109 protein-coding genes, 3 tRNA genes, 2 rRNA genes and 1 pseudogene (1 of these 115 running past the window's edge) are annotated in these 115,343 nt (G+C 51.0%); 45 read left to right on the top strand and 70 right to left on the bottom strand.

Annotated features, from left to right (window positions below; genetic code table 11):
* Positions 1-257: the 5' end (the start) of a hypothetical protein gene (locus QQZ17_RS20295; RefSeq protein ID WP_152405718.1), read on the bottom strand. 1,291 nt of this gene lie to the left of the window's left edge; the window shows 257 of its 1,548 coding nt (coding positions 1-257); the start codon lies at positions 255-257; its stop codon lies off the left edge, out of view.
* A 696-nt stretch (positions 258-953) separates the two neighbouring features.
* Here QQZ17_RS20295 and QQZ17_RS20290 point away from each other — a divergent pair.
* The 6 genes from QQZ17_RS20290 to lacA all read left to right on the top strand — a co-directional run bounded on the left by QQZ17_RS20290 (position 954) and on the right by lacA (position 8,966).
* Positions 954-1,730, top strand: a complete 777-nt coding sequence (locus tag QQZ17_RS20290) for an MBL fold metallo-hydrolase (RefSeq protein WP_152405719.1) — start codon at positions 954-956, stop codon at positions 1,728-1,730.
* A 19-nt stretch (positions 1,731-1,749) separates the two neighbouring features.
* The gene (locus QQZ17_RS20285; RefSeq protein WP_152405720.1) at positions 1,750-2,706 is read left to right on the top strand and encodes a GlxA family transcriptional regulator; all 957 of its coding nucleotides are present in this window, start codon (positions 1,750-1,752) and stop codon (positions 2,704-2,706) included.
* A 34-nt stretch (positions 2,707-2,740) separates the two neighbouring features.
* Complete coding sequence (locus tag QQZ17_RS20280; RefSeq protein ID WP_152405721.1) at positions 2,741-3,820, top strand: LacI family DNA-binding transcriptional regulator; 1,080 nt, start codon at positions 2,741-2,743, stop codon at positions 3,818-3,820.
* 110 nt (positions 3,821-3,930) lie between these two features.
* Positions 3,931-7,014 carry a beta-galactosidase gene (locus QQZ17_RS20275; protein WP_152405722.1) on the top strand — a complete coding sequence of 1,028 codons (3,084 nt, stop codon included), beginning with the start codon at positions 3,931-3,933 and terminating at the stop codon, positions 7,012-7,014.
* Between the two features lie 51 nt (positions 7,015-7,065).
* The gene (locus QQZ17_RS20270; RefSeq protein WP_152405723.1) at positions 7,066-8,319 is read left to right on the top strand and encodes an MFS transporter; all 1,254 of its coding nucleotides are present in this window, start codon (positions 7,066-7,068) and stop codon (positions 8,317-8,319) included.
* 29 nt (positions 8,320-8,348) lie between these two features.
* Positions 8,349-8,966, top strand: coding sequence for a galactoside O-acetyltransferase (lacA, locus tag QQZ17_RS20265; protein WP_152405724.1), 618 nt, complete (start codon positions 8,349-8,351; stop codon positions 8,964-8,966).
* 51 nt (positions 8,967-9,017) lie between these two features.
* Here the strand turns inward: lacA and prpE are convergent, their stop codons facing one another.
* The 4 genes from prpE to prpB all read right to left on the bottom strand — a co-directional run bounded on the left by prpE (position 9,018) and on the right by prpB (position 14,683).
* Positions 9,018-10,904, bottom strand: coding sequence for a propionate--CoA ligase (prpE, locus tag QQZ17_RS20260; RefSeq protein ID WP_152405725.1), 1,887 nt, complete (start codon positions 10,902-10,904; stop codon positions 9,018-9,020).
* A 39-nt stretch (positions 10,905-10,943) separates the two neighbouring features.
* On the bottom strand, positions 10,944-12,395 hold the full coding sequence (locus tag QQZ17_RS20255) for a bifunctional 2-methylcitrate dehydratase/aconitate hydratase (RefSeq protein ID WP_152405726.1): 1,452 nt from the start codon (positions 12,393-12,395) through the stop codon (positions 10,944-10,946).
* A gap of 36 nt (positions 12,396-12,431) precedes the next feature.
* Complete coding sequence (prpC, locus tag QQZ17_RS20250) at positions 12,432-13,601, bottom strand: bifunctional 2-methylcitrate synthase/citrate synthase (RefSeq protein ID WP_152405727.1); 1,170 nt, start codon at positions 13,599-13,601, stop codon at positions 12,432-12,434.
* Between the two features lie 200 nt (positions 13,602-13,801).
* On the bottom strand, positions 13,802-14,683 hold the full coding sequence (gene prpB, locus QQZ17_RS20245; protein WP_152405728.1) for a methylisocitrate lyase: 882 nt from the start codon (positions 14,681-14,683) through the stop codon (positions 13,802-13,804).
* A gap of 250 nt (positions 14,684-14,933) precedes the next feature.
* On the opposite strand from prpB, the gene prpR reads away from it, so the two are divergent.
* A complete protein-coding gene (gene prpR, locus QQZ17_RS20240; RefSeq protein ID WP_152405729.1) occupies positions 14,934-16,529 on the top strand; it encodes a propionate catabolism operon regulatory protein PrpR in 1,596 nt (531 codons plus the stop codon).
* A 78-nt stretch (positions 16,530-16,607) separates the two neighbouring features.
* Here the strand turns inward: prpR and yahO are convergent, their stop codons facing one another.
* Positions 16,608-16,883, bottom strand: a complete 276-nt coding sequence (gene yahO, locus QQZ17_RS20235; protein WP_042324669.1) for a DUF1471 family periplasmic protein YahO — start codon at positions 16,881-16,883, stop codon at positions 16,608-16,610.
* Positions 16,884-17,707: 824 nt separating this feature from the next.
* Here yahO and QQZ17_RS20230 point away from each other — a divergent pair.
* The 3 genes from QQZ17_RS20230 to QQZ17_RS20220 all read left to right on the top strand — a co-directional run bounded on the left by QQZ17_RS20230 (position 17,708) and on the right by QQZ17_RS20220 (position 21,721).
* On the top strand, positions 17,708-20,278 hold the full coding sequence (locus QQZ17_RS20230) for an autotransporter outer membrane beta-barrel domain-containing protein (RefSeq protein ID WP_371305601.1): 2,571 nt from the start codon (positions 17,708-17,710) through the stop codon (positions 20,276-20,278).
* A 130-nt stretch (positions 20,279-20,408) separates the two neighbouring features.
* Complete coding sequence (locus tag QQZ17_RS20225) at positions 20,409-21,041, top strand: LysE family transporter (RefSeq protein ID WP_152405731.1); 633 nt, start codon at positions 20,409-20,411, stop codon at positions 21,039-21,041.
* A 224-nt stretch (positions 21,042-21,265) separates the two neighbouring features.
* Positions 21,266-21,721, top strand: a complete 456-nt coding sequence (locus QQZ17_RS20220; protein ID WP_235922397.1) for a hypothetical protein — start codon at positions 21,266-21,268, stop codon at positions 21,719-21,721.
* A 263-nt stretch (positions 21,722-21,984) separates the two neighbouring features.
* Here QQZ17_RS20220 and QQZ17_RS20215 read toward each other — a convergent pair whose 3' ends face one another.
* Both QQZ17_RS20215 and QQZ17_RS20210 read right to left on the bottom strand, forming a co-directional pair.
* Positions 21,985-24,963 carry an autotransporter outer membrane beta-barrel domain-containing protein gene (locus QQZ17_RS20215; protein WP_152405733.1) on the bottom strand — a complete coding sequence of 993 codons (2,979 nt, stop codon included), beginning with the start codon at positions 24,961-24,963 and terminating at the stop codon, positions 21,985-21,987.
* Positions 24,964-25,371: 408 nt separating this feature from the next.
* The gene (locus QQZ17_RS20210; protein ID WP_152405734.1) at positions 25,372-26,925 is read right to left on the bottom strand and encodes a peptide MFS transporter; all 1,554 of its coding nucleotides are present in this window, start codon (positions 26,923-26,925) and stop codon (positions 25,372-25,374) included.
* A 509-nt stretch (positions 26,926-27,434) separates the two neighbouring features.
* Here QQZ17_RS20210 and QQZ17_RS20205 point away from each other — a divergent pair.
* Entirely contained in the window at positions 27,435-27,842 is a 408-nt protein-coding gene (locus QQZ17_RS20205; RefSeq protein WP_152405735.1) for a cupin domain-containing protein, read from the top strand.
* Positions 27,843-27,846: 4 nt separating this feature from the next.
* On the opposite strand, the gene QQZ17_RS20200 is transcribed toward QQZ17_RS20205, so the two are convergent.
* The 3 genes and pseudogenes from QQZ17_RS20200 to QQZ17_RS20190 all read right to left on the bottom strand — a co-directional run bounded on the left by QQZ17_RS20200 (position 27,847) and on the right by QQZ17_RS20190 (position 30,514).
* Positions 27,847-28,737, bottom strand: coding sequence for a LysR family transcriptional regulator (locus QQZ17_RS20200; RefSeq protein WP_152405736.1), 891 nt, complete (start codon positions 28,735-28,737; stop codon positions 27,847-27,849).
* 155 nt (positions 28,738-28,892) lie between these two features.
* Positions 28,893-29,726 (bottom strand): annotated as a pseudogene (locus QQZ17_RS20195) (class I SAM-dependent methyltransferase); the annotation flags it as partial.
* A gap of 107 nt (positions 29,727-29,833) precedes the next feature.
* Positions 29,834-30,514, bottom strand: coding sequence for a Crp/Fnr family transcriptional regulator (locus QQZ17_RS20190; RefSeq protein ID WP_152405738.1), 681 nt, complete (start codon positions 30,512-30,514; stop codon positions 29,834-29,836).
* A 147-nt stretch (positions 30,515-30,661) separates the two neighbouring features.
* Between QQZ17_RS20190 and QQZ17_RS20185 the strand changes: the two genes are divergently transcribed.
* Complete coding sequence (locus QQZ17_RS20185) at positions 30,662-31,588, top strand: nucleoside hydrolase (protein WP_152405739.1); 927 nt, start codon at positions 30,662-30,664, stop codon at positions 31,586-31,588.
* Positions 31,589-31,606: 18 nt separating this feature from the next.
* Positions 31,607-31,882 carry a hypothetical protein gene (locus tag QQZ17_RS20180; RefSeq protein WP_152405740.1) on the top strand — a complete coding sequence of 92 codons (276 nt, stop codon included), beginning with the start codon at positions 31,607-31,609 and terminating at the stop codon, positions 31,880-31,882.
* A gap of 37 nt (positions 31,883-31,919) precedes the next feature.
* On the opposite strand, the gene QQZ17_RS20175 is transcribed toward QQZ17_RS20180, so the two are convergent.
* On the bottom strand, positions 31,920-32,975 hold the full coding sequence (locus QQZ17_RS20175; RefSeq protein WP_152405741.1) for an NAD(P)-dependent alcohol dehydrogenase: 1,056 nt from the start codon (positions 32,973-32,975) through the stop codon (positions 31,920-31,922).
* A gap of 340 nt (positions 32,976-33,315) precedes the next feature.
* Between QQZ17_RS20175 and QQZ17_RS20170 the strand changes: the two genes are divergently transcribed.
* Positions 33,316-33,630, top strand: a complete 315-nt coding sequence (locus QQZ17_RS20170; RefSeq protein WP_152406387.1) for a PTS sugar transporter subunit IIB — start codon at positions 33,316-33,318, stop codon at positions 33,628-33,630.
* A gap of 93 nt (positions 33,631-33,723) precedes the next feature.
* Here QQZ17_RS20170 and QQZ17_RS20165 read toward each other — a convergent pair whose 3' ends face one another.
* The 23 genes from QQZ17_RS20165 to QQZ17_RS20055 all read right to left on the bottom strand — a co-directional run bounded on the left by QQZ17_RS20165 (position 33,724) and on the right by QQZ17_RS20055 (position 53,685).
* Entirely contained in the window at positions 33,724-34,620 is an 897-nt protein-coding gene (locus QQZ17_RS20165; RefSeq protein ID WP_235922398.1) for a PHP domain-containing protein, read from the bottom strand.
* Between the two features lie 186 nt (positions 34,621-34,806).
* Positions 34,807-36,402, bottom strand: a complete 1,596-nt coding sequence (locus QQZ17_RS20160) for a glycoside hydrolase family 43 protein (protein WP_152405742.1) — start codon at positions 36,400-36,402, stop codon at positions 34,807-34,809.
* Between the two features lie 61 nt (positions 36,403-36,463).
* Positions 36,464-37,768 carry a glycoside-pentoside-hexuronide (GPH):cation symporter gene (locus tag QQZ17_RS20155; protein ID WP_152405743.1) on the bottom strand — a complete coding sequence of 435 codons (1,305 nt, stop codon included), beginning with the start codon at positions 37,766-37,768 and terminating at the stop codon, positions 36,464-36,466.
* Between the two features lie 271 nt (positions 37,769-38,039).
* On the bottom strand, positions 38,040-38,936 hold the full coding sequence (locus tag QQZ17_RS20150; protein ID WP_152405744.1) for a helix-turn-helix transcriptional regulator: 897 nt from the start codon (positions 38,934-38,936) through the stop codon (positions 38,040-38,042).
* Between the two features lie 237 nt (positions 38,937-39,173).
* Positions 39,174-40,586, bottom strand: a complete 1,413-nt coding sequence (locus QQZ17_RS20145; RefSeq protein ID WP_152405745.1) for an OprD family outer membrane porin — start codon at positions 40,584-40,586, stop codon at positions 39,174-39,176.
* Positions 40,587-40,635: 49 nt separating this feature from the next.
* Positions 40,636-41,394 (bottom strand): SIS domain-containing protein, encoded by a 759-nt coding sequence (locus tag QQZ17_RS20140; RefSeq protein ID WP_152405746.1) that lies wholly within the window; start codon positions 41,392-41,394, stop codon positions 40,636-40,638.
* A complete protein-coding gene (locus QQZ17_RS20135; RefSeq protein ID WP_152405747.1) occupies positions 41,391-42,557 on the bottom strand; it encodes a glycoside hydrolase family 88 protein in 1,167 nt (388 codons plus the stop codon). The genes QQZ17_RS20140 and QQZ17_RS20135 overlap by 4 nt, the downstream gene beginning before the upstream one ends.
* Positions 42,558-42,566: 9 nt before the next feature.
* Positions 42,567-43,271 carry a sugar isomerase domain-containing protein gene (locus QQZ17_RS20130; protein ID WP_152405748.1) on the bottom strand — a complete coding sequence of 235 codons (705 nt, stop codon included), beginning with the start codon at positions 43,269-43,271 and terminating at the stop codon, positions 42,567-42,569.
* Between the two features lie 3 nt (positions 43,272-43,274).
* Positions 43,275-43,766: a PTS system mannose/fructose/N-acetylgalactosamine-transporter subunit IIB gene (locus QQZ17_RS20125; RefSeq protein WP_046475985.1), complete on the bottom strand. Its 492-nt coding sequence runs from the start codon at positions 43,764-43,766 to the stop codon at positions 43,275-43,277.
* Between the two features lie 27 nt (positions 43,767-43,793).
* Complete coding sequence (locus tag QQZ17_RS20120; protein ID WP_152405749.1) at positions 43,794-44,573, bottom strand: PTS system mannose/fructose/sorbose family transporter subunit IID; 780 nt, start codon at positions 44,571-44,573, stop codon at positions 43,794-43,796.
* Positions 44,566-45,348 carry a PTS mannose/fructose/sorbose/N-acetylgalactosamine transporter subunit IIC gene (locus QQZ17_RS20115; RefSeq protein ID WP_152405750.1) on the bottom strand — a complete coding sequence of 261 codons (783 nt, stop codon included), beginning with the start codon at positions 45,346-45,348 and terminating at the stop codon, positions 44,566-44,568. The genes QQZ17_RS20120 and QQZ17_RS20115 overlap by 8 nt, the downstream gene beginning before the upstream one ends.
* Before the next feature lie 3 nt (positions 45,349-45,351).
* The gene (locus QQZ17_RS20110; RefSeq protein WP_152405751.1) at positions 45,352-45,789 is read right to left on the bottom strand and encodes a PTS sugar transporter subunit IIA; all 438 of its coding nucleotides are present in this window, start codon (positions 45,787-45,789) and stop codon (positions 45,352-45,354) included.
* A complete protein-coding gene (locus tag QQZ17_RS20105) occupies positions 45,786-46,541 on the bottom strand; it encodes a GntR family transcriptional regulator (RefSeq protein ID WP_235922399.1) in 756 nt (251 codons plus the stop codon). Before QQZ17_RS20105 ends, QQZ17_RS20110 begins: the two co-directional genes overlap by 4 nt.
* An 841-nt stretch (positions 46,542-47,382) precedes the next feature.
* Positions 47,383-47,751, bottom strand: coding sequence for a TA system toxin CbtA family protein (locus tag QQZ17_RS20100; protein ID WP_152405753.1), 369 nt, complete (start codon positions 47,749-47,751; stop codon positions 47,383-47,385).
* A 20-nt stretch (positions 47,752-47,771) separates the two neighbouring features.
* A complete protein-coding gene (locus tag QQZ17_RS20095; protein ID WP_057101183.1) occupies positions 47,772-48,128 on the bottom strand; it encodes a type IV toxin-antitoxin system YeeU family antitoxin in 357 nt (118 codons plus the stop codon).
* A 25-nt stretch (positions 48,129-48,153) separates the two neighbouring features.
* Positions 48,154-48,375, bottom strand: coding sequence for a DUF987 domain-containing protein (locus QQZ17_RS20090; RefSeq protein WP_057101182.1), 222 nt, complete (start codon positions 48,373-48,375; stop codon positions 48,154-48,156).
* Positions 48,372-48,914: a RadC family protein gene (radC, locus tag QQZ17_RS20085; protein ID WP_152405754.1), complete on the bottom strand. Its 543-nt coding sequence runs from the start codon at positions 48,912-48,914 to the stop codon at positions 48,372-48,374. Before radC ends, QQZ17_RS20090 begins: the two co-directional genes overlap by 4 nt.
* A gap of 12 nt (positions 48,915-48,926) precedes the next feature.
* Positions 48,927-49,370: an antirestriction protein gene (locus QQZ17_RS20080; protein ID WP_152405755.1), complete on the bottom strand. Its 444-nt coding sequence runs from the start codon at positions 49,368-49,370 to the stop codon at positions 48,927-48,929.
* Positions 49,371-49,400: 30 nt separating this feature from the next.
* Positions 49,401-50,222: a DUF932 domain-containing protein gene (locus QQZ17_RS20075; protein WP_152405756.1), complete on the bottom strand. Its 822-nt coding sequence runs from the start codon at positions 50,220-50,222 to the stop codon at positions 49,401-49,403.
* 120 nt (positions 50,223-50,342) lie between these two features.
* Positions 50,343-50,816 (bottom strand): hypothetical protein, encoded by a 474-nt coding sequence (locus tag QQZ17_RS20070; protein ID WP_187696639.1) that lies wholly within the window; start codon positions 50,814-50,816, stop codon positions 50,343-50,345.
* Between the two features lie 101 nt (positions 50,817-50,917).
* The gene (locus QQZ17_RS20065) at positions 50,918-51,382 is read right to left on the bottom strand and encodes a hypothetical protein (protein ID WP_152405757.1); all 465 of its coding nucleotides are present in this window, start codon (positions 51,380-51,382) and stop codon (positions 50,918-50,920) included.
* Between the two features lie 306 nt (positions 51,383-51,688).
* Complete coding sequence (locus tag QQZ17_RS20060) at positions 51,689-52,564, bottom strand: GTPase family protein (protein ID WP_152405758.1); 876 nt, start codon at positions 52,562-52,564, stop codon at positions 51,689-51,691.
* 200 nt (positions 52,565-52,764) lie between these two features.
* Positions 52,765-53,685 carry a hypothetical protein gene (locus QQZ17_RS20055; protein ID WP_152405759.1) on the bottom strand — a complete coding sequence of 307 codons (921 nt, stop codon included), beginning with the start codon at positions 53,683-53,685 and terminating at the stop codon, positions 52,765-52,767.
* 726 nt (positions 53,686-54,411) lie between these two features.
* Between QQZ17_RS20055 and QQZ17_RS20050 the strand changes: the two genes are divergently transcribed.
* From QQZ17_RS20050 to arsA (QQZ17_RS20005), 10 genes are all read left to right on the top strand, one after another.
* The gene (locus QQZ17_RS20050; RefSeq protein WP_152405760.1) at positions 54,412-54,993 is read left to right on the top strand and encodes a rolling circle replication-associated protein; all 582 of its coding nucleotides are present in this window, start codon (positions 54,412-54,414) and stop codon (positions 54,991-54,993) included.
* A 93-nt stretch (positions 54,994-55,086) separates the two neighbouring features.
* Positions 55,087-55,299, top strand: coding sequence for a helix-turn-helix transcriptional regulator (locus QQZ17_RS20045; RefSeq protein ID WP_152405761.1), 213 nt, complete (start codon positions 55,087-55,089; stop codon positions 55,297-55,299).
* 103 nt (positions 55,300-55,402) lie between these two features.
* Positions 55,403-55,936: a secretoglobin family protein gene (locus tag QQZ17_RS20040; RefSeq protein ID WP_152405762.1), complete on the top strand. Its 534-nt coding sequence runs from the start codon at positions 55,403-55,405 to the stop codon at positions 55,934-55,936.
* A 10-nt stretch (positions 55,937-55,946) separates the two neighbouring features.
* On the top strand, positions 55,947-56,330 hold the full coding sequence (locus QQZ17_RS20035; protein ID WP_152405763.1) for a putative zinc ribbon protein: 384 nt from the start codon (positions 55,947-55,949) through the stop codon (positions 56,328-56,330).
* A gap of 330 nt (positions 56,331-56,660) precedes the next feature.
* Positions 56,661-57,272: an inovirus Gp2 family protein gene (locus tag QQZ17_RS20030; RefSeq protein ID WP_152405764.1), complete on the top strand. Its 612-nt coding sequence runs from the start codon at positions 56,661-56,663 to the stop codon at positions 57,270-57,272.
* A gap of 139 nt (positions 57,273-57,411) precedes the next feature.
* Positions 57,412-57,735, top strand: coding sequence for an ArsR/SmtB family transcription factor (locus QQZ17_RS20025; protein ID WP_152405765.1), 324 nt, complete (start codon positions 57,412-57,414; stop codon positions 57,733-57,735).
* Between the two features lies 1 nt (position 57,736).
* Complete coding sequence (gene arsH / locus QQZ17_RS20020; RefSeq protein WP_152405766.1) at positions 57,737-58,450, top strand: arsenical resistance protein ArsH; 714 nt, start codon at positions 57,737-57,739, stop codon at positions 58,448-58,450.
* Positions 58,451-58,458: 8 nt separating this feature from the next.
* Entirely contained in the window at positions 58,459-59,004 is a 546-nt protein-coding gene (locus tag QQZ17_RS20015) for a sigma-70 family RNA polymerase sigma factor (protein ID WP_152405767.1), read from the top strand.
* A 75-nt stretch (positions 59,005-59,079) separates the two neighbouring features.
* A complete protein-coding gene (locus QQZ17_RS20010; RefSeq protein WP_020839050.1) occupies positions 59,080-59,442 on the top strand; it encodes an arsenic metallochaperone ArsD family protein in 363 nt (120 codons plus the stop codon).
* 20 nt (positions 59,443-59,462) lie between these two features.
* Complete coding sequence (gene arsA / locus QQZ17_RS20005; RefSeq protein WP_088376533.1) at positions 59,463-61,220, top strand: arsenical pump-driving ATPase; 1,758 nt, start codon at positions 59,463-59,465, stop codon at positions 61,218-61,220.
* A gap of 73 nt (positions 61,221-61,293) precedes the next feature.
* Here the strand turns inward: arsA (QQZ17_RS20005) and QQZ17_RS20000 are convergent, their stop codons facing one another.
* From QQZ17_RS20000 to proB, 13 genes are all read right to left on the bottom strand, one after another.
* Positions 61,294-61,662: a winged helix-turn-helix domain-containing protein gene (locus tag QQZ17_RS20000; RefSeq protein ID WP_020839048.1), complete on the bottom strand. Its 369-nt coding sequence runs from the start codon at positions 61,660-61,662 to the stop codon at positions 61,294-61,296.
* A gap of 63 nt (positions 61,663-61,725) precedes the next feature.
* The gene (locus QQZ17_RS19995; RefSeq protein WP_152405768.1) at positions 61,726-62,538 is read right to left on the bottom strand and encodes a sulfite exporter TauE/SafE family protein; all 813 of its coding nucleotides are present in this window, start codon (positions 62,536-62,538) and stop codon (positions 61,726-61,728) included.
* A gap of 149 nt (positions 62,539-62,687) precedes the next feature.
* A complete protein-coding gene (gene arsC / locus QQZ17_RS19990) occupies positions 62,688-63,119 on the bottom strand; it encodes a glutaredoxin-dependent arsenate reductase (protein ID WP_020839046.1) in 432 nt (143 codons plus the stop codon).
* 12 nt (positions 63,120-63,131) lie between these two features.
* Positions 63,132-64,421 carry an arsenite efflux transporter membrane subunit ArsB gene (arsB, locus tag QQZ17_RS19985; protein WP_063618737.1) on the bottom strand — a complete coding sequence of 430 codons (1,290 nt, stop codon included), beginning with the start codon at positions 64,419-64,421 and terminating at the stop codon, positions 63,132-63,134.
* A 47-nt stretch (positions 64,422-64,468) separates the two neighbouring features.
* On the bottom strand, positions 64,469-66,220 hold the full coding sequence (gene arsA, locus QQZ17_RS19980; RefSeq protein WP_088376532.1) for an arsenite efflux transporter ATPase subunit ArsA: 1,752 nt from the start codon (positions 66,218-66,220) through the stop codon (positions 64,469-64,471).
* A 17-nt stretch (positions 66,221-66,237) separates the two neighbouring features.
* Positions 66,238-66,600: an arsenite efflux transporter metallochaperone ArsD gene (gene arsD, locus QQZ17_RS19975; RefSeq protein ID WP_088376531.1), complete on the bottom strand. Its 363-nt coding sequence runs from the start codon at positions 66,598-66,600 to the stop codon at positions 66,238-66,240.
* 47 nt (positions 66,601-66,647) lie between these two features.
* Complete coding sequence (arsR, locus tag QQZ17_RS19970; RefSeq protein ID WP_047620677.1) at positions 66,648-66,998, bottom strand: As(III)-sensing metalloregulatory transcriptional repressor ArsR; 351 nt, start codon at positions 66,996-66,998, stop codon at positions 66,648-66,650.
* A 131-nt stretch (positions 66,999-67,129) separates the two neighbouring features.
* Complete coding sequence (locus QQZ17_RS19965; RefSeq protein ID WP_088376530.1) at positions 67,130-68,893, bottom strand: hypothetical protein; 1,764 nt, start codon at positions 68,891-68,893, stop codon at positions 67,130-67,132.
* An 8-nt stretch (positions 68,894-68,901) separates the two neighbouring features.
* On the bottom strand, positions 68,902-70,011 hold the full coding sequence (locus tag QQZ17_RS19960; RefSeq protein WP_088376529.1) for a hypothetical protein: 1,110 nt from the start codon (positions 70,009-70,011) through the stop codon (positions 68,902-68,904).
* 224 nt (positions 70,012-70,235) lie between these two features.
* Positions 70,236-71,420, bottom strand: coding sequence for a tyrosine-type recombinase/integrase (locus QQZ17_RS19955; RefSeq protein ID WP_152405769.1), 1,185 nt, complete (start codon positions 71,418-71,420; stop codon positions 70,236-70,238).
* Between the two features lie 163 nt (positions 71,421-71,583).
* Positions 71,584-71,659, bottom strand: a tRNA-Thr gene (locus QQZ17_RS19950).
* Positions 71,660-71,773: 114 nt separating this feature from the next.
* On the bottom strand, positions 71,774-73,027 hold the full coding sequence (proA, locus tag QQZ17_RS19945; RefSeq protein ID WP_152405770.1) for a glutamate-5-semialdehyde dehydrogenase: 1,254 nt from the start codon (positions 73,025-73,027) through the stop codon (positions 71,774-71,776).
* 11 nt (positions 73,028-73,038) lie between these two features.
* A complete protein-coding gene (gene proB, locus QQZ17_RS19940) occupies positions 73,039-74,142 on the bottom strand; it encodes a glutamate 5-kinase (RefSeq protein WP_152405771.1) in 1,104 nt (367 codons plus the stop codon).
* Positions 74,143-74,430: 288 nt separating this feature from the next.
* Here proB and phoE point away from each other — a divergent pair, with 288 nt between their 5' ends.
* Complete coding sequence (gene phoE / locus QQZ17_RS19935; protein WP_152405772.1) at positions 74,431-75,483, top strand: phosphoporin PhoE; 1,053 nt, start codon at positions 74,431-74,433, stop codon at positions 75,481-75,483.
* A gap of 99 nt (positions 75,484-75,582) precedes the next feature.
* Here the strand turns inward: phoE and crl are convergent, their stop codons facing one another.
* The 3 genes from crl to gpt form a co-directional block, all read right to left on the bottom strand.
* Entirely contained in the window at positions 75,583-75,984 is a 402-nt protein-coding gene (crl, locus tag QQZ17_RS19930; RefSeq protein ID WP_152405773.1) for a sigma factor-binding protein Crl, read from the bottom strand.
* A 57-nt stretch (positions 75,985-76,041) separates the two neighbouring features.
* Positions 76,042-77,286: an esterase FrsA gene (gene frsA, locus QQZ17_RS19925; RefSeq protein ID WP_152405774.1), complete on the bottom strand. Its 1,245-nt coding sequence runs from the start codon at positions 77,284-77,286 to the stop codon at positions 76,042-76,044.
* 99 nt (positions 77,287-77,385) lie between these two features.
* Positions 77,386-77,844 (bottom strand): xanthine phosphoribosyltransferase, encoded by a 459-nt coding sequence (gene gpt / locus QQZ17_RS19920; RefSeq protein WP_042324801.1) that lies wholly within the window; start codon positions 77,842-77,844, stop codon positions 77,386-77,388.
* Between the two features lie 324 nt (positions 77,845-78,168).
* On the opposite strand from gpt, the gene pepD reads away from it, so the two are divergent.
* Entirely contained in the window at positions 78,169-79,626 is a 1,458-nt protein-coding gene (gene pepD, locus QQZ17_RS19915) for a cytosol nonspecific dipeptidase (protein WP_152405775.1), read from the top strand.
* Between the two features lie 55 nt (positions 79,627-79,681).
* Here the strand turns inward: pepD and prfH are convergent, their stop codons facing one another.
* The 4 genes from prfH to dinB form a co-directional block, all read right to left on the bottom strand.
* Positions 79,682-80,296, bottom strand: coding sequence for a peptide chain release factor H (gene prfH / locus QQZ17_RS19910; RefSeq protein WP_152405776.1), 615 nt, complete (start codon positions 80,294-80,296; stop codon positions 79,682-79,684).
* Positions 80,293-81,432 carry an RNA ligase RtcB family protein gene (locus QQZ17_RS19905; protein WP_152405777.1) on the bottom strand — a complete coding sequence of 380 codons (1,140 nt, stop codon included), beginning with the start codon at positions 81,430-81,432 and terminating at the stop codon, positions 80,293-80,295. Before QQZ17_RS19905 ends, prfH begins: the two co-directional genes overlap by 4 nt.
* Positions 81,433-81,620: 188 nt before the next feature.
* On the bottom strand, positions 81,621-82,073 hold the full coding sequence (locus QQZ17_RS19900; protein WP_152405778.1) for a GNAT family N-acetyltransferase: 453 nt from the start codon (positions 82,071-82,073) through the stop codon (positions 81,621-81,623).
* Positions 82,070-83,125: a DNA polymerase IV gene (gene dinB, locus QQZ17_RS19895; protein WP_152405779.1), complete on the bottom strand. Its 1,056-nt coding sequence runs from the start codon at positions 83,123-83,125 to the stop codon at positions 82,070-82,072. The genes QQZ17_RS19900 and dinB overlap by 4 nt, the downstream gene beginning before the upstream one ends.
* Positions 83,126-83,390: 265 nt before the next feature.
* Here dinB and dpaA point away from each other — a divergent pair, with 265 nt between their 5' ends.
* Positions 83,391-84,131: a peptidoglycan meso-diaminopimelic acid protein amidase gene (gene dpaA, locus QQZ17_RS19890; RefSeq protein WP_042324816.1), complete on the top strand. Its 741-nt coding sequence runs from the start codon at positions 83,391-83,393 to the stop codon at positions 84,129-84,131.
* On the opposite strand, the gene QQZ17_RS19885 is transcribed toward dpaA, so the two are convergent.
* A complete protein-coding gene (locus tag QQZ17_RS19885; RefSeq protein ID WP_152405780.1) occupies positions 84,102-84,869 on the bottom strand; it encodes a class II glutamine amidotransferase in 768 nt (255 codons plus the stop codon). The two genes, dpaA and QQZ17_RS19885, sit on opposite strands and share 30 nt — an antisense overlap.
* A gap of 216 nt (positions 84,870-85,085) precedes the next feature.
* The gene (gene lpcA / locus QQZ17_RS19880; RefSeq protein ID WP_046475922.1) at positions 85,086-85,664 is read right to left on the bottom strand and encodes a D-sedoheptulose 7-phosphate isomerase; all 579 of its coding nucleotides are present in this window, start codon (positions 85,662-85,664) and stop codon (positions 85,086-85,088) included.
* A 239-nt stretch (positions 85,665-85,903) separates the two neighbouring features.
* Here lpcA and fadE point away from each other — a divergent pair, with 239 nt between their 5' ends.
* A complete protein-coding gene (gene fadE, locus QQZ17_RS19875) occupies positions 85,904-88,348 on the top strand; it encodes an acyl-CoA dehydrogenase FadE (protein ID WP_152405781.1) in 2,445 nt (814 codons plus the stop codon).
* Positions 88,349-88,458: 110 nt separating this feature from the next.
* Entirely contained in the window at positions 88,459-89,229 is a 771-nt protein-coding gene (locus QQZ17_RS19870) for an amidohydrolase (RefSeq protein ID WP_152405782.1), read from the top strand.
* A 34-nt stretch (positions 89,230-89,263) separates the two neighbouring features.
* Here the strand turns inward: QQZ17_RS19870 and QQZ17_RS19865 are convergent, their stop codons facing one another.
* Positions 89,264-90,157 carry an EamA family transporter gene (locus QQZ17_RS19865; RefSeq protein ID WP_152405783.1) on the bottom strand — a complete coding sequence of 298 codons (894 nt, stop codon included), beginning with the start codon at positions 90,155-90,157 and terminating at the stop codon, positions 89,264-89,266.
* 521 nt (positions 90,158-90,678) lie between these two features.
* On the opposite strand from QQZ17_RS19865, the gene QQZ17_RS19860 reads away from it, so the two are divergent.
* The 9 genes from QQZ17_RS19860 (at position 90,679) to QQZ17_RS19820 (ending at position 99,782) form a co-directional block, all read left to right on the top strand.
* Positions 90,679-91,608, top strand: a complete 930-nt coding sequence (locus QQZ17_RS19860; RefSeq protein ID WP_235922400.1) for a LysR family transcriptional regulator — start codon at positions 90,679-90,681, stop codon at positions 91,606-91,608.
* A gap of 360 nt (positions 91,609-91,968) precedes the next feature.
* Positions 91,969-92,835, top strand: a complete 867-nt coding sequence (locus QQZ17_RS19855; RefSeq protein ID WP_152406391.1) for a triphosphoribosyl-dephospho-CoA synthase — start codon at positions 91,969-91,971, stop codon at positions 92,833-92,835.
* Complete coding sequence (locus QQZ17_RS19850) at positions 92,832-92,957, top strand: hypothetical protein (protein WP_258441289.1); 126 nt, start codon at positions 92,832-92,834, stop codon at positions 92,955-92,957. The genes QQZ17_RS19855 and QQZ17_RS19850 overlap by 4 nt, the downstream gene beginning before the upstream one ends.
* A gap of 21 nt (positions 92,958-92,978) precedes the next feature.
* Positions 92,979-94,205 (top strand): Na+-transporting malonate decarboxylase, carboxybiotin decarboxylase subunit, encoded by a 1,227-nt coding sequence (gene madB / locus QQZ17_RS19845; protein WP_152405785.1) that lies wholly within the window; start codon positions 92,979-92,981, stop codon positions 94,203-94,205.
* A 64-nt stretch (positions 94,206-94,269) separates the two neighbouring features.
* A complete protein-coding gene (gene mdcA / locus QQZ17_RS19840) occupies positions 94,270-95,937 on the top strand; it encodes a malonate decarboxylase subunit alpha (protein WP_152405786.1) in 1,668 nt (555 codons plus the stop codon).
* Positions 95,938-95,953: 16 nt separating this feature from the next.
* Complete coding sequence (locus QQZ17_RS19835; protein WP_152405787.1) at positions 95,954-97,231, top strand: biotin-independent malonate decarboxylase subunit beta; 1,278 nt, start codon at positions 95,954-95,956, stop codon at positions 97,229-97,231.
* Positions 97,232-97,241: 10 nt separating this feature from the next.
* On the top strand, positions 97,242-98,123 hold the full coding sequence (mdcE, locus tag QQZ17_RS19830) for a biotin-independent malonate decarboxylase subunit gamma (RefSeq protein ID WP_152405788.1): 882 nt from the start codon (positions 97,242-97,244) through the stop codon (positions 98,121-98,123).
* Between the two features lie 120 nt (positions 98,124-98,243).
* Positions 98,244-99,347, top strand: coding sequence for an acyl carrier protein (locus QQZ17_RS19825; RefSeq protein WP_152405789.1), 1,104 nt, complete (start codon positions 98,244-98,246; stop codon positions 99,345-99,347).
* Positions 99,348-99,566: 219 nt separating this feature from the next.
* Positions 99,567-99,782: an acetyl-CoA carboxylase biotin carboxyl carrier protein subunit gene (locus tag QQZ17_RS19820; RefSeq protein ID WP_152405790.1), complete on the top strand. Its 216-nt coding sequence runs from the start codon at positions 99,567-99,569 to the stop codon at positions 99,780-99,782.
* A 184-nt stretch (positions 99,783-99,966) separates the two neighbouring features.
* Here the strand turns inward: QQZ17_RS19820 and QQZ17_RS19815 are convergent, their stop codons facing one another.
* Complete coding sequence (locus QQZ17_RS19815; RefSeq protein ID WP_152405791.1) at positions 99,967-101,406, bottom strand: amidase; 1,440 nt, start codon at positions 101,404-101,406, stop codon at positions 99,967-99,969.
* 395 nt (positions 101,407-101,801) lie between these two features.
* Here QQZ17_RS19815 and QQZ17_RS19810 point away from each other — a divergent pair, with 395 nt between their 5' ends.
* The 3 genes from QQZ17_RS19810 to QQZ17_RS19800 all read left to right on the top strand — a co-directional run bounded on the left by QQZ17_RS19810 (position 101,802) and on the right by QQZ17_RS19800 (position 104,421).
* Positions 101,802-102,509 carry a DUF5058 family protein gene (locus tag QQZ17_RS19810; protein WP_152405792.1) on the top strand — a complete coding sequence of 236 codons (708 nt, stop codon included), beginning with the start codon at positions 101,802-101,804 and terminating at the stop codon, positions 102,507-102,509.
* Positions 102,510-102,524: 15 nt separating this feature from the next.
* The gene (locus QQZ17_RS19805; RefSeq protein ID WP_132731142.1) at positions 102,525-103,193 is read left to right on the top strand and encodes a hypothetical protein; all 669 of its coding nucleotides are present in this window, start codon (positions 102,525-102,527) and stop codon (positions 103,191-103,193) included.
* A gap of 127 nt (positions 103,194-103,320) precedes the next feature.
* Positions 103,321-104,421, top strand: coding sequence for a porin (locus tag QQZ17_RS19800; protein WP_152405793.1), 1,101 nt, complete (start codon positions 103,321-103,323; stop codon positions 104,419-104,421).
* Between the two features lie 22 nt (positions 104,422-104,443).
* On the opposite strand, the gene mdcG is transcribed toward QQZ17_RS19800, so the two are convergent.
* The 3 genes from mdcG to dnaQ form a co-directional block, all read right to left on the bottom strand.
* Positions 104,444-105,094 (bottom strand): malonate decarboxylase holo-[acyl-carrier-protein] synthase, encoded by a 651-nt coding sequence (gene mdcG / locus QQZ17_RS19795; RefSeq protein WP_152405794.1) that lies wholly within the window; start codon positions 105,092-105,094, stop codon positions 104,444-104,446.
* Positions 105,095-105,376: 282 nt separating this feature from the next.
* Positions 105,377-105,453: transfer RNA gene (locus tag QQZ17_RS19790), tRNA-Asp, on the bottom strand.
* Positions 105,454-105,584: 131 nt separating this feature from the next.
* The gene (dnaQ, locus tag QQZ17_RS19785; RefSeq protein WP_152405795.1) at positions 105,585-106,313 is read right to left on the bottom strand and encodes a DNA polymerase III subunit epsilon; all 729 of its coding nucleotides are present in this window, start codon (positions 106,311-106,313) and stop codon (positions 105,585-105,587) included.
* Between dnaQ and rnhA the strand changes: the two genes are divergently transcribed.
* A complete protein-coding gene (gene rnhA / locus QQZ17_RS19780) occupies positions 106,267-106,845 on the top strand; it encodes a ribonuclease HI (protein WP_162200227.1) in 579 nt (192 codons plus the stop codon). The two genes, dnaQ and rnhA, sit on opposite strands and share 47 nt — an antisense overlap.
* On the opposite strand, the gene QQZ17_RS19775 is transcribed toward rnhA, so the two are convergent.
* Positions 106,842-107,564, bottom strand: coding sequence for a class I SAM-dependent methyltransferase (locus QQZ17_RS19775; protein ID WP_152405796.1), 723 nt, complete (start codon positions 107,562-107,564; stop codon positions 106,842-106,844). The two genes, rnhA and QQZ17_RS19775, sit on opposite strands and share 4 nt — an antisense overlap.
* A gap of 37 nt (positions 107,565-107,601) precedes the next feature.
* Between QQZ17_RS19775 and gloB the strand changes: the two genes are divergently transcribed.
* The gene (gloB, locus tag QQZ17_RS19770; protein WP_152405797.1) at positions 107,602-108,357 is read left to right on the top strand and encodes a hydroxyacylglutathione hydrolase; all 756 of its coding nucleotides are present in this window, start codon (positions 107,602-107,604) and stop codon (positions 108,355-108,357) included.
* A 71-nt stretch (positions 108,358-108,428) separates the two neighbouring features.
* Positions 108,429-109,796 (top strand): murein transglycosylase D, encoded by a 1,368-nt coding sequence (gene mltD / locus QQZ17_RS19765; RefSeq protein WP_152405798.1) that lies wholly within the window; start codon positions 108,429-108,431, stop codon positions 109,794-109,796.
* A gap of 48 nt (positions 109,797-109,844) precedes the next feature.
* Here mltD and QQZ17_RS19760 read toward each other — a convergent pair whose 3' ends face one another.
* The 3 genes from QQZ17_RS19760 to QQZ17_RS19750 form a co-directional block, all read right to left on the bottom strand.
* On the bottom strand, positions 109,845-110,615 hold the full coding sequence (locus tag QQZ17_RS19760) for a class I SAM-dependent methyltransferase (protein ID WP_152405799.1): 771 nt from the start codon (positions 110,613-110,615) through the stop codon (positions 109,845-109,847).
* Between the two features lie 76 nt (positions 110,616-110,691).
* Entirely contained in the window at positions 110,692-111,492 is an 801-nt protein-coding gene (locus QQZ17_RS19755) for an endonuclease/exonuclease/phosphatase family protein (RefSeq protein ID WP_046475869.1), read from the bottom strand.
* Positions 111,493-111,623: 131 nt separating this feature from the next.
* Positions 111,624-112,802 carry an MFS transporter gene (locus tag QQZ17_RS19750; RefSeq protein WP_152405800.1) on the bottom strand — a complete coding sequence of 393 codons (1,179 nt, stop codon included), beginning with the start codon at positions 112,800-112,802 and terminating at the stop codon, positions 111,624-111,626.
* Positions 112,803-112,906: 104 nt separating this feature from the next.
* On the opposite strand from QQZ17_RS19750, the gene yafC reads away from it, so the two are divergent.
* Entirely contained in the window at positions 112,907-113,821 is a 915-nt protein-coding gene (gene yafC / locus QQZ17_RS19745; protein WP_152405801.1) for a DNA-binding transcriptional regulator YafC, read from the top strand.
* A gap of 21 nt (positions 113,822-113,842) precedes the next feature.
* Here the strand turns inward: yafC and dkgB are convergent, their stop codons facing one another.
* The 4 genes from dkgB to QQZ17_RS19725 all read right to left on the bottom strand — a co-directional run.
* Positions 113,843-114,646, bottom strand: a complete 804-nt coding sequence (dkgB, locus tag QQZ17_RS19740; protein WP_152405802.1) for a 2,5-didehydrogluconate reductase DkgB — start codon at positions 114,644-114,646, stop codon at positions 113,843-113,845.
* 164 nt (positions 114,647-114,810) lie between these two features.
* Positions 114,811-114,887 (bottom strand) — tRNA-Asp (locus QQZ17_RS19735).
* Positions 114,888-114,941: 54 nt separating this feature from the next.
* Positions 114,942-115,057, bottom strand: a 5S ribosomal RNA gene (gene rrf, locus QQZ17_RS19730).
* 100 nt (positions 115,058-115,157) lie between these two features.
* A 23S ribosomal RNA gene (locus QQZ17_RS19725) occupies positions 115,158-115,343 on the bottom strand; the annotation flags it as partial.

Here is a 115,343-nt window from a genome sequence, read left to right as displayed (position 1 = left end):
CCATCACCGCCGGTTATTGTGATGCCACTACCGACGCTTACGCTGTTATCCGCTGCGGTAGTTTCCGGGTTCGGCGATAAGACATACCCAGCTCCGGCGCCTTCACTGCCCCCACTAGTCCCGTGAGTCCCTGTGTTGGATTGCGCCGCATAAGGAAATGAACCATCAACATGAATCGTGGCCCCTGTTGCTGGTCCGGAGGATATGAAGATCGATGCGATCAATAACGCTATTTGGTTTCTGCGAAAATATTGCATTAATAACTCCCTTGCTAATTTTCACAAAATTCAGTTAATTTCTTACTTTTGTTAAGTCAGTAAACAAAGTAGAAAAAAACAGGAAACAAAAAATTAGCAATAAAAATTAAATTAAATTCAAAAGGAAATAAAGATTGTATTGAAAGCTATCAAAACCATATCGAAGAGTAAACGCAGTAAATCATTTCAAAAAAAATCTTAAATTGTTCACCTCTAACCATTTCACATTATTAAATGAATAAAAACAATAACATAAAAGACACTCATACAACGATGTATTTAATATAAACGTGGCTATTTAAAAAACAGATAAATTAATTTATGATGAAAACAAGGCGTTACCCTCGTCGTCAACGAGATAAATCCGTCAATGTTTAAACTTTTATATTTTTCTTTATTTCATCTTAAAACTGCTTAATAAGATGAGATATTTAAGAGTGATGTTCAGATTTTTATTATCATATCGTAAAGGATGCTCAATTACGGTTCCTGACTAAAGATATGCCGTCTCCTGGCTATCGCGCGGTAAATATCTCTGCGACGCCACGGAAAAGCCACATTGCACTCTTCTGTTTTACTGCGGGGTCTGGTCTACCCTGTTGGCCCAATCCCATCGTTATTCGCCCATTTGCCCCTATTCAGTTTCTGGTCAACACTCCAGGATGAGACCACTGGCCCCTCACGTGGAGTATCACCATGAACATCACCCATATTCGCAACGCCACCCAGTTGATTACCTTTGGTGGTAAAACCTTTCTCGTCGATCCGATGCTTGCCCCGAAAGGTGCGTATCCCGGCTTTCCCGGCACGGCGCGGGCGGAGATCCGTAATCCAACGGTTGAACTCCCCTGCGATCTCAACACCCTGTTGCAGGCCGATGCGCTGATCGTCACCCATCTCCATGCGGACCACTGGGACGACGTCGCCGCAAAGGTCGTGCCGAAAGAGAAGCCGATTTATGTACAGAACGAACAGGATGTACAAATCCTGCGGGCGCAGGGTTTTAGTCAACTCACGGTGCTGACGGACAATACCCGGCTGGGTGAGATCACGTTGCGTAAAACAGGCGGCCAGCACGGATCCGACCGGCTGTACGCCATTCCTGCCATGGCTGAGCGAATGGGCGATGCCTGCGGGATTGTGTTCCAGCATCCACAGGAAAAAACGCTGTATTTGGTCGGCGATACTATCTGGCGCGATGAGGTCGAAGCCAACATGGTCACATTCCAGCCTGATGTGGTAGTACTGAACGCCGGGTTTGCACACGTGATCGGTTTTGGTGCCATCATCATGGGGGCAGAAGATGTGCTGAAAACCCACTTCGTACTGCCCGATGCGCAAATTGTGGCGATTCACATGGAAGCGATAAACCACTGCCTGTTGACGCGTACCGCGCTCAGGGAATACGCCCGCGATAACCAGATTGCAGAATGTGTCCGGGTACCGGAAGATGGGGAAACCCTGACGTTCTAACCCCCAGCCGAGGAAAAGTATGCGCCCTGTCACCGTCGCGATCGTCGCCGTTGAAGATTTCAGTCCGTTTCACTTCTCGGTGCCGTGCATCATGTTCAGTGAAAAAGCGGCTGCAAAGAAACGCTTTGAGGTGCAGATTTGCGCTGAAATCCCAGGTGTTGTCGCCTCCCGGGAAGGCTTTTCCGTCACCGCACCCCAGGGACTGGAGGCGGTGACCGCAGCCGATATCGTGATTGTCCCCTGGTGGGGAACGACCGACCGCCGCCCGCCGCAGTCGCTGCTCGATGCGCTGGTTCAGGCCCGACAAAACGGCGCGCAGGTGGTTGGATTGTGCCTGGGGGCATTTGTCCTCGGCTATGCAGGACTGCTGGACGGCAGGCGCGCCGCCACCCACTGGGAGTTTGAAGCCGATTTTCAGGCGCGTTTTCCGGACGCGCACCTGGATATCAACGCCCTGTATGTCGACGATGACGGTATCATCACCTCGGCAGGCACCGCCGCCGCGCTCGACTGCTGTCTGTATCTCATCCGCCAGCGGTTTGGCAGCACGGTGGCGAATCAGATTGCGCGCCGGATGATTGTGCCGCCGCATCGCGAGGGCGGTCAGGCGCAGTTTATTGCCCAGCCGGTGGCGAAAAACACCCAGGATCAACGGATTAACAGCCTGCTGGACTATCTGCGCCAGCATAGCCATGAACAGCACGACCTGGATTCGCTGGCGAAAAAAGTGATGATGAGTCGCCGCACGCTGAGCCGTCATTTTATGCAAGCAACCGGCTCAGGCGTCGCCCAATGGTTGATCAATGAACGCCTGCGCCGTAGCCAGGAACTGCTGGAATCCACCTCGCTTCCCGTTGAGCGTATCGCCGGGGAGGTCGGTTTTCTGTCCCCGGTGACCTGGCGTCAGCATTTTAAGTCTCGCTTTGGCGTCAGCCCGGCTGAATGGCGAAAAACCTTTCAGGGTGTGGCATCATAGCGCGCAGAACATATTGAATTCAGGGGAAAGGATTGTGAAACCGGTAACGCTATACGATGTTGCAGACCACGCTGGCGTCTCCTATCAGACGGTATCCCGCGTGGTAAATCAGGCGAGCCACGTTTCCGCGAAAACCCGGCAAAAAGTTGAAGCCGCCATGGCGGAGCTGAATTACATCCCCAACCGCGTCGCCCAACAACTGGCCGGAAAACACACGCCGCTTATTGGCGTAGCAACGTCCAATCTGGCACTGCATGCCCCTTCGCAGATTGTCGCGTCCATCAAGTCGCGCGCCGACCAGTCCGGCGCCAGCGTGGTGATTGCGATGGTTGAACGCAGCGGTGTCGACGCCTGCAAAGCGGCAGTACATAACCTGCTGGCGCAGCGGGTAACGGGGCTGATTATTAACTACCCCCTTGATGAAGAAGATGCCATCGCCGTCGCCGCCTCCTGCGGTACGGTACCCGTTTTGTTCCTCGACGTGTCTGATCTTTCCCCGATCAACAGTATTATTTTCTCGCACGATGATGGTGCCCGACTGGGTGTTGAACATCTGGTCCAGCACGGACACCAGCGCATTGCTTTGTTAGCGGGCCCCCGCACTTCCGTTTCGGCGCGCCTGCGCCTGGCGGGCTGGCATAAATACCTTGCTCGCCACCAGTTGCAACCGGTCGCAGAACAAGAAGGCGACTGGAGCGCGATGTCCGGTTTTTTGCAGACGCAGCAAATGCTCAGTGCAGGCATCATCCCCGGCGCAATGCTGGTGGCAAACGATCAAATGGCGCTGGGCGCGATGCGGGCCATCAGCGAATTTGGCCTGCGCGTGGCAAGTGACATTTCGGTAGTGGGTTATGACGATACCGAGGACAGCGCCTGCTACATCCCGCCGCTCACGACCATCAGGCAAGATTTTGCCCTTCTCGGCCAGACCAGCGTCGATCGCCTGCTGCAACTTTCCCGCGGCGAATCGACCCTCGGAAATCAACTGCTGCCGGTCACGCTGGTGGAGCGAAAAACCGTTCTGCCCCCTGAAAAACAGCACACCTCCCCGCAGGCGCTGGCCGACTCGCTGATTCAACTGGCGCGTCAGGTCGCGTTGTTAAATCGGCCGTAATAATGTGAGTCAGTTCACTCATTAGGCTCCTCAGGCTTTACAGCTTTCTGGCTTCCCTCGTATGTTGAATAAAATTGTGAGCGAATAACAATTATCAACAGGATACAGCCATGACATTCACTACGGACTCACTCGCCGCCGTACTGGCTCGACGCGACTGGGAAAATCCCGGCGTCACACAGCTTAACCGTCTGGAGGCACATCCTCCTTTTGCCAGTTGGCGCGACGCGACTGAGGCGCGAGACAATCATCCCTCATCATCGGTTCGTAGCCTGAACGGTGCGTGGAAATTTAACTGGTTCGCCTCGCCGGAAGCGGTGCCGGAAAGTTGGCGACTGAGCGATCTGGATACTGCCGATACGATCGTTGTGCCATCAAACTGGCAGATGCACGGCTATGACGCGCCAGTTTATACCAACGTAACCTATCCGATCCCGGTCAATCCGCCGTACGTGCCTCATGAAAATGCAACGGGTTGTTATTCGCTCACATTCAATATCAACGAAGCCGAACGTCGCGATGGACAGACGCGAATTATCTTTGATGGCGTGAATTCCGCCTTTCATCTCTGGTGCAACGGGCGTTGGGTGGGCTACGGTCAGGACAGTCGCCTGCCGTCCGAATTTGATCTCAGCGCGTTTCTGGTCAGCGGTGAGAACCGTCTGGCGGTGATGGTGCTGCGCTGGAGCGATGGCAGCTATCTGGAAGATCAGGATATGTGGCGGATGAGCGGCATCTTTCGCGATGTCTCCCTGTTAAATAAACCCGCCACCCAAATCAGCGATCTACGCATCACCACCCACCTCAACGAAGATTTCAGCCGGGCAATATTGGCAGCCGACGTCAGCATGCGCGGTGAGCCGCGTGACTGTCTGCGGGTGACCGTTCAACTATGGGATGGCGACGTGCTGATGGGCGAAAGCACCGCGCCTTTTGGCAGTGAGATTATTGATGAGCGCGGTGCCTACGGCGATCGCACGACTCTGCGTCTGAATGTTGACAATCCTTCACTGTGGAGCGCCGAAACGCCGCATCTTTATCGCGCGGTCGTACAACTGCATACCGCTGACGGCACACTTATTGAAGCCGAGGCCTGCGATGTCGGCTTCCGCCGGGTGAGCATTGAAAACGGCCTGCTGTTGTTGAACGGTAAACCTCTGCTGATTCGCGGTACCAACCGGCATGAACATCACCCTGAAAACGGCCAGGTGATGGACGAAGAAACGATGGTGCAGGACATCATTCTGATGAAACAGAATAACTTTAATGCCGTGCGCTGCTCCCACTATCCGAACCACCCGCGATGGTACACGCTCTGCGATCGCTATGGTCTGTACGTGGTGGATGAGGCCAACATCGAGACCCACGGCATGGTGCCGATGAATCGCCTGAGCGACGACCCGACCTGGCTGCCCGCGATGAGCCAGCGTGTGACGCGAATGGTACAGCGCGATCGCAACCATCCGAGCATTATCATCTGGTCACTGGGGAACGAATCGGGTCACGGCGCCAACCATGACGCACTGTACCGCTGGCTGAAATCAGAAGACCCGTCACGCCCGGTGCAGTATGAAGGCGGCGGCGCGGACACTGCGGCGACGGATATCATTTGCCCGATGTATGCCCGTGTCGATCAGGATCAGCCGTTCCCGGCGGTACCGAAGTGGTCAATCAAAAAATGGCTGTCGCTGCCCGGTGAGCAGCGCCCGCTCATCTTGTGCGAATACGCTCACGCGATGGGCAACAGTCTGGGAGGGTTCGCCAAATACTGGCAGGCGTTCCGTCAGTATCCACGCTTGCAGGGAGGTTTCGTCTGGGACTGGGTCGATCAGTCGCTGATTAAATACGATGACAAAGGCAACCCCTGGTCCGCGTACGGCGGCGACTTTGGCGACACGCCTAACGATCGCCAGTTCTGTATGGATGGACTGGTGTTTGCCGACCGGACACCGCATCCGTCGCTGTATGAAGCGAAGCACGCGCAGCAGTTTTTCCAGTTTACGCTTCTACCGGGTGCCGAACGTAAGATTGAGGTCACCAGCGAATACCTGTTCCGCCATAGCGATAATGAGATCCTGCACTGGTCGATTGCGCTGGAAGGCAACCCAATAGCCACCGGGGAGATCCCGCTTGATATCGCTGCGCAGGGCCGTCAGGTTATCACCCTCCCCGACATCGCGCAGCCTGACAGCGCGGGTCAGCTCTGGCTAACGGTGCGCGTGGAGCAACCGCAGGCAACCGCATGGTCGCCCGCCGGTCATGTCAGCGCCTGGCAACAGTGGCCGCTGGAGGAAAAACTGAACATCATCTGCTCGCCGCGAGCCCGTACTGCGCCGCAACTCAGCGTCACTGATGCGGCCTTTCACGTGGCACTTCACACGACGCGTTGGGAATTCTGCCGTCAGCAGGGCACGTTAACGCAATACTGGATTGGCGATGAAGCCCAGTTACTGACACCGCTGAGCGATCGGTTCACCCGTGCGCCACTGGATAACGATATTGGCGTCAGTGAAGCGACCCGCATTGACCCCAATGCCTGGGTCGAGCGCTGGAAAGCCGCCGGGCATTATCAGCTCCAGGCGGTACTGCTGCAGTGCGATGCCGACGCCCTTGCCGACGCGGTACAGATCGCCACCGTCCACGCCTGGCAGTATCAGGGCAACACTTTGTTTATTAGCCGTAAAATCTGGCGTATTGACGGCCACGGCGAAATGCAGATTGCCGTTGATGTCGATGTCGCCAGCGGTACGCCGCATCCGGCACGTATCGGCCTGACCTGCCAACTGGCGCAGGTAGCAGAACGGGTCAACTGGCTGGGGCTCGGTCCACATGAAAACTACCCGGACCGCCTGTCTGCCGCCTGTTTTGACCGTTGGGATTTGTCACTGGATGAGATGTATACGCCGTATGTCTTCCCGAGCGAAAACGGCCTGCGCTGTGGTACGCGGGAACTGAAGTACGGTGCGCACGTCTGGCGTGGCGACTTCCAGTTCAACATTAGTCGCTACAGCCAGAAGCAACTGATGGAAACCAGCCACCGTCACCTGCTGCAACCGGAAGCCGGGAGCTGGCTGAATGTTGATGGTTTCCATATGGGCGTCGGTGGAGACGACTCCTGGAGCCCATCGGTGTCGCCGGAATTCCAGTTGAGCGCCGGGCGTTATCACTACCAGATTGTCTGGGGCCAAAAATAATAAAAGCCGGGCAGGTCAGCGCCTGCCCGTTAGTCGCGTAAGGAAGTCCACATGTATTATTTGAAAAATACTAATTTCTGGATGTTCGGCTTTTTCTTCTTCTTTTATTTTTTCATTATGGGAGCCTACTTCCCGTTTTTCCCGATCTGGTTACACGATATCAACCATATCAGCAAAGGTGACACCGGCGTCATTTTCGCCTGCATCTCACTGTTTTCACTTCTGTTTCAGCCCATCTTTGGCCTGCTCTCGGATAAGCTCGGTCTGCGTAAACATCTGTTGTGGATCATTACCGGGATGCTGGTAATGTTCGCACCTTTTTTCATTTACGTTTTTGGTCCGTTACTTCAGTTCAATATATTACTCGGCTCGATCGTCGGCGGGATTTATCTTGGTTTTATCTACAACGCCGGGGCCCCTGCTATTGAGGCTTATATTGAAAAAGCCAGCCGCCGCAGCCATTTTGAATTTGGCCGCGCACGTATGTTTGGCTGCGTAGGCTGGGCGCTATGCGCCTCTATTACCGGGATTATGTTCACCATCAATAACCAGTTCGTTTTTTGGTTGGGTTCCGGCTGTGCGGTGATTCTGGCGATACTGTTGTTTTTCTCAAAAGCGGATGCGCCCTCTTCTGCAAAGGTTGCAGATGCAGTAGGCGCCAACCAGTCCGCCTTCAGCCTGAAGCTGGCGCTGGAACTGTTTAAGCAACCGAAGCTGTGGTTCCTTTCGCTGTACGTGGTCGGTGTATCCTGTACTTACGATGTGTTTGACCAACAGTTCGCCAACTTCTTCACCTCATTCTTTACGACGGGCGAACAAGGTACACGCGTTTTTGGCTACGTCACCACGCTGGGAGAACTGCTGAACGCTTCCATCATGTTCTTTGCGCCGCTGATTGTTAACCGAATTGGCGGAAAGAACGCGCTGCTGCTGGCGGGTACCATTATGTCAGTACGGATCATCGGTTCCTCGTTTGCCACCAGCGCGCTGGAAGTCGTCATCCTGAAAACGCTGCATATGTTTGAGATCCCCTTCCTGATCGTCGGCTGCTTCAAATACATCACCAGCCAGTTTGAGGTGCGTTTCTCGGCCACAATTTATCTGGTGTGCTTCTGTTTCTTCAAACAGTTGGCGATGATTTTCATGTCCGTCTTTGCCGGCAACATGTATGAAAGCGTGGGTTTCCAGGGGACGTATCTGATACTGGGGCTGATCGCACTGAGCTTTACGCTCATTTCGGTCTTTACCCTGAGTGGGCCGGGGCCATTTTCCCGCGTCTTCGCACAGGCGAGTAAACAAGTTTGAATATAAATAACAAGGATGGAATATCTTCAATGAACGTTTCGATAAGAGACCGAATAAAAGCTGGAAAACTGTTTACCGATATGTCCGAAGGTCTGCCACAGGAGAGGCTGTGCGGAAAAGAGTTAATGTACGAATTTAACCATTCGCGCCCCTCCGAGATTGAAAAGAGGGAAAAACTGATTCGTGAAATGTTTGGCACCGTGGGGGAACACGCGTGGATAGAGCCACCGATGTATTTCTCTTACGGTACCAATATTCATGTTGGCGATAATTTTTACGCTAATTTTAACTTTACCATCGTGGATGATTACACGGTCACTATCGGTAATAATGTCCTGATTGCGCCAAACGTCACGATATCGGTAACAGGACATCCCATTCACCATGAATTGAGAAAATCCGGGGAAATGTTCTCTTTCCCGGTAACCATAGGTAATAACGTATGGATTGGCAGTCACGTGGTTATCAATCCTGGCGTCACGATTGGCGATAATTCGGTTATCGGCGCAGGTAGCGTAGTAACAAAGGACATTCCATCTGATGTGGTTGCCGTGGGGGTTCCCTGTCGGGTTATCAGAACGATTAACGAAAGAGATAAAGAATATTATTACAAGAATTATAAAGTAGAGCCGTCAGCTAAGCCGTAATGCCGGATGCATCGCTCGCGCGGTACATCCGGCTACGGTTACGATGCCCGGTTACTCTTCCATCGCCTGGCGTATTTGCTGCAGCGCCGCCGGATCGTCAAGGGTAGTGAGATCGCCCGGATCGCGGCCTTCACAAATCGCCTGGATCGTGCGGCGGAGCATCTTGCCGGATCGGGTTTTCGGCAGTTGCGAAACAAACCAGACGTGAGCGGGACGTCCAAAGTTGCCAATCTGACTGTCCACCAGCGCCATGATTGCCTTCTCTTCCGAATGCGCCACGTCCGGATCTTCGAGGCTATCGCTCTGTTTGGGAATGACAAACGCCACCGCCACCTGCCCTTTCAGCGCATCTTTCACCCCCACTACCGCCACTTCCGCCACGTTCGGATAGCTGGAGATACTCTCCTCGATTTCCCGCGTGCCCAGTCGATGCCCGGCGACATTAATCACATCATCCGTACGTCCGAGGATGAAGTAGTAGCCGTCGGCGTCGCGAATCCCCCAGTCAAACGTGGCATACACCTGACGGTTAAACAGCGACCAGTAGGTATTCACAAACCGCGCGTCGTCGCCCCAGATGGTCTGAATACAACCGGGTGGCAACGGCCCTTCGATGACCACCATCCCCTTCTCGTTGGCACCGCAAGGTTCGCCGGTTACCTCATTGAGCAACTGCACGTTATAGCCGTACATCGGCACGCCGGGGCTGCCGAGGCGCGATGGACGGTCATCCAGCGCACGGGCCAGCGCCATAATTGGCCAGCCGGATTCGGTCTGCCAGTAGTTATCGACCACCGGCACACCCAGCGTTTCGGTCACCCAACTTGCGGTCGGTTCATCCAGCGGTTCACCCGCCAGATAGAGCACCTCCAGTGAAGAGAGATCGTGATTGCGGATCTGCGCGGTTGGAAACTTCTTCAGCACGCGAATGGCGGTCGGTGCCGAGAACATCCGGTTGACCTGATATTTTTCGACGATTTTCCACCACACGCCGCAGTCCGGATACGTCGGCAGCCCTTCATACACAATCGTTGCCATCCCCGCTAACAGCGGCGCATAAACGATGTAGGAGTGCCCCACAACCCAACCGATATCCGACGCGCAAAAAAACACGCCGCCCGCTTTGCCGCCAAAAATGGTGTCCATTGAGGTCGCCAGTGCCACCGCATAGCCACCGACGTCTCGCTGCACGCCTTTAGGTTTGCCGGTGGTGCCAGAGGTATAGAGAATGCAGGAGGTTTCGTTGGACTCCAGCCACGTCACCGGCACCGTGGCGCCGAGATGCTGCTGGCGCAGAGTGGCAAAATCGAGATCGCGACCGGTCACGCGCGCCATTTTCGCCAGTCCCCGGTCCACCAACAGCACTTGTTTCGGCTGATGCTGCGCCTGATCGATAGCCTCATCGAGCAGCTTTTTGTAGGGCAACACTTTACCGCCGCGCGCTCCCGCATCGGCGGAGACAATCAGCACCGGCTTCGCGTCATCGATCCGCGCCGCCACGCTATGCGAGGCAAAACCGCCGAACACCACCGAGTGGATCGCGCCAATCCGTGCGCAGGCCAGCAGCGTGATATGCGCCTCGGCAATCATCGGCATGTAGACCAGCACCCGATCGCCGCGCTGCACGCCAAGCGATTGCAGCATCGACGCCACCACGTTCACTTCGTCATATAACTGACTGAAGGTGAAGGTGCGCTCCTCTTCGGTCTCGGATGAGACGGCGATCAGCGCCAGCGCATCCGGTTGTCTATCCAGCCAGCGGTCAATGGCGTTATGACACAGGTTGGTGGTACCGCCGCAAAACCAGCGGGCAAACGGCGGATTGCTGTGGTCCAGCGTGCGGGTAAACGGCTGCTGCCAGTCGATGCGCCGGGCCTGCTCGGCCCAGAACGCCTCCGGTTGCGTAATGGAACGCTGATAAAATTCGCTAAAAGACATAACGCTCTCCTGTTGAACTTACGCCTGATGAGGTGGGCTCTAGATGACATAAAGGTCCATATATTCATTGACCGGCATCTGCTCCAGGCGAGTTCTGTCCAGGGAGACATCCAGGATGCGCTGCTGTTGGCGGGCCGGGAACTGACGCGCCAGGTTAATTTTGAATTTTTCGATAAGTTTAGGGATCCCATCGGTACGGCGACGCGCGTGACCAATCGGATACTCCACCGCCACCTCGTCAAAACGCGTGCCGTCGGTAAATTCAAGAGTAATGGCGTTGGCGATGGCGCGTTTTTCCGGGTCGTGATAGTCCGCGGTAAACGTCGGATCTTCAAAGCAGTTCATCTTCTCGCGCAGGGAATCGATACGTTTGTCCTGCGCCACATCGTCCTCATAGTCTGCCGCCGTTAAGCGTCCGAACAGCAGCGGGATCGCCACCATGTACTGAATACAGTGGTCGCGATCGGCCGGGTTATTCAGCGGCCCCTGCTTGTCGATGATGCGAATGCAGGCTTCGTGCGTGCGAATGGTCACCTTCTCGATATCCGCGGCGCACTTACCTGCCGCCTGCATCTGTGCGTACAGGGTCATTGCCGCTTCGACCGCCGTCTGAGAGTGGAACTCCGCCGGGAAAGAGATTTTGAACAACACGTTTTCCATCACGTAGGAGCCGTACGGACGCTGGAAGCGGAACGACGCCCCTTTGAACGAGACATCATAAAAGCCCCAGGTTTTCGCCGTCAGCGCCGAGGGATAGCCCATCTCACCGGTTTTGGCCATCAGCGCCAGACGCACCGCGCGCGAGGTCGCATCGCCTGCCGCCCAGGATTTACGCGTGCCGGTATTCGGCGCATGGCGATAGGTGCGCAACGACTGCCCGTCGACCCACGCCAGCGAAACCGCATTGAGGATCTCATCACGCGTCAGTCCCAGCAGTTCGGCGACCACGGCGGTGGAGGCCACTTTGACCAGCAGAACGTGGTCAAGCCCCACGCGGTTAAAGGCGTTTTCCAGCGCGATACAGCCCTGAATTTCGTGAGCCTTGATCATCCCGGTCAGCACCTGTTTCATCGTCAGCGGCGCTTTACCCGCCGCGACCGCGTTGCGCGACAGCCAGTCCGCAGTCGCCAGGATCCCGCCGAGGTTATCGGAAGGATGGCCCCATTCCGCCGCCAGCCAGGTGTCATTGAAGTCGAGCCAGCGGATCATCGCGCCGATGTTAAACGCGGCCTGTACCGGGTCGAGCTGAAATTGGGTACCCGGCACGCGCACGCCGTTGGGTACGACGGTTCCCGGTACAATCGGGCCCATCAGTTTTTTACAGGCCGGATACTCCAGCGCTTCCAGACCGCAGCCCAGCGTATCGAGCAGACAGTAGTGCGCGGTGTCATATGCCACCTTCGAGGTGACTTCGTAGTTCATCACGTAATCAACGATATCAACGATTTCACGATCGAATTCCGGGCGAACATTCATTACTTGAGCTGACATTAGCGATATTCCTGTTTTTTATCGTTTGAAGGAGAATTAGTTACGCTGATCCAACGCGACAAATGCGCGGTCTTCCGGGCCGGTGTAATTGGCGGAAGGACGGATAATTTTGTTGTCCTGGCGCTGCTCGATGATGTGCGCCGCCCAACCGGTGACGCGGGCGATAACAAACAGCGGGGTAAACATTTCGGTGGGAACACCCATCATGTTGTAGGAAACCGCCGAGAACCAGTCGAGATTCGGGAACATCTTTTTCGTTTCCCACATTACCGTTTCCAGACGATCGGCAATGTTGTACATCTTCAGCGACCCGCCTTCTTCGGAAAGCTGTCTCGCCACCTTCTTAATGACCTGATGGCGCGGATCGGCAAGGGTGTAGACCGGATGACCGAAACCAATCACCACCTCTTTGTTTTCCACGCGTTTACGAATATCGGCCTCGGCTTCGTCCGGCGTTTCATAGCGCTGTTGAATTTCCAGCGACACTTCGTTCGCCCCGCCGTGCTTCGGGCCACGCAGTGCGCCAATCGCGCCAATAATCGCCGAATAGACGTCGGAGCCAGTCCCGGCAATCACGCGGCTGGTAAAGGTGGATGCATTGAACTCGTGCTCGGCGTACAGCACCAGCGAAATGTGCATCGCTTTTTCCCAGCTCTGCGACGGCTTTTCGCCGTGCAGCAGATGCAGAAAATGGCCGCCGATGGAGTCGTCATCGGTTTCTGGCTGGATACGCTCGCCGTTGTGGCTGTAGTGATACCAGTAAAGAAGAATGGAACTGAGCGAGGCCAGCAGCTTGTCGGCGATATCACGCGCGCCGGAAACGGTATGCCCCTCTTTTTCCGGCAGCGTACAGCCCAGGGCCGATACGCCAGTGCGCATGACGTCCATCGGATGCGACGCCGCCGGCAGCGCTTCCAGCACGGTACGGACATTGGCCGGTAATCCACGCAGCGCTTTGAGTTTGATTTTGTATGCCTGAAGTTCGTCACGGGTCGGGAGTTTTCCGTGAATCAGCAGATGCGCCACTTCTTCAAATTCGCACTGTTGGGCGAGATCGAGAATATCGTAGCCGCGATAGTGGAGATCGTTACCGCTTTTGCCAACGGTGCATAGCGCGGTGTTGCCCGCCGGTACGCCGGACAGCGCGACGGATTTTTTAGGCTTAATGACATGGGTATTATTTTGCAGGATCGTTGTGTCGCTCATGTTGTCCTCGTCATTATTATCATGTGTAGGGTATTGAGGGTTTTCGTCCAGGCCTGATAAGGCGTAGCCGCCATCAGGCACTGCCGGATGGCACTGCGTTTATCCGGCCTACGGTTTCAGGTTCAGGGCATCCCGTTGTGTAGGCCAGATAAGGCGCAGCCGCCATCAGGCACTGCCGGATGGCACTGCGTTTATCTGGCCTACGGTTTCAGGTTCAGGGCATCCAGCTTCTCTTCGTACTGGTAGTAATTGATGCTTTCGTACAGTTCGTTGCGGGTCTGCATAATGTCGATAACGCTCTTTTGCGTCCCTTCCTGGCGCAGCACGTTGTAGACCTTTTCGGCGGCCCGGTTCATGGCGCGGAATGCCGAGAGCGGATAGAGCGCCATTGCCACGTTAGCGCTGCGCAGTTCGTCGGTCGTGAACAGCGGCGTGGCGCCAAATTCGGTGATATTAGCGAGAATGGGAACCTGGACCGCATCGGCAAACTGGCGGTACATCGAAAGCTCCGTGATCGCTTCCGGGAACAGCATATCGGCGCCCGCTTCGACATAGGCCTGCGCACGATCGATCGCCGCCGCTAAACCTTCTACGGCCAGGGCATCGGTACGCGCCATGACAACAAAGTTGGGATCGGTACGGGCATCCACCGCCGCACGAATGCGATCGACCATCTCTTCTTTCGACACGATCGCTTTATTCGGACGATGGCCGCAGCGCTTGGCACCGATCTGATCTTCGATGTGTAGCGCCGCCGCCCCGGCTTTGATCATCGACTTCACGGTGCGCGCGACGTTAAACGCCGAAGCGCCAAAGCCGATATCGGCATCCACCAGCAGCGGCAGCGGACACACGTCGGTGATGCGGCGAATGTCGGTCAATACGTCATCCAGGGTGGAGATCCCCAGATCCGGCAGTCCCAGCGAACCGGCCGCGACGCCGCCGCCAGAAAGATAAATCGCCTGATACCCGGCACGCTGGGCCAGCAGCGCATGGTTGGCGTTGATGGTGCCGACAATTTGTAAGGGGTTTTCTTTGGTGAGTGCAGCGCGAAACGCCTGACCCGGAGAATCCAGAGACATAGTCCATCCTCGTGTTATCAACTTGTTACTTACCGTTGATTCACATAAAGCAAGGGCTATGCCAAAGGCTGTTTGCGACTGGTTATTTTCAATAATCTTATATATAACAACAATATAAGATGTTTTATGTCGCGATGCGCAAAAATAAACGTGTCAGCTAACGTTTCATGAAACGCGTGCTGTTGTTTCATTGCAACATTTATGAAACAAGGCTACACCCAATACTCTGTCCTTTTATTTTGGGTTGGCTATGGCGACGACAAATCTTCCTCCGCGGGTGAATGATGACAAACCGGTTATCTGGACGGTCTCGGTAACGCGACTGTTCGATCTGTTTCGCGACATCAGCCTCGAGTTCGATAACCAGGCGACCATCACCCCAATCCAGCTCGGTTTTGAAAAGGCGGTCGCCTATATTCGTAAAAAGCTGGCGACCGAACGCTGTGACGCGATCATCGCCGCAGGATCTAACGGCGCGTATCTGAAAAGCCGTCTGTCGATTCCGGTGATCCTGATCAAGCCCAGCGGTTTTGACGTCCTGCACGCGCTGGCAAAGGCTGGCAAACTGACCGCTTCCATTGGCGTGGTCACCTATCAGGAGACACTGCCGGCGCTGATGGCCTTTCAAAAAACCTTTAACCTGCAACTGGAACAGCGCAGCTATATCACCGAAGAAGATGCACGGGGACAGATCAACGAACTGAAAGCCAGCGGCATTGAGGCGGTGGTCGGCGCGGGGCTGATAACCGATCTGGCGGAAGAGGCTGGCATGACGGGTATCTTTATCTATTCCGCCGCCACGGTGCGCCAGGCCTTCAGCGATGCGCTGGACATGACTCGCCACACCCAGCGCCGTCACGGTCATTACGCGTCCGATCAGGCGCTGCGTACCCGCTATGAACTGGGAGATATTCGCGGCGAGTCCGCGCAGATGGAGCAGGTGCGCCATACCATTATGCTGTATGCCCGTTCACCTGCCTCTGTCCTGATACAGGGGGAAACCGGCACCGGGAAGGAACTGGCGGCCCAGGCCATCCACCGGGAGTTTAGTACGCGTGCAGGCACGCGTGGCGACAAGTCTGCACATCCGTTCGTCGCGGTAAACTGTGGGGCGATTACCGAATCTTTACTTGAAGCGGAGTTGTTCGGCTATGAGGAAGGTGCCTTCACCGGGTCGCGACGCGGCGGCCGTGCCGGGCTGTTTGAAATCGCCCACGGAGGGACGCTGTTTCTCGATGAGATCGGTGAAATGCCGCTGCCGCTGCAAACCCGGCTGCTGCGCGTACTGGAAGAAAAAGAGGTCACTCGGGTGGGTGGACATCACCCCATTCCGGTGACGGTGCGGGTGATTAGCGCCACCCACTGCAATCTGGAAGAGGAGATGAAACGAGGGCTGTTTCGTCGCGATCTGTTTTATCGCCTGAGTATTTTGCGTCTGTCGCTGCCGGCTCTGCGCGAGCGCCCCGCAGATATCCTGTCGCTGGCGGAAGGTTTTTTAAAACAGTCGCTGGCCGCGCTCTGTGTGCCGTTTACCGAGTCGGTGCGCGCCGGACTGGCGCAGAGAGCCTGCGTTCTGTTGCACTATCACTGGCCGGGGAATATTCGCGAGTTACGTAATATGATGGAACGGCTGGCGCTGTTTTTAAGCGTTGAACCTATGCCACAGCTGGATGAGCACTTACTACAGCGGCTGCTGCCGGAACTGGCAGAGATTGAAACGCCGTCATTCCCGGTATCTTCAGCCACACCGCAGCAGGTACTGGTGCAGTTCAACGGTGATAAACGTGCCGCAGCTCGCTATCTGGGGATCAGCAGAACCACCTTCTGGCGACGCCTGAAGGAATAAATTGTCGGGTGGCGACGCACAGCGTCCTGTCCAGCCTACCACCCAGAACAGACCGGAACCACCCGACAACCTTACGAATTACTTCTTCTTGTAAATATTGGCAGTGCCATGAATTTTGTTGTCGGTTTGACCGGAGGTCAGCACAACCACATCAGCACCTTTTTCCTCTGCTTTTTTCAGCAGATCTTCTTTCGCATCCTGAGTTGATGTTTCATTGCTGGTATTGATGTTACCAATCAGGGTGTACTGCGACTCTACCTTCTCAAACTCAGCCTTTGTTAACAGCTCCGCTGCAAACGCATTTGTCGCCACAAAAGCCAACGCAGCAATCAAGACTTTATATCCAGTTTTCATAGTAAAGCTCCAGGTTATGTTATGACGCTATCATCACCCCTGAATCCATGCAGCGGTTCAAGGATGATTAATAACTAGTTCAGCTTCCAGGAAAAATCCAGGCCCTTTCCAGGATATATTGCTTTTGTGGTTTCAACCTGCTCAGTACGCTTTTCACGTTCGACGGTAAAGTTAAGTCAGTCTGTTTACTATAAATACGCAGACAACGCTGCCCTCTGTTTTTAATCAATCAAAAGATGCTAACTCAGTATGAATAATCCTGTTCAGACCCCTTTCAATTAAGATTATTATTAAAAAATCTCAGAATTATTGGTAATAATCTTAATATCAACAGAAAACTCCTCAGATAAATACCAATATAAAAATTGATATTCATCAAGCCAATGATAATTAGCCAGTATAAGAATCCGAAAAAAAATTATTACCGCACGTGATTAACAACGTTAAATAGATAACCAGATTGACGTTAAACCTACGCATCCATTAAGCCCGTCTTATCGAATACCTCATCTATCTTATTGTTTTTTGCTTTAAATTCGCACAATTCCTGGGCGGAGGGTAAAAAACAATAAATATTGATAATCAAACAATTAGCAACCATTTGCACATTTTCAGCCCATTAACGACAGTTAATAGCCTCAGCCTATCGATACTTCATGCAAGTCGGTGGCAAAACGATTACGCCATTTCCCTCGCGACAAATAACATTAATAATCATCAGCTCCTTATTAACATGAGCAAATCCACGAATGGCCTAATATTCAAGGTTGGCCTTTTTGCCCCTCCATTTAATTAATATTCGAATCTTAAGGAAGAGTCAATATATGAAAATAAATACAATACACCCCCCTGGATCACTATTAGCCATTGCTATTTCAATTGCCTTAACACCCACAGCAATGGCTGATAATAGTATTTCTCCACCAACGGGTGTGGGTGATACCGTCATTATTAATAACGGCCAAAGTATTACGCTTTCCGCGACGGAAAATACCGATCCCGCATGGGATAACTTCAGCAGTCTCTGGGTCGGTAATAACTCTGACGGCTCGCTGCTGATCGATGGTCGGGATATCGCCACTTCCGCCGGTATGATAGGTAATGGCGCGAACGGCAGCGTGACGCTGACGAATGGCGCAACCTGGACGCTGGACAATCTGAATCTGGTGCTCGGGACCCATGATGGTTCAGGAACACTGCTGGTGAGTAACGGCAGTAAAATCAGCGGCATTGATGAACTGCGCATTGGAGAATATGCCGCAAATGCACAGGGGACGGTCACCATCGACGGTGCAAATTCGTCTGTCTCATCCGCCTGGAGCGTGGTCGGCGATCAGGGGCGCGGCAACCTGGTGATTACCCGCGGCGGCACCCTCTCCTTAAGCGAACACATGAACATCGGCTACGTCGGCAATACGAGCAGTACCAGTCGTAATGGCTATGGAGTAACCCTGGTCGACGGTGAAAACTCGCGACTGGATGTGACAAAGGGCATTTATCTCGGCGGCTTCGACAGCACGGCATCCAATGACGCCACCGGTATTCTGACCGTCAGCAATGGCGCAACGGTCAGCTCAGGTAGCTTTATCTGGCTGGCGGTGGGGCAAGGCAGCACCGGTATCCTGAATATCGGCGGGGCGAAGGGAGAAGCGCAACAGGCCGCGGGAGCGTTGGATCTGCCGTGGATTTACCTTGGCAACACCAGCGGTATGAGCACGGCAGAACTCAACTTTAACCACAACAGCGATGACTTCGTGCTCTCGGCCAGAATCACGGGCGTTGGCGAAGTGAACCATTTCGGCTCGGGGACAACGACGCTTACAGGTGCCAACACCTACCAGGGCCCGACCCACGTCGCGAACGGCACGCTGCGCGCTGGGGTAGAAAATACCCTGAGTGCAAGATCGGATTACCGCGTGGACAACGGCGCGCAACTGGATCTTAATGGCTATTCGCAGACGCTGAACTCGCTGGAGCTGGCAGGCACGGCGACGCTCTCTTCCCCGTCGCGGGTGAAAGCGGCCTTTAGCCCAACCACGTTAACGATTAACGGCGATTATACCGGTAACAACGGCCTGCTGGCCTTACGCACCGTGCTGGGTGATGACCTTTCGCCGACCGATAAGCTGGTTGTGAAGGGTGATACCCACGGCACCACGCGCGTCAGCGTCAGCAACGCCGGCGGTAGCGGTGCCCCGACGATTGAAGGCATCCGCATTGTCGACGTTGAAGGCGCATCTAACGGAACCTTTGTGAAAGAAGGTCGTATTGTGGCGGGCGCATATGACTACGATATAGTGAAACGAGATAACCAAAACTGGTCTCTGACCAGTGTGGCATTGCCAGGACCGGTCCCCCCAACCCCGCCGGGCAACCCGAAAGAGCCCGTCGAACCCATGCCTCCAACAGCGGAAGGCCCGCATCAGTATCGCCCGGAAACCGGCAGCTATCTGGCAAACACCCTTGCCGCCAACACGCTGTTCACCACCCGCCTCCACGATCGTCTGGGTGAAACCCAGTACACCGACGCGTTAACCGGCGAGCAGAAGGTGACCAGCCTGTGGATGCGCCACATCGGCGGACATAACCGCTTCAAGGACGGTTCCGGGCAGATAAGCACCCAGAGCAACCGCTATGTGCTGCAACTGGGCGGCGACATTGCGCAATGGAGCACCGACGGTCTGGATCGCTGGCATCTGGGTCTGATGGCCGGTTACGCCAACAGCAAGAGCCGCAGCCATTCCAGTCTGACCGGATACACCTCTCGTGGGGAAATCAGCGGCTACAGCGCCGGTCTGTACGGCACCTGGTATGCCAACGACACCGATAAAACCGGGGCTTATGTTGATGGCTGGATGCTCTACAACTGGTTTGACAACACCGTCTCCGGACAGGGACTGGCGTCTGAAAAGTATGACTCAGACGGTATCACCGCGTCTGTCGAGACGGGCTACACCTGGAAACTGGCCGAATTCAGCGAACGTAACGCGCTGTATGTTCAGCCTAAAGCCCAGGTCACCTGGATGGACGTGCAGGCCGATACGCACGTTGAGAAAAATGGTACCCGCGTAGTGGATAAAACCGACGGTAATCTGCAAACGCGCCTGGGTGTGAAAGCGTACCTGCAGGGGCATAACGCGATAGATGACGGCAAAGACCGCACCTTCCAGCCGTTTGTCGAAGCCAACTGGATCCACAACACGCAGAATTACAGCGTACAGATGGATGACATCAGCAACGACGTGAAAGGCACCCGCAACATAGGTGAACTAAAAGTGGGCGTTGAAGGCCAGCTTAGCCAGCGTCTGCAACTGTGGGGCAACGTTGCCCAACAGATTGGCGACAACGGTTACAGCGATACGCAAGGCATGTTAGGGCTGAAATACAGCTTCTGACCCTCTACCACCCGTGGCAACGCGGGTGGTTTTCTTCCCCCGCCTCTCCCTTTGTGATCCCATTCGCATCCCCCAGGTTTTGTGATAAATAAGATGAGGTTACTTTATCTGATTCAGGGAAATGTGGTTTATGGAACCTCTGCACGCGGTTTTCCTCACCGTCAGCCTGTTCGTCTTAACCTTCTTTAACCCAGGCGCCAATCTGTTTGTGGTTGTGCAAACCAGTCTGGCCTCCGGACGACGCGCAGGCGTATTAACCGGTCTGGGTGTGGCGTTAGGTGACGCAATCTATTCCGGGCTGGGACTGTTCGGCATGGCGACGCTGATTACCCAGTGCGAAGCGGTATTCTCGGTGATCAAAATTGGCGGCGGCGCGTATCTGCTGTGGTTTGCCTGGAACAGCATTCGCCACCAGGCCACGCCGCAAATGCCGACGCTTCAGCAACCCGTTAGCGCGCCGTGGACGGTGTTCTTTCGTCGCGGCTTATTGACCGATCTGTCGAATCCACAAACCGTTCTGTTTTTTATCAGTATCTTCTCCGTGACGCTGAGTGCCGACACGCCCATGTGGGCGCGGATGATGGCCTGGGCCGGGATTGTGCTCTCTTCAGTTATCTGGCGCGTCTTTCTGAGTCAGGCCTTTTCATTGCCAGCCGTGCGTCGGGCATACGGCAGAATACAGCGCGTCGCCAGTCGAATCATCGGGGCAATTATTGGCCTGCTGGCATTACGCTTAATCTATGAAGGAATTACCCATCGCTAACCCCCCTCCCCCTGAAATAAAGTAGTTTCAGGGGACAGTATTTGCCTTCGTCATTCCCTTTGCTGTAAAACATTATTAATCAAAAAAAACAACCACGCTCTTTTAAATAAATTTAATACAGAGAGAAATGGGGTTTATTATTTATCAAATAGCAAAATGGGAACAATCCGATGTTAAAAAATAAATCACTCCTTTTATTACCGCTTATTCTTACCGGCTGCACAATGAGTGACAGCGACATGCGTAAAGCCTATAGCAACCACTACCAGCAGCCGGCGGGCTACGTGGCGGTCTATAAGGAAAAAATCGCCGGGATGGACAGTGACGCGCTGGCAAAATATGCAGCAGCAGAAGAAAAGAAAAAAATGCGTGGCCAGTCCAGCGTGAAAATTGATGATTACATTACGGCGCAAAACATTCAGGCCAAAGGTCAGCGCGTGGTCTTCGATTATTCGCTTTCAGAGAAATGGTTAGCGCTTTCTCCGGCACAACAACGCGAAAAACAGAAGCTGATGGAAAAAGATTTAATATACCGTACCTGTTCACTGGAGACGGTAAAACTGGCACAGGAAAAAGGACTGGCAGAAGAACATAACTATTACAGCCACTATCCCGAGACGATCGCCTTTACCCTGCGTACCAGCGGGCAGATCTGTATCAATAATGGTTTTGCACGATAATCTCCCTCACCCTGACAACCATGACAGGGCGAAGGACCAGACGCATTATTCTTCAGCCGAGTGAGGGGACAGGGCATCAGTAGCGTCTCCATACGTGCGGATTACTGGGGGCTTACACCTGTCTGCCGCAACCGAACTTTACCGGGGATGAAGTTGAGTCGTTGTTTTAGTGTTATTGATTGCCGGATGGTGCTGGCGCTTATCCGGCCTACACTTACCACTTGTAGGCCGGATAAGGCACAGCCGCCATCCGGCAATTCACATCAGAACGACGCTTTAATTCCGATCATCGCGGAGGTATCGCTGTAGCCCTTATCGCCCATCTGCTGACCGATGTTGCCCCACAGAGCGATGTTCTTCGTCAACTGGCCTTCAACACCGGCTTTCACTTCGCCAATATTGCGCGCACCCTGCAGATCCACGTTTTCACCATTCATTGAGACGCCAAAGTCTTTGCTGTTGTGGATCCAGTTGGCTTCCACAAACGGCTGGAAGGTGCGGCCTTTACCGTCGTCGAGCGGGTTATGACCCTTGCCGAACAGACGCACGCCGACGCGGGTCTGGATGTTGCCATCACCGTTACCTTCCACGCGGGTACCGTTAACTTCTTTGTGCTCGTCGGCCTTCACGCCCATCCAGGTGACCTGGGCTTTAGGCTGGATGTACAGCGCGTTACGCTCGCTGATGTCCGCCAGTTTCCAGGTGTAGCCGGATTCCACAGAGGCGGTGAAACCTTTAGCGTCATACTCTTCTGACTCCACACCGTCGCCGGAAAGGGTGTTATCAAACCAGCTGTACTGTGCCCAGGTATCGACATACGCGCCTTCACGGGTCGCGTTGTCCTGAAGCCAGGTGCCGTACAGGCCAATGCTGTAACCGTCGATGGCGCTGCGCGCACGGTTGCCGTTACGCTGATTTTCAGCACGGGCTTTCTGGTTGGCATAGCCCGCCATCACCCCCAGATGGTAGCGGTCGGTGTTGTCGGAAGACCACTGCGCAATATCGCCGCCGAGTTGCATGACATAGCGGTTGGCCTGCAGGTTCAACTGGGCGCTGCTGTCGTGCTGACGGGTATGCCCGCCCACGTTGCGCAGCCACAGGCTGGTGACCGCGTCTTCGCCGGTCAGTGCGTCAACGTAATGGGTTTCACCCAGACGATCCTGCAACCGGGTGTTGAACATCGTATTCGCCGCCTGCAGGTTCATACCGTACAGACCGGCTTCCGGACGCACCGCGTGTTCACGCGGCGTCGGGGTCGGAGACTGCGGCTGAACCGGAGCTTGCGGTTCGACCGGATCCTGCGGGTCTACGGGATCAACCGGGTCAACAGGCGTTACCGGAACCACCGGATCTGGCTGCTCTGGCGGTTCCGGAGACAGCGCACTGCTCAGGAACCAGTTTTTCGCCTGCGTGCCTTCGCCACGTTGCAGGGTGTAATCATACGCACCCGCAATAATACGCCCGCTCTGTGTGAACTCACCGTCGGAGTTGCCGCCTACGCTAATCAGTTCAATACCCTCCGTCGTGAGACCACCTGCCCCACCCGCGTTCAATACCTTCACGTTAGTGGTGCCGGAGGTGTTACCCGCAATAACCAGGCGGTCAGTTGGAGAAGTATCATCGCCCAGTTGGCTGTTCATCACGATGTTACCGTTAGTCCCGGTATAATCACCGCTCACGGTCAGGGTTTTGAACGTTGTGGCAGCACGCGTCAGCTGACTGGTACTCGTGACTGGCGCCATAAAGTTCAGCGTCGCGTTGTTCAGCGTCAGATTTGTCAGGCTGGAGTCGCCAGTCATATCCCAACGACTGTGGCTGCCGTTGAATGCCAGATCGATAATGCCGCTGGATACCTTCTTCGTGCTGCCGTAAAGGTAGGAGTTATCGCCGGTGTTAATATTGACGATGTGATTGCTCTCGGACTGAATATCCCCCCACGCCTGGAATTTATTGTTGTTGCTGATATCGATGGAACCATAGATAGCGAGTAAGTTACCCTGCGCACTCTGCACACCCTGCAAACTTCCCAGCGTGACATCACCGAGGATTTTAGCATTCGCATTACGCACAAGTTCAACCCGGTTACCGCCCTCTGACTGCACATTCAGCGTATTGAAGGTCATGTCCTCCACGCTCACGCCCTGAATACCGTACAGATTGGTTGTATCATCCCCGGAAACCGCGATATTCAGGTTGTTGATTCTGACGCTGGCCTCTTCGCTTCCGTGAAACAGTGCGCCAATGACGGTCGCATCACCTTTCGCCCGCGCCTTAATGTTAAGGTTATCCATCGTAATATCCGACAGTGCCCCCAACGACGACAGCCCGGTAATCAAGCCAAAATCGTAATCCGTTGCGTTATCAGTGACATCAATATTGACATCATTAAAGTTGATTATATTCGCTCTGGCTGGCAGCGATACGGAGTCACGATGATCCTCCAGCACCAGGCCTTTAACACCATCTTCCGCTGCGTCCGTCGTAATCTTGATTTGGGTTGTACCCATAATATCGGCATTGCTGCTGACGTTCATCCCTTCCAGGTAAACCGCCGAGGTGGACTGCAAATCAACATTCACATTCCCCGTGATCCTGGTGCTCAGCCCCTTTAGTTCCAGCGCTTCCACGGTGGTCGTCCCCACGTCGCTGGAAGATTTGTTATCCGCGTATTTCACGGTGATGTTTTCCGCAGTGAGGGTCGAGTCTCTATACGCGACAATAGCTGAAGACATAATGCTGGATGAAACAGTGACCGGGGTGGTAATCGTTAAATCAAACAGGGTGTCGCCGGTTAACACAACATTCGCCGCGTCATTGACGTAAAGACCAATCGTCGGTACGCCAGACTGTTTAATCGTTAAATCTTCAGCCTTAAGGCTACCACCGTAAACTCTGACGGCATCGGCGACAGAACTGGATAACGTAGAATAATCGATAGATGAACCTTTACCTAAATCCAGATCCCCAACGGAAACATACACGCTCGATCCGGTATTGCCTGCCGGGCTGACCATGTCAATTTTACCGTTGACCGTGACGCTGGCACCTGTCGCCCCGACGCCAATGTAAGAGACATCAGCACCATCGGCGACCTGCACGGTTCGTTTGTCGACAGGAACCGAATCAGTAATCGAAATGCGTTCCGCTTCCGCATAAACAGGAAGCGATGACGCAGAAAGAATAGTACTTAACAATAATGCGATTTTATTCGGTTTAAACCCGAAAGACAGAGAGTATTTCATAATAAGCCGTTCCCTACTTAAAAGAATATATTTGTTTTTTTAGACTTTACAGACACAGACAAACGCCACTTAAATTAAAAAGGCTGAAATAATCCCGTCAGTAGCATTTAATAAACAAATGATTTCCGATTTGGCTATTTTCCCTCCAATATATAATCTTCTCAAATGAAATAGTCTTAAGCGTGACTCAGATAGCTAATCTAATAAATAACGCAAGTGCAGCATATAACGCTTTAAATAATCTTAAATTTAGAATATTACACCACAAAAAGAGCAAGCGATGAGATCCTTAAATAATATAAGAAATAATCACATGGATTATTGAGGATGGCGAGGGTGAATGTTTACTTATTGTGAAAAAAACCGGCGTATTTAACGCCGGCGGAGTGAGAGACGGATAATTATCGATCAGCCATTGATGGCGGGTTTCTGCTCAGTTTTCACCTGCGCATTTTCCAGCATGCGACGAACCGGAACAATTAATACGATAAGCACAGCGGCACAAATCAGCAGCGCTATGGAGCAGCGGGCGAAAAGGTCGGGCAGCATATCCAATTGGTCAGCCTTGACGTGCCCACCAATCAGACCCGCCGCCAGGTTACCCAATGCGCTGGCGCAGAACCACAGGCCCATCATCTGACCCCGCATTCTTTCTGGCGCTAACAGCGTCATGGTCGCCAGACCAATCGGGCTCAGACACAGCTCACCCAACGTCAGCATCAGAATGCTGCCTACCAGCCAGAACGGCGACACGCCCGCCCCACCGTTGCTCAGCACGTTCTGCGCCGCCATCATCATCAGGCCAAAGCCCGCCGCCGCGCACAGAATACCGATAACAAACTTGGTGATACTGCTCAGGCGCACGTTTTTGCGCGCCAGCGCCGGCCATGCCCAGCTGAAGACCGGTGCCAGCAGGATAATGAACAGGGCGTTGATCGACTGGAACCAGACGGCAGGAATTTCGAAATCACCGATCATGCGGTTGGTATAGTCGTTCGCGAACAGGTTGAACGAGGTCGGTTTCTGTTCAAATGCAGACCAGAAGAAAGCCGCAGAAACCAGCAGAATAAAGCAAACCAGCAGTCTGGCGCGCTCTTTGCGTGTCAGACCCGCAAACACGAACAGGTAGATAAAGTAAAGCGCCACAGAAGCGGCAATGACGTAGACCAGCATGCTGGCAACGGCGACCGGATTAATGACGATCACCCCCTGGGCTATCAGCGTCACGATAATAGCCACGCCGACGCTCAGCGCCAGCAACCAGCCACCCACGCCGTTTTTCTTCGCCACCGGACTGTTCCAGGTCGAATCAAGCCCCACTTCGCTGTCGTAGCGTTTCATGGAAGGTACGGCAAACACGCGGAAGATAACCAGCGCGACCAACATCCCGATCCCGCCGATACCAAAGCCCCAGTGCCAACCGTGAGATTTGATCAACCAGCCGGAGATCAGCGGGGCGATGAATGACCCCATGTTAATGCCCATGTAGAACAGCGAGAAACCGCCGTCGCGGCGGGCATCGCCTTTCTTGTAAAGAGTGCCCACCATGACGGAGATACAGGTTTTGAACAGACCCGACCCCAGTACGATAAACATCAGGCCGATGAAGAACAGGTTGTCACCCATCCAGGCCGACAGGGCAATAGACAGATGGCCGAGCGCGATCAGGATCGAACCGTACCACACCGCGCGCTGTTGCCCGAGCCAGTTATCCGCCAGCCAGCCACCCGGAAGCGCCGCCAGGTACATGCTGCCAGCAAAAATACCGACAATCGCGGACGCATTTTCACGCGCCAGTCCCATGCCGCCATCGTAGACGGTCGCGGCCATGAACAGGATCAGTAACGGACGAATACCGTAAAATGAAAACCGCTCCCACATCTCCGTGAAGAACAGTGAACCCAGCGGATAAGGATGGCCGAAGAACGTTCGGCTTTCGTTTTTATTAACAGAGGAATGCATAATTTCTCCCGAAATGGTGTGTTGTCTTGCTTGTAGCCACTGAATTACCCGCCGACCATTCATATATCTGGCCGATCATTCACATCCAGTGAAATATTATTTAACCATTTGATAACCATAAGACAGTTTTGTCTAGTGCCAGCCCCGGGACTTTAAGATGAAAACTCGATAGATGTCTAGTTTTGTAGATTTTATGTTTGATCGGAAAGGATAATGATTGACTTTAAAAGCCTGCAAATTATCCCTTATCAATTCATTAATAAACAATGCGTTACCTTTAAATACCATCCCCAAAAGCACGAAAATGATCGCCCCATATCTTTCTGTCTTTTTTTCCTGACTGAGATTTATGAATGATATTCATAGCGGTTATCCCGCTGGCGACCATTATCTCCGGGTGAGAAAACGCTACACTGCATCTCATTCTTCCTGTCCCAACGGATGACGATGATTACCGTTGTCAGCGCCGTAATGGCGCTGACCGCCAACCTGATAACCCCGGAGAAATCATGAACGCACCATTTGAAGGTAATGGCATTTTCCCGAAAGGGCCGAAAAACGAAGCGTATGCGCAATATTTTCAGGGGACCAGCTACCTGAATATGCTGTCCACGCAGGGTGTCAATATTGGCAACGTGGTGTTTGAACCCGGCTGTCGCAATCACTGGCATATCCACCACAAGGGGGGACAAATTCTGCTGGTGACCGGCGGGCGAGGCTGGTATCAGGAGTGGGATAAACCGGCACAGCCTCTGGTCGCCGGAGACGTCGTGAATATTCCGCCCGGCGTAAAACACTGGCATGGCGCGGCGGCAGACAGTTGGTTTGCCCATCTTGCCGTCGAGGTGCCCGCACAAGGGTCTTCAAACGAATGGCTGGAGCCGGTCAGTGAGGAAGCGTACGCCCAGCTCCCCTGACGACTCAGGGGTAGCGCAATGCCTCGATCAGGCGCGCAAAGGCGGGTGGATGCTGTTTGCGGCTGGGGTAGTAAAGATAGTAGCCCGGAAATTCAGGACACCATGACTGCAAAACCTGCACCAGCGCGCCGGATTTGACGTACTCTTCGACAGAATCCTCCGGCACGCAGGTGAGGCCAAACCCGGACAGTGCGGCATCGACGCGTTCGGTGAGCAGGTTTAACGTCAACTGTCCGTCCACCCTGACTCGCAGCGGCTTGCCGTCCCGCTCAAATTCCCAGTGGTACAGACCGCCCGCGGTAGGCAGACGCATATTGATACACCGGTGGTTCTGCAATTCATGCGGCGTTTCAGGCACGGGACGCTCAGCAAAATAGTCTGGCGACCCCACTACCGCCATGCGCATATCCGGGCCGATTTTTACCGCGACCATATCTTTATCAACGCTTTCGCCCAGACGCACCCCGGCGTCAAAACGACCTTCTACGATATCCACAAAACCGTTATCGACCACCAGCTCGACGCTGATTTGCGGCCAGGCTTTGAGAAAAGGTTTCAGCCTCGGCCACAGCAAACTGCGCGTCGCGTGTTCCCCGGCTGACAAACGGATATGACCCGAGGTCGTCCCGTTTAGCTGAATGAGTGCTTCCAGTTCCTGTTCAAGGTCTGCGATACGGGGTTCAAGACAGGCGATGATTCTCTCGCCAGCAGCGGTTGGTGCCACGCTGCGGGTGGTACGGGTCAAAAGCCGCAGGTTCAAACGCTCCTCCAGCGCTTTTATGGCATGGCTGAGGGCCGATTGTGAAACACCAATCTTCGCAGCGGCTTTGGTAAAACTCCGCTCTCTGGCTACAACCAGAAAGATCTGCAGTTCGTTGAAGTTTTCTTTAAGCATGGGCGGATCCTGACAGGTAGCGGGATTCAGGCATGATAGTGAATCACTCCCCGCATTGTAAGGCTCCCCGGTCTAAAAAAAGCCCGACAGCGTAAGCCATCGGGCATCCGATTTCTCTGGTCGCAGAACGGATAAATTACCGTTTACGCCATTTCGCGACGGGCCATCAAAGCATAGAGCTTCCCGGCAAAGGTTTCACTGACCGGCCAGTCGTCAGCGGCAATGCGGGTTGTGGTGTGAAAACCGCACTGCGCCAGCAACTGCAGATACTCTTCGTCCCGCCAGGCACGCGTCTGGCTGCTAAAATGCACGACGCTGGCGTCGGCCTTGAGTGCCCAGAACGTCGTGGTGCTGGTTTGCATTTCCTCATTCCAGCTATTTTCGCTCAGCAACAGATGTGGTTCGGCGAGAAACAGCCCCTGCGAACAGCGCTGCCAGGACGGTTGTGCCGTCCCCTGCCTTTTGACTTCGTCAAAAGTATGTACTTCAATCAGCAGAGCGCCTCCCGGCTTCAGCCAGGCCGCGCAGCGTGCCACCAGTCGTTGCGCATCCTCGATGCTAAAGACATTGATTTCACCGAAAGTCATCATGATAAAATCAAAAGCATCACCCGGCAGGTAATCGCGGACGTCCTGTTCCTGATAATCAATGTTCAGTCCTGCGCTTTGCGCCTGTTCCCGCGCCCACTGAACAGAGGCCGGAGAAAAGTCAACGCCGGTGCAATCAAACCCGCGCTGTGCGAGACGTTGGGTGTAAAAGCCGGGTCCACATCCCAGATCAAGGATCTTTGCGCCCACGGGAAGTTGACGGGCGATCCAGTCGACCTGTTGCTCGATGACCGAAAGTTTACGACTGGCCCAGTCGTGCTCCTGAGACAAGTGGTTTTCCAGCATTCTGCGACTGAAGTCTGGATCGTTCCACGGGATCTTGCCGCCCGTTTCATGACCGTCGTATTGTCCACTCAGGAGAGTCAGTTCAAGAAGATTCATCCGTTGATCTCATCGTAATGTGTATATTGGCTGAAATAGCATTCCAGCCTTCCTTCACAGCGAGAGCATTATCTCATGCTTTCGGGAATATGTTCCCCAGTCCCGGTTCAGATTTTGTCGGCAGGAAAATCGGATAAGCGGACAGGATTGATAATCCTCAGGGATTTATTTTTGTATTGGATAATCTCCTGCTGCGCAAGTTTTATCAGCGCGCGATTGAGTTGTCTGACAGAAACGCCCAACATGGCGGCGAGCGACTCCCTGTTCTCCAACTGAATCATTACGCCTTCGCTTTGCGTTTTGAATAATAAGAATTGACGCAATTTAGATTCCACCGAAATCGCACCAACCGAATGCAGCAGTGAAGTATTAAGTAACTTATGACTTAAATTCTGACACATAAAAAGAAGAAAAGCGGGATCGCGCATCGCGTTCTCTCTTACTGCCTCAACCGGAAGGGAAAGTAACAGAGAGTCCGATAATGCCTGGACGGCACTGAGGACTTTACTTTGTTTTGTTGAGAAAAGTTCGAGTTCACCGATCACCGAAAAAGCGGTTTCAAAAGAATAGACCCCATGAGTCCCGTTTGAATTCTGGCGTTCGACTTGCAGCTTACCGTCAACCAGGAAAAAGAGATGTGTCAAATACGTACTTTGCGTCGTCAGATATTCCCCGGCGTCAATTTTAATCAGACGCAATGCGGCTAACAGCGAAGCGTTGAGTACAGCAGATAACCCGTGCGCTAAAATAAATCGCTCTTTTAAGGCACTGTCGCTGATATTTTTCATCTTCCCCTCCGCCCTTTTCCTGTCTCCCTTTCATGGGATAGCACAATAAAATGAACGCGGCGATAACAAAAAGGACATATGTCCTTTTTGTTATCGCCAACTCTGCGCATTTTAACGTTACTGGACATAATAAACGGAGTAACTGCGATGAGACATTTTCTGATAGATACCGACACCGCTTCTGACGATGCGGTAGCCCTTTTGATGGCATTAAGAGCCTCTCATATTCAGGTTGAAGCGATTACCACCGTTGCGGGTAATTGCCCCTTACCCCAGTGTGTCAAAAATGCACTGATCTGCGTGGAGAAAAGCGATACTTACTTTCCTCCTGTTTACGCGGGCATGACAAAACCTCTGTTCCGGGAACGTTATTACTCGCACCATATTCATGGTGAGGATGGGATGGGTGATATGGCACTCCCCGAGCCCTCTTTGAGGGTTGAAAAAATGCATGCCGTCGATGCGATCATTGAATTTGCCTCCCGCTTTGATGGTCAGTTGGAAATTGTCACGCTGGGCCCTTTGACCAATCTCGCTATGGCGATTTTAAAAGAGCCTGAACTGGTGCAGAAAATAAAACATGTTTATGTGATGGGCGGTGCCGGACTCACCCCTGGCAATATCACCCCTTTAGCGGAGTTTAATTTCTACGTGGATGCCGAAGCGGTACACCTGGTGCTTGAATCGGGACTGCCGTTAACCGTGGTAGGCTGGGAAATTGGTATGGGCGAGGCTTTTATCAATCAGGAAGATATTGTGTTTTTAAATGAGCTCAGCGAGTTAGGCCGATTTTCCGTTCGCTGCAACAAGACGCTAATGGCGTTCAATGCAAGTCGTATGAACAAAATCGGCTTCGATTTGCCCGATCCCACCACGATGGCAGTGGCGCTGTACCCGGAAATTATTGATTCCTCTTTTGAGGCTCATACGTGGATCGAATACAAAAATGATAAATCCTACGGACACTTCGTTATCGATTCGACGCAACTGACCGGTCTGCCCGTCAATGCCACAATTATCACCCGCATAAAATCGGGCATGTTCAAGCAAAAGCTTTATTCCTTATTGTCGTAATGGATGCGAGGTATTCTGATGACATTCTCCCCGAAAAATATTAAGAAGGTCGAACTTCATGTTCACCTGGATACCTGCCTGAGCTTTCATTATATAAAACAAATTTGCCCAGGAATCACGCTGGATGACTTTACCAGGATCTTTATTGCCACGACGAAGTGCGGCGATCTTGCTCATTTCTTACGCAAGGTGGCTCCCCAGGCGAATTTCTATCGCTGTAACGAACACGCACTGGAAGCCAGCTTTATTGACAATGAAACCCGACAACGACTGATGCGTCGATCAACGGCGTGAATAATCAAACAGGCGGTACCGCGTACCGCCATTTTTGTCACGCGTTCAGCGAGGCGATATCAATAACGAAGCGATATTTCACATCGCTCTTCAGCATTCGCTGCCAGGCGACGTTAATATCCTGGATAGCAATGAGTTCAATATCCGACGTGATCTGGTGCTCGGCACAGAAATCGATCATCTCCTGCGTTTCGGCAATGCCGCCGATGACCGATCCTGCCACCGATTTCCGACCCAGGATCAGCGGCGTACTGTTCAATACCGGATCCAAATCACCCAGATACCCCACCAGTACGAGGGTGCCATTCAGCGCCAGCGTAGGGATATAGGGTTTAAGATCGTGAACATACGGAACGGTATCAATAATTAAATCAAACTGGTTATAGACGCCCTGCATTTGCTTTTCATCGGTTGAAATCACAATATGCGCAGCGCCCAGCCGACGGGCATCCGCCTCTTTGTTTGGGGAGCGGCTGAACAAGGTCACCTCCGCCCCCAGCGCTTTCGCCAGTTTAATCGCCATATGGCCCAGACCGCCCAATCCCACCACCGCAACCTGACTGCCCGGCCCCACCTTCCAGTGGCGAAGCGGCGACCAGGTAGTAATTCCGGCACAAAGCAGCGGCGCTGCGCCTTTCAGATCCAACGTTTCGGGAATTTTGATGACGAACTTTTCCGTCACCACGATCTTATCGGAATAGCCGCCGTAGGTCGGCATATGATCGTGCCGATCAATATCGTTGTAGGTCAGCGTGCTTCCTTCTTCGCAATACTGTTCCAGCCCTTGCGCACAAGGTTTGCAATGCTGACAGGAATCAACCATACAGCCCACGCCGGCGTAATCGCCGACGCGGAATTTCGTCACGGCTTTGCCCACATGCGTAATGCGACCAATGATCTCATGGCCCGGCACCATCGGGTATTTTGCGCCGCCCCAGTCGTTGAACGCATTATGAATGTCCGAGTGACAGACACCGCTATACAAAATCTCGATAACCACATCGTTGTCACGCGGATCGCGGCGAACAAAATGATGAGGAGCTAAATCTTCTTTCGCAGCAAACGCGGCGTAACCTTTTACATTAAGCGTCATGAATTTTCTCCGGATGATGGGTCATGTGGCGTGAAGGGAAATGAAACAGTGCGTGAGCCTCGTTTTCATCACGCGCCGATGAGTTAGCGCAGAATAACGCTAAGACGAAGAGACGTTAAGGATATCCACTGGCATGGCCTTATGAGCCTGATTCATGAATCCAGAAGCCGTCAGGAATGCAGACTCGCTTAAGTGTAGTCAACACATCCTGGACGGTGGAAAAGACTTCAGCGCTGCGCAGCCCACTCTGGAATATATTTATGATGCAAATAAGATGTGGCGCTCATTTTTTGAGCATGACCAGACCTATTCTATGAACCGTTTTCAGGAGGTCAAAAACATGAAAAAGCTTCTGATATGTTGTTTGTTCGGGAATACGGCAAATTCACTTGCCAAAAAGATGCATGTACTGGCAGAAAGCAGCGGCAATCCTCTCATGATTAGCGCAGTGGGACTGGATAATTTCGCCAGTGTCGCTCCCGCTTTCGACGGTTTTCTCATTGCGCCGCATATTCAATACAAGCTTTCTGAGATTTATGACATTGTCGGAAACACGCGTCCAATCGCCATTATTGAAAGTTTGCCCTATGCGTCGCTGGACGCAGAGAAAGTTTTAAATTTTGTGAAGGAGAAAATGCCTGAGCTGGCAGCCTGACACCCGGGGCCGCAGCGTTTTTGCGGCCTTCTCTTATGCATGAGATCGGTTAGTACGGCAATCAAAAAAGAGAAACACCGGGCTTGTCCGTCGCTAATAAAGCGTCACCTTGTCAAGAATTTCAAGGGTTTTCGGCAGTGCTTCAGCCCATGGCTGGCTGCTGCCCATTTTGATGTTGGGTTTGTTTTTACCGTGGAAATCGCTACCGCTGGTTGCCAACAGCGTTTTATCCAGCGTGAACTGATAAAGTTCGCGACAAAGCGCCTCATCATGATAGCTGGAGAATACCTCCACGCCCTGCACACCGAGCGGCAGCATTTGCTCAATCACCGACAGATGCTTTTCCTTTACGTTGGCACCGATATGCGCAATCACCGGAATGCCTCCGTTATCGATAATGATCGACGCCATCTCTGCCATTGGTGGCAGATCAACCTTCACATGGCACGGTTTGTCGCGGCCAAAAAAATCCCAGAAGAAATTAATCAGCGGCATGTCGCTGCGAGGGTTTCCGGCCCGGTACGGCACCAGCAGCTCATGATTCGCATTGCGCGCATCCTCTAAAATCAACTCTGCCATCTGCTCTTCCTGCGGAACGCGATCGCCCGCCATGATATACAGGCGATTGACGTCAAGCTGGAACCCGAGCGCCCGAAGCTTCGCCAGTTTCAGCGGCGTCGCGACACTTTCCAGATGGTGAAAATTCTGCTCGATGGCGTCAAAATCCCGGCTATCACGACGAAAACCGTAGCCCAGCAGATGATAGTTATTGCCCGCAAACGAGCAATCAATTTCAATGCCCGTCATCACGCTAACACCGTTTTCATTGCCATAGCGAATGGCCTCTTCAACGGATCGCGCTGAGTTGTGATCGGTGATTGCCACCGCCGCCAGGTTCGCCGCTTTCGCCATGCTCAGCAGGTCGCTAACGGGGAAATCCGCATCATCGCTGTATTGCGAATGCATGTGCAAATCGATACGTTTCATCATCTTCTCCTTAAGCTGATAAACATGTACTGCATGGCACTATATGATTAGACGTGAGATTAATACAGTGTGGCGTGCGCGATAATTCTGAATCTAATAATGCGTAGAAATATCGGTGCCGGTTAATCCGTTTCTCATGAGGGATAATCCGAGGGGATCATCACTTTCATCCCCTCAATGTGCTAATGATTAATTTGCCGAATAGAGGAAATAATCAAAATCGGCATAAATGCGCTCACCGGTGAAATCCTGGCAGCACATCCCGACAAAAGCCCCAGTGAAGCGTTCAATGCCTCTTTCTTTAAAATACTCATCAGAGAGCTTACTGTATTCCACATGATCACCCACGGGAAACCACGTGCGCTCATCTAACGAATAATAGAAGTTGGCGGCATCGTCTCTCACACAGACTTTAAGATACACCACGCCATCACGGGGAATGTTAATCCCTTCCCCGGTCGGTAGTGAGAATCTGTTAAGGTCGTTAATCATCAAATTAACCGTCCTCTCCCCCTTTTCACTGCAGGAAATATGTAAATAAATATAATTTGTCGTGTCGTAAAAACAGACTAATCCCGCCATTTGCTGAAATGAATGTGGATGAAAATCTACGCAGGTCTGTGCGGTGAAGACGAAATCGGTTTGTCTTCTTGCCAGTAAACTCTGATAGTGATGTGAACTGAGCGATTCACGACCGCGCAGTCGTAACCAACCTCTTCTTTCTTTCAGCGTACACATCTCTTCACTTAAAGGGATGCGCAACGACTGATATTGAAGCGGCAGAATGGGCGTATCAAAATCATCTTTTTCAGGGAGCGCAGGCCAGGGGAATTCTCTCAGTGACGTTTGTACCGTCAAATCAGGCGCAACGGTATTATTTGCCAACCGCAGCCAGCCCTCGTCATTCCAGTAAACCTGCTGAATCGCCGTTTCACGCCCCATCGGACTGCGGCCTTTGGAGGGTAATGGCCGACCGCATAAATGCACGATAAACCATTCACCCAGGCTGTTTTCAATGAGATCGGCATGTCCGACGCGCTGTAACGGCAGGCGACAATCGAAACGTGATGTCATCATTTGACCGATAGGATCGGTTTCATAGGGGCCAAACAGATGTTTTGAACGTGCCACGGTCACGCTATGGTTATAAAAGGTGCCGCCTTCCGCAACCAGCAGATAGTACCAGCCGTTATATTCATACAGATGCGGTCCTTCGGTGATCCCAAGCGAGGTTCCGGCGTATATTTTCCGGCATTCTCCCGTTAGCGTATTATTCTTTTCGTCATACTGCTGAATAATAATACCATTCCATTTGGGAAACCCGGCCTCCCCACCATCCATATAGCTCATTTCCATACTCACTAGCCACTTGGTCCCATCGCTATGATGAAAGAGAGAAGGATCAATTCCCCGGCTATTGAGATACGTTGGCTCAGACCACTCGCCCTCAATATCTTCAGTGGTCACCATATAGTTATTGGTATCCCAAAAACGTCCGCTCACATTTTTAACGTCGGTGTAGATAAGATAGAATCTGTCAGCATCGTAGCTCAAACAGGGTGCATATATTCCGCCAGAGTCCGGGTTACCTATCATGTCGAGCTGGCTTCTCCGATTCAACGGATAAGAAATAAGACGCCAGTTCTTGAGATCCCAGGATTTATACAGACAGACGCCGGGGAACCATTCAAAGGTTGACGTCGCTAAATAATAGGCATCGCCAACTCTGATGATGGAAGGATCAGGATTAAAGCCTGGAATAATCGGGTTGGTCATTGTGGTCATAGACACGTCCTGAAAGACAAAAATGAATTTACGTTATACTGACTGAATGATGTCACGGTGCTTACACATCATATGAACGATAGCGCTGCATAATAAAAAACATGATCAAGACAAAAACTGCCGGGATAATCGTAAAAATGAGGCGCACCGTCATAATGGCGGGGTCTGTTTGCATCGCGGCGTTCCCGACATAGCCCCCAAAGGTCAACAGCCAGCCGATAATGGCTCCGCCAACGGCAATACCAATTTTAATGGCAAAGAGATTGGTGGAAAAAACCAGCCCACTTAATGAATTATTTGATTTTTTTTCAACATTATCAATAATGTCGCTCAACAGACTCCATTGCAAAGGGGCTGAGCTTGAGTCAATAAAATGGATCAGGCAGATGACGCTGCAAATCAACGCGACAGACTCCGCAGGGACGGCAAAAAGTGCGGTCAGAATGACAGCCTGTATCACTAATGTCAGTTTGTAGGCGAGTACCCGATCAAAATTTTTATACAGTAAGGTGGTGGACATGGCCCCCACAAACCGTGTGCAAAGAATAATAACCAGTACCGTGCTGACTAAATCAGGCCTTTTCATATAGTAACTGACAAAATAGATCGCCCCACCCGTTTTTAAAATACCTGCAATCAGACTGGCGATATTAAGCGAAAAGATACAGCGCCAGTTGAAATCGTTAATAATAATAAGCAGCTCCTGATATATTCCCCGCAGGTTATGACTTTTATCCACTTCTTTAACATAGTGCTCTTTGGTCATCGCAAAGCAGAGAAAGAACATGAGGGTACTCATTCCTCCCATGATGACCATGGCAAGAAAATAACCTTTCTGTAGATCGCCTGCGCCCAGTATCTTGGTTAACGGTAGCGCGACAACCGACACAATAATGCCGCCTAACGCCGCAAAGGCAAAACGGTACGATTGCATTGAAACACGCTCTTTTGCATCCTTTGAAATATTGTTGATTAATGCACAGTAAGGAACATTGACGAGAGAGTAAAAAAGGGATAATGCAGTATAAGAAACATATGCATAAATAATCCTGCCCGTCTCACCAAAATCAGGCGTATAAAATGTCAATGCACCAAAAATACCGAACGGAAGCGAAAACCAAAGCAAGTAAGGTCTGAACTGACCATACTTTGTTTTGGTATGATCGGCAAGATAACCAATATAAACATCAGCAACGGCATCAAAAGCCCGGACAACGAGAAACATTGTCCCCATATGAAAAGCGCTTAATCCATAGATATCTGTATAAAAATAGGCCATAAACAGCATAATGGTTTGCCAGATAATATTGGACGCACCATCGCCTAATCCGTAACCTATTTTTTCTTTGACGCCTGACTTATTCATAGAAATACCTTTTACCTGAGAGGATCAAGAATTTTAAAAATTCAGGGCCGGCCTCAATATAAAAGATAAGTGCAACAGGGGATAAAAAATGTAGATAAACTGGCCATTTATATAATTTTTTTGCGCCAGGCGCTACGTGTCGATCACATTTTCAGCAAGAACTGTCTGCGATTGACTCGTCGCATGATTTATTTAGAAGCGTGCAGAGCCAAAGAATCGTTATCAATGATAATCATTCGCCGTGTTAATCCGGTCGTCAACGGACAAGGGGCTAGATGGAGATATTTTCGTTGATTTTAAGCTGCTCAGAGGTGAGGTTGCTGGTTCTGAATTTTTTCGGCGTAACGCCGATAAATCGCCGAAACTGATAGCAATAGTAAGCGGCATCCGTAAATTCACATTTATAAGCAATGTCAGTGATACTCAGGTCGGTATTACGCAACAGCTGGACCGACATCGCGATTTTCTTGCGCAGTAAATACTCTTTAAAACTGACCTGCATGACCTTTTTAAACACTCTGGAGAAATGGCCAGGCGACAGCCCAACAGCACCAGCCGCCTCGCTCAGACTGATATTAAAGGATGTCCCTGTTTCTATCGCAATGACAAAGTTAATTATCATGCTAAATATTGACTGACTATCCGTTTCAGATGAAATTTTCTCAGATGTTATCGCGTGCTGAAGTACCGTATTCAACAAGAGAATAAGCAGCGGCCTAATCTCATTTTCCGTGTGCTCGTCTTCATTAACGTCTGAAAACCATCTGAAAATGAAATCCAGCCTGTCAGCAGCCTTTCCGTTAAGACCAGTGACAACACCGATATGGGGTTCCAGCACCGGGAGGGGATATTTTAGATTACTGAGCATCGCCCGATCGTACTGTAAGATATAACGCTCATGGTCACCTGTAAATTCCAGCTCCATGTCATGCAGGACCAACGGGCTTACATAAATCAAGGTGTTATTCTCGATCCTGAACTTCTCCCGACCAATGCTATAACTGCCCTTCGCTTTGCGAAACCACATAATTTCGTGTTCGAAATGGACATGGGGTTTTATGTACATCCCCTTTTCTGGCACTTTTTCCCGTGCCCGCAGGATATAATCGAGACCTGTTTTGGTCTCTAATTTCTCAAAAAAATAATCGGCATTAATCGGCGTTGGCATAATTAAAAAAAATAGAGAAGTGTTCGCGATGTGATAACACATGAACGAGGCTAGGTACAACCGATTTTGATTTCGCGCCTCGCCTTATTCACTTCGGCGACGAGGTGCTTTTCGATAAGATTTTCACGCGCATACTGTAAGCATTCCGTACGATCGTGACGCCAACACCGCAGACCTGTCTCTTGCAATGTGAGCGTCACCTGGATAATAGATATTAGCTATTCAGACGGGATAACCTCAAAATATCTTCATGCTGTAACCGACGATAAACTTCACGTCGTTACGGTCGGTTTTATAGTTACTGTCCGTCGCGCGGAACAGCGCCGGTAGAAGGGTAAAGGAGAGCCCTTTTGCGATACCGTCGGTCACCTGATAGCGTGCGGAGAGGTCGAACGACGTCATCTTCCCGTCATACTTTCTCGCCGATCCGGTCTTGCTGACATCGGTGACGACGTGCCAGCCGTAGGTTCCGGCACCGCCGAGGGTCAGTTCCGGCAAATTAAAGTCAGCGAAGTTATAGCTCACTCCCACACGGATCGCTCGGGCACCCGACACGTTGAAATCTTCAAGTTGCGACAGCGTCGGCTGATAGTCACGCTTATCTGAGTTCGCCCACGGGGTTAAACGGAAGTTGTAATCTCCGGTATTTGGCGCGTAGTTCTGGCTGTAACCGAGAGACCATACGGTGTTGTTGTGGCTCAGGTTAAAACCAATCCCTACGTAGTATTCCGTCGAAGGATCCTTAATCTTCGACAACTCTTCGATATAGCGCGCCCCCTGGTAGAAGAGCTTACTTTGTAGTGAGACGTCTTCCGCCAGGGTGTCGTTACGTTCAACCAGCGCCTGCCAGTTGCGGCGATAGTCTTTACCTTCACCATATCCCACATCGAGAACGGTATTGCTGAAGTTGTAGACCACTCCCACCGTATGAATGTAATCGATGATCTTACCGGCCTTGATGGTAGTGCCGTTGTCATTAAGACCATCGGCGTTATTCTGGTGCCAGGTCGTGGTCATCGGTTTAAAATTACGACTCCAGTCGTTCTTGAAGCGGTCAGCCCAGGCATAGGTCAGTTTCAGCTTGTCGAGGGTTAAGGCACTGTCAAAGCCACGGAACGCGTGAGGGTTAAGTCCCCAACTGCTTTTGACGGTACCGGAATTGATAGGGGTATAGCCCGCCGCCAGCTTAAAGTTTGTGCCTTCCTCGCCAAGATTCAGCTTCAGCGCCGCAACCGACACGCTCATGTAGGACTTTTCACACGGGCTGAACTCACCTGTCTGGCCGCATTCATAATCGTAATAGAGAATTTCAGACTGTCCGACGGTATGTCCGAGTTTGATGTTGGCATTGCCCCAGAAGTCAAAACCAATCACATCCTTGTAATAGCCAGAAATGTAGCTAATCGCAACGTTCCCGGTCTGGTTTTGGATCCCGGCCGGACCGAGTCCGTATTTCCCGGAATTCGGGTTTTTCACTGCACGGTGACGAATATATAACGAGGTATTGAGGTTTAATTTGCCTTCATCATAAAACGCTTTCTCAAACTGAGAAGGCGCTTCATAATCGGTTTCCTCTTCCGCAAAGGCATGGGGGGTAATAAAAAGCAACAGCGGTGCACACAGAGATATTCTGAGTTTATGACTTGTCATTATTATATACCTTATTAAACTCTATTTTGTAGGGTGAGGGATGTACTACTTATTTAAAATCATTATTATTCGTGAGTTCCGGAATTTGTGTGCCGTATTTCTCCAGCAGTCTTTCATTATGCTGAGCAGCGTTAGCAATATTCCCGCTTAAAAATACCGGTAGACATTTTTCTTCGCGCCCAAGGTTCGCGATAACTTCGGCAAACAGGGTGTGCATAATAAAGAGTCCAGTCATTGACGACACCGGCGCAAACGGTGTTGCGTGACCGGGGATCGACAGCACCGCGTCCCCAATCGGCACCTCGTTGTCTATTGCCATCTCTACGCAATCCCGCAGTTTAAGGCCGGCTTTGTGCTTCGACGGCTGGGTTTCAGCATACAGGAAACTGGTCAGCGCCAAGGTAAATGCACCACACTGTTTCGCCCAAAGCGCCGCATCTACCGGGGCTGGATTAATCCCGGACGTAGAGATAATAATTAATGCGTCTTTATCCGTCAGGTCATATTTTTCAAGATACTCGGCAATATAGTCATTCTGTTTTTCATAATACGATGAAGCCGCCGCGCCCTCATGCAACATTAATGGCTCGATAAATATAGGGCGGACGGGGGCAATACCACCGGCGCGATAAAATACATCCTCAGCAAATATATGGGAGTGACCACACCCGAAAATATAAATCACGCCGCCTTGGTTAATTACCTTTGCCAGTTTTTCGGCGGCGACGGTGATTTTATGGCTTTGCTGTTGGGCGATGTTATTAAGTTTTTTTTGGACAATATCCAGATAACTATCAATCATTGTCATAACCAGTATCCTGACCATTGCGGTTGGTAGATTCGGTATAACGCTTCCATATAAAAGTAATCTCCCCAGAGAGTACATTCATCAATGCCTTTACCGAGGGCATACGCGTAAACACCGTGTTTGAGTAATCCTTCGCAGGCGTCATCACCCTGAGCAGAAGCACCAGTCATGAGTGCCTGTAACAATTGACGCGCCAGTTTCTCGTAGCCAGCATCCGGGAAGTGTTTGTGCGCTTCCAGCAGGCCGCAGATGGCGATCGCCAGCGCCGAACTGTCTTTTGGCGCATCCGGATCCCCGGCGAGCAGTAAATCCCAGGCGGGAACGCCGTCTTCGGGTAGATGGCGGAAGAAGTAGTCGCAGGCCTGCTGCCACAGCGCATAGTGGTCGGTTTCTCCGGTTGCTGACCAGTGAAGAGGGATCCCGAGGATTGCCCACGCCTGACCGCGCGCCCAGCAGGAGTGATCGCTATAGCCCTGGAAGGTTTTCCCGTGCGAAGGGGCTCCGCTCTTCGGATCAAAATAGAAGGTATGGAAGGTGGAGCCGTCTTCGCGAAAGATATTATTGATAACCGCCGCATAGTGGCGCTCCGCTACCTCACGGTAACGTGACTCACCGCTGATCCGCGCCGCCACGTGCAGCAAGGGGAGATTAATCAGGGAATCGATGATAAGGCGATACTCCTGCGGATCGTTAAGCGTCCCCCAGGCTTGAATAAAACCCGCGCTATCGTGAAAACGGTTCACCAGCAGGTCTGCTGCTGCCAGGATAAGCGGCGTTAACTCGTCGCGCGTCGTCAGCTTCCAGTAGGCAACCGCTGACAGGCTGTAGAGGAAGCCGATATCGTGGTGATCCAGAACATGGTGCGCCGCCAGACGCGCCTTGAAACTCGCCACGTTACGTTCAACGCCCTCAAGATTCGCCGTTTCACCGCTGAACTCCCAGGCGATAGCCTGCATTCCGGTCCAGAAACCGTTGGTCCAGTCGTTGTTCTCTTTCAGCACATAGCGGTTATTCTGGGTGCAGGCGGAGGGGAACTTCTCGCCATATACCGCGATATTGCGCGTAATGCGATGCGCGCACACTATCAGTTCGTCGCGACAGGCGTCGAGAGTAAGGGCAGGAAAGGATAGCGATGCGCTGCGCGTCGATAGAGTGTCTTTCATGATTTCCTCCTAGAGCGTAAACACGCGCTCTTTGTACTGGCGCATCAGTGAATCGTTGTATTCTTTGCCGCCCGGCAGATTGATGCTGCGCATCACCGGCGGTGCAATGCCCTGCTCCAGCAGTATTTCGATGCAGCGGATCACCACGTTATTAATGATGAAGGCCGCAGATAGCGATGACACCGGACCAGTCATAATATTGTCGTTATTCATGCTCAGCGTGCAGTCACCCGCCGGGCAGGCGTTATCGAGCACAACATCGGCAAAGTCACGAATGCTTTCGCGGGTTGACGGCGATTCACCGTTGTTGCTGGTGATAACCACCAGCTTCAGTCCCTGCTCTTTCACCTTGCGCGCCAGTTCAACGTGCAGCGGCTTGGTGCCGGAGTTGGAGATAATCACAAAGCAGTCTGACTCACGCAGATCCAGTAACCCGGAGAAAACATCGCCAATCCCCTTAAGCGAATCGAACCAGCCGGTTGGGCCATAGAACTGGTCGATAGCTTTGGTGTTAACCAGACCGCCAGCGCGACCGGCAAGTTCGACTGCAGCGGCAAACGAGTGGCCGGAGCCAAAACCGTGAATAATGCCATTGGCTTTGACGCACCCGGCGAATAACGCCGCGGCCTCCTCAATAGCGGTACTCTGGGTCTGAAATACCTGGTCCAGAGTCGCTAACACGTGCTGATAATACTGCTGCTGATGTGGCGACATTCCTTATCCCTTATCGGCTTTTAAAAACTCGGTGATACTGGTATTCGACTCTTCCGGCGTCATCTGCGCCGTAACCGCCACACCTTTTGCCAACAGGGTATTGATGGCGGCAATCTCAACATCATTGACGCTGACCGAGCGCTTAATCTGTCGGCGATCGTCTTTGTTCGACATATTACCGATGTTGAGTTGGGTGACCGCGATGCCACAGTTCACCAGCTTTAGCGCCAGCTCTGGTGTTTTCAGCAGTACCAGCACACGCTGGCCGTCATAGTTACCGGCGAGGATATTTGCGCTGGCTTTCTCAAAAGAAAGAATGGAGGTGTTACAGCCTTCCGGCGCGGCGCTACGAAGCAGCATTTTCTCAACGTCATTCGCGGCCACGGCATCGTCGATCACCATAATGCGGTTGGCGTTGAAATGGCTTACCCAACGGGTAGCCACCTGGCCGTGAATCAGTCGGTCATCGACGCGGATGTGAACAATGCCTTTCATAATAACTTCCTTAAATCAATGTGTTACTTAACCGAGAATATTCAGGTTGTAGCCAACGATGCCTAACGCGATCAGCACAAAAATGACCCGCGTTGAGTTCATCTTTTTTAGCCCCAGCAGCCAGTAGGTGAATGCCACGACCAGCAGGGGGATAAGCCCCGGCATAATCTGGTTGGCAATATCCTGTAACTTGAGCGACACCTCGCCATAGCTGAATTCGAAATTGAGATTTGCCTTCACTACCGCGGGAATCAACGCCCCGATGACCGTCAGCCCAAGAATATTAGCGGCGCGGGTAATTTTGTTGAGGCTGTTGGTCAGCGACCCCAGCAGGTTTACCCCTTCCTGATACCCTTTGCTGATGCTAAAGCGCATAAACAGCATGCGGACCAGAGAAAACAGCAGCCAGAGGATAAGTCCTACCGGATTGCCTTGCAGCGCGAGGTAAGAGGCCACAGAGCCAATGATCGTGGTCGGAATGACAAAGAACAGCGTGTCGCCGATGCCCGCCAGCGGCCCCATCAGGCCAGTTTTAATCCCGGCAACCGCATCTTTACCCGCGAGCCCGGTCTGTTCTTCCAGCGCGATATTCACCCCGAGGATCCCCGGCGCCATGGTGTTATTGGTATTAAAGAACTGGCTATGTACCCTAGCGGCCTCTTTCTGCTCTTCAGGCTTTGTATACTTCTTCTCAAGGAACGGGTAGATGCTATACAGATAGCCCAGGCCCTGCATTTTTTCGTAGTTCCAGCCAGACTGACCGAACAAGAACCAGCGCCAGAACACGCGTTTTAAGACTTTATTCATCACCCATTGCTCCATTTGCAGGGGATTCGGTAGGTTGCGCAGCCTGCTTTTCTGAATTGAAGACATAGAGCGCAATCGCCAGACCCAGTAGCGCGGCACCCAATACCGGCACTTTCAGATAGGCCGCCAAAAAGAAGCCCAGAATCAGGAAAGAGATGTTCTTTTTAATCGGTAAATAACGCAGCAGGATGGCGATCCCCAGTGCAGGCAGTACTCCGCCAGCCACTTTCAAACCGTTCATAATGGATTCCGGGATCCAGGTCACCACGTCATTAACGAAGGTGGCCCCGAGGATCAGCGCCAGCAGCACCGGCAGCATACGAGACAGCGAAATCGGCACCTGGCCCAGCAGGTTCATTCTTGCCGCCGCCTTCACCTGCCCTGCCTCAATCAGCGCATCTGCCTTATGGTGAATAAAGGTGTTAGTGAAGCGGGCGAGAATATCCAACTGCACCATTAAGAGGCCAATTGGCACCGCGATGGTGGCGCCAAACGCCGCCCCCTGGCCGCTAATGATGGCGAAAGTGGTACCCAGCACCGCGCCGGTCATGTAGTCCGGGATGGATGCGCCGCCGAAGTTACCGACGCCCAGTACCAGCAGATTCAGGGTGCCGCCGACGATAAGACCTGTGGTCATATCGCCCATAATGAGCCCGGCAAAAAAACCGGCCATGCTTGGTTTGACTAACCCTAGCGTGGTGTTATTGCCATCGTAAATCGCCAGCCCTGAATAGAGCGTCAGTAACGCTATCTGCCAGACTGCAATATGCTCCATTTTTTACTCGTCTCCATCGTCTGTTGGCGCGGTAAGCGCCGCTTGCTGTAAATGGTAAATACCATCACGCGCCGTGGTTATTATTTCATTCAGCGAGGCTGAATTATGTTGTTCATCGATGGTCATTGCTATTTCAAGAATTAAATTTAAATTCATCCCTGACAATAGAGTAACGTTATCCCAGAGGTCGTTACGGACAATAATTTCCATCACCGAGTTATACGGTGAGCCACTTTTTAAATCAGAGAGAATAATAATTTTTGAGTCTATTGCGTTGAGCGAGGCTATTTTATCGAAAAGCTCCTGTTTAAATATCGTTATCCCTTTCTCACCCTCTAACTCAACAACATGGAGGTTAGGCTGCACTCCGAGAATCAATTCAGTGGCTTGTCTGGCACCGCTGGCGAATCTCCCATGAGAGATTAATAATAGTTGATTCATCCTGCTCCCTTATCTGGCGTTCTTATTTCAATATAAAATGACTCGAGTCGTTTCCAGGTTTCAATATATTCAATGACCAGACCTTGCTCATCAAAGGTAAAGCGCTTCATCAAGATAACGGGCTGATGAGTTCCAAGCTTAAGAGCCTCCAGCACCTCTGGCGCGGCCACACTCGGAGCGCAGATCGTCTGTCGATAGGGCATCGTATACATATCAAGACCATTGTTAACCTTAAAGGCCTCATAGATAGAACTGAGTGCCGAATTTTTCACTGTCAACTTACTGGAAAAATAGCGGGCCGGTATATGGGAAATTTGCAACGCATAAGGTATGTTACTGTCAAATTTCAACCGGGCAATACGGTAATATCTTTCTTCCTGGCCCAATCCGAGTTTTTCTTTAATGCTTGGGTCATCTTCCAGAACACAGTCAATGACTTTAACCGACTGTATCCCTTTTAAATCATTATCTGATTCTGAGAAAATAATCGTCTCATTGCGCTTGGCTTTTGAAACAAAAGTCCCTTTACCCTGATAGCGAATTAAATAACCTTCATTGACCATTTCGTGAATAGCACGAATTACAGTGGCAGAACTGACAGAGTAGCGCTCTTTTAATTCTGATTCGCTATAGAATTTCTCGCCAGGTTTAAAAACGCCATTCCTGATTTCATCTAACAATGCCGACTTTATCACCTGATATTTCGCTGACTGTACTGTTGCTTTCATCGTTTGGCCAGTTTCTGTTGTCATTAATTTTATTTCGTAGGCTTACGATACCTGCACCTGATTACGCGATCAACTGCTCAAAGCAACTTAACCGGTTAACCTGTTAAGTTGTGTTCAGGATTGTGATGGACTTCGCAATTCAGCGCTGCGTTTCAAAACACAGCGCCTTGTACCTTCCCTGAGAATCGTCTCAACCTGTGGCACGCATCTATAAAACAGCGCGTTATTTTAACCAGGCCCATGCTCCATTTTTATGCTGTCAGGCAGTACGATAAGTCCAGCAAATGACCCCGTTTGGGTTGTGTGAACTCACCACTCCTTTATCCGCCACGGTTACTGGACCAAAAACGTAACAGGGATAAGCATGAAAAAGTTAATCTGTATGGCGTTATTGCTGCTCTGTGACACCTGTTTTGCACAAAATACGGATGAAAGCCGTCAATGATGCAGTAAAATATGCACCTGGCCATGCACTGTGGTGAAAAAGCGAGCCTGGAGAAAATGGACAACTAAACCTGCAACTTGATGCAGTATCGTGGACGAAGCTCTATCCGGGGATTTTGGCAGAGGAGTAAGTTGATCTTTGTTGAGGAAACTTACTTACATCAGCAGTTACATGGGAACATTCTCTTGGTGTGACAATAGGTAAACCAGAGATTAACTGCTTGATTTGATGGGATAATAGGAACATAACACACCGCATATTCTCTTTGATAAATATATATATTTTCTTGTTTCATCTTTATAAATGCCCCCTTTTGTGCCCCCACCTTGTTTTTCATGCGACTCGATGAGACTTTCATCGAGTCGTTAATCTCATCAAATTCTTCACGTATCGTGGAAACCTTTGCAGATTTCCATCCCCTCACAACCGTGATCGGCTAAGAACAATATTACTTACCTCCCTGTAAGAACACCGGCTCATCAGCCCGCACGCTTTCCTGGCTTGAAGAATGTCTGTCGCAGTCAAATATGGTGCTTGTACCTGAGAGGTAAATCCATTGCGATCGATACGAACTAACTCATATTTCTCTACCAGAAAGTTAACGGCATTAGCCAGAGTGATACCGGCATCGATATGCTCCTTTATAACGGTTTCATCATTAAAAGGTGTGTCGCTTAGCATCAGACCATAGTGCTGTTCAAGCAGACGAGTAAGTAACATTTGCCAGATAGTCACGGGCGTCAGGCATGGCTTCGCCGCCCGCATATTTGTTGCAGGTAGAAATTTCATTTTTTCTCTCGTGAAAATAATTAACGTTGAGTGGGATAAACGGCGATGTATACGTAGCCACAACTACCAAGCGTATCGGCTTCGCAGGTGAGTCCGTTGTGGTAAAGCATGACGCTGTGTTGATAGCGGGGATTGAGCTCGCCACTGATGAGCATTAGTTCCAGTTGTTTGAGTATTAATGGAAACGCCTGGTCGAGGCTCAACGCATCCTCGTCGCTGAAAGCACCATTAAACCCGGCGCGGTCAGCGAGAAAATGCACCCGGCTGCCTTCCTGTACCAGACGAGCTCCAAAACAGGGTGTAATAGCGCGTTTAAGTCCCCACGGCTGGCTGGCTGGATTCTCCGGCTTGGTACCGGAGTCTGAGTGAATGCTCATTATTGTTCCTGATTAAAGGGAAGGATTAATTGAGAGTGACGCTTCGAAGAATGACATAGGGACCATTGCGATCATGACGGCGCTCAGCAAACACGGCCAGAACGCCGCGTATGTCCTGAACTTCCCGGCCAGCATAATGGCAGATACTGCCAGACCATTTATATTTACCGGTACAGAAGCGAAACAGTCGGGAGCCAGGATGTTGCCGATATAGAGCCATGGCCTGGCGCTTACTGATGATTTTCATATCCAGCCTCGCTCCGCAAACGACACAATGCCATCCTGACCGACAACCAGATGATCGAGCGTTTTCACATCAACCAATCCCAGCACCTCCTTCAGTTTGTCAGTCATATGGCGATCGGCTTTGCTAGGCTCCGGATCGCCGGATGGATGGTTATGCGCCAGTACGACAGCTGCAGCATTGAAGCGAAGCGCTGACTTCACTACCTCACGGGGATGGACCTGGACATGGTTGATCGAACCAGCAAATAGCATTTCGCTCTCCAGTAAACGATGCTGATTATCGAGATAGAGAACCATAAACACTTCCCGTTCTTGTCCTGCCAGCTGTAACCGAAGCCAGTCACGTGCTGCAGTGCTTGAGGTAAAAGATATGCCGGGCTGGTGCAGATATTTATCCAGCAGGTTGATAGCGCGGCGAATGGTCCGTTGGGCATAGGGTGTCAATCCGGAAGTCGCTGGGAGCAGGCAACCATGCTGGGCTATAACCGTCAGCGGAAAGAGTTCAGGCTGCGATGACACCGGGGATAATGCGGTATTCATGTTCGGCATTCCTCAGTTGATGAGAGGCATAATGGCACTGCGCTCTGGATGGTTCAACGCGAAGTCACGTAAGCGATAATAATGCTCGGTCATCGCGTCACACTCGGTACGACAGGCGTGGTGGCTGTATGCCATCAGGCAGGCGACTATCCCTGCCGCTTCAGGAGTAAGTTCCGCACCGTTGCCATTCATGTTGTTAAACAATGCCCACTTTTCATCGTGCTCTGACTCAGGAGCCATAAAAGCACCGCCGTTACTGAGCGTCAAAAAGTTCCAGATACCACCGTGGTAATCGGCACACAGGCGGTCCATCCAGGCAAAGATTCGGGGCTCAAGGGTTATCCATTGCTGGATGGAGCCAAAGTGCTTCGGCCAGAAGCCGGTGCGTAACTCGTCAGGGACCACTGAAGCAGTAATTGCTGTCTGCTCAGCGAACTGAGGGTGTTGTGTATCCATTAAACTATCTCCTTATGCCGGAACTGTTATTTAGCACCCGAAAAACTCGAGCATGTTTTCTGCCATAACCCAAAGAGCGCGGTTGAGCTTCACATCGCCATCAATACCGGTAACGGCCCGGGTGCGGCTGCTTTTCCCCTGAGCGGTTCGCCCTGACAATCCCCCTTTCATCAGGTTCTCCTGTACCCGCTGATAGACGGTCCACAGGTCATCGCTGTAGTCTTCCCGACGACGAGGGGTCAGCAACTGCGATACCGTGACCGGCTGGTGATCCTCACCAAAGCGATACTTCAGTGCGGCATTCGCCAGCGCGTGACGGGCCGGAGCTGGCAACGCCAGTGACTGCATTGCATCGCGTTTCTCCTCTACCCGGTCAAATACGCCGAGCACTTCGTAAGCCCCTTCAATCACCTTCTCAACAACATTCCCTTTATGCGGTACCCGCACTTCTCCAAATGACTGACCGCAGACCAGACCGTTGGTGCAGACACCACGAAACAGCCCTGGTAGCATCTGGTAGCTTGATGACCCGTCATGGCTATTAAGTAGAATAATTTCCGGCACCTGATGCCCACTCAATTGCCCGGCACGACGCAGGCGCAGCATGTGTTTGGTGTGCTCCCGCTTACTCAGGTCACGAACCTTTGTCTGGCAGGCAAAGAACGGCTCAAAGCCTTCACGCTGCAGGCTTTCGAGGATGGTGATGGTCGGGATGTAGGTATAACGGTCTGAACGAGATTCATGCTTGTCACTCCCGAACACGCTGGGGACATGACTCATCAGCTCTTCGTGGGTCAGAGGCCGGTCACGGCGTATCTGGTTAATACGGCCAAAGCGGCTGGCTAATCGCATGGCTAACTCCTTATCTGATAATGAAATAAAAACAAAAAAGGCCATGTTCCCGAAGGAGCATGGCCTGTTGCTATCTGGTGTTGGTACGTAGCGGGCTGGAGAGGTCTGAAACGTGAGTAATTAATCGCTGTAGTGTGTGGTCCGGCACTCACTGAGGTCAGACAGCTCTTTTTGCGTATTCTTTAGACCCGAGCTGAAGGAGCCAACTTTGTTATTGTTGACATAAACATCGAAATTAGACGACTGACCCAGCGCGTCAATAAATGACACCCAGGCATTATCGCCATTCCTCCAGCCCAGGGATGACGGTAACGGATACTGGCTGTCATTCATCACCACGGTGATGTCGGTTCCGTCATCGTGAGAATTCAGCAAGGTACCGTCGGGCAGGGTCAGGTATACGCTGTGCTGCAGCACATTCTGCTCATCAGGGCTGGTGGTGCAGTTAAGATTGAAGACCACCTTCTCCGGACTGGTGATGATGTATTCGGTCACGCCCTGGGCGAATCCGCTGCTCCACATATTGGGGACGGCCTGTACAACGGAGGCTGAGGCCAGCATAACCACCGCCAGAGAGGTGTGAGATAAACGCATAAGTGATTTCCTTTCATTAACATCAGAGGGAGGGGCATCCGTCAGGGCGCGCTGAAGCGCTCCGGGAACCCGGGCGACCTTAGTTCACTTCATCAACGCTCTTATCTGTCTGTCGTTTTGTCCTTCCATTTTGGCCGGTTGCTACCCGAAAAGGATTTCACCAGCGACCAGTATTCCACCGGGAATCGTTTTACCAGTTCCCCGTTGAGACGGACATCAATAGTCCGGTACTGCCCGTTGTTCATGGTCCCCTGACTGAAGTAAGCATTGCTACTGCAGGTCCCCGTGTCGTACTGGTTCCAGGCTTTTTCGGGTTTGCCCACCACGTAAAAATCCCCCAGGGCGCAGCCGTTAGTGGATTTACGATTAACAATGGCCACCCTGTTCGTTGCCGCCAGCACGATGGTGCAGGTGCTGTGTTTTCCGCCACAGACATCCCATAACACTCGACCGCCGGGGTCCTTAAACGACCAGATGGTATTCGCCGGAATATCGGTACGTTCCTGGGCCGCGGTACTGAGACTGACGCTGAAAACCAGCGCAAAAACTGCAAACCTTCTTTTCATTTTCATTCCTTAGCCATTTCAGAAAATCCGCAGTCAGCACCCGCAGCGGTGACCATATCGCACTGCAGGCTGAGCGGATGGATTTATTTATCGATCGATAATAACGATCGATAAAATAGATATCGATCGTTACATTCTATTAATAAGGGTGAAAGTTGTCATCCCTTTCGGAGAAAATGTGTGACAGAACAGGGACTCAGGTATCCGGTGCCACGAAGCGGGAGCAACGAGTGTTCTGATTAAAAGAAGTGGGTCTGTGAATGAGGCTCATGCCCACGGATGAGCGGAGGAGGATAAAGTCCGGTTTCAGAAGAAAATCCAGTCCCAGACGGCACGGGCCACCGACACCACAGCGTCCCGCACCGTGCGGATCACCGCTCGCACGGAGGCAGGAAGAAAAGAGGAGGACGCTGCCATATCAAACACGTCCCCCACCGCACTACCGAAACCATCACGGGCCTGCTTTTTTACCGGTGCCGTGCAGAGCTTACCGTGCAGCTGTGTTGCCAGCGGGCTGGAGGCCCGGTCAGGCAGGCAGCACATCATGGTCTCCACCATTGTGTCCATCCCCCACCCGGTTCTGGCTGACACCACACAGACAGGATGATGTGGCAGGAACAGGTGCTGTACAGCGCGTCGTTTCGCCTCAATTGTCAGCTGCTGGTCCGGAGAAGGCGTGTTGTCGGCGAGATCCCATGTGTGGCAGGGTTCGGCCTTGTCAGCCTGATTGATGACGAACAGTACCCGATGCTGGTACGCCAGCATGACCTTTCGATAAAAATGCTCATCCACCGACAGTGCGCGATCATCAGCTTTGATTACCCACAGTACTAGGTCCAGTTCAGGCAGGATGCGGCGGTACAGTGCGGTATATTCCTCGTCGCGTTGCGCGCTTTCACCCACACCGGGTAAATCGACCATCATCAGGCTGTGACTGCCATTGCGGAGTCTGAAGCGCAGCGCGTCGCGGGTACAGGCATTCACGTCGCTGACTGGCGTGACTTCCCCCTGAAACAGGGCATTGCAGAGGCTGGATTTACCGGCCCCCGTTTTGCCCATAATGCCTATCACAGGCTCGTACCGGGTAAGACTGCGAAGGCGTTCAAGAATGTGGCTGCGGATAGCGTGGGGCAGAGAAGCCAGGGGTTTCTCAATGGCCTGAAGGCCGTCAGATTTTTGCATACGGAAGTCTCAGCGTGAAAAACAAAAAGCCCCGCGATCTGAGAAGGATGCGGGGAGATTCACGGAGATAATATCTGTCTGAAAATTTTTGGAATGCGGGCAATTAATATACGACTCGTCTACAACAACATGTCGGTATCAGACCTCACGTTGTGAATATGCTGACTGATCCCGACAGGATGAGTACTGCCGCGTTAAGGTCAGAACTTTACCTTTTTGTACCTCTGGTATTCTTCAAGTATGAGTTCCTTCAGCATTTCACCATTATTCAGACGCCTTGATCTCGACAACGCCCTGAGTTTCTCTCTTGTGTTAACATCGAGATAAAACTGAATATTAATGTTTTCCTCCTGTGATTTTTTATATTTCCGGCTGGCTTTTTTCTTGTTAAATGTTTGTCTGAAAGTTTTAACATCTTCATCGGAAGTCATAAGTCTGGTTATCCAGACATCAAACGAGAGAAATATTGCGTGATAAATATCAGCAGAATCAGGAAAATCAATAAGCTCACCACAGGCAATATTTCTGTCCTTCAGATACTGCCAGGTCCAGATGCAGTCATCACTGTTCTCCGGCCTGAGGTAACTGAATGGACTCCGGCTTTTAAAGGCTTTTATCCATTCTGATTTTACTCTCTCCAGCCAGATATGAATTAATTCTTCATCCGAGAGTAAGTCTATGATTTTCAGGGTCTGAATGATCTGAGCTCTTGAATCAGAGGGAAAACATTGAGTTTGTAAGTAATCATCCCGGATAACAAGTTTATTTTTACTATAAAGCTTCTGTAAAACTGAGTTTTGATTCTCCCTGATAAATATCATGAGCTGATACCATGTAAAAAGACAGGCCCTTTCACTGCTACCTATCCATGATATTCTCTCTGTCGCTATCAGTTCTCTTTTAGATCTTATGATCATATTCCCGATTAATTCGTTAAGTTCCAGGGCTGTCCGGGTGCCAGCAATATCCTCGCGATGTTTTTTAATGTAGGCAATGTAATTTTCGGGTTTATCAAAAGGATCTGATGGCATGATTCTGATGCCGTATCTGGACAGAAAAGAAGAATAATACGCATTCAATCTTTCATTCAACACTTCGCGCGACAGGATTTCACCACTCATTTTCTTTATTTTCAGCTCGTTTTTTAAACAAAATAAGGATATAAAAACTATACAACATTGAAATAACAACGAATAAATAAGGCGATGAATCTGTGATTTGGCGCATAGAAAACCACTGAAAACGCCTGCTACGCAGAGGTAAAACGATTCCTTTCTCCTGCCACACACACGGATGGGTGAGACAGCAATGCAATGCTGGCTCAGTACTGATTATTGATGCAACGCCTTACGTCAACGAATGTGGTCACGCCGCTAAACTTTACGTCATTACCGGTTACTATATTTAAGCAGGAAGCATGATAAACACCTCCCGATGCTTACTGAAAATTATAAGGCCAGCACATCCAGGAACCCGATAAAAGACGCCTTATCAGGCCCGGCATCTGAAAAAGAGATGTAATGCATGCTGGCTATCAGCAAGGGACTGTTTGTCTGGAAATTAATAATTAAGGTTAATTGGTATTATAGGGAAGTGGATCTCAGCATATACTCGTGATACCTCAGGCTTCAGATTACTCGTGCCCTCTCAGTCTCACCAGACCTGGTCTGTGCTGCCATCCCGGCATGTATCTTCACGTTTATCGTGTATATAACTACTGTCCCTCCTGGGGAGGCCACATTACTGACAGTAACAAATTGAATATGGCAGGCAGGTAACACGTCCTGCGACAGTGCAAAAAAAACAGCACCCGCTGTTCCTTTGAACTCAACTAAAGGAACAGCACAATGAAAAGACATTACCCACACTTTAAAAAAATCACTCCCGATGATTTCCTGCTGAATCTGATTAATCACCATCTTAATCAGCTCCTAGCATGTCACGCTAAGATACTGGCATTTCGAATGGATTTTGATTACCAGCGAGGTACCAGCCGGTTCATTCGTAATTCCTCCGCAGAAATACAGGATGATCTCAGAGAGCTCACTCAGGCGATGATGAACCTTCCAGGCGTTATCGGTTGTTTCTGGGTGCTGGAATGGACATCAGAAGGAGAGGTACATGCCCATGCGATTTTTTATCTTAATGGTCAGGAGCATCAGAAATCATTCCCATTTATTTTACAGGCGGGAGTGCTGTGGCAACAGATTACCCATGGTGAGGGCAAATACCAGAGATGCAGGCCACAGGAATATCATCAGGACAATATTAACAATGTTGTTGAATATCACAACAACGAAGCCATCGACAGCCTGAGACGTATAGCCAGCTATCTGGCAAAAGAAGACCAGAAATACGGATTACCAATCTGGGGATACAACGACATTCCTTCGCCAGCCAGGCAGGGCAGACCGAGGAAGTTTAGTTAGTTTTTTACAGCAGCACCGGTTGCTATGCCGGAGCGGGCAGCAACGTTTAATCACCCGACTCCGGTACCCATTCAGCTACCGGAGAATCAAACCATGACCAGTAAACCTTCCCTGTCTGAAGACCAGTTCGTCGATATGGCTTTTATCACCCGCCTGCTGGGGGTCAGTGATAAATGGATTTACCGACTCATCAAGGATGGCCTCTATCCAAAACCCATCAAACTTGGACGAAGTTCACGCTGGTTGCAAAGCGAAGTCGAAGCCTGGCTGCAGGCCCGTATTGATGCATCCCGTCCTCAGCGCTAAACCCCTTCCCGTTCGTTAACCCAAAACCAGTGCGTCATCTCGTATCCGCCTCTTGCGGAGTCTTACGGCTGCATGTCAGTTACTCATTTAAGGAATATCAGAAATGAACAATTCACCCTTACTCAACCATTACCAGGTCTGGCTGGATGATTTTACCCGCGTCAGTCTGTTCCATGGTTTATGCCAGCAGCACATCTCGCAGTGGCACAGGCTGGCGATAACCGCCTGCCCGATGCCAGGCAGTAGCGTAACAGAAGTCGTCATTCCACAGTGTCTGCTGCCGGTCACCCGCACCGGTCGACTGGGATCATGTACTGCCGCCCCCGGTCTGACTAAACACACCGATTATGCCCTTCTGCCCGGTGTGCTGCTTAGCGAATGTTATCGACTGGGGAAAAGTCGGCTGGCAGACCAGTTACAGATGTTATTCCGGCTTAATGTACAGCCCGGTATGCGCCAAGCGCTGACCCTGCTGTGCTGGTGTGAGCTGGCAACAGGTAAGGATATGGAGGAATGGTATGCGCTGCATCTGCCACTGCCTGACACGCTGACGCAATGGTTGGCAGTAAAACAGCGGGCATACCGGGGACTGAAGACGCTGACTGACGGTTACATTCGTGCCACCCAGCCGATGTGAGGGACGGATAATGCTGATACCAAAATGCTATATTGCACAGCGTAAAACCGGTGAGATTTTCGCTGTCAGCCAACTGAATTCAGGCGATGAAGAGTGGTTCTGCCATCACTGCCAGTGCCCGTTGATTTTCCATCCCCCCACCATAACGTCACCGCCCTGGTTCGAACACGACATACTTCAGGGACAACCAGAAGCACTGCTGCAATGCCCCTATCTGGCCCCCGTCAATGGAAAGCCTTCAGCAGTGGCTAAGCTACAGCGCCTTCTGGCACAACTCCCACCGGTCATCACGACCACACAATGGCAATGTACCATGTGCGGCCTGTCATATGGCGGTGAGAAGTGCTGCCCTCAATGTAGAAAAGGGATATACAGTCGGGAGATACGAATTTAGCGATACGTACCAGGCAATCATGGGATTGATTGGTACACCAGAAAGTTATTATATGCGGGGATATAACTTCGGAGTAAAAATCAATCACTTTCCATCACCCTGCCACTGGTGCTGGTGGATTGAGCATTAGTACTCCACGACGGGTTGGTAATATTAATTGATTAACCAACTGATATATAAACAATACTACCCCAGCACCACACCCTATACGCTCACTCATACACGACAGCCTTAATGGCTGGTATCACCCTTTAAATCCTTAATCCCTTTAACAGCCCATTACGGGTAAGGCTTTGCCCTGCCCGTAATTCATTACCCAAGGAAAATTATATGTTTGACAATATCTGTCTCGATAGACGGCATGCACCATTCAACACTACTTACCTGCAGCGTATTCTACGCGTTATAGATAACGCGACTACAGAGCACGCACGCACGATGGCAGTTCGGGTAGATCTGCGTCTTCCTGACGATATTCCCACTAACCGGCAGGGTCTGATATCTCGATTCATTGAATCCCTTGATGCAAAGATTGCAGCGCGCTACAGAAGTAAGTTGAAGCAGGGTAAACGAACATATCCATGCCACCTTCGCGATGCCTGGGTTCGGGAGGTAGGTGAGATTAATCAGAAATCGCATTACCACATGGTGTTGTTCGTGAATAACGATACGTTCAATGGACTGGGGAGTTACAAAGAAGACGGGACGGGCCTGGCGTCTCTGATACGAGAGGCCTGGTTGAGTGCTTTACAGCTTAGTCACTGCCCAGAGCACTGGACGCTAGCCCGCTTTCCCGATAATCCACTTTATTACCTGGACGTTAATTCCGCTGGTTGCAACGAGGTTTATGATCAACTGACGTTTCGGTTAAGTTATTTTGCGAAAGAACGCACCAAAGATTACAGCAGGGAAGAACGGTCCTTTGGATGTAGCCAAAACTAATTGTTAATCAAAGAAAAATTGTTTTTAAAATCTTTACCCCGCTGACTTCTAACCACTTATATCGATTGGTGAGGCCTTGGAAACCTCCAAATAATACGCTATATTTCCATTTTTCCAGAAATATAGAAATGAAATGCAAGTGGAGCTTTCAAAAGCAGCAGATACCCTGAAAGAGCTGGGTCATCCCACGCGCCTTAGCGTTTACAGAGAGCTGGTTAAAGCCGGGCATGAGGGGTTACCGGTTGGCGAACTGCAGAAGCGGCTCGAAATCCCTGCGTCTACGTTGAGCCATCATCTCTCATCGCTGATATCAGTCTCTCTGGTACGCCAGGAGCGCAAGGGTAGAACGCTCTATTGCCATGCTCGATATGAGAACCTTGAGGCTCTCATTACCTTCCTGACAGAAGAATGCTGCTCAGGGACTGACGACTGCCTCACCCTGCCCCAGAAGACGGAGAAGTAAAATGACAGGCGATCTTAAGAATGTTGATTCAGGTTTGTTTGACACCTCAATCACAGAGGCAAGATTCGGTATTCCTGCCATTCCCCATCCTCCTCGTATCCTGATGCTGTACGGATCTGTACGTGAACGCTCTTACAGCCGATTAGCAACGGAAGAAGCAGCAAGACTGCTGACTGCGATGGGTGCAGAGGTGCGGATCTTCAATCCCTCTGGTTTGCCTCTTCCTGATGATGCACCAGATTCGCATCCCAAAGTCATGGAGTTGCGTGAGCTGGTTCGTTGGGCCGAAGGCATGGTGTGGTGCTCACCTGAACGCCATGGTGCAATGACCGGCATAATGAAGGCTCAAATCGACTGGATACCTCTATCGGAAGGGGCCGTTCGCCCGTCGCAGGGGAAGACGCTTGCCGTCATGCAGGTCTGCGGTGGCTCCCAGTCTTTCAACGCCGTAAACCAGATGCGCATTCTTGGCCGTTGGATGCGGATGATCACCATCCCGAATCAGTCCTCTGTGGCAAAAGCCTGGCAGGAGTTTGATGAAGATGGACGCATGAAGCCGTCGTCTTATTACGATCGCATCGTGGATGTGATGGAAGAACTGGTGAAATTTACTCTGCTGACCAGAGGTAGCTCAGCTTATCTCGTCGATCGCTACAGCGAACGAAAAGAGTCTGCAGAAGAACTTTCCCGGCGGGTTAATCAGAGCAAAATCTGAGGGCTGGTATGAGTGATGTAACGGCATTCAACAACTGCATGAGCGTGTTCTGGCGACAACATGAAGCCGAACTCTCTCGCTTCCTGACATCGAAGACAGGTGATAGCGAAAAAGCAGCAGACCTGCTGCAGGAGCTATTCCTGCGTGCCCGCGCTCATTCAGACAGTTTCTGCGAGATGGAGAATCCACGAGCCTGGCTATATCGGGCGGCGAGGAATCTACTGATTGATGAGTACCGCACCACCAGGGAGTTTGTTGAGCTGGAAGAAGATGCCCCATTAACAGACGCATCCCCTGATGCAATCTCAACGCTGGATATTTGCCTGCCTGAAACATTACAGGCTTTACCCGAAGATGAGCGGTGGTTGATTGAAGAGTCCGACCTTAACCGGCGTCCCCAGCAGTCTCTGGCCGATGAACTGGGAATCACGCTTACGGCGTTTAAATCCCGTCTTCTTCGGGCCAGAAAGCACCTGAAAGAAACGATGACAGAACTTTGTCAGATTGAGGCGGATGACACGTCTCCCGTCTGCTGCCACAAAAAAATGAATTAAGCGCACATCTTTTTCCCATTACCTTCGTTTACCTCAGTGTAAAGCCAAATGACTAAACACTGAGGTAAACAGTCCATGTCAAAAATTGAGATCTTTGAAGCAGCAGGTTGCTGCGCAACCAGTAGCGTTGTGGTCAGCGACGAAGCAGTCAAATGGAACGCCAGCGCCGAATGGGCGAAAAAGAATGGCGTTGATATTCAGCGCTACAGCCTTGCGAAAAACCCGCAGCAGTTCCTGAATACCCCTGTCATCAAAGAGTTTCTGAACACATCAGGAATGGAATCCCTCCCTGTCACCTTGCTTGACGGCAAACTCGTAATGGCAGGAAAACTCCCGACCCGTGAAGATATCGCCCGTTGGGCAGGTATTCCGCTGACTCAGGACTGGAGTGAAGACAGCACGCAACCACGCTGCTGCAGCATTCCACGTATGCCTTAATTCCAGAGGAAATATCACCGATGAATATGCCATTTTTAAAAGACATTCCCCCGTTCATCTTCTTCACCGGTAAAGGAGGCGTGGGTAAAACATCTCTGGCCTGTGCTACTGCGGTATGGCTGGCCGATCAGGGTAAGAGAACGCTTCTGGTGAGTACCGATCCGGCTTCCAATGTCGGCCAGGTATTTAGCCAGACTATCGGCCACCGAATCACCGATATCACCACCGTAGAAAACCTAGCCGCGATGGAAGTTGATCCGATGGCTGCAGCGCAAGCTTATCGTGACCGCGTGCTCGACCCGGTTCGCGGGTTGATGCCAGCCGATGTAGTCAGCAGCATTGAAGAGCAGCTTTCAGGTTCATGTACCACGGAAATCGCTGCGTTTGATGAGTTTACTGGTCTGCTCACCAATCATGAGCTGCGGGAAAAATATGACCATATCGTATTTGATACCGCGCCAACCGGCCACACCATCCGCATGCTTGAACTGCCGGGAGCCTGGAGCGGTTATCTCGAAGCGAACCCTGATGCCGCTGCAAACCTCGGACCTCTGGTAGGACTGGAGAAACAACAGCACCAGTACTCTGATGCGGTTAAAGCGCTGTCTGATGCAGCACTCACGCGCTTAGTGCTGGTTGCCCGTGCCCAGGCTTCAACACTGAAAGAGGTTTCCCATACGCACGATGAGCTGTCTGTTATCGGTTTGCAGCATCAGCACCTTGCCATTAATGGTGTGCTGCCGCCGTTTGCGGGTGAAAATGATCCACTGGCGCAAAGTATTCTGGCTCGGGAAGAAAAAGCATTACAGGCAATGCCTGATAATCTGGCTAATCTTCCCCGCTCACAGCTGTATCTGAAGCCATTTAACCTGGTCGGTCTGGAAGCCCTGCGGGAGCTATTTACCCAGAGCAACGCCGCACCGGCTCTTCCTGCTACCACGCTGAATGCTCTGGATTTACCGAAACTTGCTTCACTGGTTGATGAACTGAGCCAGACAGGCAAAGGGCTGGTCATGACGATGGGTAAAGGCGGTGTAGGTAAAACGACCATTGCAGCATCGGTCGCGGTATCGCTGGCGAAGCGTGGTCATAAGGTCCACCTGACTACATCCGACCCGGCGGCACATCTGTCTTACACGCTGGATGGTTCGCTGCCAAATCTTCAGGTTAGCCGTATCGACCCGAAGGTAGAGACAGAGCGTTATCGCCGTTTTGTACTGGAAAACCAGGGCAAAGGGTTAGATGCAGAAGGACTGGCGGTGCTGGAGGAAGATCTCCGCTCGCCATGTACTGAAGAGATCGCCGTCTTCCAGGCATTCTCGCGGATCATCAAAGAGGCCGACGACCATTTTGTCATTATGGACACCGCGCCAACGGGTCACACGCTTCTGCTACTGGATGCAACTGGAGCCTATCACCGGGAAATGGTGCGCCAGATGGGGCAAACACATGACCATGTGATGACGCCAATGATGCAATTGCAGGACCCGGAGAAGACAAAAGTGATTATCGTGACGCTTGCCGAAACGACACCTGTACTGGAAGCAGCAAACCTGCAGCAGGATTTGCGTCGCGCTGGCATTGAGCCGTGGGCATGGGTTGTTAATAACAGCCTGGCGGCAGCTGAACCGTCTTCACCTTTCCTGAAGACCAGGGCGAACCGCGAGCTCCCTCTCATATCTGATGTGGAAGAGCAGTATGCAGAACGCATTGCATTAACAGCGCTACAGAGCGAAGAGCCTGTCGGTATTGACCTGCTGGAAGATATGGCGAAGTAACAATAAAGGGGGCATTAGCCCCCTTCATGCTTTGCTGTCGCTCTATTTTCCCGATGGATAATAAAGACCTCTGTCATTTTCCAAAAAGTATCTTTTCAAGTTCAATTAACTGTTGCTGAGATTGCTCATTGAGGTGGGCCTCGGCCTGGTCATACCAGGTCAGCAGGCTACGCCCCAATGGCGTCAGAACTGTCCCACCACCTTTGTTACCACCAGTGGAAGTGATTACAACTGGCTGACCAATTCCCTTATTCAAAGTGTCAATTAAGAGCCATGCTCTTTTATAAGGTATCCCCAAATCTTTAGCTGCCGCCGAGAGAGAGTGAAAACCATCAATTGCTCTTAAAAGGTCAATCTTCCCCGGCCCCAGAGAAATGTTGTCATTAATATAGATCCGTGGTCTGACTAATATTAAGTTCGATTTAAGGGGCTTACTTTTCATTCTGATACCTTTTTCAAAATCATTTTCTCTGTGATGCGGAATAGTCCAAAGCGTAAACCACCATCATCTTTGCCGGGTATGCTTAAAGGTTTTGATTGCGGAAATAAGCAGTACCACGCCCAACAGAGTCATAAGTACTCTTACCGGGAACATACCGAGCATAAGGCCCCCAACAGCGGCCCCTATAACGGAACCGATGACCATCCACACAAAAAGTTTTTTCTCTTTTCTCAGGATCTGGAAAGCATCAGCATTAGTGTAGCGAGAAAAACCCACAATCATCGTCGGTAAACTGATCATTAATGACAAACTGCCAGCCAGTTTAATATCAGCCCCAAAAAGGATAACAATGGTTGGTATAAGGAGCTCTCCCCCTGCAACACCCAGCAGAGCAGCAACATTCCCGATGAAGAAACCCGCAATAACACCCGCAATAATGGTCGCGATTCCGGGCTGGAATAATCCAGCGGAGCTATCATGCAAAGGCATCCATGTTTCTGAAAGCATGACGAATGACAGGATAACAAGCAGGAGCAGAATGGTTCTGTCCAGCCAAATACGGGACATTTTTATGGCTCTTCCTGCTGCCCACCATGCACCGATAAGGCTCCCGGCCAGCAAATTGATGACAATATCAAGATGAGCAAACAGCTGGTCGATGGCGATGGATTTTGTGCGGAATATCAAAGCAACAGCGACAACAGTAAGGCTCATTGCTTTGTTAAAAATAACCGCTTCCAGCGTCGGCATTTTGAAACTACCCATCAGGACGGGAAGGCGGAACTCAGCACCACCAAGACCAATCAAGCCGCCTAAAGCACCTATTAACGTGCCTGATAAAAAACCTTTTCCATTCCGTTTCGAATCTGATGACATGTATTTACCTTTCCCGTTATGTCATTTTTGACATAACGGGAAAGGTAACATAAAAAATGTGGACTCTGGAAGCGTATATTTGACTTTCTGGAGGGAAGAAAAAAGATGATATGAAAGGGCCGGGGAATCAGCCCTTTCATTAAATGAAATTACTTGTTGTCGATTCGTTTTCCGCTAGCGTCAACCACCTTCTCACCGTCTTCCTTGGTGAAAGCCGCTTTCTGGGCATCTGGAAGGATATCCAGAACCACCTCCGAAGGACGGCAAAGTTTAGTTCCCAGTGGTGTTACCACAATCGGACGGTTAATAAGGATCGGATGTTGCAACATAAAGTCGATGAGCTGATCGTCAGTAAATTTATCTTCTGCAAGACCCAGTTCCTCATACGGCTCGACGTTCTTACGCAGCAAAGCACGGACGGAAATGCCCATATCCGCAATGAGTTTGACCAGCTCATCGCGTGAAGGTGGAGTCTCAAGGTAAAGAATAACGGTCGGCTCGATACCGCTGTTGCGGATCATCTCCAGCGTATTACGCGACGTGCCGCAGGCCGGGTTGTGATAAATAGTGATATTGCTCATATCAGTATCTCATTACAAAGTGAAAGAGAGACGTAGCGCCAGCGCTGCCAGCGTTACAAACAGCACAGGCAGAGTCATGACGATCCCGGTGCGGAAATAGTATCCCCAGGTGATGGTCATATTCTTCTGTGAAAGGACATGCAACCAGAGCAGCGTTGCCAGGCTACCAATAGGTGTAATTTTAGGTCCCAGATCGCAGCCAATCACGTTGGCATAAATCATCGCTTCTTTGATAACGCCTGTTGCGGTGCTGCCATCAATAGAGAGAGCGCCAACCAGCACGGTAGGCATGTTGTTCATTATGGAAGACAGGAAAGCCGTCAGGAAGCCAGTACCTAGCGTCGCGGCCCAGAGTCCTTTATCCGCCAGTACATTCAGCACACCAGAAAGGTATTCGGTTAGCCCGGCGTTGCGCAGACCGTAGACCACCAGATACATCCCCAGCGAGAAAATAACGATCTGCCAGGGTGCCCCACGCAGCACTTTACCGGTGTTAATGGCATGGCCTCGTTTAGCTACTGCAAACAGGATCACAGCTCCAACAGCAGCAATCGCGCTTACCGGGATACCCAACGGCTCAAGGACGAAAAAACCAACCAGAAGAAGGATCAACACTATCCAGCCGGTTCTGAAAGTTGCCAGATCTTTAATCGCTTTTGCCGGTGCTTTCAGGAGAGCCAGGTCGTAAGTCGATGGAATATCTTTTCGGAAGAACAGATGCAGCATAACCAGCGTGGCAACAATGGCTGCAATATCAACCGGCACCATTACCGACGCATACTCGGTGAAGCCCAGTCCAAAGAAGTCTGCAGAAACGATGTTAACCAGGTTGGACACGATAAGCGGCAGGCTGGCTGTATCGGCAATAAACCCGGCAGCCATGACGAATGCCAGTGTCGTGCCTTTGCTGAACCCTAATGCCAGCAGCATGGCGATGACTATCGGCGTCAGAATAAGTGCCGCACCGTCGTTGGCAAACAGTGCCGCCACCGCCGCACCGAGCAGAACGATATACGTAAAGAGCAAACGTCCACGACCGTTACCCCAGCGGGAAACGTGCAGCGCTGCCCATTCGAAAAAGCCGGACTCATCAAGCAGCAGGCTGATAATAATTACGGCAATAAAGGTCGCCGTCGCGTTCCAGACGATATTCCACACCACCGGAATATCGCCCACATGCACAACGCCAGATATCAGAGCCAGTCCCGCGCCCAGCATTGCACTCCAGCCGATCCCTAATCCCTTTGGTTGCCAGATAACCAAAACAATGGTCAGGACAAAAATAGCGCCTGCCAGTAACATAAAACCTCCTGACAGGGCGACTTTGCCGCCCTGTATATGCAAAAAAATTAACTCATCAACTCTCTGAGCTTTTCAATACCAGCGGGCTCTGACGCCAGCACCGGAACAAGCGCTATACGGTTAGAGTGCTGATTCTTAACAGCCTCAATCTGAGGCAGTTCCTGCCGAGCGCGCTGGCAAAGCAACGGAGAACGCGTATCCGCAGTGGAAAGGCTGTTATTGATAATCCAGCCCCACGGATGAATCCCCGCTCTTTCAAGGTCAGCCTGCAGGTTTGCCGCTTCCAGTACCGGTGTGGTTTCGGGCAGAGTGACCAGCAGGACTTTGGTGCGTTCCGGGTCCTGAAGCTGCATCATCGGAGTGGTAAAATGACCTTTATCCCCCATCTTCCTGGCAATCTCACGGTGATAAGCCCCGGTAGCATCAAGCAGTAATAGCGTATGCCCGGTAGGTGCCGTATCCATGACCACAAACCGTTTGCCTGCTTCACGGATTACGCGTGAGAACGCCTGGAACACCGCAATCTCTTCCGTGCAAGGAGAACGTAAATCCTCTTCGAGCAGCCGTTTCCCTGCTTCGTCTAGATCTCTTCCCTTCGTCTCAAGGACATGCTGGCGATAACGTTCGGTTTCATCGTGAGGGTTGATTCGGCTGACCTGAAGGTTTTTGAGGCTGCCGTTCAGCGTTGTACTCAGGTGCGCAGCAGGATCAGAGGTCGTGAGATGCACGTCAAATCCCATGTCTGCCAGCCTGACGGCGATAGCCGCTGCCATCGTGGTTTTACCTACGCCACCTTTGCCCATCAACATAATCAGGCCGTGCTCACTGCGAGCGATATCATCGACCAGGACAGACAGCGACATATTCTCTGGCTTGTTCTGTGTGCTTTGTTCAGGAAGCGATGTTATCTCAGCGTGTTCGTTGAGCAGGCCTTTCAATGCGGACACACCAACCATGTTCAGCGGCTGAAGGTATAAGTTGTCTGTCGGCAAATCAGATAACCCGGCAGGAAGATTTGCCAGTACCTCCTGCTCACGTTGCCATATCGCAGCGGCCAGGGCGTCATGTTCAGCTTCGGTTTTAGGCAGCACACCATTAATAACCAGGTACTGGTTTTTCAGGCCAATTGCAGCCAGTTCTTCATGGGTGCGGGCGACTTCCTGCAGCGTAGATTTTTGCAGTCGTGCAACCAGAACCAGGCGGGTACGTTCAGGATCGGACAACGCCTCTACTGCATGAGCATACTGCTCACGCTGCTTTTCCAGCCCGGCCATTGGGCCAAGACAGGAAGCACCATCTGGATTACTTTCAATGAAGCTACTCCAGGCACCGGGAAGCTGGAGAAGGCGAATCGTGTGGCCCGTCGGCGCTGTATCAAAAATGATGTGATCGAAACGGGTCAGCAGGGAAGCGTCTGTCAATAAGCCGGTGAACTCATCAAACGCCGCAATCTCAGTGGTACAGGCTCCTGAAAGCTGCTCGCTGATACTGTTAACAACATCATCAGGCAGAAGACCTTTGATAGGATCAACGATTCTGGCGCGGTATTGCTGGGCGGCTTCCTGCGGGTCAATCTCCAGAGCAGAAAGCCCAGGAACTGCCGTCACAGGGCGAATGGTATTACCGATAGCCTGATCGAATACCTGACCGACATTGGAGGCCGGATCGGTACTGACCAGCAAAACCCGCTTACCCTGTTCAGCAAGGCGGATTGCCGTCGCGCAGGAAATAGAAGTTTTACCTACACCTCCCTTACCGGCAAAAAACAGGTAAGGCGGGATATTCTGTAAGAATTTCATATGTCCTCCTGACATATTCAGCAACAGGAAGTATTACCACCACAGCAGTTGGTGGGAGTTAACCCTACCTTCTCCAGCGGAATACCGAACCAGCGAGCCAGCTCAGCACGTTTTGGGTATCGCCCTGCCATCACCGTTTCACCGTCCAACAGCAGTAGCGGAAGACCTTCTGCTCCAGATGCTTCGAGGAATGCTTTCGCTTTCTCATTCTGCACAAAGCTCATGGGCTGCTGCGCCAGGTTGTAACGTTCAACCTGTACACCACGTCCTTTCAGCCACTGCACATCAGCAGAAAAATCAACCAGAACCTGATCGACATCTGAGCCACATACGCCGGTACTGCAGCACATTGCCGGGTCAAACACCGTTAACGTCTTCATTCTGAATACCTCACATTTGGAAAAACATATATGTTCAGGCAAATTTTTTAGATGCAAACAGCCTTACCGCTACCAGAGCAGTTTGCCGATGCCAGCTTACGGGCGATGGCCTGTACGTCGTCCTGTTGGCTTAACCAGGCCTGCTCAATCACCTGAGCAGCCCAGGAAGGAATATGCGGGGATAAGCGGTAGTGAACCCACTTGCCCTGCTTGCGATCCAGCAATAGACCACTTTCCCGGAGCATTGCCAGGTGGCGGGAGATCTTGGGCTGTGACTGTTCTAGCGCAGTACAAAGGTCGCACACGCACAACTCTCCCATCTCTCTAAGCAGCAACACAATGCCCAAACGGGTTTCATCGGAGAGGTTTTTGAAGAGTTGTAATGCTGTAAAAATCATAGTCGTTCCCCTACCTATCTGGCTCTATGATACTCGGCGAAAGATTCCTTGCAAGATCACATATGGTAAATCAAATGTATAGCATAAATAGCGAACGCACAAGTTTGTGCGTTCGCTATTAACTAAAGGAATCATTCAGTAAGCCGACAAGTATCGACAAAAATATCGAGGTTTAAATCCAAAGGTTTTGATAAAAATGTTCTCTCATGCTTCCCATCACCAATAAAGAATAAATTCGTACCATCAGGGAAGTAACGATTTTTAATATCTTTAACCTTGGCTCTTCGGAATGCACTTATCTCTTTACCATCTTTCAAGAGGTTATCTTCAGCATACTCAGACATTGATATAAATGATTGAGTATCAGTCGGAAGATTTTTTCCCACAAACGACAGTATGAGATCAAAATTTCTGTCATCGATATCTTCCTTAAGAATTGCGTCAAGCATAAATGGAAGTCGATGTATATTGTCTGTTTTTCTTATTAAAGAATTTAATGCAAAATGATATGACATTACAGTTTTATGAAGTTCAACCCCTTGAAAAGGAAATGAATTTATTTTATAAAGATCTGTATATCTAGGTTCTGTTACATTGAACAACTGCATATCATTAAGATATTTTTTAAATATTTCCTTGAAATCTTTTTCTTTGTTAAACCGCTCGACAAAAAGAGACTGCTCCTCTCCCATCCCATCAATTAATCCTTTAATTTCATCAGACCTTTTTGTATGTTCTTCTATCTCTTCATGAATATTGCCTAACAGACGTATATTTGCTTTATTATCGATCCATGTGTTAACAGATAAATTTTGTGATTTTTTCTCAAGAAAATATGAATACTTTGAAGATATATCAATTTCTAACTTTTTAATCTTCGCAAGTGAACTATTAATATCAGACTGTATTTTTTGTACTTTATTATTTATTTGCTCCGATAGTTTATCAGTATCATTGATGTTTTGATAATAACCATATAACCCTTCTAAGGAATAAGGAAGTATTTGCGTACATGCAGGACAACGATCAATACTGTTATAGTTTTGGTTTTTAATATTTCTTTTAGTTCTTCTTAGTATCTTGACATGATTTTTAGTTAAGGATAACTTATTACACAAACCAGTATATACATCACGTTCTTCGTCTAATGATGCTACTAATTTTATATAACCATCTATATACTTCTGAGCCTCATCACCAAACTCTTCATCCAGTAATTTAGAAACAACAAAGTGAGGCTCGGCGCTATATTTACTCAATGAGGAGATCTTCGACTGAAGTTGTGTCCGCTCTTTTGTTAATTTATAAAAATATTCTTTATCAAAAGAATTTTCTATGCCAAGATAATAATCAAGATACGTATCTTTAAAGTCTTTATAAAAACCAAGATTAGAGAATGACTCTCTTAAATAAACCCACCCTACAGATTGAGAAATATAATAAGGCAGGAACATGCATTCTATCGATGCTTTTTTTAGCTCACCCTTCTGTTCTAAAAGCATGTTAAAATCAAATAATTGAGATAACATCTCCTTAAGCTTCACATGTTCAACTCGACCATCAGAGTCAATTCCATGAAAACTAAAAACATTTCCCCCATCCTCTTTTAAATATATGCTACCAAGCTCTCTTACTATTATATATTTTTTATCTACGCCTCCTTTAGTGATGCTGAAATCCAATCTGAACGTAGGGTTGTATCGAATAATTTCGCTCAAGCCATCTTTAACATCGTTAATTCCAAAGGTAAATAAAATACTTTGTATTAAAGTACTTTTACCTGAGGTATTACACCCACTTATTATGTTTATTTTATTTGAAAACTTTTGGTCGAAATATAAATTATGACTTTCAGAGACAACAAACAATCTATCAAACTTTATAATTGTCTTCATGGTTTACCTTAATCGTAGCACTCAACGTATGAACACAGAACTGCAAAAAATGTATCAATATTATCTAGGTTTATAGAATGAGATTTTCTAACATTATCAACATATGCAGTTAATGCGTCTTGAAGAGAAAAATATTGAGTTGTGTAATCATTATTTCTAACAAAGTCTTTAATGATTTGATAATCGTAATTACTCATATCCTTGAGTAGTTCAAAAGAGTTAAGTATATAGTTTTCATGATTTTTCTGTATGCTAAGTGGTATTCTGAATTTCATTGAGAATTGCTGTGCTTCGTCACGCCAATAGTCGAATGCCTTTTGCTGTGAATCAATTATATTCATAACTTTCTTAACATCTTCGCCTTCAACCCTTTTTGTTGGATCGAGTAGACATATTTCCTGTCCTTGATTATATACAGTTTCCACATTTCTAAATAGAGCAAGTATTACCTCGATGGCTGCTTTCGAGTCAGCTATATGAGAAAACTTTCTAGACATAAGTCCAATAAGCGATTCTTTTTGTTTTGCAGCTGTTCTTGGAAAATCTACCCACTGAATTTTTAGGTTACTTAGTTCTTTACGATGGAAAACAGAAGATTCTTCATTACAAATATCTGTAACTTTCTCTTCAATTTTATTCTGAATGTTTTTATGTAATTCATCATAAGCACAGATAGAGTTTTGCTCATTAATCCTTAATATCTGCTCAGTAATACCTTCTTTTTTTAACGCCTTTGACGGTGAATATTTTAATTCTATTTCTGTATTTGATATAAATGTTAGCTGGTGTTTATAATCTTCACTTTTTTCAAAAGCATCATTTCTTAAGTTTTCGCCCACCAATAGTATTTTAGATACCATCTCAGAAAACCTAGAATCGATAGTCCATATTTTCCCGCTAAGTTTCTTTGCTTGATAGGCATGTATCTCGTTTATATAACTTAAGCAATCAGTTTTATAACAAAATAGAAAATCATCGTGATGTTCGATACAAATAAAGAACTCTTTATTGATAAAAGAATTGAAATTATCTAACAAAAGATACAATGCACAGTTTCTTTGAAACTCAAAACCAGTTAACGCATCAACCCCGGCGTTTGCCGCTTTATTTTTAGCCACCCTGCTCTCCTACAACAGCTAAAAATTTCCATCGTCATCCAGTGATGGATGTGGATGCAAATTAAACCATTTAAGGCGATGTGTATCACGAAAATCAAAAAAAATAAATTTGTAAGATCACTTTTAGTGATCTAATGCACTGTTTTAAATACTGTTTTTTTATACAGTTGAAAGATGGCACCTCTAGGGAAAACTTTAAAAACTCGTTTTCCCTATTTACAGGCTTATATAACCTTAGTTAAAGATGCTTCAATATAATCCGCATACCACTGCATCATCTCCCTCCGCCCTTCCAGATATAACGCATGGTTATACGTCCCGCGAATCGCATTCTTATCAACGTGAGCCAGCTGGGTTTCAATCCATGCTGTATTGAACCCTTCCTCATGCAAAATCGTACTCATCGTGTGCCTAAAACCATGTCCCGTAACCTTTCCTGTATATCCAATCCGTTTGAATACCTGATTAATGCTCGCTTCACTCATCGTCTTACGGGGATCATTACGCCCTGGGAATACCAGATGATATTGTCCAGACATCACTTTGAGCCGCTGTATGATTTCCAGCGCTTGGGTAGAGAGGGGGACAAGGTGAGGCCGTTTCATCTTCATTCGCTCTGCAGGTATTTCCCACACCGCTTTCTCAAGATCAAACTCACTCCAGAAAGCCCCCCGAAGCTCGCCGGTACGAACTCCCGTAAGGATTAGCAAACGTGCGGCAAGAACAACTAACGGGCTGCCTGTATAGCTAGAGAGAGCTTTAAAGAAGTCTGGTAGCTCCTCAACGGTAAGGAAGGGATAATGCTTCGATTCATGTCCTGACATCGCGCTGGTTAGATCCGCCGCAGGATTGTATTCCGCGCGGCCGGTAACGATGGCATAACGAAAAACTTCGCTGCAGCGCTGGCGAACCTTCTTGGCCTTCTCTGTTGCGCCACGGCTTTCCATTCGACGTAGCACATTCAGCAGGACCAAAGGCTTGATGTCATTCACCGGCAGTTGGCCAATATAAGGGAAAATATCTTTATTGAAGGCTTCGATAATGTCGGAGGCATAGCCTTCTGACCACCGGCTCACCTTCGTTCCGTGCCATTCAAGTGCCACAGCCTGAAACGTATTATTGAGCTGCACATCGCGAACCAACTTTTCTTCTTTCTTGGCAAACGATGGATCGATACCTTCGGCCAGCTTTTTCTTGGCTTCATCACGTAGTGCCCTCGCTTGTGCAAGGGACACTGCCGGATAGACACCAAAAGCCATACGCTTCTCTTTTCCATTGAAGCGATATTTCATCCGCCAGTATCGAGAACCAGAAGGAACTACTTCGAGATACAAGCCTGCACCATCTGCTAGCTTATAGGCTTTCTCTCTGGGTTTAGCAGCATCTACCTGTCGTGCATTAAGCTTCATTGGGGGCATCTCCCTAGACCGAACACAGAATGCCCCCACTTATGCCCCCAACTGCGACTTGATTTCGGTTGAGTCCAGTTGATAACAGGAGATAAGATACGGGCCAGAAACCGCAGTATACGGGCTTTTAGTTGATTTCGGTAGACTTGGGAAGAGTTTGAAATGGTGCCGATAATAGGAGTCGAACCTACGACCTTCGCATTACGAATGCGCTGCTCTACCAACTGAGCTATATCGGCCCTGATGAGGACATGCCCACGAGTGTGAACACGGGGTAGAAGGTTAAAACTAACCGAGTGATGCGTCAATAGCCTTGCGAATCAAGTGGCTGATTTTGCATCACCCGGCGTTAATTAGGCACGAATCGTGTCGTCGCCAAAGCCGATCCACTTGTAGGTGGTTAGCGCTTCCAGCCCCATTGGACCACGGGCATGTAATTTTTGCGTGCTGACGGCGACTTCCGCCCCGAGACCGAACTGACCACCGTCAGTGAAGCGCGTGGAGGCATTCACGTACACCGCAGACGAATCCACTTCATTCACAAAACGGTTCGCGTTGTGCATGGTGCGCGTCAGGATGGCGTCGGAGTGCTGGGTGCCGTGCGCGCGAATATGCGCGATGGCGTCATCCAGGTCAGCGACAATTTTGACGTTCAAATCCAGCGACAGGAACTCGTCGTCAAATTCTTCCGCTTTAACCGCCACCACGTTCGCTGGCCCCGCGCTCAACGTGGCAAACGAGCGCTCATCCGCATGTAGCGTCACGCCGCTCTCAGCCATCTGCTGACTCAGCGCGGGCAGGAAACGCGCAGCGATGTCCTGATGTACCAACAGCGTCTCTACCGTGTTACAGGTACTCGGACGTTGCGTTTTCGCATTGACGATAATCTTCAACGCCGGAGCAATCTCTGCGCTATCGTCGACAACGATGTGGCAAACGCCAATCCCGCCGGTAATCACCGGAATGGTCGACTGCTCGCGGCACAACTTATGCAGACCCGCGCCACCACGAGGAATCAGCATGTCGATGTATTTATCCATGCGCAGCATCTCATTCACCAGCGCACGGTCGGGGCTTTCAATTGCCTGAACCGCCGCTTCCGGTAAACCGCAGGAGATTAACGCCTGCTGGATCACGCGTACGGTGGCCGCATTGGTGCGGTATGTCTCTTTACCACCGCGCAGAATTGCCGCATTACCCGTTTTCAGGCACAGGGAGGCGACATCAACAGTGACATTCGGTCTCGCTTCATAAATGACGCCAATCACGCCCAGTGGCACGCGGCGACGCTCCAGACGCAGCCCGCTGTCCAGCAGTCCCCCGTCAATCACCTGACCGACCGGATCCGCCAGATTACAGACCTGACGGACATCATCAGCAATTGCTTTCAGCCGCGCAGGCGTTAGCGCCAGGCGATCGAGCATCGCCTCACTCAGACCGTTCGCGCGCGCTTCGGTTACGTCCTGCGCATTCGCGTTCAGGATAGTTTCCGTTTGTGCTTCAAGCTCATCAGCTATTTTTTCCAGTACGCGATTTTTTTCGCGGCTGGAGAGCAGCGCCAGTTTGTACGACGCCGCTTTGGCAGCAATGCCCATTTTTTCCAGCATTTATCTGCTCCTTAACGGGTAATCATGTCATCGCGATGGACGGCGACAGGGCCATATTCATAACCCAGAATCGCGTCGATCTGTTGGGAGTGGTGTCCGGCAATTCGGCGCAGCGCGTCGCTGTTGTAGCGGCTCACGCCGTGGGCGATGTCGCGCCCTTCCTGGTTACAGATACGGATCACTTCACCACGTGAGAAGTTGCCTGTCACGCTTTTAATGCCTTTTGGCAACAGGGAGCTGCCGCGTTCCAGAATAGCCGCCGTCGCCCCTTCGTCCACGGTGATTTCACCGGCAGGCGGCGCGCCGAAGATCCAGCGCTTGCGGTTCTCCAGCGGAGAAGCCTGCGCGTGGAAGCGGGTCCCGACAGAGATGCCTTCCATCACGTCACCAATCACGCCCGGCTTGCTGCCAGCGGCAATGATGGTGTCGATACCGGCGCGACAGGCGACGTCAGCGGCTTGCAGCTTGGTACCCATACCGCCCGTTCCCAGCCCCGACACGCTGTCGCCGGCAATAGCGCGCAGCGCATCATCAATCCCGTAGACATCTTTAATCAGCTCAGCTTGTGGATCGGTACGCGGATCGGCGGTGAACAGCCCCTGTTGGTCGGTTAACAGCAGCAGTTTGTCTGCGCCGGCGAGGATCGCCGCCAGCGCGGAGAGATTGTCGTTATCCCCCACTTTAATTTCCGCCGTGGCAACCGCATCGTTCTCATTGATTACCGGAACAATATTGTTATCCAGCAGCGCACGCAGGGTGTCGCGCGCATTCAAAAAGCGTTCCCGGTCTTCCATATCCGCCCGCGTCAGCAGCATCTGCCCGACGTGAATGCCGTAAATCGAAAACAGCTGTTCCCACAGTTGAATCAGTCGGCTCTGCCCAACCGCAGCCAGCAGTTGCTTGGTGGCAATGGTCGCAGGCAGTTCCGGGTATCCCAGGTGTTCACGCCCGGCAGCGATAGCGCCCGACGTGACGATAACAATACGATGTCCTGCGGCATGCAGCTGCGCACACTGACGAACAAGTTCTACGATGTGGGCACGGTTAAGGCGGCGCGATCCGCCCGTTAGTACACTGGTGCCGAGTTTTACCACCAGCGTCTGGCTGTCACTCATGATTCTCTGCCGTTCAAAATAGGGAAAATGATAGTAAACGAACGTTTTAGCAGGACTGGCCCCGGTTGCCAACAAGCAGCGCACAAAGCATAGAATTTTGTTGTGCTGGATCAGCAAGCGTAGCGGTAGTTTTTGACGTTTGTATTACCGAAACAGAAAAACATCCTTTTTTAAAATTATTCTTACTTTGTCATAAAAACTTCACCCCAGAGCGATAAAAACCCTCCTGTCTTTCAACGGGGATCACACCCAGTAAATATTAGCGCGTACTTTAAATCAGGACTGAAAATGAAAAAGAGCACTCTGGCATTAGTGGTGATGGGTATTGTGGCATCGGCATCCGTGCAGGCAGCGGAAGTGTTTAACAAAGACGGTAATAAACTGGATGTGTATGGCAAAGTCAAAGCGATGCACTATTTCAGCGATAATGATGACAAAGACGGCGACCAGACTTATGTCCGCTTTGGTTTTAAAGGCGAAACGCAGATTAACGATCAACTGACCGGCTACGGTCGCTGGGAAGCGGAATTTGCGGGCAACAAAACCGAGAGCGAAACCGGTCAGAAAACGCGTCTGGCGTTTGCCGGGGTTAAACTGAAAGATATCGGTTCTTTTGATTATGGTCGTAACCTGGGCGCGCTGTATGACGTTGCCGCCTGGACCGATATGTTCCCGGAATTTGGTGGTGACGGCCTGGCGCAGACCGATAACTTTATGACCAAACGCGCCAGCGGCCTGGCGACATACCGTAACACCGACTTCTTCGGCATGATCGACGGTCTGAACATGACCCTGCAATATCAGGGTAAAAACGAAAACCGTGACGTGAAGAAACAGAACGGTGACGGGTTCGGGACCTCATTGAGCTATGACTTCGGCGGCAGTGATTTCGCTGTCATTGGCGCCTACGCCAACTCTGACCGTACTAATGAGCAAAACCTGCAAACACGCGGCCATGGCCAGAATGCTGAAGGTTGGGCGACCGGTCTGAAATACGATGGCAACGACATCTATCTGGCAACCATCTATTCTGAAACCCGCAACATGGCGCCTATTTCCGGTGGTTTTGCCAACAAAGCGCAAAACTTCGAAGCAGTTGCCCAGTATCAGTTTGATTTTGGCCTGCGTCCGTCCATCGGTTATGTTCAATCGAAAGGCAAAGATATTGAAGGTGTCGGTGATGAAGATATCGTGAAATATATCGACGTCGGCGCGACCTATTATTTCAACAAAAATATGTCGGCGTTTGTTGATTATAAAATCAACCAGATTGATGACAACAACAAACTGGGCGTCAACAGCGATGACATCGTGGCGCTGGGTATGACGTATCAGTTCTGATTCCGTGAAGGTATCGGATGACGATGCTCTGGCGTCGTATCCGGTCTGAGGACGGAGAAAACAGAGAGGCCGGATGAATCATCCGGCCTCTTTTTTGGATTACGCCGTTAACTTCACCGGCTCATCACGGAAATTGTCAGCCGGCTCCAGCGACAAATGCAGCGTGTTCAGCAGCCCACGCAACTTCTCGTGAAACTCGCGCAGGGTATATTCCAGCCGCTCTACCACTTCTTTATCTTTGATCGGAGCCGTCGTCCAGTTCCCCGCTTTGTCGAACAGACCAAATTTATAGCTATAGGTGAAACGCTTTTCCTGCGCTTCCAGTTCCATCCACCAGCCCCAGAATTCGCGCAGTTCAGGCGCGGGTTTCACGTTGACGCAAACGGCCAGACAATCGAAAAAGAATCGATTATCTTCGCACTTTCCTTCCCGGATATAGGGGCCAAGCGCGGTGAATTTCTTGATCAATCTGCTCTTCGGGTGTCCACTCGGTAACGTCATTGCGATCTCCTGTTGTGAAGCAACTGTTTTACCAAAACAGTAGAATTTAGCAAATTATTAACACAATCTCTTTTCAATCCAGCGGGTGATTTCCTGTAACGCGTTGTCAAAATTGCGATACACCGGATTGAATGGAATCTCCAGCAGCTTACCGTCAGAAGATGAAGACGTGATTAAGCGCGACTCCTCTTCCGGACTGAAGGGATCGTTCTTCCAGAAGCCCGACAGCATTGGCGTTGGGCAACGTCTGCCGAGCAGTCCCTGCACCTTCAGCGAATAGCGATTGAGCTCCACGCGCAGCGCTTCATCGGACGCATCGTGCATTCCCAGTCGGCTCGCCAGAACGTCAAGATACATTTCCGGTACCGCCCCCTGACGCAATGGATCGCTTAGCAACGCATGGACAACCGGACCAAGACAGGCCACCGCCTTCAGACGCGGTGATTCAAGATAAGCCAGCCGTACCGCCACATTGGCACCAAAACGGAATCCGAACGCCGCCACTCGGGTATGATCCACCCACGGCACATTCGGCAGCGCTTTCAGCACATGCTGATGCAGCAGGCTGGAGTCCTGTGAGAGCTTCCACTTTGAAGAGAAACCGACGGAAGGCATGTCCAGCGTGAGCATGGCAATGCCACGCGGCGCGAAATAGCGCTCATACAGGGTGTAGTAATCGGTTTGCATCGAATCCAGACCGCCGCACATAAGTACCGTCGGGAATGGGCCGTCGCCTTTTGGCATATGCAAGAACCCGGTGATGGGGGAACCACCGGGCACCGTAAACTCCATCTCACGCAGTGAACCAGGTAGTCGCTGCGCGGCTTCCTCATAGGCTCGGTTAGATAATGCCTGTGCCTGTTCCGCCAGATCGTCCCCTTTCAGGTGTGGATAGGCGGCGATGTTGTACAACGTCGAGGCATGCAGCCAGTGGCGACCGCTGCGTTCAGGATCCGTTTCCTGGCAGGCTTTTTGCTGCCAGTCCATTGCCTGTTTTGCCCATTCATAAATCCAGTTACCGCCACGATAACCGATCACCGTATCGTAAAGCTCGGCATCGGTGCGCTCGGCGTCGCTCATCACGATGCGCGCCTGGACATCAAGAATTTCTCGCGGATCCACCCCGCGCCAGATCCACATCAGGCGGTTAATCATGCGATACCAGTGGGGAACGTTCTTGCCATCCAGCGCCGATTGCACAGGCGGCTGCGTCCCGGCATTAAAACGGCGGACAAGGGTCGACGTTTCGGGATGTTTAAAACGGGGTTTGAACAGGATTTCGCTAAGATTAGCCTGTGACATGCGTACAGCCTCCTGAAGTACTGACTGAGGCACATTGTAACCCGACACCGGCTAAATAGAACAACGCCCGGCAGTGCCAGGCGTTGAAAAAGTCAGAGATTAGCGGCCAGAAATCGGCGGAATAAAGGTCACGCCCATATCCCACGGCTGCTCAATCCAGGTATCCTGCGGGATATCAATCACATAATCATCGACTAACGGACGACCCGCCGGTTTCGCGAAGATGGTGACAAAGTGCGCTTTTGGATACATTTCACGGATAGCCACGGCGGTACCGCCGGTATCCACCAGATCGTCGATGACGATAAAACCTTCACCGTCGCCTTCTGCGCGCTTGAGAATTTTCAGCTCACGCTGGTTGTCGTGATCGTAGCTGGAAATGCATACGGTATCGACATGACGAATGCCCAGTTCACGTGCCAGCAATGCGCCCGGCACCAGACCGCCACGGCTAACGGCAATAATGCCTTTCCACTGTTCTGAAGGCATCAGGCGGTTTGCCAGTTTGCGTGCATGAATCTGCAGCATGTCCCAGGTGACGACGTATTTTTCGCTCATGTGAAGTGTCCCAGCCTGTTTATCTACGGCTTAAAAAGTGTTCAAGGGGGAAATGGGTTGCGCGAGATTATAGAGATCTGAGCCACCAAAAACCAGTGTTTCGCGGAATCGGGCCCTCTTTTTACGTGCTTTATACTCGCAGCGGGCGCAGAAAGTGGTATTCTCAAGCGCATCTCGCAAGCCTGACTTGTGGTAATAATTAACCTGCTAACCCTGTGACCTGCAAGCTTGTTTGCAGAGCATCTATACCTTAAATAATTCGCGTTGCAGGCAAGCCAACACACATGCAACCTGAAATATGACGGGTATACAAGGAGAATGATCGTGTCTGAATTATCTCAACTCTCCCCGCAACCGCTGTGGGATATTTTTGCAAAAATCTGTTCTATTCCTCACCCGTCCTATCATGAAGAGCAACTCGCTGAACACATCATCGGCTGGGCAAACGAGAAAGGTTTCCACGTTGAGCGCGACCAGGTGGGCAATATCCTGATTCGCAAACCGGCCAGCGCGGGAATGGAAAACCGTAAACCGGTGGTCCTGCAAGCGCACCTGGATATGGTGCCGCAGAAAAACAACGACACCGTACACGATTTCACTAAAGATCCGATTCAACCTTATATTGATGGCGAATGGGTGAAAGCGCGTGGCACCACGCTGGGTGCCGATAACGGCATCGGGATGGCTTCCGCACTGGCCGTTCTGGCTGACGACAGCGTCGTTCACGGCCCGCTGGAAGTGCTGCTGACCATGACGGAAGAAGCGGGTATGGACGGTGCATTTGGTCTGCAGGCTAACTGGCTGCAGGCGGATATCCTGATCAACACCGACTCTGAAGAAGAAGGTGAAATCTACATGGGTTGCGCGGGGGGGATCGACTTCACCTCTAACCTGCCGCTAACCCGCGAAGCTGTTCCGGCAGGTTTCCAGACCTTTAAGCTGACCCTGAAAGGGCTGAAAGGCGGCCACTCCGGTGGCGAAATCCACGTTGGTCTCGGCAACGCAAACAAACTGTTGGTTCGTTTCCTGGCCGGTCATGCTGAAGAGCTGGATCTGCGTCTGGTTGATTTCAACGGCGGTACGCTACGTAACGCGATTCCGCGTGAAGCCTTTGCGACCGTCGCCGTCGCGGCGGACAACGTTGATGCGCTGAAAGCGCAGGTCAACGCTTATCAGGACATCCTGAAAAACGAACTGGCCGAAAAAGAGAAAAATCTCGTGGTTCTGCTGGAAAGCACGGCGAACGATAAAGCGGCACTGACGGCGCAGTCTCGTGACGGCTTCATCCGTCTGTTGAACGCGACGCCAAACGGTGTGATCCGCAATTCCGACGTCGCAAAAGGCGTGGTTGAAACCTCACTGAACGTGGGTGTCGTCACCATGACCGATGACAACGTCGAAATCCATTGCCTGATCCGTTCGCTGATCGACACCGGTAAAGACTATGTCGTTAGCATGCTGGACTCACTGGGCAAACTGGCGGGCGCGAAAACCGAAGCCAAAGGGAGCTACCCTGGCTGGCAGCCGGATGCGAACTCGCCGGTGATGCATCTGGTACGCGAAACCTATCAGCGTCTGTTCAACAAGACGCCGAACATCCAGATTATCCACGCGGGTCTGGAGTGCGGTCTGTTTAAAAAACCGTACCCGGATATGGATATGGTCTCTATCGGGCCAACCATCACCGGTCCGCACTCACCGGATGAGCAGGTGCATATCGAAAGTGTCAGTCATTACTGGCGGCTTCTGACCGAACTGCTGAAAGCGATTCCAACGAAGTAAGCCTCAGTTCCAATCTGCCGGATAGCACGTTGCTATCCGGCAATTTTCTTACCGATTACAGCGCTGTAAACGCCAATCCTTTAAACGTTCTTTGCGGATCCCCGCGCGCTATCTGATGGTGAAACATTCTTCGTTGGGATTTCAGCGCCGCGCTGTCATTCTGTCGTTGTTGCTCAAGACGCCAGGCAATCCACAGTCGCGCCAGTCGCTTATTGGCATGCTGACTGCGCTCCGACTGTACCTTGACACTGATTCCACTCGCCAGATGCGTGGCGCGAACGGCGGAATCCGTCTTGTTGACATGTTGTCCCCCAGGCCCCGAAGACCGCAGCGTCTCAAAATGAATCTCATCAGATTGCGCCTCTTCATGAGCATAAAAGCGACCTACGCCGATATACCAGTTTTTACGTCCATGATTCGGACGGTAGGGACTGGCACAAATCCACTGTAGCGTGCCGCACCAGGTGTCGCTTAATGCTTGCGCGTGACGACCATCCAGCGACACCAGTGCAGAGCGCAGCGTATCAGAATGCTTGCCTGGCTCCGTTTCCAGCAGCGTGAGCGCAACATCCTGCTGGGCCGCTTCTTTTACCAGTCGATCCAGCGCTTTTTTAACCGCCAGACAGCACTCTTCTGGTCCCTGTGCGGAGGAGAGTTGCAACAATATCATGCGTTTTTTCCTCCACGGGTTTTCAGCGTCAGAACCGGGCGTAGTCGTGCGACCGGCTCCACCAACCCTGCCTGAACCAGACAATGGATCACGCTGTCGACGGATTTGTAGGCCTGCGGCGCTTCTTCGTAAATCAGTTGCTTATCACGGCAAATCACCCGACTTCCCAGATCAGTGCGGGAGAGTTGCGCCGGACTGAATTTCCCGGACAGTCGCCCTTTGCACTCCGTGCGCATCCATTTACGTCCTGCGCCATGCGCCAGTGAGCACAATGACGATTCACCCGGCACTGGCTGAACCAGCCAACTGTAATCCCCCCGGGAACCAGGAACGATCGCTAATCCACGGTTATCCGGTGTTGCGCCCTTACGGTGCAGCCATCCGTGATGTCCGCCAATATTGCAGGCTTCCACAAAGTTATGCGCAATATCCAGCACGGCGTCTCCACTCGCTTTGACCTGTTGCAGAATACGACGGGCAATCAACTGACGGTTTACGCAGGCAAACGTCAGTGCGTCATCATGTGCCGCCAGATAATCTGTCGCATCGCCGCCCCCTTCTGTCAGACCATCATGAGAGAATGAGGCAATATGCCGTTGCAGGATGGACTGCCCCAGACCTCGTGAACCGCTGTGCGTCAGCAGCAAAAGATGTTGAGTATCAAGACCTGCCAGCGTAAAGCGCGCGTTATCGAAGACCTGATCCACTTGCTGCAATTCCGCAAAGTGATTGCCGCCGCCAATGGAACCCAGCGCACTGCGCCAGGGATGCGTGGCCAGACTGTCTGGCAGATGTTCATCCAGCCATGCCTCTGTCGCCGCATCATCCAGCGCCGCCAGGCGCTTTTCAAATTTATCTGCGTTATATCTGCGGCTCAGGATATCCGTTTGCCACAGCGCCATGCCGCAACCGATGTCATTACCCACGAGTGCAGGATAAAAACGGCCAAGAGAAAAGAAGGCTGCGCCAATAGGATAACCACGCCCAGGGTGTAAATCTGGCATACCCACTACGCGATGCATACCGGGTAAATTTGCCGTTGTGTGTAATTGTTGGATCGCTGAACCTTCGATCCAAAGTTCGTCTGAAGCGATATACGCGATCGCATCAGAGAGTTCATGAACATTATTGCCCATATACCATTCCTGAAAAAAATAAATACGGAAATGGCAGACGTTACCAGGGCAAAAAAGAGAGGTTATTCCTGGAAAGGTCTGCAAATTGAGTTTTTAGAATTTGTCATCATGATTAACCCCCTTTGCAGTAAATATGAATAAAAAGTGCGCGTATACTAATCGGTGCCCCAGAATCTTGCAAGATGAATTTACGGGACGTTATTATATTGCATCCGATAATTAATAAACCATTCCCCCCGACATTCCACTTTTTGCTGCGCAACCACCTGGAAGCCCTGACGCTCAAAAAAGGGTTTGGCGGTAATGCTGGCCTCAACGGTTAACCCATCACCCCGCGCAATCCACGGTTTCAGTAAGCGACCGGCAATACCCTGACCATTGAATTCTGGTGCGACAAATAATAAATCAATGTCGTTTCCAGCCACGCTAATAAACCCAACGGGTTGCTCATCAACGACAGCAACCTGTACCTCAGAAGTGGCAAGCTTCTGCCGCCAGGTCGCTTCATCGATTTGCGCCCAGGCAGCCACTTGCTGCGCGGAATAATCACGACGCGCTGTTTCCTTAACGGCCCGCAGGAATATTTCACATAATGCCAAAAAATCACGCTCTTTATATTCTCTGATGATCATCGCGGTTATAACCCCAGTAATAACTGTCGTTCCAGTTGCGGGTCCAGCAGAGTAACATGAAGTCCCACCAGACGAACGCCCCGCCCTCCCCGGCGTTCTTCCCAGGTTTTACGCGCGGTAGAAATCAGATCTTCTTTATTCAGTCGCGGCCAGACGTGTTCCTGGGTGGTTTGCTGAAAGTCATTAAACTTTAGCTTCACCCCCTGACGGGCGATGAGCAGATCGGGTTTCACTTTCGCCAGTCTTCGTTCAAGTTCCGGATATAACCGTTCAATAATCGCTTCACAGTCAGACCATTCATGAATGTCTTCCGCCATTGTGCGTTCAACGCCGACCGATTTGCGTAAGCGTTCATTATTGACGTCCCGTTCGTCGATTCCCTGACTGCGCTCCCACAGTACCCGCCCAAACTTACCGAAGCGCTTGAGTAATGTCGCCAGGTCGAACTGTTGCACATCACCGCAGGTGCGTAGCCCCATACTTTCCAGCTTTGCCGCAGACACTTTACCGACGCCGGGAATTTTACCCAGCGGCAACGTGCTGAGGAACGCCGGGACATCATCCGGCGTAATGACATATTGCCCGTTGGGTTTATTCAGATCGGAGGCGATCTTGGCCAGAAACTTCACCGGTGCCACGCCCGCCGAGGCGGTAAGTTGCAGTTCGTTGAAGATAGTCTGGCGGATCTCCTGGGCGATGAGCGTTGCTGAACCATGACAGTGCGTGCTGTTTGTGACATCCAGGTATGCTTCATCCAGAGACAGCGGTTCAATTAACGAGGTGTAGCGTGAAAAGATGTCCTGAATCTGGCGGGAGGCTTCTTTATAGGCTTCGTAGCGGCCGGGTAACAGCGTGAGGTGTGGGCACAACTTCAACGCCATTCCAGTCGGCATCGCGCTGCGCACGCCAAATTTACGGGCGGGATAGTTGGCGGTACTGATGACGCCTCTGCGCTCGCGGCTGCCGCCAATCGCAATAGGAATATCGCGCAGCGCCGGGTTGTCACGCATCTCAACCGCTGCGAAAAAACAGTCCATATCAATATGTATGATTTTACGCATCACTCACCTCCACAACACTGTTTAAGTATACAGTGTTTTTCTGCAATGGGAAGTCGATGAGAACGCACTAAAGTAAAACGCGGCGAGTTGCAACAAAAGAAATATCTGAGATCGTTTTAGTATAAATTGTAAACGCACCACGAGGGGCTTGCGAAAAAATGTCGTGGTGTTAATGTGAGCGCTCCAAATCCAGATTAGTCCGATTTGGGGATCTTATTATTTGCCGTTCTGGCGTGTGCAATCGTTTTATCAAGGAACAAGCAGTATGCGTAAAATCGCATTATTTATTGCGATGCTTTTGATCCCGTGCGTGTCATTCGCCGGCTTGCTGAGTAGCAATAGCTCCACGACGCCGATCAGCAAAGAGTATAAGCAGCAATTGATGGGATCGCCGGTCTATATACAGATCTTCAAGGAAGAGCGCGCGCTCGATCTCTACGTCAAGATGGGCGAACAGTATCAACTTCTCGATAGCTACAAGATTTGTAATTACTCCGGCGGCTTAGGTCCAAAACAGCGCCAGGGGGATTTTAAAAGTCCGGAAGGTTTTTATAACGTCCAGCGTAGCCAGCTCAAACCCGATAGCCGCTTTTATAAAGCCATTAACATTGGCTTCCCGAACGCCTATGACCGTGCTCACGGTTATGAAGGCAAATACCTGATGATTCACGGTGCCTGTGTCTCCGTTGGCTGCTATGCCATGACCGACAGCGGCATTGATGAGATTTTCCAGTTTGTCACTGGCGCGCTGGTCTTTGGTCAGTCGAGTGTTCAGGTCAGTATTTATCCTTTCCGCATGACCGATGCCAACATGCAGCGCCACAAGTATTCCTATTACAAAGAGTTCTGGTCGCAGTTAAAGCCGGGATACGATTACTTTGAGCAAACTCGCAAGCCACCGACCGTTTCTGTTGTCGATGGCCGCTATGTCGTCAGCAAGCCGTTGAGTCACGAAGTGGTTCAGCCGCAACTGGCGTCAAACTACGCGCTCCCCGAGACAAAATAACGCCCACTCGCCTGGCATAATTTTTTGCCAGGTTTCGTTTCCTGTCAGCGGTTGCGTCGCAATCACGGTGACCACATCGTTAGGTGTGGTCTCTGAGCTGAAGTCAATTTCCACATCCTGATCCAGTAGCGTTGCCACACCAAACGGCGCGCGGCGGGTGATCCAGAAAAGATTGGTTGAGCAGAATGCCATCACATAGCGGCCATCTGACAACAACATGTTAAAGACCCCTTTCTCACGCAGTACCCCCGCCAGCGTCGCGATATACCTGAATACCGCCGTCATATTGCCCGGCATGCGCGGGTAGCGCTGAGTCAGTTTGTGCAGCAGCCAGCAGAAGGCCTTTTCGCTGTCGGTTTCACCGACGGGGCGAAAATTGCCGGTTTCCAGCGATTTATAGCCTGAGAGTTGCCCGTTGTGCGCATAGGTCCAGTTACGGCCCCACAGCTCACGCGTGAAGGGATGCGTGTTCTCCAGCGCCACTTCACCCCGGTTCGCCTGGCGAATATGGGCAACCACGGAGCAGGATTTGATCGGGTAGTCCTGTACCAGCCTGGCGATGGGAGAATTAAAGCTGGGTTGCGGATCTTTGAACGTCCGACAGCCTTTGCCTTCATAGAAGGTGATGCCCCAGCCGTCTTTGTGCGGCCCGGTTCCACCCCCCCGCTGAACCAGCCCGGTGAAACTAAAGCAGATATCGGTAGGCACATTGGCGCTCATCCCGAGCAGTTCGCACATACATCACCTCCACGAAACGCCACAATGAAGCGGAAGGCGTAATTGTTACAGCCAATCAGGACTCAAAATGGCAGATAAAATAATATGCTATACCCTAAATAATTCGAGTTGCAGGAAGGCGGCAAGGGAAGAAATCCCCAGGAGCATAGATAACTATGTGACTGGGGTTTCTGAGTACAGCCAACGCACCTGCAGCTTGAAGTATGACGGGTATAGTTATTTAACCATCTCTTTTTCGATCAGCTGAATCAGGATATGAATCACTTTAATATGAATTTCCTGAATACGGTCAGCATAGCCGAAATGCGGAACGCGGATTTCGATATCGGCGGTACCGGCCATTTTGCCGCCGTCTTTACCGGTCAGGGTGATCACTTTCATCCCCTTCTCGCGCGCCGCAGCGATGGCTTTGATCACGTTCCCCGAATTGCCGGACGTCGAGATGCCTAACAGCACATCGCCTTCGCGCCCTACCGCTTCCACATAACGGGAAAAGACGTAGTCGTAACCGAAATCATTGCTGACGCAGGAGAGATGGCTGACGTCGGAAATCGCAATGGCCGGATAGCCCGGACGGTTTTCGCGATAGCGCCCCGTCAACTCTTCTGCAAAGTGCATAGCATCACAATGAGAGCCGCCGTTACCGCAGGACAGTACCTTACCACCTGCTTTAAAACTGTCTGCCAGCAGGACCGCCGCGCGCTGAATGGCGTGAATATTGGCGTCATCTTTTAAAAAATTAGCCAGCGTTTCCGCCGCTTCGTTCAGTTCGTTACGAATAAGATCCTGGTACATGAGGATATCCTTCAGCATGAATGTAAATGACAGGATGCAGTGTACCGGATAGCTCTGGCAGCGAGAAGCATAAGCCACATCAATGGCGACGGCTTTTGATTTTTCGTGCCGCGGAAAACAGCAACAATGTGAGCTTTGTTGTAATTATTTTGTAAACACATTGATAAAAGATTTTACATCCACTACAACCATAACATCACAAGTGGTCAGACCTCCTACAAGCAAGGGAGCTTTTCGTTATGATGATTTTGAGTATTCTCGCTACGATCGTTCTGCTCGGCGCGCTGTTCTATCACCGCGTGAGCTTATTTATCAGCAGCCTGATTTTGCTCGTCTGGACGGCGGCGCTTGGTGTTGCCGGACTGTGGTCCGTCTGGCTGCTGATTCCGCTGGCCATTATCCTCGTGCCGTTCAACTTTACGCCAATGCGTAAGTCGATGATCTCCGCGCCGGTGTTCCGCGGCTTCCGTAAGGTCATGCCGCCAATGTCGCGTACGGAGAAAGAAGCGATTGATGCCGGTACCACCTGGTGGGAAGGCGATCTGTTCCAGGGCAAACCGGACTGGAAAAAACTGCACAACTACCCGCAACCGCGTCTGACCGCCGAAGAGCAGGCGTTCATCGACGGCCCGGTAGAAGAAGCGTGTCGCATGGCGAATGACTTCCAGATAACCCATGAGCTGGCCGATCTGCCGCCGGAGCTGTGGGCATTCCTGAAAGAGCATCGCTTCTTCGCGATGATCATTAAGAAAGAGTACGGCGGGCTGGAATTCTCGGCTTACGCACAGTCTCGCGTACTGCAAAAATTGTCCGGCGTCTCCGGGATCCTGGCGATCACCGTGGGCGTGCCAAACTCTTTAGGTCCTGGCGAACTGTTGCAGCATTACGGTACGCAAGAGCAAAAAGACCATTACCTGCCCCGCCTGGCGCGTGGTCAGGAAATCCCTTGCTTTGCACTGACCAGCCCGGAAGCGGGTTCCGATGCGGGCGCCATTCCGGATACCGGCATCGTCTGCATGGGTGAGTGGCAAGGACAGCAGGTGCTGGGGATGCGCCTGACCTGGAACAAGCGTTATATCACCCTTGCGCCTATCGCTACCGTTCTGGGGCTGGCGTTTAAACTTTCCGACCCGGATAAACTGTTAGGCGGCGATGAAGAATTGGGGATCACCTGTGCGTTGATCCCGACCTCAACGCCGGGTGTGGAAATTGGTCGTCGTCACTTCCCGCTGAACGTCCCGTTCCAGAACGGTCCGACGCTCGGTAAAGACGTGTTTGTGCCGATCGATTACATCATCGGCGGCCCGAAAATGGCCGGTCAGGGCTGGCGTATGCTGGTGGAATGTTTGTCGGTAGGTCGCGGCATTACGCTGCCGTCAAACTCTACCGGCGGGGTGAAATCTGTCGCGATGGCGACCGGGGCCTACGCCCATATTCGTCGTCAATTCAAAATCTCCATCGGTAAGATGGAAGGGATCGAAGAACCGCTGGCACGCATTGCCGGTAACGCCTACGTGATGGATGCTGCCGCGTCCCTCATCACCTACGGCATTATGCTGGGTGAGAAGCCAGCAGTGTTGTCGGCTATCGTGAAGTATCATTGTACCCATCGTGGCCAGCAGTCGATTATCGACGCAATGGATATTACCGGCGGCAAGGGCATTATGCTCGGCGAAGGTAACTTCCTCGCGCGGGCCTACCAGGGCGCACCGATTGCTATCACCGTGGAAGGCGCCAACATCCTGACCCGTAGCATGATGATCTTCGGCCAGGGGGCGATTCGTTGCCATCCGTATGTGCTGGAAGAAATGGCGGCGGCGCAGAACAACGATGTGAATGCGTTCGACAAACTGCTGTTCAAACATATCGGTCACGTCGGTAGTAACAAGATACGCAGCTTCTGGCTGGGTCTGACGCGCGGCTTAACCAGCCAAACACCCACCCGCGATGCGACAAAACGGTATTATCAGCACCTTAACCGTCTGAGCGCTAACCTCGCGCTGCTCTCCGACGTTTCGATGGCGGTATTGGGCGGCAGTCTGAAACGCCGTGAGCGCATCTCCGCCCGTCTGGGCGATGTGTTGAGTCAGCTGTATCTGGCCTCTGCGGTACTGAAGCGTTATGACGATGAAGGCCGCCATGAAGCCGATCTACCTCTGGTTCACTGGGGCGTTCAGGATGCACTCTATAAGGCGGAGCAGGCGATCGACGATCTGCTGCAAAACTTCCCGAACCGTCTGGTTGCCGGGCTGCTGAAGGTCGTGATCTTCCCAACCGGTCGTCACTATCTGGCCCCGTCGGACAAGCTGGATCACAAAGTCGCGAAGATTTTGCAGGTTCCGAGCGCCACCCGTGACCGCATTGGTCGTGGTCAATACCTGACGCCGAGCGAGCATAACCCAGTGGGATTACTGGAAGAGGCGCTGCTGGACGTGATGGCCGCCGACCCTATCCACCAGCGTATTTGCAAAGAAATTGGCAAAAACCTGCCGTTCACCCGTCTGGACGAGCTGGCGCAAAACGCCCTGGCAAAAGGCTTAATCGACAAAGAGGAAGCGGCCATTCTGGTTAAGGCGGAAGAAAGCCGTCTGCGCAGCATCAACGTGGATGATTTTGCCCCAGAGGAGCTGGCGACGAAGCCGGTAAAGCTGCCAGAGAAAGTGCGTAAAGTCGAAGCCGCATAACGCTTACACATGACCTTTTAGCCTCGCTTCGGCGGGGCTTTTTATCGCCCACGTTTCCTGAAAGCACGTGCTACAGTGTCAGAGTGCTGTTCAACAAGGAGAGCCCTACCGTGCCTGGTTTGAAAATTACGCTGCTGCAACAACCGCTGGTCTGGATGGATGGTCCGGCCAATTTGCGCCACTTTGACCGTCAACTGGAAACCGTGACCGGACGCGACCTGATTGTTTTACCGGAGATGTTCACCACCGGCTTTGCGATGGAAGCCGCCGGGCAGTCGCTCGCGGAAGAAACGCTTATCGCCTGGCTGCGCGATAAAGCGCAACAGACCGATGCGCTGGTGGCCGGGAGTGCTGTCATCTCCAGTGAGCAGAGGGCGGTAAACCGCTTTTTCCTGGTTGAGCCGCGAGGGACAGTTCATTTTTATGACAAGCGTCATCTGTTTCGCATGGCGGACGAACATCATCATTACCAGCCGGGTAACCGTCGCACGATCGTGGAATGGCGCGGATGGCGCATTCTCCCACTGGTGTGTTATGACCTGCGTTTCCCGGTGTGGTCACGCAATCTGAATGATTACGATCTGGCGCTGTATGTCGCCAACTGGCCGGCTCCCCGTTCTCTGCACTGGCAGACACTGCTGGCGGCGCGCGCTATCGAAAATCAGGCATATGTTGCCGGGTGCAACCGCGTCGGTACGGACGGTAACGGCCATCATTATCGTGGAGACAGTCGGGTCATTAATCCCCAGGGGGAAGTGATCGCCACGGCGGAAGCCCACCAGGCCACGCGCATTGATGCGGAACTGTCGTTGAGTGCGTTAAAAGAGTACCGGGAAACCTTCCCGGCCTGGCAGGATGCCGACCCGTTTACCCTGCGCTGATCCCCTCCCCCTATGGGAACCAGACAAAAAATGTCTACTGCTGTGGGGACGGTTCAGCATCAGGTTCCCTGATAAACAGGCTGACAAAGATGATCACCACGCCAACCCACTGCAGCCAGGCGATTTTCTCCCCCAGAATCAGCATAGCGACAATGACGGCCATCGGGAGTTCGCACGCGCAAAGAATCGAACTGATGCCACTGCCAATACGCGGAATGCCAATCGCAAAGAAAACGATCGGGATGGCGTAACCGAGTACGGCCATTAATCCGCCATACAGCATTGCAGCGCCGAATGTTTCTTCTGACAGCGTTAATTCGAGGTTTGGTAATATCAAAACCAGCGTCGAGGCTAAACACCCCACCATGATATAGAACGTGCGCTGTGACCAGTGCGCATCAGAGACGACATGCGCATTGAAAAAGAGGAAAAAAGAATAACAAATCGCGCAAAGCAGGCCAAATGCCACGCCGCTCCAGGTGAGGTAAAAATGGTCAAAATCACTGAGTACCCCTGCCGCCAGCACCGTTGCTGATAATATCAGTGCAATCATCAGCCAGCGACGCCCGCCGGGCCACTGTTTGCGGTACACCGCGTCCAGAAGCACGCCTATCCAGACGAACTGGAACTGCAGCACAACGGCGACCGATGCGGGTAAACATTCCACCGTTTTAGTAAACGTCCAGGCCGTCAGCCCCATGGTTAATCCCACGAGGAAAAGTTGAATGCGTTTCGTCTTGTCGATTGAATATTGCCGAAACGAAACCAGGATGATGGCAAAAATCACAAAACTGATGCTGACCGACGCGAGCATTAAATGACTCAGGGTCACCCCCGCAGATAATCCAAGTTTTATCATTGTGGGCAACATGCCTGTCGTCATTGCCCCCAATGCCACCATCACACTGTATTTGGCTTTAGTTGACATGAGTTCACTCGTTAAGGGTATTAACAGTTGTATTATTCTGTCGAACAGAGTTGTCGTAGAGTAAAATGTTCATCTGCCCGTTTCCATTATTCGCACAATGTATCCGCACAATGCGCGAATTTTCTGAATTATCGTTGCCTGGCGCAGGCATAAGGTAATATATGGCACTTACTCTTCAGGAACCAGACCTGTGATATTCGTATTCATTACCTGTAATGTAATGAAGTAACATAAAAGCTACTCAAATAAACCCTGCGTTATCTTTCGGAATACTACCAGATTTTGTTATCATCCTTTTACCAGGATTAAACATATTATCAACAGCATTATTTCAGGATGTCTTCCACTTTTTAAAAACGCGGTTAGGACTATTAGAAGGTGAGCGTTAATTTCTCCTAAAATAACTTACGTGCAGCACTTCACAAAATTACATATCCTTAGTCTGAACAACCTGATGAGATGATATATGTAATGTTAAAACGCATGTAATGGCAGAATTCATCACCAGAAGGAAACCAGTTATGTTTAATGGGATCACCTTAAGAAAATTAGAGATTTTTCTTTCTTACATGCAAAACCGGAATGTGACGAAGACGGCTGAAACACTCAATATCAGTAAAGTCAGCGTTCACCGTACGCTTCATGCACTGGAAGAAGACCTGCGCTGTGCCCTTTTTATCCACCAGGGCCGATCGCTGTTTCCGCTCGACAGTGCGAATGTGCTTGAGGAGCAATCCACCCTTCTGCTGGAACAGTTTCAACGCTGTGTTCGTCTTACGCAGGCCGCCTCGAAGGAAAAAGCCAGTAAGTTAAAAATTGGCATGCTGTATTCTTTGTCTCTCGAAACCATCCCTCATTTAATCATGGGGCTAAAACAACGAAGACCCAATCTTGATGTCGAACTCTTAATGGCGTCGAACCAGAAGTTATTAGGCTTACTCAATACCCAAATGGTTGATGCTATTTTAATTTCCGTTCCGGAACACTACGATACGGCAAGATTTGAAACCTTACCGATTTTTGATGATGATATTTTTCTTGCCACGCCGGTTGATGTTCCTGCGCCACCCCAGGTTCCTGTTGATTTAACCCTGTACAGCAATCAAAAATTTATCAGCCTTACCGAAGGTTTTGCCACCTACAATGGTTTTCAGGAGGCATTTAAAATTGCTGGCTTCAAACCTGACGTTATTGTTCAGGTACAGGATGTCTTCTCTCTGATGAGCCTTATCAGCTCCAACATGGGTTGCGGTCTGTTGCCGGGGAGAATGAGAAGTTTATTCTCTGATAAAGTCAGACTTTTACCCCTGGAAACGCGTTTTCAGATGAAGCAGCATATCGCATTAGTTTTCCCCCGTAATAGTGAATACAACCTACTACCCTTAATTGCGGAATGTCGGATGTACGCCCGCAGTTATAATAAAAAACAGAGTCAGACTCCCGCCTCTTAAAAAAATAACGGCACTATAATTGGGATGTGATAATTTCCGGATAGCGCCGCCCGCCGTTTTTTTTCACTCATTACCTTTTACGTAACGATAGAACCCGGTGTGTAATTGACTGTGTTTACCACAGATTTATACTGATTTTCAAATACAGTACCTTTTCCAATTATTCTAATTCTTAACGTATTCATCGCATCGTAAACGGCAAATGACCGATTGTGGTGTTCGCCTGGTATTGGAAAAAATCAGAATAAACGTGCTTAAAGGAAGAGAATAATGCAGGCACTCGCGAACGTAACTCAGATAACCTTTTCTCCATCATTGCCTGATGACAGAACAGTTAACTATTTTCAGTCTCAGCCAGCGATGGTGGGTGAAGTGCTGCTGCAAGCCATCTTGCTTGAAGTCTGCAGTTTCCCAAAACCAGGACTGGTCACCCCGGTATCAACCGGCTCGCACAGCGATATGAATCTGCAAACTTTCCTGCTCAGTTCTTCCGCGATTGCCCCCTGTTTCACGCTGTGCGCCGAGGCCGGGTTCACGCATCGCAAACCTTTGTCACGGCTGTTAAAAAAGATTAGACCGATTGGCATTGATTATGAAAACCGCCTGCTTGAAGTGACCCGGGGAATCAACACGCAGCGCGGGATCCTGTTTTCTGGTTCGGTTCTGGCCTGTGCTGCAGGTTATTTATCTGGCCTGAATCAACCCATTAACAGCATTTCACTGGCCCATTGCATCCGCCAACTCTGCCAGGGGTTATGCGAATCTGATTTTGCCGTTTTAAAGACCCGTCCAGCACAGACGGCCGGTGAAATCTTGTTTACGAAATACGGCGTCACCGGGATCCGAGGCGAGGCTGAACAGGGCTTCCCCACGATCGCTCAAATTGGCTACCCGGCGTTAATCGCGGCATTCAACAAGAGGCTGCCTTTACGTCATGCATTAGTCGATTGTCTCCTGATGCTGATGACACAGTGTGAAGACACGAACGTATTGTGGCGGACAGGGCCGCAACAACTGGCTGAACTGAAACTCCGCGCATCAGAAATTGTTCATCGCGGCGGGATAAGTGCTCCGGGAGGTGAGGCGCGTATTCACCAGCTTAACGAATGGTGCTGTCAGCACAGAATTAGCCCAGGCGGTTCAGCGGATCTCTTAGCCCTGAGCATCGCAATGTATCTGCTATGCCATTCACATTTTCCCAACGACGTTACCCAGGAGAGAATATGAGCATCTATCAATATGCGTTTATTTGTTATTGCATCACTATCGCCATTTCATTTGCCGTTATGGGGATCGTCGTTGGATTAAACAAAGCCATGAATAAATTAAATATTCGTGATGACGACTAATAATAAAATAAGGAATTAATCATGGAGATATTATTACGCCTCTTCTCGGGTATCGGGACTTTTTTTACTGAAGATCCGCTGATCGCCCTGGTCCGTTTCCTGCTCATTGTGTGCGGCTTCGCCCTCGCTTACCTCGGCTTTAAACGGAAACTGGATCCGTTAATCATGGTACCTATGGGCCTGGGAATGATCGCCATTAACGCCGGCGTATTGTTTCTGAATAATGGCACCATCGGCACCATCATGCTGGATCCCATGGTGAGTGAAACCAACGAGTTAATGTCGTTGATGCAGGTGAACTTCCTGCAACCGATTTACGCCCTGACGTTCAGTAATGGTCTGATCGGCTGTTTAATCTATCTTGGCATCGGCACCATGAGTGATGTCAGTTTTCTGCTTGCCAGACCCTGGGCCAGCATTATCGTCGCGCTGTTTGCCGAACTCGGTACGTTTGTCATGTTGGTTATCGGCTATCAGTTCTTTGGTCTGCCGCTTAATGAAGCCGCCGCTATTGCCACAATCGGCGGTGCAGATGGTCCGTTAGTGATGTTCTCGGCACTGATTATGTCGCCGAATCTGTTTGTTCCGATTGCGATTATCGCCTATTTGTACCTGACGCTGGCCTACGCAGGTTTCCCTTATCTGGTACGCCTGATGGTGCCGAAAAAATTCCGCGGCGTTGACACGGAAATGGAATACCCGCAGGTGTCCAAAAAGGCGAAATTCATTTTCATCATCTCCATGTGTACCCTGCTTTGTTTGTTGCTGCCTGCGGCCGCGCCATTATTGCTGTCATTCTTCGTCGGGATGGCTATTAAAGAGGCGGATATTCTCCCTTATCACAAGCTGCTGGAAAGTACGATCACCTACAGCGCCACCTTCTTCCTGAGTCTTCTGCTGGGAACATTGTGCAGCGCGCAGACCCTGATGGATCCGAAGGTTGGTATTATTCTGGTATTGGGCGTCGGCGCATTGGTTATTTCGGGTATTGGCGCATTAGCCGGCGGCTGGTTTATTTATTTCCTGTCACGGCGGAAAAATTACAGCTATAACCCGGTGGTCGGTATTTCCGGCGTCTCTTGTATGCCGACCTGTGCCAAAATTGCGCAGTATGAAGTCACAGCGGAAAACCCCTATAGCGTTATTTTACCGGTTGCCATCGGCACAACGATCAGCGGAATTATTGTCTCCGCCGTCGCCGCCGGGATATTCATGACCACATTCTCAGTGGTCACTATTTTACCGTAACGTTTTTATCAATATCCAACACCTGATTCACCAATGAGACTATTTATAAACTGGAGATATTGGTATGTCTGAAGTAAAAAAATGGAATAAATTACAGGAAGACACCCGGCAGCGTATGGCGCAGATACAGTCGCTATTCAGGCAAGGGAAAGAAATTGATGCGGCGGACACCGTTACATTGCTGGAAGGCGTTATCCGTGCAGGCGACAGAATTAACATTGAGGGGAACAACCAGAAACAGGCCGATTTTCTGGCCGAATGCTTGTGCAAGGTTGATAAAGAAAAAATAAATCATCTGCATATGGTGCAATCAGCCGTTCCTCTGGCCGCACATCTGGAACTCTTTGAACGGGGGATCGCCGAAAAACTCGACTTTGCTTACGCGGGACCGCAATCAGAGCACCTCGCCACCGCCATCCGGGAAGGCAAGATCAAGCTCGGCGCTATTCATACGTATCTGGAGCTGTTTGCCCGCTACTTTATTGATTTGTACCCACGCGTCTCGCTGGTCACGGCGTATGAAGCTGACCGCGAAGGCAACCTGTACACCGGTTTTAATACCGAAGATACCCCCGCCATCGTTGAAGCGACGAAATTCCGCCAGGGCATCGTCATTGCTCAGGCGAATAAGATCGTCGATAAAGTCCCGCGCGTAGATATTCCCGGCGACTGGGTCGATGTGGTGATTGAGTCGCCGCGTCCTTTTTATATCGAGCCGCTGTTTACCCGCGATCCGGCATTAATTACCGACACGCATGTCCTGATGGCAATGATGGCGCTGAAGGGGATCTATGCCGAATATGGCGTCAAACGCATCAACCACGGCATTGGTTTTTTCACCGCCGCCATTGAGCTTTTACTCCCCACCTATGGCGAGGAGTTGGGTCTGAAGGGAAAAGTCTGTACCCATATGGTGCTGAACCCGCACCCGACGCTGATCCCGGCGATAGAAAGCGGCTGGCTTGAGGCGATCCATTGCTTCGGCGGCGAACTGGGCATGGAAAATTACGTGAGCCAGCGCCCGGACATTTTCACCATCGGTCCCGATGGCTCGCTGCGTTCTAACCGGGCCTTTGCCCAGACGGCCGGACACTACGCCCTCGACATGTTCATCGGCGGCACGCTGCAAATCGACAAATACGGCAACAGTAGCACCGCGACGGCTGACAGGGTCGCCGGCTTTGGCGGCGCGCCCAACATGGGATGCGACGCCAAAGGACGCCGTCACACCACAGAGGCCTGGCTGAAGTGCGGTGAGGAGTTCTCTGCTACTCAACAGGAGTTGCTGGGTGATATGCCGCGTGGCAAGCGCCTGGTCGTGCAGATCCAGGAAACCTTCCGTGAAAAAAGAGCGCCAGCGTTTGTCGATCGCCTCGATGCCTGGCAACTGGCAGAAAATGCCAACCTGCCGTTACCGCCGGTGATGGTTTACGCCGATGATGTCACGCATATCCTCAGCGAAGAAGGCATTGCCTATCTGCATCGCTGTGTCGGTCAGGAGCAGCGGATGGCGGCCATTCGCGCCGTTGCTGGTTACACAGAACTCGGTCTGCAGGCAGATCCGGCCGAAACGGCACGGTTGCGCGAACGTGGTCTGGTTAAAACGCCGGAAGATCTGGGTATCGACCGTCGACGCGCGAACCGTTCGCTGCTGGCAGCCAAAAATATCAAGGAATTGATGGACTGGTCAGGTGGCTTGTACAACCCACCATCACGGTTCCGTAACTGGTAATTCAGGAGAAGAAGAAATGGCGTTAAACCAACTGAATATGTGGTGTAGTGCGGCGACTCCGCGCCCGTTATCCCGGCCAATGGTGCATTTTGGCGTCGTGGGTTCTGGCGATCTGGAGGTATTGATTGAGAGCCAGAACCTGAATGGCAAAGCGAACATCTGCATCAACACCCCCATCACCGGATTCGATGATATCTGGCGCCGGGTCATGACACGTTTTATCGACGAGAGCCAACTGGGCGATGTGCTCATCAGCATTAATGACAATAACGCACCGCCCGCCGTCGTTGCCCTACGTTTACAGCAAGCGCTGGCTGAACTGGAGCCCGCGAATGGCTCCTCCGGCGCCAAAAGCTTTCTCGAGGCTAACGCTCGCACCCGGGCTTACGGTTTAGTCGATGAGGGGACCTTTACCGAGTTAGCCGGTCCGGCGGACAGATGTACCAGTCCGCATCTTCCGGTGCTGGGCGAAGCTGTCGAATTTGATGATGGGATCGTAACCGGAATTGGACTGCTGGGTCGTCGTCCGACCCTCGTTATCTCCCAGGAAGGCCGCTTTATCGGTGGTTCGATTGGCGAAGTAGGCGGTGCCAAAATGGCCGGCGCGTTGAAGCTGGCGCTTGAGCTGTACCAGCGGTTAAGCCACAACGATGCGCCACCGCAGGCTGAAAAATGCCCCCTGGTGCTGATCTCTTTTGAAACCGGCGGCGTGCGGTTGCATGAGGCGAACGCGGGTTTGCTGGCCCACGCCGAGGTGATGGACTTGCTTCAGGATCTTCGCCACAAAATCCCGGTCGTGGCACTGGTGGGCAGTAAGCTGGGATGTTTCGGCGGCATGGGCTTCGTTGCCGCCGCCACCGACGTCATCGTCATGAGCCAGTTCAGTCGCATTGGGCTAACCGGCCCGGAAGTCATTGAGCAAGAAATGGGGCGCGACGAATTTGACGCCTCAGATCGCGCCCTGGTGTTCCGCACTACCGGTGGGAAACATAAATACATCATGGGCGACTGTAATTTCCTTGTTGAAGACAGCATTGACGCTTTCCGCGCCCAGGTGCAGAAGATTGCCGGAATGACCATGGCGGAGATCGAAGCATTAAGGCGGATCGGCAGCCCTGAACTGGTTTCCAGGCAGATGGCCACGGTCGCGGCGGTCAGTGAACTCCAGCCAACGGATTCAGTCGATGTCTGGCGGGCGGCAGGCAATGAACCACCGCAGGCACTGGTGGATATGTCGCTGGACGCGTTTTTAGCCACGACCCGACGTTTCACCCCTTCTACATCCGATCGCTAAGGAGAAAACAATGGAGACTTTAATGGGTCAGGGACGCGCCGCTATCGACATGCTGGTCGATCCCGACAGTTTTCAGGAAAATCAGTTACCGGCGTTTACCCTCCCTTGCGAAGACTACGGTCCAGGTGCGGTGGTGGGTTCTGCGCAACTGGGGGGACGTACCTGCACGGTCATCGCCAATGACGCAATGGCTTTCAATCCGCGCTTTCCGGTGGTCTATGCCGGCATTATCGGCCTGGAAGAGGCGTACAAAATGGCCCGCGCCGTGTATTGCTCGATTGCCGCCGACGCCAACAAACCCATCGCTGACAAACGGACATTGCTGCTGATCGTCGATACCCCGGGGAACGGGCCGGGCAAAGTCGAAGAAATTATTGGTATGAATAAGGCTACGGGGGCTTATCAGCTGGCGCTGGCTGAGGCCCGTAAAGCAGGACATCCCGTCATTGCGCTGGTGATCGGTCGTGCCATCAGTGGCGCATTCCTGTGCCACGGCTTACAGGCAGATCGCATTCTGAGTCTCAGCAGCAAATTCAACACGATGATCCACGTTATGCCGCTTACCAGTATTGCGCGCATCACCCGGCAAAGTCTGGAGCGGCTGAGCGAGTTGGCGACCAGTAATCCGGTTTTTGCCGCAGGTCCGCAGTTCTTTTACCATCTCGGCGGTATAGAACAGCAGATCGATGAGCTCGACCAGATGCGCGATGCGCTGCTTCAGCACATGACAGAAATTCGGGCGTTAAAATGCGAAGGGCAGCAACATCTGCTTGGCCCTGAAGGTCGCGGAAGACTCGGTTTCCATCGCGGGGGACGTAAGATTCGTACTGCGGTACAAGCGTTGATGCAGCAGCAGTTCGAGGATGTCGCGGAGCGTTATATCCAGGCGTAAAGCCTGACGGTTTCGCACCAAGGAAAGTGAGCAAGATCTTCGGGGGAATGTGTCAGCCGCGTTCCCCCGAGGTAACGCAGGATTCACGGGCTGTCGGTTCACACCGTAGGGAGGTTGCGAATGCAGGATAAACTCAGGATGCTGGAAATGATGGTACAGGAGATCAGTACCGTGCCCACACTAGCGCAGATGCCTCAGCGAACCTTAGGTAGCAAGGGCATCGACGGTCCCACCAGCGCGCATGTGATTGAACAGATCCATACGCCGTTAAACCTGGCCTGCGTGACCTTTACCACGGGCTCCAGCGCATTTCAGAACATTGTCGGCATCACGCATGAGGAGATGCCACAGCGGATTGCGGCAGGCTGCAAAGCACTTCAGCTTGCGGGCATTATACCTGGCGATCGGATGCTGGTGACCTATGCCCCGCTGAACAACGTCTTTACGCCGGATTCGCTGGTTGAAGCAGGCGTTAGCCACGGCTTTTTGTTGCGTTCCTGCCAGGATGCCCTGCTGCTGGCGCTGATCAAAGAAAATTACCAGGTCGTACTGGGAGAGTCTTCGTTTCTGCGCGCCACGCTAAAGCAGGCAAAAACGATGGATCTCGCCGGGTTATTGCCTGAAAAACTGTGTCTGCTTGCTGCCGGAACGCCTCTGGATCCGGAATTGCTGGAACTCGCCAGCGAGTTTAATTTTACCGTCCACGATCTCTATGGCAGCCAGGAATTCGGTTGGCTGACGCTGGATGGCCAGTTTCTGCGCGATGATCTGAGTCTGGTGGCGTCTCCGTATGGTCAGGAGTATGTCGAGATGATCGTAGGGGGATTACCGACTGGCGACAGCTTCCCGGTCAGTCCTCAGGGGCATATCTGCAACACACAGGGAAAATTACTGACTTATAAAAGACAACGTACGCAGCCAAATTACGAAGTGGTGATCGCAGCCACCCCGTGCCATTCTCGCGAACTGATGGAAAGAACCGCTCGCACGCTGCTTCGCATTAAGGGATGTATTGTCAAAGTCGCCACAAATCTGGTGCTCACCGCCGATGTCACCGAATTAAAACTGGTTCCCGGTCAGCCACCGGATGAAACACCGGCTCCAGCGTGCGTGGCGACGATTCGCGGTCCGGTTGCCACCGGACTGTTTGATACGCTGGTACAGGCGCAGCTCACTTATGAAAGGCAATCCAAGAGCGATCCGGCGTGGCTAAAACGCCGCTAGCAATTCTGTTGCCAGTGTTAATAAATGCAGGTCGCAATATCGTTACCTTTTAGGTAACCAAGCATCATTTATGTTGGCGAAAACCAGGCCGCCTGTCATTGAAATTATTCTTTGAACAGGTAATTATCATCGTAACGATAATAATAAATCGTTTTCAGGATACCAGGTTTTTTGCCTCGTAAATTATTTAATTATTTCTCATAAAAAAAGGATGTCGTTATGTCTGAAATGAAATCAAAAGTACCTGGCATTGTTGAAGAAATCCTGTGTGCTGTGGGTGATAGCGTTGCCAAAGGTCAACAGGTTCTGGTAATGGAAGCCATGAAAATGAAAATGCCCATCCCTGCACATGAAGCCGGTACCATTAAATCTATTTCGGTGAACGTGGGTGACCGTGTTAACCCGGGTTCGCCATTATTTGAGATTGAATCCTAAAATTTAAGCCACGCCGCTTTTCTCACACGCCACTGTTTTCAGTGGCGTAACTTTTTTATTCCGTAATTTCCTGTCTGCGTCCCCTGCTGGCCTTTATTTCTGGTTGTGATATTCATTACTTAATTCAGCGCAAAAAAACCGGGATAAGCATCCCGGTAAGAGGCAAATGGTTAATTATCAATAATTATGGCTGTAGCAGTTTCGGCCGATAATCCAGATTCCAGCGTGTTTCTTGTTCGTAGATCTGACCAATGCTCAACACTTCCATATCATGGGCATGAGGCCCAATCAGTTGCATCCCCATCGGCAATCCCTGTGCATTGAAGCCTACTGGAACGCTAAGGGATGGACTACCAATCAGGGTTGCAGGAACCACCACTTCCATATAGCGGTGATACGTATCCATTTGTTTTCCTGCCACTTCCAGCGGTGAGTGTTGAGAAGGATCGAAGGGGAAGATTTGCGCCGTCGGCAGAACAACAATGTCATATTCCGCGAACAGCTTATTGAACGCCTGGTAGATAGTGCTCCGCTGCACGGAGGCGAGGTAGGCATCACGAGCCGTCAATTCCAGTCCACCCTCAACTTCCCAGACCGCCTGCGGTTTCAGCAACGCGCGGGTTTCAGGTTTGTCATACAGTGGACGTAAACCGTTGGAGACAATCCAGTGACGCCAGATCAGCCAGGTCTCCCACATCTGTTCAGCCGTGACATCCAGTTTTACAGGTTCGACACTGTGGCCAAGTTTCTCAAAGACTTTTAAGGCGTTTTCGCAAAGACTCAGCACGCCCTCTTCCATCGGCAGCGCGCCGTTTAAATCGCCAAGCCAGCCAATGCGCAGTTTGCGCTCAGGCGGGGTGAATGGTGCCAGAGGTTGACCTAACGACAGTGGAACTCGCGCATCATAGCCCGACTGGGTTTGCAGCAAACGAGCCGTATCCGCGACGTTACGCCCCATTGGCCCTTCAAGCCCCAACTGGCTCACAAAAACCTCTGGTGTCGGCCCAAAGGGTACGCGTCCCTGACTCGGTCTGAAACCAATGATGTTGTTCCAGGCCGCAGGATTACGCAGCGAACCCATCATGTCACTGCCGTCCGCCACCGGTAGCATCTGCAATGCCAGCGCAACCGCCGCGCCGCCACTGCTGCCTCCCGAAGATTTCGTCTGATCCCAGGCGTTCCAAGTCGTGCCAAAAACGTTATTTATCGTGTTCGAACCCAGCCCAAACTCCGGCGTGTTCGTTTTACCGATAAAAATGGCCCCTTTGTTTCTGATGCGTTCAACCATAACCGAATCGTTAGGCGCGATGAAATCTTTAAAAATAGGAGAACCGTTTGTCAGAGTAATCCCTTTTACCGCAGATAAATCCTTAACGGCATGAGGAAATCCGTGCATCCACCCCATATACTGACCATTGGCCAGTTGTTTATCCTTATTTCTGGCCTGCTCCACTAAATCATCCCGGTCCTGTAAGGAGACAATGGCATTGACTTTTGGGTTAAGGATTTCAATTTTATCCAAATAAGCATTCATGACTTCAACACATGATACCTCCCTGGATTTGATGCTGTCGGAAAGCGCCAGGGCGCTCATTTCCGTAATCGGATTATTGATTTTATTCATGTTGCCCTCTGAAATTGATTTTTCCTGCAAACGCATTCGCGTTTATTTAAGAATATCCATACAACTCCATTCGTTGCAGCAGGATAAGTTGTAGGACAACATTTATTATCAAATTAATCCCATGACGTATTGTGACTGATCTCAACATTAGCATCATGATATTTTCAATCCCGTTACTTTAAATGTAACGCCATTACCTTAAAAGCAACGTTGTAATATTTGTGATTCTCATAACATTTTAGGTAAGTTCGTTTCGATATACATTAAATGACACTTTTAGAAAAAATGCCAGCCCCTGACAGAACCGAATGTATTTAACGTTCTATATACATTTATTGTATTTTTCTCACTCGTGAATTATTTCATAGGTGATGTTAATAAAGGAGTGTTCGTGAATGAAGATCGATGAAGCCGACATCATTGCTATCGTTAATGATCCGATACTTTGGTGGATCGCAATGCCCCTGGGCGCCATTATCCTGGTAATGGCTTCGTTATATATCAGATTGTCTTATAAAAACGCACCAAACGTAGGCTTAACACAGGCCCAATGTACCAAAGGTCTCAGAAGCGGAATTTTCAGTTCCATTGGCCCTTCTATCTCGGTTTTCGTGGTCGTGTTCAGTATGACCGCAATTATCGGTGGCCCTTTAACCTGGATGCGCTTCGTCGGGATTGGAGCGGCACCGGTGGAGCTGGCAGCCATCAATCTGGGAGCCGAAACCTATGGCGCGCCGGTCGGTTCAGAGAATTATAACTTAACCGCGATGGTCTCCGGACTTTACACCGCAATCATCAACAGCTGCGGCTGGATTGTCGTTGGATACTTCTTCATCCACCGGATGGAAAAGGTCAGAGAAAAAATGGGCGGAGGAGACAAAGTCTGGCTGGGGCTCATCTCCGTCACGGCGATGCTGGGACTTTTCGGCTTCCTCTCAACCCCCTTCATCCTCGCCATGAACGATAAAACGGTGGCATGCCTTGCCGGTTTCTTCGCAATGGGCGGGCTGGCGATCCTCGGCAAAAAGATAAGCTGGCTAAAAGAGTATGCCTTAGGAATTGCACTTATCATTGGCATGGTCGCGGCCAGCCTTTATTCATAACGAAGGAAATAAACGATGCAACAGACTAATGATGGTCTCAACTGGACGGCAACATCGATAAGGATAGGACGGATCTGCTTCCTTCTGGCAACGATAACCAGCTTTGCGCCGCTCTTTTACTTTTACATCGTGTATGACGTTTATCCCCCTCTGGAGGTCGCCTTAACCTCCTGGCTGTCGATTGCGATGGTATTCGGCGCATTCTATTTTGTTGAACCTTTTTCCTATTATCCCATCCTGGGATTGACAGGCAGTTATCTGGGGATTCTGTCAGGCAATATCTCTAACGTTCGACTCCCGGCCTCGGCAGCAGCCCAAATGGCCGTCGGTGTAGAAAATGGTTCTAAGCAGGCGGAAATTATCTCCACGCTGGGTATCGCCGGCTCGATTTTTACCAACCTGTTCTTTCTGACCCTTGCCGTTTTAATGGGAGACTGGATATTGTCCGTTTCGCCGCCAGCACTGATTGCTGCGGTTAAAAACTATATTCTGCCAACTATTTTCGGTTGTCTGTACGGGCAGTTTACCGTGATGAAACCAAGGATTGCGCTGTATGCATTACCGGTCACAGCGATCGTCTATATCTTATTCCCGACCCTGCCGGCCTATGTTTACATTATTGTAGCTATCTTCGGCAACATGTTGTTAACCAGAGTGCTCTATAAGAAAAATATTGTTAAGTAATGCCGCGCCGTAAAATATGTGCCTGATAATTATTAGCGCACTATTATAATAACGGCCCATTTTTAAATTACAGAAACGAAACAATCACAACACATTATTTATCGCATTATTTTGCGAGGGACTCTCTATGTTTAAAAAACTTGCACTCCTTCTTTCATCCCTGATGATAGTACCTGCCAGTGCCGTTGAGATATATAACAAAGACGGTAACAGACTGGGGGTTTATGGGAAAATTCAGGCTTCGCATCTGATTTCTGATTATGCGAACGAAAATGGGGATAATACCTATGTCCGATTCGGTTTGCGTGGCGAAACTCAAATTTCCCCGCAGCTCACCGGATATGGTAATTTCCAGATGCAGTTCCAGGCCAATAAATATGAAGGGGAAGATAAACATTCCTGGACGCGCCTGGCCTTTGCCGGTCTTAATTATTCGTCATTAGGTTCTCTCGACTATGGTCGCAACTGGGGGATTATGTACGACCTTGGTGCCTGGACCGATGTTTTACCTGAGTTTGGTGCCGCCACTATTTTCCATACCGATACCTATATGGCACAACGCGCCACGAACCTGGCAACATGGCGTAATCGGGATTTCTTCGGTCTGGTTGATGGGCTCGATGTTGCCCTGCAATATCAGGGGAAAAATAGCGGTACCGAAGGTGAAAACACGACCAATAATAGCCGTATTCTCCAGAAGCAAAACGGCGATGGCTACGGGATGTCGATGACCTATGATTTTGATTTCGGTTTGTCGCTGGGCGGCGTCTATACTCATGCAAACAGAACCGGGGAACAACGACATTATGGCAACCATGTGGCGACCGGCCCTTATGCCGAATCGTTTGTGGTCAGCACAAAATACCGTTTAGATGGGCTTTATCTGGCCGCGCTGTACGGTGAAACCTCGAATATGACCTCCTTTGGTAGCGGGGTAAATATCGCGAATAAAGTGCATGCCACAGAACTGGTCGCCAAATACCGTTTCAGTAACGGATTCGAACCCTCTATCGGTTACCTGCAGAGTAAAGGAAAAGATCTGAGCGGCTATCGCGGGGATCACGATCTTCTGCAGTTTATCAACCTGGGCACAATGTATTATTTCAATGATACGCTTGCCGCCTACGCAAACTATAAAATCAATTTACTGGACCGGGATGACTTTACGATGGCGACGAAGCTGAACACCGACGATACCATCGTGTTCGGCTTTGTTTACCAGCTCTAATCCCTTTCTTGCGCGATTAACGTCACATCGTCCCCGCAAGCAAAGCCTGCTTATCGAAGAGCCTGACGTCGTTCAGGCTCTTCCCCAATATTTGTCCCTGCGTCGTCATGAACTCTTTCAAATTAATGCCGTATCCCGTCGGCCATCGCACCTCAACGTCAATCCGCGTGTGATGTGTTTGCTCCAGTTGCAGCAGGCACTGATACACATCGTGCAACTGCTCGACAGGATAAATATCAATCACAATATCCAGATCGGATTGACAATCCGTATAGTGAAAACCACTGACAATTTCTAATGCCGTCGATCCCCATACCCCCGCTACACACGCCAGGAGAGTAAAGCGCTCCCGCAGATCGGCCAGCGCCATGAGCGCGGGTGTTCGGGGGGCAAAGGCTCTTTGCGCTATCTCAAATGGCGTCAGGCGGCAGATCACCTCGTCCGGCATGACGGTGCTGGCGAGGCGTTGGCGCTGACCATTCACGCGTTCAGGGAAACTAAAACCCAGCGCAATTTCGTTTTGCGATTCCCCTTCGACAGGACGGCGCACAATGCCAGGCAGTTCTCCCGCCACAAACGCCTGCTGCCAGGCAACCCGTGATGTCTGCCACCGCGAAAAAATGCGCTGAGCCGCCGGAACGCTAATGTGCAGTAAATCATGACGCTGGAGCATGTATCCCTCCTCTGGCTTTTTGAAATATACCCAAAATCTATCCCATAGCCGGGAATCGTCAATAACGCGTCGGGTGCTTTCATTACGCAAAAGGTAAACGAGAAAAAGAGGATGGAAGGGACAGCGATCGCGGGATCGCACAGACCTTTTCGCAGGCCTGTTAACGCCGGATAGCCTGACAGGCAGGTAAGCAATTTCAGACGAAAAAAAACCGCATCACCTCAACAGTGATACGGTTTCTTATCTTCACAGAATGTATTTAAACACCCCATGAACAGAATTTGGCGGAACGGACGGGACTCGAACCCGCGACCCCCTGCGTGACAGGCAGGTATTCTAACCAACTGAACTACCGCTCCGCGTTGTTCCACTTGGGAACGAAGCGAATATTACGGATTGCCTCGCACCTCGTCAACGCTTTTTCTCGCGTTTTTAATCGTTTGCTGTAAAAATCGCCCGGACGACGATTTTTACCTCATAAACAGGCTTTCTACGCCCGCCATAGGCAACTTCCCCCTTTCTTTTCCACCAGGTCGAGGCGCGATTCATGGGCCGCAACTTCCTCATCAGTGGCGAAAACGACGCGTAACTTGCTGGCCTGACGCACAAGGCGCTGGATCCCCGTATTGCCCTGCTGCTGGGCTTCACCTTCCATCGAAAACGCCATCGTCGTCTGACCACCGGTCATCATCAGATAAACATCGGCCAGAATCTGGGCATCAAGCAATGCGCCGTGCAGCGTACGCTTGCTGTTGTCTATCTCATAACGCGAGCACAACGCATCCAGACTGTTACGCTTACCAGGAAACATCTTCCTCGCCAGCGCCAGACTATCCGTGACTTTACAGAAGGTGTTCGTTTTCGGGATATCGCGATTGAGCTTGCCGAACTCGTAGTCCATAAAGCCGATATCAAACGACGCGTTATGAATGACCAACTCCGCCCCGCGGATATAGTCGAGAAACTCATCCGCCACCTCGGCAAACGTCGGCTTATCCAGCAGAAACTCATCCGCAATCCCGTGTACGCCGAACGCTTCCGGATCCACCAGCCGGTCGGGCTTCAGATAGACATGGAAGTTATTTCCCGTCAGACGGCGGTTCACCACCTCGACAGCACCGATCTCAATGATCTTGTGCCCTTCGTAGTGCGCGCCAATCTGGTTCATACCGGTGGTTTCGGTATCGAGAACGATCTGTCGTGTAATTGCAGTGCTCATAGCGGTCATTTATGTCAGACTTGTCGTTTTACGGTTCGATTCAATTACAGGAAGTCTACCAGAGATGCTTAAACAGGTAGAAATTTTCACCGACGGTTCGTGCCTGGGCAATCCAGGTCCGGGCGGTTACGGTGCAATTTTACGCTATCGCGGACGCGAAAAAACCTTTAATGAGGGCTATACCCTCACGACCAATAATCGCATGGAACTAATGGCAGCGATAGTCGCCCTGGAAGCCCTGAAAGAACAGTGCGAAGTCATTTTGAGCACCGACAGCCAGTATGTGCGCCAGGGGATCACCCAATGGATCCACAACTGGAAAAAACGCGGCTGGAAAACCGCCGACAAAAAGCCGGTAAAAAACGTCGATCTCTGGAAACGTCTTGATGCCGCGCTCGGTCAGCATCAGATCAAATGGGAATGGGTAAAAGGCCATGCTGGTCATCCGGAAAACGAGCGTTGTGATGAACTTGCCCGTGCCGCCGCCATGAACCCAACTCAGGAAGATGTTGGCTATCAGCCCGAAGCCTAAACGTCCGGCTTGCGATACTGCCGGGTCGCGCCGACGGCCTGAGGTATACGCGCTTTCGCTTTGCTCTGTTTCATCGGATTAAGCGTAAGTGGAATCGTTCGCTTACGCGCGACAATCACCTGCATACAGCCCAGCGCGGGAAGGTGTGCGCTTAACATCTTTCCCCCCTGCTTTTTCCACGGCAATACGTGAAAACGGCTATAGTACAGCACCTCAAAATTCAGCAGCGACAGCCAGTCCAGTTGCCGCATCAGTGTAAACATACGACTATTATAAGGCGAAGATTTACGCAGTACCGGCACCAGTTTGCGCAGTCCCATCAGGCTGACCGGGTTGAATCCGCTCAGCACCAGCCAGCCATCATCAATGAGTACCCGATCGGCTTCACGCAACAGGCGATGGGGATCGGTGCACCAGGGCAGCGTGTGCGCCAGCAGACAGACATCGACAGATTTATCGGCAAAAGGTAGATGTAGCGGGTCGGCCTGAACCTGGACCGGCGAGCCTTTGGCAGAAACATTAACCTGATGTGAAACCGCACAGGCTTCTGAGTTGATTTCCGCACTCAAATTGCCCACCTTAAGCAGGTGAAAACCATACATTTTTGCAAACCACGGGTTAAGCTGTTTTTCCAGCGCCTCACGATAGTACTCTCCCCAGGGCAAATCGCTCCAGCGATCGGGTGCTACGACTGTTTGAGGGTTCCTTGCCGGTTTCATCACAACCATCCGTTATGCATAGATAGAGAGGTAATTTATGAATCTTAACAGTATTCCGGCGTTTCAGGACAATTACATCTGGGTTCTGAGTAATGATGAAGGACGTTGCCTGATCGTGGACCCGGGTGACGCCGCGCCGGTGTTAAAAGCCATTGCCGAAAACCAGTGGCAGCCAGAGGCCATTTTACTCACCCACCATCATCACGACCACGTCGGTGGCGTGAAAGAACTGGTACAGAACTTTCCTAAACTAGTGGTTTACGGACCGGCAGAGACACAAGATAAGGGGGTCACTCATATAGTCGAAGATGGCGATTCCGCCCTCATTTTGGGGCATGAATTTACTGTATTTGCTACACCCGGTCACACTTTAGGACATATCTGTTACTTCAGTCATCCTTATCTTTTCTGCGGTGATACGCTGTTCTCCGGCGGCTGTGGACGCTTGTTCGAAGGTACGGCTAGCCAGATGTATCAATCACTTAAAAAAATATCCGCACTTCCTGACGATACGCTTATTTGTTGCGCCCACGAGTATACTTTAGCAAATTTAACGTTTGCACTGAGCATACTACCGCACGATTCGTACATAAATGATTATTATCGTAAAGTTAATGAGTTACGGGTAAAAAAACAAATAACACTACCCGTTATTCTGAAAAATGAGCGGAAAAATAATATTTTTTTAAGAACTGAAGATATTGATTTAATTAACGAAATTAACAAAGAAACAATATTGCAACACCCTGAAGAGCGATTTGCCTGGTTACGGTCAAAGAAAGACAGCTTCTGATAATTCCGGGTTGCCTTTTCAAAACTTCGCCGTTATGATCGGTCGTCTTTTAAGCAACTATTGACACACACATGAAGGCAAAAGCGATCTTACTCGCCTCTGTCCTGCTCGTGGGTTGCCAGTCGTCACAAAACGCCGGCAATGTCCAACAGCACGCACAGAGCCTTTCTGCAGCTGGTCAAGGGGAAGCAGGAAAGTTTACGAGTCAGGCACGATGGATGGACGATGGGACGTCCCTCGCGCCGGATCAAGACCTGTGGGCTTTCATTGGCGACGAGCTAAAGATGGGAATTCCGGAAAATGACCGGATTCGCGAACAAAAACAGAAATATTTACGCAATAAGAGCTATCTCCACGATGTAACTTTACGGGCAGAGCCGTATATGTACTGGATAGCCGGGCAAGTTAAGAAACGTAACATGCCGATGGAACTGGTACTACTACCCATAGTGGAGAGCGCTTTTGATCCTCACGCGACGTCTGGCGCCAATGCCGCAGGCATCTGGCAGATCATTCCGAGCACGGGGCGCAATTATGGTTTAAAACAGACCCGCAGTTATGACGCGCGTCGCGATGTTGTGGCTTCCACAACCGCAGCGCTCGACATGATGCAGCGTCTGAACAAAATGTTTGACGGCGACTGGCTGCTGACCGTTGCGGCTTATAATAGCGGCGAAGGTCGGGTCATGAAGGCGATTAAAACGAACAAAGCGCGTGGGAAATCCACCGATTTCTGGTCGTTGCCATTGCCTCAGGAAACGAAGCTGTACGTGCCAAAAATGCTGGCTCTGAGTGATATTCTCAAGAACAGCAAACGTTATGGCGTACGTCTGCCAACCACAGACGAAAGCCGTGCGCTGGCGCGTGTTCGTTTAAGCAGTCCGGTTGAAATGGCGCAGGTTGCCGATATGGCGGGTATTCCCGTCAGCAAGCTGAAGACATTTAATGCTGGTGTAAAAGGCTCCACGTTGGGCGCAAGCGGCCCGCAATACGTGATGGTACCAAAGAAGCATGCAGAGAAATTGCGTGAATCTCTGGCAGCCGGCGAAATTGCAGCCGTACAGTCTACGTTGGTGGCAGATAACACTCCGCTGAACAGCCGTAGCTATACCGTTCGTTCTGGCGATACGCTTTCCGGCATTGCTTCACGTCTTGGCGTAAGCACGAAGGATCTGCAGCAGTGGAACAAACTGCGCGGTTCAACGCTGAAAGTGGGCCAAAGTCTGACGGTCGGTGCAGGTAACAGTGCACAACTGCTGGCTAAAAACAGCGACAGTATTACCTATCGTGTACGTAAGGGCGATTCGCTTTCGAGCATTGCCAAACGTCACGGCGTTAACATCAAAGATGTCATGCGCTGGAACAACGATACGGACAATCTGAAGCCCGGCGATCAACTGACGTTGTTTGTGAAAAACAACAACACGCCAGACTCCTGATAGCTCGCAATATTAAAAGGCACCGATTTCCCCCGGTGCCTTTTTTATTTATGCCGCTTTATGTGCTTCGGCCATGATTGTATCGCTGGTAAACGATCCCTCGTCCTGTAAGGCGAAGTAGGTTTTCACCTCTGCGGAGGCACTCATCTGATAGAGGCGAATGGCGTCCACCAGTTCAGCAGACGTACGCATTCTCGCCACCCATGAACTGAATTCCAGCGGCAAACGATCGGTTATCAACGAATCGACAATCAGGTTCGCGTCATTCATCAGTGCCAACCACTCACCGCTGGAATAGTTGCGAACGTGCGAGGTGTCGCGCAAGGCTTCAACCGTCTGTAACCAGACATCGCGGACCGGATGCCCTGGGGACATCACATCCATAACAATCAACACACCGCCCGGTTTTAATACCCGATTGACTTCACGCAGCGCTCTGCCGACATCATGCCAGTGATGCGCCGAGTAACGACTGATGACAACATCAAAGACGCCATCCTCAAAAGGCAGGCTTTCAGCATACCCCTGCCTGGTGGTGATGTTGGCTAATCCCTTCTCTTTTGCCGCCTGTGCAACGACCTCGAGCATCTGCGAAGATAAATCGTAAGCCACCACCTGTTTCACATTCTGAGCGGCGATAAAGCTGGCATGCCCGGCGCCACAGCCCATGTCCAGTACGCTGGCCTGTGGGAAGGCAGACAGACGCTCAGCCAGTCGCTGTAAGTCGCGACCAGACGCATGCACGGCACTGGTTAAATAGGCGTTAGCCTGGGAGCCAAACTGCTTTTCGACGTTGTCGTGGTGGGAGTGTGTTGTCATTATGCTGTCCTTGGTTGTTTGCAAGATAAAGGGCAGCACCACTACAGGTCTGCCCCAACGGCAGACCTGACACACCTTACTGCTCAGGTTTGCCGGGACTGAATTCAACGAGTAGCGGATTGTGATCGGATGCACGCGTGACCAGTACAGAAGCCTCGCTGACGTTCAGGCCACGATAAAAAACAAAATCCAGCGGGCGACCAAACGCGCGACGGCGCTGATCGTCAGTAAAACGTACCTGCCGCAGCGACATTTCACGCGCGAAGCGATACAGCGCATTCATGCGGCGTCGGCTCCAGGCATTGAAATCTCCGGCCATAATCACCGGCCCACTGTGATGCGCAATCTGGTCACCGATTGGAAGTAACTGCTTACTATACACATCGACCCCCAGACTAAAGTTAACCGCATGAATGTTAACGACCATCAACAGTCGCGTATCTGGTAACGGATAGACAGTAACCAGCGCCGACTTCGCCAGTCGCAGGATAGGTTCACGCTCGCGAAGCGGGCAACAGTACACGGGATGCGCAGATGAGAGCGTCATCACGCCTGACGGATGCTGCGGCAGAACAAATGCTGGAACCTGATCGGCTGCCAGATAATTCGCCGTCGCAAACCTCACCAGCTCCGGCGTCGTCTGTGCTTCCTGTAACAACACCAGGTGCGCATCTTTGCCAAAATTCTTCAGCACCGAAAGCCATTCCGCTCGCTGCTGCTTAAAAATATTCCACACCAGGATACGGATCCGATCTTCACTGCTTAACGGCGCCCCGGCGGGTAATGCCTGGCCGATGCTCGAAAATGACCCTGGCGGCAAAATCCGCTCAGCGGGTTGTCCGGCAACATAGCGCATGGCATAGGTGTTTTTTCGCACTTTTGACTTTCAAACCTCTGTAACGTCAACCAGTCCGGTGCCGGACTGGTTCTTCTGTTATAGGGATTTTAGCTCACACTTTCAACGACCAATTGCAGATTGTTTTGTAAGCATGCGCTTACATCAAGACCTTAGCCCAGCACGGCAACGCGAGCGGGTTTATCCAGTCGACCGCTAACGCCTGTCAACAGAAAGGCCCCCAACACAATCAACGCCCCAATCCACGGAGTCTGTGCCAAACCAAAGTGTTCCACCGTCTGTCCACCAACAACGGAACCAATCGCAATCCCGATGTTAAAGGCCGCGATGTTAAGTCCGGATGCCACATCTACCGCGTTCGGCGTAAATTGCTCGGCTTTTTGCACCACATAGACCTGCAGGCCCGGTACATTACCGAAGGCGAAGATCCCCATCACCAGTACTGTTGCCAGCGCGACATACTGCATAGAGGCAGTAAACTGAAAGACGATCAGCAGGACAAACAGTGCGGCGAAAATGAGTTTCAGTGCAGGCACCGCGCCATGTTTATCCGCCAGTTTTCCTCCCCAGATGTTGCCTACCGCCACCGATACGCCATAGCCTAATAAGATCCAGCTCACCGCGGCAGGTGAGAAACCGGCCAGATCCTGCATTATCGGTGCCAGAAAGGTAAACGCGGTAAAGACGCCGCCATAGCCCAACGCTGTGATCGTATAGATGATCAGCAAACGTGGGTGCGTTAATACGCTCATCTGGTCACGCAGTGTCGCCGCCGCGCGCCCTGGGATGTTCGCTGGAATAAGCCACTGGCTGCTGATCAATGCAATAACACCTAACACTGAAACCGCCAGGAACGTTTCGCGCCAGCCAAAATGCTGACCGATGAACGTCCCCAGAGGAACCCCGGTTACCAGAGCAACAGTCAGACCACCAAACATAATAGCGATGGCTGAAGCCGCTTTCTCTTTTGCCACCAGACTGGTGGCAATGGTGGAACCAATGGAGAAGAACACGCCATGAGCCAGACCGGTAAGCAAACGGGCCGCAATCAAGGTCATATAGCCAGGTGCCTGCCATGCCAGCAAATTCCCCGCCGTGAACAGCACCATCAGCGCAACCAGCAACTGCTTACGCGGCAGTCGACCGGTCAACGCCGTTAGTACCGGTGCACCAATCGCCACGCCCAGAGCGTAGATGGAAACCAGCATTCCTGCAGAAGGCAGGGAGATGGCCAATTGTTCGGCAATTGTCGGCACCAGACCCACAATCACAAATTCGGTTGTGCCAATAGCAAAGGCACTTATTGTTAGCGCAAATAACGCCAGAGGCATAAATCACTCCATATCATCAGTATTCGGATGACACGCAGTATGCCGGGATGTTTTAATAACAAAAATATCCAAAATATCAATATAATTTTGCTTCAGGTGCAAAAATGAAAGCAACCTCAGAAGAACTCGCCATTTTTGTTTCCGTGGTAGAAAGCGGAAGTTTCAGCCGGGCGGCGGAACAGTTAGGTCAGGCAAACTCTGCGGTAAGCCGGGCGGTCAAAAAGCTGGAAATGAAGCTCGGCGTGAGTTTACTCAACCGGACGACGCGGCAACTCAGTCTGACAGAAGAAGGCGAACGTTATTTTCGCCGCGTCCAGTCTTTGTTACAGGAGATGGCGGCAGCAGAGACGGAAATCATGGAGACACGCAATACTCCACGCGGTGTGCTGCGTATTGACGCCGCCACGCCGGTGATGCTGCACTTTCTGATGCCGTTAATAAAGCCTTTCCGCGAACGTTATCCGGAAATTACCCTTTCTCTTGTCTCCTCTGAAACCTTCATCAACCTGATCGAGAGGAAAGTCGATGTTGCAATCCGGGCGGGCACGCTGACGGATTCCAGTCTGCGCGCCCGACCGCTATTTACCAGCTATCGGAAGATTATCGCCTCGCCAGACTACCTTGATCGCTTTGGTAGGCCAGAAACGGTCGAAGAACTGAAGGAACACCTGTGTCTGGGCTTCACCGAACCCGTGTCGCTAAACACCTGGCCCATTGCCTGCAACGATGGCCAACTTCACGAGATTGCATGTGGAATTTCGTCAAACAGCGGCGAAACGCTTAAACAACTATGCCTCAGTGGAAACGGCATTGCCTGCCTGTCAGACTATATGATTGATCGGGAAATCGCACGGGGTGAACTGGTGGAACTGATGGCAAATAAACGCTTGCCTGTGGAGATGCCATTCAGCGCGGTCTATTACAGCGATCGTGCCGTGAGTACGCGTATTCGAGCCTTTATCGACTTTCTGAGTGAACATATAAAAACAGCTCCCGGAGGAGCTGTCAAAGAGGGTTAAAGGCACTCAGGGGTTACTCTATTAATCCCACTGTGGCGCCAGACCTTCCGGGCTTACCAGACGATCGTTGCAATCCAGAGCAGCGATCGCTTTTTTATCTTCGGCATCTAACGTCAGATCCAACGCCAGCAGGTTGCTCGCCAGGTTTTCACGCTTAGTCGATGACGGAATGACCGAATAACCTTCCCCCATTGCCCATGCCAGGATCACCTGGGCAGCGGTGGCATTGTGTTTCGTTGCGATACGGGCAATCACATCATCTTTCAGTGCTTTACCATACGCCAGCGTCATGTAAGAGGTGATGTGGATACCGTGCTCCTTCGCCCAGTTAACCACTTTACCATTTTGCAGGTATGGGGACAGTTCGATCTGGTTGGTCGCGATGTTTTCAGCGCCAACCGCAGCAATGGCTTTTTCCATCAGCGGAATGGTGAAGTTAGAGATACCGATTTCACGCGTCAGCCCCTGCTTTTTCGCTTCCAGCAGCGCCTGCATGAATTCTTCAACCGAAACGGCATCGTTCGGAGAAGGCCAGTGGATCAGCGTCAAATCAACATAATCAGTACGCAGTTTTTTCAGGCTCTCTTTCAGGCTGGGGATCAGCTTGTCTTTGCTCAGATTCTCAATCCAGATCTTGGTCGTGATGTACAGTTCATTGCGCGGAACACCGCTCTCAGCAATCGCCTGACCAACTGCAGCTTCATTATCATAGATTTGTGCAGTATCGACAGCGCGGTAACCGAGCTCCAGAGCCGTTTTTACAGATGCAATAACCACATCGTCCTTAAGACGGAAGGTACCTAAACCAAATGCAGGGATAGTCATAATAATTCCTCTTTAATTCATCGTGTTCGTTAACTGGGAGGATTATGACGTTTTACGTTGTGCGGAAAAAGAGCGGAAAAAGCAGAGGATTTTTGCGTTTTTAGCAATAATGGGATTTCAGACAAAGAAAAAGCCCTGAGCGTTAACTCAGGGCTCTTAATAAGTGGCGGAACGGACGGGACTCGAACCCGCGACCCCCTGCGTGACAGGCAGGTATTCTAACCAACTGAACTACCGCTCCACCGAATTTTTCTACAACCACTGATTTTTACACCAGTTTACTGCTTAATTTGATGCCTGGCAGTTCCCTACTCTCACATGGGGAGACCCCACACTACCATCGGCGCTACGGCGTTTCACTTCTGAGTTCGGCATGGGGTCAGGTGGGACCACCGCGCTACAGCCGCCAGGCAAATTCTGTTTTATCACCCCGTTTCCTCGAAGTGACATAATCTGTTATCAAGCTGAACTGAAAATTCTCTCAAATCCGCCAAAACAGCTTCGGCGTTGTAAGGTTAAGCCTCACGGTTCATTAGTACCGGTTAGCTCAACGCATCGCTGCGCTTACACACCCGGCCTATCAACGTCGTCGTCTTCAACGTTCCTTCAGGACCCTTAAAGGGTCAGGGAGAACTCATCTCGGGGCAAGTTTCGTGCTTAGATGCTTTCAGCACTTATCTTTTCCGCATTTAGCTAC

Source organism: Citrobacter sp. T1.2D-1, assembly GCF_950098555.1.
In the GTDB taxonomy this organism is placed as follows: Bacteria; Pseudomonadota; Gammaproteobacteria; order Enterobacterales; family Enterobacteriaceae; genus Citrobacter_A; species Citrobacter_A telavivensis.
This window is presented reverse-complemented; position numbering and strand designations above follow the sequence as displayed.

Bases quoted from the DNA above. Each gene is read 5' to 3' on its own strand.
- QQZ17_RS19860 (WP_235922400.1), top strand. From the start codon at position 90,679: ATGTTTAATGGGATCACCTTAAGAAAATTAGAGATTTTTCTTTCTTAC.
- QQZ17_RS20050 (WP_152405760.1), top strand. From the start codon at position 54,412: ATGAAAAGACATTACCCACACTTTAAAAAAATCACTCCCGATGATTTC.
- QQZ17_RS19855 (WP_152406391.1), top strand. From the start codon at position 91,969: ATGGTGGGTGAAGTGCTGCTGCAAGCCATCTTGCTTGAAGTCTGCAGT.
- QQZ17_RS20275 (WP_152405722.1), top strand. From the start codon at position 3,931: ATGACATTCACTACGGACTCACTCGCCGCCGTACTGGCTCGACGCGAC.
- QQZ17_RS19775 (WP_152405796.1), bottom strand. From the start codon at position 107,564: ATGAAACCGGCAAGGAACCCTCAAACAGTCGTAGCACCCGATCGCTGG.
- QQZ17_RS20000 (WP_020839048.1), bottom strand. From the start codon at position 61,662: ATGAAAAGTAAGCCCCTTAAATCGAACTTAATATTAGTCAGACCACGG.
- QQZ17_RS19995 (WP_152405768.1), bottom strand. From the start codon at position 62,538: ATGTCATCAGATTCGAAACGGAATGGAAAAGGTTTTTTATCAGGCACG.
- QQZ17_RS19760 (WP_152405799.1), bottom strand. From the start codon at position 110,615: ATGACAACACACTCCCACCACGACAACGTCGAAAAGCAGTTTGGCTCC.
- QQZ17_RS20115 (WP_152405750.1), bottom strand. From the start codon at position 45,348: ATGGAGCATATTGCAGTCTGGCAGATAGCGTTACTGACGCTCTATTCA.
- QQZ17_RS20135 (WP_152405747.1), bottom strand. From the start codon at position 42,557: ATGAAAGACACTCTATCGACGCGCAGCGCATCGCTATCCTTTCCTGCC.
- dpaA (WP_042324816.1), top strand. From the start codon at position 83,391: ATGCGTAAAATCGCATTATTTATTGCGATGCTTTTGATCCCGTGCGTG.
- QQZ17_RS20290 (WP_152405719.1), top strand. From the start codon at position 954: ATGAACATCACCCATATTCGCAACGCCACCCAGTTGATTACCTTTGGT.
- QQZ17_RS19800 (WP_152405793.1), top strand. From the start codon at position 103,321: ATGTTTAAAAAACTTGCACTCCTTCTTTCATCCCTGATGATAGTACCT.
- QQZ17_RS19865 (WP_152405783.1), bottom strand. From the start codon at position 90,157: ATGTCAACTAAAGCCAAATACAGTGTGATGGTGGCATTGGGGGCAATG.
- dnaQ (WP_152405795.1), bottom strand. From the start codon at position 106,313: ATGAGCACTGCAATTACACGACAGATCGTTCTCGATACCGAAACCACC.
- dkgB (WP_152405802.1), bottom strand. From the start codon at position 114,646: ATGACTATCCCTGCATTTGGTTTAGGTACCTTCCGTCTTAAGGACGAT.
- dinB (WP_152405779.1), bottom strand. From the start codon at position 83,125: ATGCGTAAAATCATACATATTGATATGGACTGTTTTTTCGCAGCGGTT.
- QQZ17_RS20075 (WP_152405756.1), bottom strand. From the start codon at position 50,222: ATGCGATTAGCCAGCCGCTTTGGCCGTATTAACCAGATACGCCGTGAC.
- QQZ17_RS20145 (WP_152405745.1), bottom strand. From the start codon at position 40,586: ATGACAAGTCATAAACTCAGAATATCTCTGTGTGCACCGCTGTTGCTT.
- prpE (WP_152405725.1), bottom strand. From the start codon at position 10,904: ATGTCTTTTAGCGAATTTTATCAGCGTTCCATTACGCAACCGGAGGCG.
- arsD (WP_088376531.1), bottom strand. From the start codon at position 66,600: ATGAAGACGTTAACGGTGTTTGACCCGGCAATGTGCTGCAGTACCGGC.
- arsH (WP_152405766.1), top strand. From the start codon at position 57,737: ATGACAGGCGATCTTAAGAATGTTGATTCAGGTTTGTTTGACACCTCA.
- QQZ17_RS20160 (WP_152405742.1), bottom strand. From the start codon at position 36,402: ATGACCACAATGACCAACCCGATTATTCCAGGCTTTAATCCTGATCCT.
- QQZ17_RS20165 (WP_235922398.1), bottom strand. From the start codon at position 34,620: ATGATGAAACGTATCGATTTGCACATGCATTCGCAATACAGCGATGAT.
- QQZ17_RS20030 (WP_152405764.1), top strand. From the start codon at position 56,661: ATGTTTGACAATATCTGTCTCGATAGACGGCATGCACCATTCAACACT.
- QQZ17_RS20105 (WP_235922399.1), bottom strand. From the start codon at position 46,541: ATGACAACAGAAACTGGCCAAACGATGAAAGCAACAGTACAGTCAGCG.
- QQZ17_RS20080 (WP_152405755.1), bottom strand. From the start codon at position 49,370: ATGGATACACAACACCCTCAGTTCGCTGAGCAGACAGCAATTACTGCT.
- QQZ17_RS19965 (WP_088376530.1), bottom strand. From the start codon at position 68,893: ATGAAGACAATTATAAAGTTTGATAGATTGTTTGTTGTCTCTGAAAGT.
- QQZ17_RS20230 (WP_371305601.1), top strand. From the start codon at position 17,708: ATGAAAATAAATACAATACACCCCCCTGGATCACTATTAGCCATTGCT.
- QQZ17_RS20185 (WP_152405739.1), top strand. From the start codon at position 30,662: ATGAGACATTTTCTGATAGATACCGACACCGCTTCTGACGATGCGGTA.
- QQZ17_RS20215 (WP_152405733.1), bottom strand. From the start codon at position 24,963: ATGAAATACTCTCTGTCTTTCGGGTTTAAACCGAATAAAATCGCATTA.
- lpcA (WP_046475922.1), bottom strand. From the start codon at position 85,664: ATGTACCAGGATCTTATTCGTAACGAACTGAACGAAGCGGCGGAAACG.
- QQZ17_RS20155 (WP_152405743.1), bottom strand. From the start codon at position 37,768: ATGAATAAGTCAGGCGTCAAAGAAAAAATAGGTTACGGATTAGGCGAT.
- arsA (WP_088376533.1), top strand. From the start codon at position 59,463: ATGAATATGCCATTTTTAAAAGACATTCCCCCGTTCATCTTCTTCACC.
- prpC (WP_152405727.1), bottom strand. From the start codon at position 13,601: ATGAGCGACACAACGATCCTGCAAAATAATACCCATGTCATTAAGCCT.
- QQZ17_RS20060 (WP_152405758.1), bottom strand. From the start codon at position 52,564: ATGCAAAAATCTGACGGCCTTCAGGCCATTGAGAAACCCCTGGCTTCT.
- QQZ17_RS20100 (WP_152405753.1), bottom strand. From the start codon at position 47,751: ATGAAATTTCTACCTGCAACAAATATGCGGGCGGCGAAGCCATGCCTG.
- QQZ17_RS20175 (WP_152405741.1), bottom strand. From the start codon at position 32,975: ATGACGCTTAATGTAAAAGGTTACGCCGCGTTTGCTGCGAAAGAAGAT.
- QQZ17_RS20255 (WP_152405726.1), bottom strand. From the start codon at position 12,395: ATGTCAGCTCAAGTAATGAATGTTCGCCCGGAATTCGATCGTGAAATC.
- QQZ17_RS20010 (WP_020839050.1), top strand. From the start codon at position 59,080: ATGTCAAAAATTGAGATCTTTGAAGCAGCAGGTTGCTGCGCAACCAGT.
- arsR (WP_047620677.1), bottom strand. From the start codon at position 66,998: ATGATTTTTACAGCATTACAACTCTTCAAAAACCTCTCCGATGAAACC.
- QQZ17_RS19850 (WP_258441289.1), top strand. From the start codon at position 92,832: ATGAGCATCTATCAATATGCGTTTATTTGTTATTGCATCACTATCGCC.
- QQZ17_RS20180 (WP_152405740.1), top strand. From the start codon at position 31,607: ATGACATTCTCCCCGAAAAATATTAAGAAGGTCGAACTTCATGTTCAC.
- prpR (WP_152405729.1), top strand. From the start codon at position 14,934: ATGGCGACGACAAATCTTCCTCCGCGGGTGAATGATGACAAACCGGTT.
- QQZ17_RS20270 (WP_152405723.1), top strand. From the start codon at position 7,066: ATGTATTATTTGAAAAATACTAATTTCTGGATGTTCGGCTTTTTCTTC.
- gpt (WP_042324801.1), bottom strand. From the start codon at position 77,844: ATGAGCGAAAAATACGTCGTCACCTGGGACATGCTGCAGATTCATGCA.
- QQZ17_RS19805 (WP_132731142.1), top strand. From the start codon at position 102,525: ATGCAACAGACTAATGATGGTCTCAACTGGACGGCAACATCGATAAGG.
- yafC (WP_152405801.1), top strand. From the start codon at position 112,907: ATGAAAGCAACCTCAGAAGAACTCGCCATTTTTGTTTCCGTGGTAGAA.
- proA (WP_152405770.1), bottom strand. From the start codon at position 73,027: ATGCTGGAAAAAATGGGCATTGCTGCCAAAGCGGCGTCGTACAAACTG.
- QQZ17_RS20200 (WP_152405736.1), bottom strand. From the start codon at position 28,737: ATGCTTAAAGAAAACTTCAACGAACTGCAGATCTTTCTGGTTGTAGCC.
- QQZ17_RS20095 (WP_057101183.1), bottom strand. From the start codon at position 48,128: ATGAGCATTCACTCAGACTCCGGTACCAAGCCGGAGAATCCAGCCAGC.
- frsA (WP_152405774.1), bottom strand. From the start codon at position 77,286: ATGTCACAGGCTAATCTTAGCGAAATCCTGTTCAAACCCCGTTTTAAA.
- QQZ17_RS19820 (WP_152405790.1), top strand. From the start codon at position 99,567: ATGTCTGAAATGAAATCAAAAGTACCTGGCATTGTTGAAGAAATCCTG.
- QQZ17_RS19835 (WP_152405787.1), top strand. From the start codon at position 95,954: ATGGCGTTAAACCAACTGAATATGTGGTGTAGTGCGGCGACTCCGCGC.
- arsA (WP_088376532.1), bottom strand. From the start codon at position 66,220: ATGAAATTCTTACAGAATATCCCGCCTTACCTGTTTTTTGCCGGTAAG.
- QQZ17_RS20210 (WP_152405734.1), bottom strand. From the start codon at position 26,925: ATGCATTCCTCTGTTAATAAAAACGAAAGCCGAACGTTCTTCGGCCAT.
- mdcG (WP_152405794.1), bottom strand. From the start codon at position 105,094: ATGCTCCAGCGTCATGATTTACTGCACATTAGCGTTCCGGCGGCTCAG.
- prfH (WP_152405776.1), bottom strand. From the start codon at position 80,296: ATGATATTGTTGCAACTCTCCTCCGCACAGGGACCAGAAGAGTGCTGT.
- crl (WP_152405773.1), bottom strand. From the start codon at position 75,984: ATGACGTTACCGAGTGGACACCCGAAGAGCAGATTGATCAAGAAATTC.
- QQZ17_RS20070 (WP_187696639.1), bottom strand. From the start codon at position 50,816: ATGCGTTTATCTCACACCTCTCTGGCGGTGGTTATGCTGGCCTCAGCC.
- gloB (WP_152405797.1), top strand. From the start codon at position 107,602: ATGAATCTTAACAGTATTCCGGCGTTTCAGGACAATTACATCTGGGTT.
- arsC (WP_020839046.1), bottom strand. From the start codon at position 63,119: ATGAGCAATATCACTATTTATCACAACCCGGCCTGCGGCACGTCGCGT.
- QQZ17_RS20170 (WP_152406387.1), top strand. From the start codon at position 33,316: ATGAAAAAGCTTCTGATATGTTGTTTGTTCGGGAATACGGCAAATTCA.
- QQZ17_RS20120 (WP_152405749.1), bottom strand. From the start codon at position 44,573: ATGAATAAAGTCTTAAAACGCGTGTTCTGGCGCTGGTTCTTGTTCGGT.
- QQZ17_RS19885 (WP_152405780.1), bottom strand. From the start codon at position 84,869: ATGTGCGAACTGCTCGGGATGAGCGCCAATGTGCCTACCGATATCTGC.
- QQZ17_RS20040 (WP_152405762.1), top strand. From the start codon at position 55,403: ATGAACAATTCACCCTTACTCAACCATTACCAGGTCTGGCTGGATGAT.
- QQZ17_RS19750 (WP_152405800.1), bottom strand. From the start codon at position 112,802: ATGCCTCTGGCGTTATTTGCGCTAACAATAAGTGCCTTTGCTATTGGC.
- yahO (WP_042324669.1), bottom strand. From the start codon at position 16,883: ATGAAAACTGGATATAAAGTCTTGATTGCTGCGTTGGCTTTTGTGGCG.
- arsB (WP_063618737.1), bottom strand. From the start codon at position 64,421: ATGTTACTGGCAGGCGCTATTTTTGTCCTGACCATTGTTTTGGTTATC.
- QQZ17_RS20045 (WP_152405761.1), top strand. From the start codon at position 55,087: ATGACCAGTAAACCTTCCCTGTCTGAAGACCAGTTCGTCGATATGGCT.
- QQZ17_RS20130 (WP_152405748.1), bottom strand. From the start codon at position 43,271: ATGTCGCCACATCAGCAGCAGTATTATCAGCACGTGTTAGCGACTCTG.
- QQZ17_RS20110 (WP_152405751.1), bottom strand. From the start codon at position 45,789: ATGAATCAACTATTATTAATCTCTCATGGGAGATTCGCCAGCGGTGCC.
- QQZ17_RS20055 (WP_152405759.1), bottom strand. From the start codon at position 53,685: ATGAGTGGTGAAATCCTGTCGCGCGAAGTGTTGAATGAAAGATTGAAT.
- QQZ17_RS20150 (WP_152405744.1), bottom strand. From the start codon at position 38,936: ATGCCAACGCCGATTAATGCCGATTATTTTTTTGAGAAATTAGAGACC.
- QQZ17_RS20125 (WP_046475985.1), bottom strand. From the start codon at position 43,766: ATGAAAGGCATTGTTCACATCCGCGTCGATGACCGACTGATTCACGGC.
- fadE (WP_152405781.1), top strand. From the start codon at position 85,904: ATGATGATTTTGAGTATTCTCGCTACGATCGTTCTGCTCGGCGCGCTG.
- QQZ17_RS20220 (WP_235922397.1), top strand. From the start codon at position 21,266: ATGAGTGACAGCGACATGCGTAAAGCCTATAGCAACCACTACCAGCAG.
- QQZ17_RS20190 (WP_152405738.1), bottom strand. From the start codon at position 30,514: ATGAAAAATATCAGCGACAGTGCCTTAAAAGAGCGATTTATTTTAGCG.
- QQZ17_RS20205 (WP_152405735.1), top strand. From the start codon at position 27,435: ATGAACGCACCATTTGAAGGTAATGGCATTTTCCCGAAAGGGCCGAAA.
- QQZ17_RS20035 (WP_152405763.1), top strand. From the start codon at position 55,947: ATGCTGATACCAAAATGCTATATTGCACAGCGTAAAACCGGTGAGATT.
- madB (WP_152405785.1), top strand. From the start codon at position 92,979: ATGGAGATATTATTACGCCTCTTCTCGGGTATCGGGACTTTTTTTACT.
- prpB (WP_152405728.1), bottom strand. From the start codon at position 14,683: ATGTCTCTGGATTCTCCGGGTCAGGCGTTTCGCGCTGCACTCACCAAA.
- QQZ17_RS19905 (WP_152405777.1), bottom strand. From the start codon at position 81,432: ATGGGCAATAATGTTCATGAACTCTCTGATGCGATCGCGTATATCGCT.
- QQZ17_RS20225 (WP_152405731.1), top strand. From the start codon at position 20,409: ATGGAACCTCTGCACGCGGTTTTCCTCACCGTCAGCCTGTTCGTCTTA.
- QQZ17_RS20285 (WP_152405720.1), top strand. From the start codon at position 1,750: ATGCGCCCTGTCACCGTCGCGATCGTCGCCGTTGAAGATTTCAGTCCG.
- QQZ17_RS20065 (WP_152405757.1), bottom strand. From the start codon at position 51,382: ATGAAAAGAAGGTTTGCAGTTTTTGCGCTGGTTTTCAGCGTCAGTCTC.
- QQZ17_RS20090 (WP_057101182.1), bottom strand. From the start codon at position 48,375: ATGAAAATCATCAGTAAGCGCCAGGCCATGGCTCTATATCGGCAACAT.
- QQZ17_RS19825 (WP_152405789.1), top strand. From the start codon at position 98,244: ATGCAGGATAAACTCAGGATGCTGGAAATGATGGTACAGGAGATCAGT.
- QQZ17_RS20015 (WP_152405767.1), top strand. From the start codon at position 58,459: ATGAGTGATGTAACGGCATTCAACAACTGCATGAGCGTGTTCTGGCGA.
- lacA (WP_152405724.1), top strand. From the start codon at position 8,349: ATGAACGTTTCGATAAGAGACCGAATAAAAGCTGGAAAACTGTTTACC.
- phoE (WP_152405772.1), top strand. From the start codon at position 74,431: ATGAAAAAGAGCACTCTGGCATTAGTGGTGATGGGTATTGTGGCATCG.
- mdcA (WP_152405786.1), top strand. From the start codon at position 94,270: ATGTCTGAAGTAAAAAAATGGAATAAATTACAGGAAGACACCCGGCAG.
- QQZ17_RS19955 (WP_152405769.1), bottom strand. From the start codon at position 71,420: ATGAAGCTTAATGCACGACAGGTAGATGCTGCTAAACCCAGAGAGAAA.
- mltD (WP_152405798.1), top strand. From the start codon at position 108,429: ATGAAGGCAAAAGCGATCTTACTCGCCTCTGTCCTGCTCGTGGGTTGC.
- proB (WP_152405771.1), bottom strand. From the start codon at position 74,142: ATGAGTGACAGCCAGACGCTGGTGGTAAAACTCGGCACCAGTGTACTA.
- radC (WP_152405754.1), bottom strand. From the start codon at position 48,914: ATGAATACCGCATTATCCCCGGTGTCATCGCAGCCTGAACTCTTTCCG.
- QQZ17_RS20140 (WP_152405746.1), bottom strand. From the start codon at position 41,394: ATGACAATGATTGATAGTTATCTGGATATTGTCCAAAAAAAACTTAAT.
- mdcE (WP_152405788.1), top strand. From the start codon at position 97,242: ATGGAGACTTTAATGGGTCAGGGACGCGCCGCTATCGACATGCTGGTC.
- QQZ17_RS19815 (WP_152405791.1), bottom strand. From the start codon at position 101,406: ATGAATAAAATCAATAATCCGATTACGGAAATGAGCGCCCTGGCGCTT.
- QQZ17_RS19810 (WP_152405792.1), top strand. From the start codon at position 101,802: ATGAAGATCGATGAAGCCGACATCATTGCTATCGTTAATGATCCGATA.